We start from the raw sequence: 114135 nt of genomic DNA, 5'->3' as shown, positions 1-114135 counted from the left end.
GCGAAACGCGCGAGCCAGTAGCGCTTCACGCGCCAGCATGCGTGCGCGAAACGATGCAGCACGAGCGCATGCAACCCCGGATAACAGGTCAGCACTTCCCATGCACTGCGAGCGGCGGGATCCCGCTCGCGAATCGTTGCAACGTCTTCGCGCAGTCTCGTGAACATGATGTGGTCTGGGAAAAGGCCGGCGCGCATCGCCGGCAATGGCCGGCCGTTATCGCGCCGGGTAATTTACTTATGACGTTCGGCGATTGTAGGGCGGGTCGCGCACGGCCGCACGAGCCCGCGCGTTCACCCCGCCGCCGACGCGGGTATTCAGGCGGAACGCTTGCTGCGGGGGCGTTTGCGGGAGGGTCGACCAGGTGGAGCGATCGGCCGCTGCGACTCCCGCGGACGGCGCAGCACCTGCCCGGCGGGGAGGTTCCCCGCGCGCCGCGACATCCGTCAGCCAGTGCGCCGGCCGCTTACGCGTCGCCGCCCGGCTTGCCCGATTTCAGCAGGATGTGTTTCGCGACGCCGCGCAGGATATTGACCTCCTCGCGCTCGAGGCCCGTGCGCGCGAACAGGCGCCGCAGCCGTGGCATCAGCTTCTTCGGGTTGCGCGGATCGAGGAAATCGAGCGCGATCAGCGCGTTCTCGAGGTGCACGTACATCCGCTCGATCTCGTCGCTCTGCGCAAGCGTGCCGGCTTCGCCCGACGGTTGCGCCGACGGCTCGCTCGCCTGTTCGAGAAACGCGACGCGCAGCTCGTACGCCAGCACCTGCACGGCCTGTGCGAGATTCAGCGAGCTGTAGGCCGGGTTCGCCGGGATATGCGCCAGCGCGCTGCATTGCTCGACATGCTCGTTCGCGAGGCCCGTGCGCTCGTTGCCGAACACGAGCGCGATGTCGCCCGTGCCGACCTGTGCGCACGCCTGCGTGGCAGCCGCACGCGGCGCGAGACGCGGCGGCCCGTATTCGCGCGTGCGCGCGGTCAGCGCAATCGACCAGTGAACACCGGACAGCGCGTCGCCGAGCGTCGGCACGACATGCGCGGACGCGAGGACGTCGTCCGCGCCGCTGGCCATCGCGATCGCCTCGGGATCGCTCTGCACGTGCGGCACGCGCGGCGCGACCAGCACGAGACGCGAAAAACCCATTGTCTTCAGCGCGCGGGCGGCCGCCCCGACATTGCCGGGATGGCTCGGCTCGACGAGCACGAAACGGGTGGACGTGAAGCCGCCGGACGGCGGCCGGGACGAGGCCGCGCCCGGCTCGGACGGCGCGGCGGTGTTCTGCGGAGTTTCCACTACGATACGACTCGGTTCATCAGAATGGCAGTATGGTATCGCCATCGCCGCGGCAAACCCACTCGTCCGGACGGATAGTGGGGGTTTCCCCGTATTCCGGTCGCCTGAAACCGCCGAAAATCGGATAAAATCATGCCTTTACGCGTCGCACTCCGTGCGGCGCGGGTCGTACCCCGTTCTTTGTCAATTCGCGTCTCACCTCGCCTGCCACGTTTGCGCCGTGCCGGGCGGTTGTTCCACTTCGTGGCGGCCCGTGCCGCCGGCTACAGGATCCAGGCTCATGCATCCCATGCTCAACATTGCTGTCAAGGCTGCGCGCCGCGCCGGACAGATCATCAATCGCGCGTCCCTCGATCTCGACCTGATCGAGATCCGCAAGAAGCAGCAGAACGACTTCGTCACCGAAGTGGACAAGGCCGCCGAAGACGCGATCATCGAGACGCTGAAGACCGCCTACCCCGACCACGCGATCCTCGCGGAAGAATCGGGCGAATCGGAGAACGAATCCGAATTCAAGTGGATCATCGATCCGCTCGACGGCACGACCAACTTCATCCACGGCTTCCCGTACTACTGCGTATCGATCGCGCTCGAGCACAAGGGCGTCGTCACGCAGGCAGTCGTCTACGACCCGAACAAGAACGACCTGTTCACGGCCACCCGCGGCCGCGGCGCGTACCTGAACGACCGCCGCATCCGCGTCGGCCGCCGCGACCGCCTGTCGGACGCACTGGTCGGCACGGGCTTCCCGTTCCGCGAAAAGGACGGCCTCGATGCCTACGCGCGCCTCTTCGCCGAAATGACGCAAGCGTGCACGGGCCTGCGCCGCCCGGGCGCCGCGGCACTCGATCTCGCGAACGTCGCGGCCGGCCGCCTCGACGCGTTCTTCGAACAGGGCATCAACGTGTGGGACATGGCAGCGGGCAGCCTGCTGATCACCGAGGCCGGCGGCCTCGTCGGCAACTACACGGGCGACGCCGATTTCCTGCATCGCCATGAAATCGTCGCCGCGAACCCGAAGATCTACGCGCAGATGATCCCGATCCTGAAGGGTTACACCCGCGTGCATCCGGCGGCGGAGTAAGTCCCGGCCGCGCCTGCATGGCGCGGCTTTCGCGCACACCGCTCGCGGGCATCGTCATGACGATGCGTCGTTCGCCTCCCGGTTGCCGGGAGGCGGGACAATCTTCCCGCACAAGGGCCGCTTCGTGCGCCTATCCTGAAGTTGCTTGAGTTGTTCGGGCCGGTCCGCGCACGGTCGCCTGCACCGCTCATCCCGCAATGACAATGAATGGTTTGCGTCCGGCATGCCCGCACGGCGGACAACACCGCCGGCCTGCCCCCGCCCGTATCAACACCGCCACGACGCCGTGGCAATCGCATCCGAGTCCCCATGTTACGGCTAAGCGAAATTAAACTCCCCCTCGACCACCCCGAAAGCGCGCTCGAGGCCGCGATTCGCGAGCGCCTCGCGGAGCTTGGCGTGGCCGCAGACGGGCTTCTCCGTTACACCGTGTTCCGCCGCGCGCACGATGCGCGCAAGCGCGCCGACATCAAGCTCACGTATATCGTCGATGTCGAAGTGACGGACGAAGCGGCCGCGATCAAGCGCCTCGCCGGCCAGCCGCATTGCGGCGTGACGCCCGACATGGCGTACCACTTCGTCACGAAAGCGCCCGAGCACGGTAATTTCCTGCGCCCGGTCGTGATCGGCATGGGGCCGTGCGGCCTATTCGCGGGGCTGATCCTCGCGCAGATGGGCTTCCGCCCGATCATCCTCGAACGCGGCAAGGCCGTGCGCGAACGCACCAAGGACACGTTCGGGCTGTGGCGCAAGAGTGTGCTCAACCCCGAATCCAACGTGCAGTTCGGCGAAGGCGGGGCCGGGACTTTTTCCGACGGCAAGCTGTACAGCCAGATCAAGGATCCGAACCACTACGGCCGCAAGGTACTGGACGAATTCGTCAAGGCAGGCGCACCGGAAGACATCCTGTACCTGAGCCGGCCGCACATCGGCACGTTCCGTCTCGTCAGCATGGTGGAAAAGATGCGTGCGTCCATCCACGAACTGGGTGGTGAAGTGCGTTTCGAAACGCGGGTCGAGGACATCGAGATCGATCAGGGCAAGGTGCGCTCGCTGACGCTCTCTAACGGCGAAACGCTGCGGTGCGACCACGTGGTGCTGGCCGTGGGCCACAGCGCGCGCGACACCTTCCAGATGCTGCACGATCGCGGCGTGTACATCGAAGCCAAGCCGTTCTCGCTGGGCTTTCGTATCGAACATCCGCAGGGGCTGATCGATCGCAGCCGCTTCGGCAAGTTCGCGGGCCACAAGCAGCTCGGCGCGGCCGACTACAAGGTGGTCCACCACTGCAGCAATGGCCGCGCCGTCTACAGCTTCTGCATGTGCCCGGGCGGCACGGTGGTCGCGGCCACCTCCGAGCCGGGCCGCGTGGTCACCAACGGGATGAGCCAGTATTCGCGGGCCGAGCGCAACGCGAATGCGGGGATCGTCGTCGGCATCACGCCGGACGACTACCCCGGCGGCCCGCTGGCCGGCATCGCGTTCCAGCGCAAATGGGAAGAGCGCGCGTTCGAACTCGGCGGCGGCGATTACCGCGCGCCGGGCCAGCTGGTCGGCGACTTCATCGCCGGCCGGCCGTCGACGTCGCTCGGCTCCGTGGAGCCGTCGTACAAGCCGGGCGTGAACCCGACCGATCTGAGCACCGCGCTGCCGGACTACGTGATCGAAGCGATCCGCGAAGCCCTGCCCCAGATCGACAAGAAGATCGCCGGCTTCGCGATGCACGATGCGGTGCTCACCGGTGTCGAGACGCGCACTTCGTCACCGATCCGGATTCGACGCAAGGACGATTACCAGAGCATGAACGTCGAAGGCCTGTATCCGGCGGGTGAAGGTGCGGGGTATGCCGGCGGCATCTATTCGGCAGCCATCGACGGCATCGAAGTCGCGCAGGCGGTGGCGCTCAGCATGACGTCGGCGCAAACGGCCTGAGGTGCCGGACAGGGTCGGCGCGCGGCGGTTCGCGCGCCGAGTCAGACGGGCCTCAGCAGGCCACGCCCGGACGATGCAGCCGTACCTGTACCTTGCCCGACAAGGTATGGCCCTGAACCTGCGCTCGCCCTTTCGGGATCGGCTGTTGCTAGCCAACAGCCGCGTCACCTGAGTGACCGAAAAACTCCCGGTGCATTTTCGGGAAGGCGGCAGGAACCGGCCCGCTTTGTAGCCACTTCAGAACGGCCTGACCGCAATCGATCTCGTTTGCCGACGACGTATCCACGACGTGATCGTAGTGGCGGCCGGCATGAATCGAGTCGTATTGAGACTCGGCCAGTCCGATCTTGCGATCACCACGAATACGCTCGCGATCGATCAGCACGTCGAGCGCACAAAAAACGCCGACGATGAATACCGGCAGGCCGACAAGATCTTCAAGCATGTAGCGCCACGCGTCGGTCGACAGGACATGATCGACGATCACCGGCTGGCCGTGCCTGGAAAAGGTGGCCGCGGTGGCGTTGATCGCCCTGCACAGCGCGGCCACACGAATCTGCACCAACGGCTTCTCGACCGCCCAATAGTTGGGCGGCTCCATGTTTCGAAATACATCCAGCTCGACGTGCAAATGATGCTCGTCCAGGTTCTCGCACAGAAACCTGGACAGCGTGCTTTTGCCGGCGCTGCTCGGGCCGTTGAGCACGACGATCGCCCCGAGGCGGGGTTCCGGCATTTCAGTGGTTCGCATTGGGGTACCCATCGATGGCGTGCCGACGCAAGACGCAATTGTTGACGAAGTGAACCATGATGTCGAACCGCTATCCGCAGCCGACAGCTGCCGCTCGTCGTCACGGACAACTGGCCAAACAGCCAACTTCGCGCGTGTACATCGAAGCCACTGGTAAACTCGGGCAACCAAAGCAACAACTTCACGCCTGACTTATGACCACGCTGTCGCCCGACGCCTTCGCCGGCCACACTCCAATGATGCAGCAGTACCTGCGCATCAAGGCCGACCATCCCGACACGCTTGTCTTCTACCGGATGGGCGACTTCTACGAACTGTTCTTCGAAGACGCGGAGAAAGCCGCACGCCTGCTCGACCTGACCCTCACGCAACGCGGCGCATCGGCCGGCACGCCGATCAAGATGGCGGGCGTACCGCATCACGCAGTCGAGCAGTATCTCGCCAAGCTCGTGAAGATGGGCGAATCGGTCGCGATCTGCGAGCAGATCGGCGATCCGGCCACGTCGAAGGGCCCCGTCGAGCGCAAGGTCGTGCGGGTCGTCACGCCCGGCACGCTGACCGATGCCGCGCTGCTGTCCGACAAGAACGACGTCTACCTGCTTGCGATGTGCACGGGCCACAACAAGCGCGGCGTCGCGGTCAATGTCGGCCTCGCGTGGCTGAACCTCGCCAGCGGCGCGCTGCGGCTTGCCGAAATCGAACCCGAACAGCTCGCTGCCGCGCTCGAGCGCATCCGGCCGGCCGAGATCCTGACGCCGGACGGCGCGACCGATGCCGTACCCGCAGGCGCGGGCGCAAGCAAGCGCGTACCGGCATGGCACTTCGACATCGCATCGGGCACGCAACGCCTGTGCGACCAGCTCGACGTCGCGAGCCTCGACGGTTTCGGCGCGCATTCGCTGACGAGCGCATGCGGCGCGGCCGGCGCGCTGCTGCTCTATGCGGCGGCCACGCAGGGCCAGCAGCTGCGGCACGTGCGCAGCCTGAAGGTCGAGAACGAAACCGAGTACATCGGGCTCGATCCGGCCACGCGCCGGAACCTCGAACTGACCGAGACGTTGCGCGGCACCGAGTCGCCAACCCTGTATTCGCTGCTCGACACCTGCTGCACGACGATGGGCAGCCGCCTGCTGCGCCACTGGCTGCATCACCCGCCGCGCGCGTCGGTCGCCGCGCAGTCGCGCCAGCAGGCGATCGGCGCGCTGCTCGATGCACCGGCAAACGCAAGCCTCGACGCGCTGCGCAGCGCGCTGCGCCAGATCGCCGACGTCGAACGGATCACCGGGCGCCTCGCGTTGCTGTCCGCACGCCCGCGCGACCTGTCGAGCCTGCGCGACACGTTCGCCGCGCTGCCGGCACTGCGTGAGCGCATCAGCGCGATCGTCGCCAATGCAGACGCACTCACCCGCGTCGATGCAGCACTCGCACCGCCCGCCGAATGCCTCGACCTGCTGACGAGCGCCGTTGCGCCGGAGCCGGCCGCGATGGTGCGCGACGGCGGCGTCATCGCGCGCGGCTACGACGCCGAGCTCGACGAGCTGCGCGACATCTCGGAGAACTGCGGGCAGTTCCTGATCGATCTCGAGGCGCGCGAGCGCACGCGCACCGGCATCGCAAACCTGCGCGTCGAGTACAACAAGGTGCACGGCTTCTACATCGAGGTCACGCGCGGCCAGACCGACAAGGTGCCCGACGACTACCGCCGCCGCCAGACGCTGAAGAATGCCGAGCGCTACATCACGCCCGAGCTGAAGACCTTCGAGGACAAGGCACTGTCGGCCCAGGAACGCGCACTTGCACGCGAGCGCGCGCTATACGACGCGGTGCTGCAGGCACTGCTGCCGTTCATCCCCGAGTGCCAGCGCGTCGCGTCGGCGCTCGCCGAACTCGACCTGCTCGCCGCATTCGCCGAACGCGCCCGCGCGCTCGACTGGGTCGCGCCGACTTTCACCGACGAGATCGGCATCGAAATCGAACAGGGCCGCCACCCGGTCGTCGAAGCGCAGGTCGAACAGTTCATCGCGAACGACTGTCGCTTCGGCACCGAGCGCAAGCTGCTGCTGATCACCGGCCCGAACATGGGCGGTAAGTCGACGTTCATGCGGCAGACCGCGTTGATCGCGCTGATGGCTTATGTCGGCAGCTACGTGCCGGCCAAGTCGGCATGCTTCGGCCCGATCGACCGGATCTTCACGCGCATCGGCGCGGCGGACGATCTCGCAGGCGGCCGCTCGACGTTCATGGTCGAGATGACCGAAGCCGCTGCGATCCTCAACGACGCGACGCCGCAAAGCCTCGTGCTGATGGACGAAATCGGCCGCGGCACGTCGACATTCGACGGCCTCGCGCTCGCGTGGGCCATTGCGCGCCACCTGCTGGCGCACAACACGTGCTACACGCTGTTCGCGACGCACTACTTCGAGCTGACGCAACTGCCGGCCGAATTCCCGCAAGCGGCCAACGTCCACCTGTCGGCCGTCGAGCACGGCCACGGCATCGTGTTCCTGCACGCGGTCAACGAAGGCCCGGCCAACCAGAGTTACGGCCTGCAGGTCGCGCAGCTCGCAGGCGTTCCGGCGCCCGTGATCCGCGCCGCGCGCAAGCACCTCGCTTATCTCGAACAACAGTCGGCGTCGCAGCACACGCCGCAGCTCGACCTGTTCAGCGCGCCGCCGGTAGCCGCCGACGATCTCGAATGCGTAGACGCGCCTGCGCTGCCCGACACACCGCATCCGGCGCTCGAAAAACTCCGCGACATCGATCCCGACGATCTGAAGCCGCGCGAGGCGCTCGACCTGCTGTACGAACTGCGCACGCTGGTCCGGTCGCACGATGCCGACGGGCACGCGTAAGCGCATCCCGCGCGGCCTGCCGGCTCGCACCGCCGCCGCGCTCGTCGCCGCCGTGCTCGCGCTCGCGCAGGCCGCCGCACTGGCGGCGCCGCCGAAGCGCAGCACCGCGCCCTACTCGTTCGCGGTCGTGTCGGGCGTGATCAACACCCCGGCGGACGAGCCGGCCGCCCAGCGGCTGCTCGATGCGATCGCGCGCGAGCGCAACCTCGCGTTCGTCGTCTATGCGGGCGATCTCAAGGGTTCGAAGGAAGCGTGCCGCGATGCACTGTATTCGCAGCGCGGCGCGATCCTGGATGCGGCACGCGTACCGCTCGTGTTCATTCCCGGCCACGACGACTGGGCAACGTGCAACACCGCGGCCGGCGGCGGCTACGATCCGGTCGAGCGGCTCGACTTCCTGCGGCAGACGCTGCTCGCCGATTCGGCGCTGCCCGACCCCGGCGCGCTGCAGATCACGCGGGAAAGCGAAGTCGCTCGGTTCCGGCCGTATCGGGAGAATGCACGCTGGATGCGCGACGACATCGTCTACGTCGCGCTCAACGCGCCGGCGCCGAACAACCACTACCTGACGGCCGGCGGCCGCAACGGCGAGTTCGAGGATCGCATCATCGCGAACGGTTTCTGGATCGACCACTCGGCCGAATACGCGAAGCGGCGCGAGGCACGTGCGATGGTGGTGATATTCGAAGGCGATCCGCAATTCGAACGCTATGAACGCGCGGAACGCTTCGCATGGCTGCGTTTCAACCGGCCGCGCGTACGCGACGGCTTCCGTGAGTTGAAACGAACGCTGGTGAAGGCGGCGGCGACGTTCCGCGGCCCGATACTCGTGATGCACGCGAGCGGCGAACCGCTAGCGAACGGCTTTCTGATCGACCGCCCGCTGCGTGCGGACGACGGTGAACTGATCGGGAACGTGACGCGCGTCGCGATCGGACCGCGCCATCCGACGAATCAGTGGGTCAAGGTGAGCGTGTCGCCGGCACGGCAGACGATCTTCAACCTGAGCCTGCAGGAGGTGCCGAAGAACCTGCCCGTGCCGCCCGCGCTGCCGCTCGTGCCGCGCGACGACGTCCCGCTGCCGCAGATGCCGGAAATCCCCGCATTGCCGGCGCTGCCCGACTCGTCGTCGGTCGCGCCGCCACTGCAGGGCGACGGCGCCGCCCCGGGCGGCGCGTCGTGGCCTGCGCCCGCCCCTGCATCGGGGCCGGCGCCCGGCCTGCCTGCGAGCTCAGTGCAGGGTACGCCCTGACGGTGCTTCGCCGTCTTCGTCTTCGTCCTCGTCGACGATCTCGAGCCCTTCCGCGCCATGCGCGTGTTCATGCTCGATTTCGTCTTCGGTGGCTTCGCGAACGTCCTTCACGGTGAGCGCGAAACGCAGCGCCATGCCTGCCAGCGGGTGGTTGCCGTCGAGCACGACCTTGTCTTCGGCGATGTCGGTGACCGTGTAGATCAGCGAATCGACTTCCTCGTCGCCGTCTTCCGGCGTGCCTTCGAACTGCATGCCCACTTCGAGCGGCTCGGGAAAACGATCGCGCGGCTCGATCTTCACGAGTTCGGGATCGTAGTCGCCGAACGCGTCCTGCGGCTCGAGCTGAACCTGTGCCTCGTAGCCCGGCTCGTGCCCGTCGAGCTGTTCCTCGATCTTGGGGAACGTGCCATCATAGCCGCCGTGCAGATAGACCATCGGCTCGTCGCTTTCCTCGATCAGATTGCCCTGTGCATCCGACAGCTTGTAAGTGACCGACACGACGGTGTTTTTTGCGATTTTCATCCAATTCTCCCAAATACAACTCTCATTATACGATGCGCAACCGGTCTCAAGCCGAACCGCGGGATGCCGCTACCGCCCCGCTCGGCGCGCCGCCCTCCGATCTTCCCACACCGCTGCTCGGCGGTCTTACGCCGGCGCAATTCATGCGCCGCTACTGGCAGAAGAAGCCGCTGCTGATCCGCCAGGCGATCCCCGGCGTCGCTTCACCGGTCTCGCGCGACGCGCTGTTCGAGCTCGCCGCCGACTATGACGCGGAATCGAGACTGATCACCCATTTTCGTAACAAGTGGCAACTGGCGCACGGTCCGTTCGAACCCGGCTCGCTGCCGGCCACCACGCGCAAGGCCTGGACCCTGCTCGTACAGGGGCTCGACCTCCACGTCGATGCGGCGCGCGCGCTGCTCGACCGCTTCCGCTTCATCCCGGACGCGCGCCTGGACGACCTGATGATCTCGTATGCGACGGACGGCGGCGGCGTCGGCCCGCACTTCGATTCGTACGACGTCTTCCTGCTGCAGGTCGAAGGCCGGCGCCGCTGGCGCGTCGGTGCGCAGAAGGACCTGTCGCTGCAGCCGGACGTGCCGCTGAAGATCCTCGAGAACTTCGAACCGAGCGACGAATGGGTGCTGGAGCCCGGCGACATGCTGTACCTGCCGCCGCACATTGCGCACGACGGCGTGGCCGAAGGCGAATGCATGACCTGCTCGATCGGGTTCCGGGCCCCGTCCGCCGGCGAGCTGGGCGCCCAGTTCCTGTACTATCTCGCGGAGCGTGGCGGCCTGCGCGACGCGTGTGGCGACGATCTCTACCGCGATCCGAAGCAGCCAGCCGTCGACGCGCCCGCGCAACTGCCTCCGGCGATGGTCGAGCGCGTGGCCGAGATCGTCGATGCGATCCGCTGGCGCAAACGCGACGTCGCCGAATTCCTCGGCTGCTACCTGAGCGAACCCAAGCCGAACGTCGTTTTCGACCCGCCGGCACGCCCGCTGTCCGAGGCCGCGTTCGTCACGCAAGCGTCACGCCGCGGCGTGTGTCTCGACAGAAAGGCCGCATTGATGTATAACGCGCGCTCGTACTTCATAAATGGCGAGGAAGGACCGCTCGAGCAAGCCAGCGAATGGCTGCCCGAACTGGCCAATCAACGCCAAATGGAGGCGAAACGGTTTGTAACACTATCCCGGGTTCCCTCAATGACAGCCTTGTTGCACGAGTGGTATCGTGCGGGCTGGATACGGGTCGGAAACCGGAATTAGTGTGAGTCGCCCCGTATGCCCGTACAGATCAAATTCTGTATGGGAAAGACAACGTATTGACCCCGCATTTGTCGACGGTCGATAGGAAAGTGCATATAATTTCCGCCCAAGCCGTAGGGAAGATTCACGCTCTAGAAGTGCATCTCCACCAGCGGCCCAGGTCGGTGTTGGAGCACATTACCGGTATTGTTTCGCGCTGTTGCTTACCTTTAACCATAAAAGGACGTGATCATGAAGAAATCCCTCCTCGTAGCTTCCCTGTTGGCTGCTGTTGCACTGGCTGCTTGCAACAAGAGCGCTGATCAAGCTGCTTCGTCGGCTGCAAGCGACGCAGCTGCTGCTGCTTCGACGGCTGCTTCGGCAGTTGCCGGTGCTGCGAGCGACGCTACGGCCGCTGCTTCGTCGGCAACGGCTGCTGCGAGCGACGCTGCTGCTGCAGTGGCGTCGGCTGCTTCGGCAGCGACGGCTGCTCCGGCTTCGGGCGCAAGCCAGTAAGCCTCAGCGTCAGCTGAAAAAAAACCGGCCCGAGGGCCGGTTTTTTTACGTCTGCCGTTTTCGCGCGTGTCGCCCGGCGTCGCACCGGGCCGCTGCAGCGGCCCTGCCCCGCTCATCCGAGCGTGAGCCAGTCGAAGCCCGCGTCCTGCGTGGCCACGATCACGTCCTCCCCGCTCGTCCCCAGTACCCCGCCAAACGCCTGGCGGACCAGCTCCGGCAGGTTGTTCTGCTGGCTCAGGTGCGCCGCGACCAGGTGCTGGAGGCGGCTGCGTTCGAGCGACGCGAGGATATCCGCCGCGGCGTCGTTGCTCAGGTGGCCGTGGTTGCCGCCGATGCGCGCCTTCAGCGACTGCGGATAGCGGCTCCCGGCCAGCATCGCGGTGTCGTGGTTGGATTCGAGCACCAGCGCGTCACAACCGCTCAGGACGGCCGTGATATGCGGCGTGGCCATCCCGACGTCCGTCAGCACGCCGAGCCGGCTGGAGCCGTCCATAAAGACGAACTGGAGCGGTTCGCGCGCATCGTGAGGGACCGTATAGGGCATCACGGCCAGATCGCGGATCGCGGCCGTCTCGTCGCCCCACAGCACGTGGAGATCGACGTCGGCCTCGTCCGCGCCGACCGCGCGCGCGGTACCCCAGCTCATGTAGAGCGGCAGCGATGCGCGGCGGGCGAGCGTCAGCGCACTGCCGACGTGGTCGCTGTGTTCATGGGTTATGAGGATCGCATCGAGATCGCCGATGCAGAGATTGAGTCGGCCGAGCCGGCGCTCGACCTCCTTGGCAGAAAAGCCACAGTCGAGCAGCACGCGGGTGGTCGTCGTGCCGCTCGAGGCCTCGACGACCAGCGCGTTGCCTTCGCTGCCGCTTCCGAGGCTGGCGAATCGCACGCGCTCAGTTCAGCTGCGCGTGGAGCAGCGAAATGATCCGCTGCGCGTCCGACGAGTTGTCGACCTGGCCGTTTGCACCGACCACCGCGACCTGCGTGCTGCCATTGCCCTGCGCGCGCACGTTGACCATGAATTCCTTGCCCGGCTTCGCGGCCGACGGACCGCCGTAGAACAGTTTGCCGAACAGGCCGTCGCGCTTGAGTTCTTCCATCGTGTTCGCATAGCGCACGGTGTACACACCCTTCTCGCGATCGCGATTGTCGACTGCGAAGTTGGTGCGGTCGAGCGCCAGGCCCACACGCAGCCATGCGCGGTCGAACGACTCGGCCAGCTGCAGCGTTGCGCCGCCGCTGCTCGTGTCGCTGACCTGCGCCGGTGCCGTCGCGGGACGCGCATCGGTCAGCAGTTGCTTCGCCTGCGTATCGGTCAGGCCGAACTTCTGCATCAGCTTCGACAGGAACACTGCTTCGAGCACCGGGTTACGCGGACGCTCTTCCCAGCGCGACGACGTGCCGCCCTGCGGGCCGACCATCATTTCCTCCATCGCGCTGTGCGTGATCGAGATGTCGGTGTTGCCGTCCGACGTGCGGTTCACGAGCGTACGGAAGCGGTCGCGCGTGCCGGACGAGTATGCGAAATCGATGACCTTGCCGATCGTGCGACGGAACCAGTCGTCCGGGATGTTCGCGCGGTTTTCGGCCCAGTCGGTGGCCATGATGCCCGTCGACGGTGCATCGGTCTTCAGCGAGAAGCCGTTCTCCTGCCAGAACTCCTTCAGGATCGGCCACAGCTGCTCGGGCGTGCGACCATCGACGACGAGCCAGCGGCGGTCGCCGTCGCGCTCGATGTGCATGCCGAGCGGATCCTGCGCGCTCGGGATGCCGTCGGTCGCGTTGCCAGCCTGCGTCGTGACCCGCGGCGGCAGCGTGCCGAGGCCGGCGTTGCTCGGCGGCGCGACGAACTGCTGCGTCGTCGGCACCGGCTTCAGGTCGCTCGGCACCGCGAGCGGCGGCGCCGACCCGGTGTTCTTGTAGTTGACCCGGTCGGGGGCCAGATAGTCGTTCAGCGTATCGCAGCCGGCGAGCGCGCCCAGCGCCAGCGCCATCACCGACATCTGGATGGCGCGAGAGGAAAAGGCGAAACGTTTCATGAAATCCTTCGTCTTGCTAGAACGCTCGTCAGGAGCGGCGCCGGACGGAGCCGGCCGGTGCGGGTTGATCAGGGTTCGAGCCGGCGGCCGCAGGACGCGGCCGCCTCGGCATCAGGCGAGGACGCCGGCCTCGACAAGGGCCGATCGCACGGCTTCGTGGCAGCGCTCGTCGAGCGCCGTGAGCGGCAGCCGGATACCGCCCTGCATCTTGCCCATCGCCTGCAGCGCCCACTTCACCGGAATCGGGTTCGCCTCGATGAACAGGTTCTTGTGCAGCGACAGCAGCTTCATGTGCAGCGCGCGAGCCGTCTCTACGTCGCCGGCCAGCGCCGCACGGCACAGGTCGCTCATCGCGCGCGGTGCGACGTTCGCCGTCACCGAGATGTTGCCGTGGCCGCCGAGCAGCATCAGCGCGATCGCGGTCGGATCGTCGCCGCTATAGATCGCGAAATGCTTCGGCGCGGCCTTGATCAGGTGCGCGGCGCGATCGATGTTGCCGGTCGCTTCCTTCACGCCGATGATGCCCGGCACCTGCGCGAGGCGCAGCGTCGTCTCGTTCGCCATGTCGGCGACCGTGCGGCCCGGCACGTTGTACAGGATCACCGGCAGGTCGACCGCTTCGGCGATCGTCTTGAAGTGGCGGTACATGCCTTCCTGCGTCGGCTTGTTGTAGTACGGCACGACCTGCAGCGTCGCGTCCGCGCCGACCGCCTTCGCTTGCTTCGTCAGTTCGATCGCCTCGGCGGTCGAGTTGCCGCCCGCGCCCGCGATGATCGGGATGCGTTTCGCCGCATGCTCGACCGCCGTGCGGATCATCAGGATGTGCTCTTCGACGTTGAGCGTTGCCGACTCGCCGCTCGTACCGACCACGACCAGCGCATCGGTGCCTTCCGCGATATGCCAGTCGATCAGTTTGCGAAACGCCGGCAGGTCGAGACTGCCGTCTTCGAGCATCGGGGTGACGATCGCGGGGATGCTGCCGCGGATTTGAATGCCGTCTTGGGTGCCGTTAGCCATGAAACGCGAGAGATTATGTACCGGTAAACGTTGAGATTGTAGCGGATTAGCCGGGCAGTTCGTAACGTGGAATTCCCGCCCCCGCCTTCGGGGTCGCGCCCTCGCGCATTGCGCAGAGACGCTGGACGAACGCCTCGCGCGGCGCGGCGACGAACCCGTCCTCGTACGCGACCACCCGCAGGCGGCCGTGCACGGCGTCCAGCAGCTCGCCCGGGGCGAGCAGGAACGCGGGGTTGGACGGTTTCCCGACCGTTTCGTTTCCTTGCGCGAAGGTTTCGTAGATGAGCACGCCGCCCGGCGCCACCGCATCGAGCAGATGGGGCCAGAGCGGACGATGCAGATAATTCGTGACGATCACCGCCGAAAACGGCTCGCCGGCCGGCAACGGCCACGGCGCGCCTTCGAGATCGGCGTCGCGGGCATCGACGCCCGGGATCGCCCGCAACGCGGCCAGCGCGGCCGGGTCGCGGTCGAGTGCGACGACCGGATGCCCGTGCGACGCGAACCAGCGCGCATGGCGGCCGCCGCCCGCAGCGACATCCAGCACCGCGCCGCCTGGCGGCACGAGCCGCGACCATTGCGCGACCCAGCGCGACGGCTCGGCCTGGGCGACGTGGCCGCCCGCGGCGGCGATGACGGATGCGCTCATGCGGTCGATCAGTTGTACGACAGGCCCATCGCGTCACGCACGTCGCGCATCGTTTCCGTCGCGTACTTGCGCGCCTTGTCGCAACCGTCCGCGACGATCGCGCGCAGCAGCGACGGATCGTCCATGTACTTCTGCGCGCGCTCGAGCATCGGCTGCTGCTCGCGCAGGATGCCTTCGACGACCGGCTGCTTGCAGTCGAGGCAGCCGATGCCCGCCGAGCGGCAGCCCTTCTGCACCCAGTCGTGCGTCGCTTCGTCCGTATAGACCTGGTGCAGCTGCCACACCGGGCACTTGTCGGGATCGCCCGGATCGGTGCGGCGCACGCGCGCGGGATCGGTCGGCATCGTGCGGACCTTCTTCGTGATCGTCTCGGCGTCTTCACGCAGGCCGATCGTGTTGCCGTACGACTTCGACATCTTCTGCCCGTCGAGGCCCGGCATCCGCGATGCTTCGGTGAGGAGCGCCTGCGGCTCGACGAGGATGATCTTGCGCGCGCCTTCGAGATAGCCGAACAGGCGTTCGCGGTCGCTCATCGACAGGCTCTGCGATTCCTGCAGCATCGCACGCGCCTGTTCGAGCGCCTCGTCGTCGCCCTCCTGCTGATACGCGTTGCGCAGCTCGTGATAGAGCTTCGCGCGCTTGCCGCCGAGCTTCTTCGCGGCATCGAGCGCCTTCTCCTCGAAGCCCGGCTCGCGGCCGTACAGGTAGTTGAAGCGGCGTGCGATCTCGCGCGTCATCTCGACGTGCGGCACCTGGTCTTCACCGACCGGCACGAGCGAGCCGCGATACAGCAGGATGTCGGCCGCCATCAGCACCGGGTAGCCGAGGAAGCCGTAGGTCGACAGATCCTTGTCCTTCAGCTTCTCCATCTGTTCCTTGTAGGTCGGCACGCGTTCGAGCCAGCCGAGCGGCGTGCTCATGCCGAGCAACAGCGCGAGTTCGGCATGCTCGGGCACCTTGCTCTGGATGAACAGCGTGGCCTGCGCCGGGTCGATGCCGGACGCGAGCCAGTCGATCAGCACGTCCCATACGTTCTTCTCGATGACCTCGGGAGTCTCGTAGTGCGTCGTCAGCGCATGCCAGTCGACGACGCAGAAGAAGCACGGGTACTCGGACTGCAGCTTCACCCAGTTTTTCAGCACGCCGTGGTAGTGACCGAGGTGCAGCGACCCGGTGGGTCGCATGCCGGAGAAAATACGTTCAGGGAACATGATTGTCGTTAGAGAAGCGAAGCGAATGGGGACAGGATGGCGCTCAGGACGGCGTAGCCGACGTTGACGAGCGGGCGCAGCCAGAAGTTCGTCAGCACGCCCGTCGCGACCAGCACGAGGACGATGATGAAACCGTACGGCTCGATGCGCGACAGCGCGATCGATTGCTTCGTCGGCAGCAGCGCCGCCAGGATGCGGCCGCCGTCGAGCGGCGGCAGCGGAAACAGGTTCAGCACGCCGAGCACGAGGTTCGCGCTGACGCCGGCAAACGCCATCCGCGTGAAGAACGGCTCGTCGATGCCGACGGCAGGCAGCACGAGCGTCAGCACGCCCCAGATCAGCGCCTGCACGAAGTTGCAGGCCGGGCCCGCGAGCGAGACCCACAGGCTGCCCCAGCGCGGATCGCGCAGGTTGCCGAACGACACCGGCACTGGCTTCGCATAGCCGAACAGGAACGCGCCGCCGGTCAGGAAATACATCACGAGCGGGATCGCGATCGTGCCGATCGGATCGATGTGACGCATCGGGTTGAACGACACGCGCCCCATCACGTAGGCGGTATTGTCGCCGAGCAGGCGGGCGGCATAGCCATGCGCGGCCTCGTGCAACGTGATCGCGAAGATCACGGGTAGCGCGTAGACGGCGATGGTCTGTATCAGGGAAGCATCCATATCGCGTTATTGTAACAAGCGCACTCGCGCAAAAAATGGAACGGCGCGCTTACGCCGCCGAGAGTCCGAACGGCTCGAGCGCGCCGCGCCCCGCGCGCACGAGCTCGGGCTCGTCGCCGGTCAGGTCGATCACCGTCGACGGCTCACGCGGGCACGCGCCGCCGTCGATCACGAGGTCGACCTGTTTCTCGAGCCGATCGCGGATTTCTTCGGGATCGTTGAGCGGCTCGTCGTCCGGCGGCAGGATCAGCGTCGTGCCGAGCAGCGGCTGGCCGAGCGATTCGAGCAACGCGAGCGTGATCGCATGATCGGGCACGCGCAGCCCGATCGTCTTGCGCGACGGGTGCGACAGCCGGCGCGGCACTTCCTTCGTCGCCTGCAGGATGAAGACGTACGGGCCGGGCGTCACCGACTTGATCTGCCGGTACTGGCGGTTGTCGACCATCGCGAAATTGGCGAGCTCCGACAGGTCGCGCACGAGCAGCGACAGGTGCTGCTTCTCGTCGAGGCCGCGAATCCGGCGCACGCGCTCGACCGCGTCCTTGTCGTCGAGATGGCACGCGAGCGCATAGCTCGAATCGGTCGGCATCGCGATCACGCCGCCCTTGCTGACGATCTCCACGGCCTGCTTGATCAGGCGCGGCTGCGGATTATCCGGGTGAATCCTGAAGAACTGGGACATGGGGGGTCGTAAAGGGGGAAAAGTCGGATGCGCGCGCCAGAGGCAACGCGGGCGGCAGGCCGCCGCCCGGTGTCAGAGCCAGCGCTCCCAGACCGGTGTCAGGTCGGGCGGCAACGGCGGCAGGCTGCCGAGCTCGACACGGCCCTCGCCTGGCGCATGGAAATCCGAGCCGCGCGACGCTTCGAAGCCGAAGCGGCGTGCGACGTCCGCGTATTCGCGGTACTGATCGGGTGTATGGCTGCCCGTGACGACCTCGATCGCGCGGCCGCCCAGATCGATGAACTCGCCGAAGAACGCGTCGAATTCGACGGGCGTATAGCGGTAACGGCCCGGATGCGCGACCACGGCTTCGCCGCCGGCCGCCCGAATCCACGCGACAGCGTCGGGAAGCATCGCCCAGCGGTGCGGGACGAACCCGGGCTTGCCGTCGCCGAGCATGCGATCGAACACATCGGACGTCGACGTGGCATGGCCGTTCTCGACGAGAAAGCGGGCGAAGTGCGTGCGCGAGATCAGGTCGGGATTCGACACGTACTTCAGCGCGCCTTCGTACGCGCCGGGAATGCCGAGCGTGGCGAGCTGTTCGCCGATCGCCACCGCACGCGCCGCGCGGCCGTGGCGCGTACGGTACAGGCCGTCGACGAGCACCTGGTTCGCGGGATCGACATTCAGGCCGACGATGTGCACGGTGCGCGACGCCCACGTGACCGAAATCTCGACGCCGCTCAGGTAGCGCATGCCGAGCGCTTCCGCCTCGCTGCGCGCCGCCGCCTGGCCGCCGATCTCGTCGTGGTCGGTCAGCGCCCACAGGGTCACGCCGCCGGCATGGGCGCGGCGCGCGACGTCGGCAGGCGACAGCAACCCGTCGGAAACATTCGAATGGCAGTGGAGATCGGCGTTCATTGTCGGCATGGCAGGTAAGGCTTCATTCTACTGCAACGCGGCAATGCGCCGCCCGCCTGCCCCGCCGCTGCCGCCGCGCGCTTACGCGCAGAACGCCTCGATCAGCGCCGCGACCTGCTCGGGCTGGTCGTGATGCACCATGTGGCCGGCATCCTCGACGAGCTTCTCGCGCCAGTCGGGGAACGCGTTGAAACGCGCCTTGAATTCCGGCAGCGGGATGTCGCCGGCGATGTGCGCCAGCGTCGGCGAATTGACGGCCTCGACGTGCAGCACCTTCGCGCGCACCTGCGCCCAGGTGGCCATCACTTCGTCGAGCCGGTACAGCTGCGGGCCCGGCATCTTGTGCGCCGGGTCGGCCAGCAGGTGATAGAGGCCGTCGTCGCCGCGCTTCGACCAGTGCGCGGCGAGGAACGCGGCGCGGTGCGGTGCGAGCCGCGGATTGGTCTTGGTCAGGCGCGCCGCCACGTCGTCGAGCGACGCATAAGGGCGCAGCGCGGGCGGTTCGCGCAACTCGTCCAGCCAGCCGCGCAGCCGGCGCGGCGCCTGCTCGGCCCGCGCGGGCGCGAGCCCGAAACCCTCGAGATCGACCACGCGCCGCACGCGCTCCGGCCGCGCGCCGGCATACAGGCACACGACGTTCGCGCCCATGCTGTGCCCGACCAGGTTGACTTCGCCGGTCGGCGCATAGTGGTCGACGAGCGCATCGAGGTCGCCGAGGTATTCGTGGAACCAGTAATGGCCGCCGCCCTGCCGCGCGACCGGCCAGTCGGACAGCCCGAAACCGCGCGCATCGGGGGCGATCACCTGCCAGTCGCCCGCGAGCGCATCGACGACGAACTGGAACGACGCCGCGACGTCCATCCAGCCGTGCAGCATGAACAGCGTCGGCGCATCGGGCCGGCCCCAGCGCCGGACATGCAGCTTGACGCCGCGCACCGTGACGAAATCGGAAACAGAACTCGAGGCACTCATTGCAGCCGCCAAAAAAAGAATGATCGTTCGATTATAGCGGCGACGCCTTCCTTCCGGTGTCCGGCAATCGAGGCACCGCTCTAGCGGTGCCAGGACACGAGGGGCCGCCGGCAACCGCCATCTACCGGGCACACGGGACGGCTGACAGCCGCCGAAACGCCCCCGAACGCGAGCCGGCTAGCGTGGCGCGCTTCCGTCCGCTCCGTCCTGCGCGGCCAGTTCGTCGAGTTCGGCCTGCTCGAATCCCGCATCGCGACGCGCATCGAAATTGAACGGCCCCCGCAGCCGCGGCGCATGGTACTGCTCGGCGAGCTGCCGGTAGGTCGGCACCGGATCGCGGCCGGCCTCGTCGCACAGGTGCCGGAACCAGTGGTTGCCGATCGCGACATGGCCGATTTCGTCGCGCAGGATCACGTCGAGGATCGCGGCCGACGCATCGTCGCCCGCCTGGACGAGCCGAGCGCGGATCGGCGGCGATGCGTCGAGCCCGCGGGCCTCGAGCGTGCGCGGTACGAGCGCCATGCGCGCCAGCACGTCGCCCTTGGTTCGCTCGCACATCTCCCACAGACCGTTGTGCGCGGGAAAATCGCCGTACGCATGCCCGAATGCCGCCAGACGGTCGGACAGCAGCGTGAAGTGATAGGCCTCCTCGGCCGCCACCTTCAGCCAGTCCGCGTAGAACGCGCCCGGCAGGCCCGCGAAACGCCAGACCGCGTCGAGCGCCAGATTGATCGCATTGAACTCGATATGGGCCAGCGCGTGCAGCAGCACGGCGCGCCCTTCGGGCGAACGCATGCTGCGGCGCTCGAGCTGGCGCGGCTCGACGAGCGGCGGCCGCACCGGGCGGCCGGGCAGATCCGCCGGTTCGGGCAACTCGAGCGACGGGGCGATCGCCGCCTGCCCGGCCAGCAGCGCCTCGTGGAGCGCGCGCACCCGGGCGGCCTTGGCCGCGGGTTCGGTGTCACGCAGCGCGGCGAGCGCGGCGCGGCGCACGCAGGCCGGCGCATTGCCGAAAGAAGAAGACTCCATGCTCATAAACGGGGACACCCCGCGTGCGCAGCCCGGGAGCGCACGCACGCGACGGTTTACAATAGGCGATTGTTCCGCGGCGCAATGCAGCAATGCGAATGCGCCGGGCAAACCAGACGCGCCATTCTACCGGCGCCCATCATCGAAGAGACAAGGAGACACCGTGACGATCTACAAGCTGGGCGATACGGCCCCGACGATCCACGAAAGCGTATTCGTCGCCGATACGGCGGCCATCATCGGCAAGGTCGTGCTCGAGGAGAACGCGAGCGTCTGGTTCGGCGCGACGATTCGTGGCGACAACGAGACCATTACCGTCGGCGTGGGCAGCAACGTCCAGGAAGGCGCGGTACTGCATACGGATCCCGGCTTTCCGCTGACGATTGCCGAAAACGTGACGATCGGGCACCAGGCCATGCTGCACGGCTGCACGATCGGCGAAGGTTCGCTGGTCGGTATCCAGGCGGTGGTCTTGAATGGAGCGGTCATCGGCCGCAACTGTCTGGTTGGTGCCGGCGCGGTCGTGACGGAAGGCAAGACGTTCCCGGACAACTCGCTGATTCTCGGCGCACCGGCGAAAGTCGTGCGCGAGCTGTCGGCGGAAGACATTGCGCGGCTGCGCACGAACGCGAAGACGTACGTCGAGCGGCGTGCGCATTTCAAGGAGCAACTCGTGCGGATCGGGTGATTCGCACGGATTTCAAGGAAGAAGAGTGAGCGACCAGTTACAGAAATTCATGTTCAATGCGGCGCCCGTGCGTGGCGAGATCGTTTCGCTGCGCAATACGTGGCAGGAAGTGCTCTCCCGCCGCGACTACCCTGCCCCCGTGCGCACGGTGCTCGGCGAGATGATGGCCGCGTGCGCGCTGCTGTCCGCGAACCTGAAATTCAACGGCACCCTGATCATGCAGATCTTCGGCGACGGGCCGGTCCAGATGCTGGTCGTCCAGTGCGGTTCGGATCTGTCGATGCGGGCCACCGCGAAGTTCGCCGGCGATGCCGCTCAGACGATCGGCGACGACACGAGCTTCCCGTCGCTCGTCAATGCGAGCGGTCACGGCCGTTGCGTGATCACGCTCGACCCGGCCGACAAGCTGCCGGGCCAGCAGCCGTACCAGGGCATCGTGCCGCTGAACGGCGTCGACGGCCCGCTCGAATCCGTCTCGCAGGTGCTCGAGCATTACATGCATCATTCGGAGCAGCTCGACACGCGGATGTGGCTCGCAGCCGATCGCGACCGCGCGGTCGGCATGCTGCTGCAGAAGCTGCCGGGCGACGGCGGCATCGTGCCGCGTAATGCCGAAACCGATACCGATACGTGGGAGCGCGTCTGCACGCTCGGCGGCACGCTGTCCGCGCAGGAACTGCTCGAAGTCGAACCGGAAGTGGTGTTCCGCCGGCTGTTCTGGCAGGAAAACGTGCAGCACTTCGAACCGGCCGGCACGCGCTTCCAGTGCTCGTGCTCGCGCGAGAAGGTCGGCGCGATGCTGCGCATGCTCGGCCGCGAAGAAGTCGACAGCGTGATCGTCGAGCGCGGCCACGTCGAGATCCATTGCGAGTTCTGCAATCAGCGCTACGAATTCGATCCGGTCGACGTCGCGCAGCTGTTCGCGGCCCCCGGCGTCGAGACGGGCATCGCGCCCGCCACCGACCAGCGTCACTGAGCTGGGCAGCGGCCCGGTGCCCGCCATGCGGGCACGGGCGCATAATGACGCACGAGCGTCGCACGCACGGCTCCGGCGCCGAAGTCTCGTACTTCGGCGCAAGCCGCCTCCCGTCGTCGGCGCGCTGCAGGAGAAACACATGAATCGCCCGCTTCATCGACCGTTTCATCGATCGTTCCACACCATCGTCCTGACGAGCGTTGCCGCCGGCACGCTCGCCCTTGCCGGCTGCGCGATGCCGCCGCCGACTTCTACGATCCTGAGCCGCCTGCCCGAACCCGGTGCATCGGGCGGCCAGCCGCGCGCGCTGTCGAGCGCCGAACGCAAGCGCTATGACGAGATCGACCAGCAGGTGCTGCGCGAACAGAACAGCGCGATCGCAGCCGAGGCCGCGGCGCGCGCGTGGGCCTATTACTCGCCGCCGCCCGTCACCGTCTACGGCGGGTATTACGGCGGATGGGGCAATCGCTGGGGCACGGGTATCAGCTACGGCTACCCGGGATGGTGGTGAGCGTGCATCGCTCAGTCGATTGACTACCGGCAGGAAATAAAAAAGCGCGGCATTTCCCGCGCTTTTTCAATGGATTCGAGCAATTGCGCTCAGTGATGCGCGGCCTTGCCCTTGTCGCCGCCATGATGCCGCGACGGCTTCGCGATCGACTGCGGATTCGGCACGACACGCACCGGCGCCGCGGATACGGCGCCGCGCGTCGACGTATTCGACGGCGTGTTGTTCAGCGGCGCGGCCGGCGCATTCGGCGACACGAACTGCACGAACACCTCGCCGTCCTTCACCATGCCCATCTCGTAGCGCGCGCGCTCCTCGATGGCCGCAGTGCCGCTCTGCAGATCCTGCACTTCGCCGGCGGTGCGCTCGTTGCGCAACTTCTCGTCCGCATTCTTCTGGAGCTGGTCGTCAAGCTGCTGACGCAATTCATGCACCCGCAGCCAGCCGCCGTGTCCCCACCATAGGGGGTACTGAATGAGCGCCAGCAGGGCAATCAGGACGACAGTGACAAGCCGCATGTAAGAACCGCAGATATAAGAAGCGCCGCTCCGCGCACATGCACAGAGCGGCGTCGAGATGACGAACCCGATAGTAGCGCGTTAGCGCAGGTTATAGAAAGCCGATTTACCCGGGTAGCTTGCGATGTCGCCGAGATCTTCCTCGATGCGCAGCAGCTGGTTGTACTTCGAGATACGGTCGCTGCGCGACAGCGAACCCGTCTTGATCTGACCGGCGTTCAGGCCGACCGCGATGTCCGCGATCGTCGAATCTTCCGTTTCGCCCGAGCGGTGCGAGATCACGGCCGTGTAGCCGGCACGCTTCGCCATTTCGATTGCCGCGAACGTTTCGGTCAGCGTACCGATCTGGTTGATCTTGATGAGGATCGAGTTCGCGATGCCCTTCTCGATGCCTTCCTTCAGGATGCGCGTGTTCGTGACGAACAGGTCGTCGCCGACCAGCTGCACCTTCTTGCCGAGGCGGTCGGTCAGCAGCTTCCAGCCTTCCCAGTCGCTTTCGTGCATGCCGTCCTCGATCGACACGATCGGGAACTTGTCCGCGAGCGTCGCGAGGTAGTCGGTGAATTCGGCCGACGACAATTGCAGGCCTTCGCCCGCGAGCTGGTACTTGCCGTCGTGGTAGAACTCGGATGCCGCGCAGTCGAGCGCGAGCAGCACGTCTTCACCGGCACGGTAGCCAGCCTTCTCGATCGCCTGCAGGATCGTCGACAGGCACTCGTCGTTGCTGCCGAAGTTCGGCGCGAAGCCGCCTTCGTCACCGACTGCCGTGCTCATGCCGCGGTCGCTCAGGATCTTCTTCAGTGCGTGGAACACTTCCGCGCCGCAACGCAGGGCTTCACGGAACGTCGGCTGGCTTACCGGGACGATCATGAATTCCTGGATGTCGAGGCTGTTGTTCGCGTGCGCGCCGCCGTTGACGATGTTCATCATCGGCACCGGCAGTTGCATTGCACCCGAACCGCCGAAGTAGCGGTACAGCGGCAGGCCAGCCTCTTCGGCGGCTGCCTTCGCGACGGCCATCGACACGGCCAGCATCGCGTTCGCGCCGAGGCGCGACTTGTTGTCGGTGCCGTCCAGCTCGAGCAGCGTCTTGTCGAGGAACGCCTGTTCCGACGCGTCGAGGCCCATGATGGCTTCGGAGATTTCGGTGTTGATATGCTCGACTGCCTTCAGCACGCCCTTGCCGTTGTAGCGGCCGGCTTCGCCGTCGCGCAGTTCGATCGCTTCACGCGAGCCGGTGGACGCGCCCGACGGCACCGCCGCGCGGCCCATCGTGCCCGATTCGAGCAGCACGTCGCATTCGACGGTGGGGTTGCCGCGCGAATCCAGAATCTCGCGGCCGATGATATCTACGATTGCACTCATGGGTTTCCTCTGAGAATGACGATGGATTCTTCAAACTGCGACGGCGCGCGCGCCTGAACCGCTTTCGCTACTGACGCGCGAAGCCGTCGCAAGGTTCATTCGATCTTTAATTGAAATCGTTTTCCAGGAACGGATTGCGCTTCACCGCCTGGTCGAGCGTGACGAGGGTCTCCAGCAGCGCACCCATCCGGTTCAGCGGCACCGCGTTCGGGCCGTCCGACTTTGCTTCAGCCGGATTCGGGTGCGTCTCCATGAAGAGGCCCGCGACGCCCGTCGCGACCGCCGCCCGTGCGAGCACCGGCACGAATTCGCGCTGGCCGCCCGAGCTCGTGCCCTGCCCGCCCGGCAGCTGCACCGAGTGGGTCGCATCGAACACGACGGGGGCGCTCGTCTCGCGCATGATCGCGAGCGAACGCATGTCCGACACGAGATTGTTGTAGCCGAACGAGACACCGCGCTCGCACGCCATGAAGCGGTCTTCCGACAGCCCCGCTTCACGGGCCGCTTCGCGCGCCTTGTCGATCACGTTCTTCATGTCGTGCGGCGCGAGGAACTGGCCCTTCTTGATGTTGACGGGCTTGCCCGAGCGCGCGCACGCATGGATGAAATCGGTCTGGCGGCACAGGAACGCCGGCGTCTGCAGCACGTCGACGACCGACGCGACCTGCTCGATCTCTTCGATCGAATGCACGTCGGTCAGCACCGGCAGGCCGAGCTGGCGCTTCACCTCGGACAGGATCCGCAGGCCCTCGTCCATTCCGAGGCCGCGGAACGACTTGCCCGAGCTGCGGTTCGCCTTGTCGTAGGACGACTTGTAGATGAACGGAACGTTCAGCTTCGCGCAGATCTCCTTCAGGCGGCCCGCCGTGTCGATCGTCATTTGCTCCGATTCGACGACGCAGGTACCCGCGATCAGGAAGAAAGGCTTGTCGAGACCGACCTCGAAATCGCACAGCTTCATGCTTACACTCCGCGCGCTTGCTTGTTGGCAAGCGCAGCTTCGACGAACGACTTGAAGAGGGGATGACCGTCACGCGGCGTGGACGTGAATTCCGGGTGGAACTGGACGCCGACGAACCACGGGTGCATCGAACGCGGCAGTTCCATCATTTCCGGCAGATCCTCGCTCGGGGTACGGGCGCTGATGATAAGGCCGCCGGCTTCGAGCTGGGGCACGAAGCGGTTATTGACTTCATAACGGTGGCGATGGCGCTCGTTCACGTCCTTGCCATAGATTTCTTCCGCCATCGTGCCCGGCTTGATCGGGCAGCGCTGCGAGCCGAGGCGCATCGTGCCGCCGAGGTCGGATTCCTCGGTGCGCGTCTCGATCTTGCCGTCGCGGTCGGCCCATTCGGTGATCAGCGCGACCACGCGTTCCGGCGTGTCCGGCTCGAATTCCGTGCTGTTCGCCTGCTTCAGGCCGACGACGTCGCGCGCGAACTCGATCACCGCGAGCTGCATGCCGAGGCAGATGCCGAGATACGGCACCTTGGCTTCACGCGCATAGCGGATCGCCGCGATCTTGCCTTCCGTGCCGCGACGGCCGAAACCGCCCGGCACCAGCACGGCGTCGAGGTGCTTCAGGCTGTCGACACCGTTCGTCTCGATCTCTTCCGAGTCGATGTATTCGATGTTGACCTTGGTCGACGTGTGCAGCGATGCGTGGCGCAGCGCCTCGATCAGCGACTTGTACGACTCGGTCAGGTCGACATACTTGCCGACCATGCCGATCGTCACTTCGTGCTTCGGGTTCTCGAGCTTCTCGACGAGTTCCGACCACATGCTCAGGTCGGCGTCCTTCGGCGACAGCTTCAGTTCCTCGCAGATGATGCGGTCGAGGCCCTGGTCGTGCAGCATCTGCGGAATCTTGTAGATGCTGTCGGCGTCCCACACCGAGATCACGGCGTCTTCCGGCACGTTCGAGAACATCGAGATCTTCTTCGATTCGTCGTCCGGAATGCGGCGGTCCGCACGGCACAGCAGCACGTGCGGCAGGATGCCGATCTCGCGCAGCTTCTGCACGCTGTGCTGGGTCGGCTTCGTCTTCAGCTCGCCGGCCGTCGCGACGTACGGCACCAGCGTCAGGTGCACGAAGCACGCGCTGTTGCGGCCGAGGCGCAGGCTCATCTGGCGCGCGGCTTCGAGGAACGGCAGCGATTCGATGTCACCGACCGTGCCGCCGATCTCGACGATCGCGACATCCGGCTCACCGCAGGTGGCCGACGCGGCCCCGCGCTCGACGAACGCCTGGATTTCGTTCGTGATGTGCGGAATGACCTGCACGGTCTTGCCGAGATAGTCGCCGCGGCGTTCCTTGCGGATCACCGATTCGTAGATCTGGCCGGTCGTGAAGTTGTTGGCCTTGCGCATCTTCGTGCTGATGAAGCGCTCATAGTGGCCGAGGTCGAGGTCCGTCTCCGCTCCATCTTCCGTCACGAACACTTCGCCGTGCTGGAACGGGCTCATCGTGCCGGGGTCGACGTTGATGTAGGGATCGAGTTTGAGGAGGGTGACTTTCAGACCGCGCGATTCGAGGATCGCGGCGAGGGAAGCGGCGGCAATACCCTTGCCAAGGGAAGAAACTACGCCGCCGGTGACGAAAACATATTTGGTCATCGCTGGATGCTCGCGGGAAAAACGGATTATACCGTAAAGCCCGCCCTTCTCTCAGCAATTGACTCGATGATCGCGCCCTTTCGCGCCGACCCGCACCAGCCGTGCGCGCCGGCGCAACCGCGCGCATCGCAGGCGCGCCCCGGCCGCCCAACCGTGCGTCAGGCGCGCTTCGCGAGCGGGGCACCGCCCTGCGTCACATCGCCCTCCACCGCCTTCAGCGAATTCAGCATCCGCTGCAATGCGCGGGCGGTCTCGAGCGGCCGCTCCATCGGGAACAGGTGGCTGCCTTCCAGCCATTCGACGCGACCGCGCGCCGCGCGGCGCGTCGCATCGAGCCCGACCTGGCGCACCTCGCGCGAACGCGTGCCGGCGAGAAAACCGAGCGGCACCGGCGCGCCGTGCGCGAGCCGCGGGCCGAGCGTGTGCGGCAGGGTCCGGTAGATCAGGTATTCGATCTGCCGGTCGAACGCGAGCGCCCGCTCGCCGTCGGCACCGGCCTGCGGAATCCCATAGTCGATGTAGTCCGCCAGCATCCGTTCGTCCCAGCGGGCGAACGCCGGCTTCTCGCGGAAATGCCGCCAGACGTCGTCGCGGCTCACCCAGCGCGTGCGCCGGTTGCGCGTCGCGGCGGCCGGCGACAGCCGCTCGTCGAGCCCCGCCCACTGGCTTGCACGCAATGCGCCGGCGCGCCAGCCCGCGATGATCGGCGAATCGATCATCACGACGCCGCGCACCCATTGCGGCTTCTTCAGCGCGGCCATCAGCGACAGGTAGCCGCCGAGCGAATGACCGACGAGCCAGACGGGACGCTCGTAGCGGCTGCCGATGTCGTCGAGCAGCTGCTCGACGAGATGCGGCCAGTCACGCGTCACCGGGTAGCGGCGGTCGTGGCCGATCCGTTCGATGTAGCGCAGCTCGTAGTCGTCGGCCAGTTCGGCGAAGATCGTCCGGTACGTCGACGCCGGGAAGCCGTTCGCGTGCGAGAAATGGAGGATGTCCTTCAAACGCCGATGTCTCCTTTGTCGGCGGGAGTTGGTGCTTTAGCGCTTACTCCCGCCCCATGCTTCGCGGTCGACCGGGGTCAGCCCCGGCCCTCTGCTTCGTGTTCTGCCGGGCCCATGCTTCGACATGATGCGCGGATCCCGGGCCTTCCTTCTCGCTACGCCGGCCCTCGCCGCGATCACCGATCCATCCAGTACCGTCGCCGAACGTCGCGATAACGCTCGAAGGCAAACCCGCCGTCGGCCGGTGCGACGTCGAACCGCACGGCACCGTCGCGATCGGTGCGCGGCAGCGGAATCCCGCGCGCCTCGTAACGGGCGAGAACCGTCCGGTGAGGATGCCCGAAACGATTGCGATAGCCTACAGGAAATACCGCGACGCGCGGCCCGACCGAATCGAGGAAAGGCTCGACCGACGACGTGCGGCTGCCGTGGTGCGGAACGACCAGGATCTGCGCGGCCAGCGCGTCGCGCGCAGCGTCCACGAGCCGGCGTTCGGCGCGCGCCTCGATGTCGCCCGTCAGCAGTGCGGACGTGTCGCCCGCGTCGATGCGCAGCACGCACGACTGCCCGTTCGAGGTACCCGCACCCGGGCCGCCCTGCGGCCACAGCATCGTGAACGCGACGCCGTCCCAGGTCCAGTGCTGCCCGGCCACACACGGCAGCCGGTCGGCGACGCCGGCAGCTGCCGCGTCGCGCCACAGCCGGCTGTTCGGCGCAATGCCGGCCAGCAACTGTCGTACGTCGGCTGCCGCATAGACGGCTGGCGCACCGCCCGCGTGATCGGCATCCGCGTGACTGAGCACGAGCGAATCGATCACCGCGATGCCACGCGCACGCAGTGCCGGCGCAACGATCCGCGCGCCGGCATGAGTCGACTCCGCGCCCGGCCCCGCATCGAACAGCACAGTGCGCCGCGCGGTCTCCACCAGCACCGACGCGCCCTGCCCGACGTCGAGCACGGTCAGCCGGAAACCGCCCGGCGGCGGCGTATCGGCTGCCGGCGCGACGAGCGGCAGCCACGTGAGCGGTGCCACCCAGCGCAACGGCCAGCCGCGCGGCATCAGCGCCCATGCGACGCCCACACAGGCCAGCACCAGCGCCGGCCAGTCGGGCATGCGCAACCAGAACACGCCGGCCGGCCAGTCGGCGAGGTGCCCGAGCAACGTCATCATCGGTTCGAGCGCCGCGTGCGCAAGCCGGAATGCATACGCATCGAACGGCGCCGGCAGCGCGATGCCGGCCAGCACGACCGGCGTCACGACCGAGCTGACCCACGGAATCGCAAACGCATTGCCAAACGGGCCCGACAGGGAGATCTGCGCGAACCATGCGGCCGTCAGCGGCGCGAGACCGATCGTCACCGCGTACTGCACGCGCGTGGCCTCGGCAATACGGCGCCCGGCGCGTGCCCCCCACGCACGCAACCGGCTCGACAAGCCGGCCGTGCCATCGCCCTCCTCGCGTTCCGCATCGGGCTCACGCACGCCACGCCAAGCGGCGACGGCCATCAGGATCACGGCAACCGCCCCGAACGACAGCCAGAACCCGGCCGACAGCACCGCCCACGGATCCGCAACCAACACGCCGCCGAGTGCCGCGCACAGCACCGCGGAAGTCGGTACGCTGCGCCCGGCCAGATACGCGATGCCGCCGGCCGCGATCATCCACCACGCGCGCTGCGCCGGTACGTTGAAACCGGCGAGCGCCGCATATCCGGCCGCGGCGGTGAGTGCGGCGAGCGCGGCGGCGTACGGCGCCGGCAACATGAGCGTCGCGGCCCGTGCGCGCCAGCGCAGGCGGCGCCAGACCATCGACACGAGCCCGCCCGCGATCGCGCCGACGAGCCCGACATGCAGGCCGGAGATCGCGACCAGGTGGCTCGTGCCCGTGCTGCGCAGCACGCGCCAGTCGTCGTCGCCAATGTCCGACTGATCCCCGATCGCGAGTGCGGCGACGATGCCGCGATGACTGGCGTCGCTGCCGAGCGCCTCGGCGATACGCGAGCGCAGCGCATCGCGCAGCCGATCGATCGAAGCACGCCATCCTGATGCGTGCACATCGAGCAATACCGCCCGCCTGGGCGCGCTGACATAGCCGATCGCGCGAATACCTGCGGCAAGCCACGCCGCCTCGCTGTCACGCACGCCGGGATTGGCCTCGGCATGCGGGCGCTTCAGACGCACGACGAAACGCCAGCGCTGTGCGGCACGCAGATCGGGAAGTGGATCGCGTGTCGCCGATGCGCCATACGCGCGCCACGACAGCCGGATCAACGGCGGAAAACGAGCCAGCCCCGCATCGTTCGACTCGACGGCGAACAGCAGCCTCGCACTTGTCTCGTCGATCACGGGCAGCCCCTGAATCACACCGGTCACGACGATGTCGCGCCCTTCCCACTCGACGGGCAGGCTGTCGTCCAGCCGCCATTCGGCCCGCGCGGCCGCGTAGCCGAACCCCGCGACGCAGGCCGCGAGCGCGCACAGCATCCATCCGAACGCGACGGTCGACCGCGTGCGCCTGCGGCGCATGCACCACGCGCCCAGCACCGCGCAGCCCGCGAGCACGGCTGCACCGATCGTCCATGCGAACGCACCCGGCAACGCCGCCTGCCGCTGCAGCACGACCACGCCGAGCGCGAACGCGATCCACCACACGCGCATCGCACCTCCTCGTCCACCCGGCGCCGCCATGGCGAATGCGGCGCCTTCCGGCAACGATTATGCGGACGAAAGTGCGAGTCGCGGCAGCGCGGCGAGCGCGTTAGCCGAAGTGCATAGGGACACTGCGCCGGCGTCGAGCCCGCGCAGTTCGGCGAGTACATCGCCGATGCGTGGCACCTGGTCGGGCGTGTTGCGGGATTTGTACGCCCATTCGGGCGCGATGTCGGGCGCGTCGGTCTCGACGACGAGCGCGTCGAGCGGCAACTCCGTGGCGAGCCGGCGGATCTGCAGCGCGCGCGTGAAGGTCACGTTGCCACCGAAGCCGAGATGCAGTCCTTGCGCGAGATACGCTTCGGCCTGCTGGAAACTGCCGTTGAACGCATGCGCGATGCCGCGCCGCACGCCGAACCGGCGCAGCCCGGCCAGCACGCGATCCTGCGACTTGCGCACGTGACACAGCACGGGCAGATCGAATTCGCGCGCGAGCTTGAGTTGCCCCTGGTAGAAGAACTGCTGCCGGTCTTCGTCGAGCCCCGGCACGAAATAGTCGAGACCGATCTCGCCGATCGCGACGAAGCGCGGATCGTCGAGGCTCGCCTCGATCTCCATGCGCAGCAGGTCGAGATCCTCGTCCCGTGCGCGCGGCGTATACATCGGATGGATGCCGAGCGCATAGACCGCGCCCGGCGTGCGTTGCGCGAGCTCGCGCACCGTCGTGAAGTTGTCGCGCCCGACGCTCGGGATCACGATGCGCGACACGCCGGCCGCGCGCGCCGCGTGCGCGACCGCGTCGCGGTCGGCGTCGAACTCGGCGGCATCGAGATGGCAGTGCGTATCGATCCACATGGCAGCAGTCCTGTGCCCTGGCGCCGCACCGGGACAACCCCGGCAGCAGGCCAAGCGCGTTCGCTTCTTACACCGGCAGCGCCGGCTCCTCGTACAGCACGCCGTCACGCAGCCGCATGATGCGGTCGCAGCGCGCGGCGAGATCGGGATCGTGCGTGACGATCACGAAGCTCGTTTCGAGCGTCTCGGACAGTTCGAGCATCAGGTTGAACACCGTATCGGCCGTCGTGCCGTCGAGGTTGCCGGTCGGCTCGTCGGCCAGCACGCACGCGGGTTTCGTGACCAGCGCGCGCGCAATCGCGACGCGCTGCCGCTCGCCGCCCGACAGCTCGCCCGGCCGGTGCTTCGCACGCGGGCCGAGACCGACACGCTCGAGCATCGTCTGGGCCTGCTCGCGCGCGTCCTCGGTCGTCATCCGGCGGATGCGCAGCGGCATCGCGACGTTGTCGAGCGCGGTGAACTCGGGCAGCAGGTGATGGAACTGGTAGACGAAGCCGAGCGCACGGTTGCGCAATTCGTTGCGCTCGCGCTCGGCGAGCTGCGTAAACGGCTTGCCGAGCAGCGACACCTCGCCCGCGCTCGGCTCGTCGAGCCCGCCCAGCACGTGCAGCAGCGTGCTCTTGCCGGAACCCGACGCACCGACGACCGCGAGCTTCTCGCCGCGCCGCACCGTCAGTTCGGTATTGTTGAGCACCTGCACGTTGAAGCCGCCCTGCACGAACGCCTTCGTGATCCCGCGCGCCTGAAGCACGTATTCCTGCATACCTGCCGAATCCTGTCTGTTGTGTTGTTTTGCATCCGCGAATGCGGTCGCGCGATCATTCATAGCGAAGCGCCTCCGCCGGCTTCACCTTCGCGCCGCGCCAGCTCGGATAGAGCGTCGCAACGGCCGACAGCGCGAACGCGATCAGCCCGATCCGGATCACATCGCTCGCGACGAGTTCGGACGGCAGCTCGCTGATGAAGTACACGGACGGCGGCAGGAACTGCACGCCGAACAGGTGCTCGATCATCGGAATCAGCCACGGGATGCTCCACGCGATCAGGCAGCCGAGCGCGACGCCCGACGCCGTGCCGACGAAGCCGATCGTCACGCCCTGCACGACGAAGATCTTCATGATCGACCCCGGCTGCGCGCCGAGCGTACGCAGGATCGCGATGTCGGCCTGCTTGTTGGTCACCGTCATCACGAGCGACGACACGAGGTTGAACGCGGCCACCGCGATGATCAGCGTAAGGATGATGAACATCATCCGCTTCTCGATCTGCACGGCCGAGAACCACGTTTTGTTCTGCTGGGTCCAGTCGCGGATGTACAGGCTGCCCGACAGCGTATGCGACAGCTCGACCGCCACGTCCGGCGCCTTCTGCATGTCCTTCAGCCGCAGCCGCACGCCGGTCGGCGCGGACATCCGGAACAGCGCCTCGGCGTCGCGGATGTTGATCATCGCGAGCGTGCTGTCGTATTCGTAGTGCCCGGACTCGAACACGCCGACGACCGTGAACTGCTTCAGCCGCGGCATCATGCCGGCCGGCGTGATCGACCCTTCCGGCGCGACCAGCGTGACCTTGTCGCCGACCGTCACACCGAGGTTGCCGGCGAGCGCATCGCCGAGCACGATGCCGAACTGGCCCGGCACGAGCGCGCCGAGCTGGCCTGCCTTCATGTCCTTGCCGATGTCCGACACCTGCGGCTCGAGCGTCGGCTCGACGCCGCGCAGCATCACGCCGCTCACCGCATCCTGGCGGGTGAGCAGCGCCTGCGCATCGACGTACGGCGCCGCGCCGATCACCGACGGATTGCGGCGCGCTTCCTGCGCGGTCAGTTGCCAGTCGGGCATCGAGCCCGTCGGCGAGAACACCTCGACGTGCGCAAGCACCGACAGCATGCGGTCGCGCACTTCCTTCTGGAAGCCGTTCATCACCGACAGCACGACGATCAGCGCCGCGACGCCGAGCGCGATCCCGAGCATCGACACGAGCGCGATGAAGGAAATGAAGCCGTTACCGGTCGTGCGTTTGCCGGCGCGCGTGTAGCGCCAGCCGATCTGCCATTCGTACGGAAGTTTCAAGCGAATCCTTTCTGCTGGTTACGGCGGGGAGGCGCCCCGCGGCCGGACCGCCGCCCGGTGGCGGCCACCGGCACGGGCACGGTCGAAAAACGGCCGCCGGACGCGAACGGGCCGTCAGCCGGCCCGATCACGCGCGCAGTTTGCCATACAATGCGCACCATCATGCACGACCGACGCCTCCATTTTCTCGTTCCGTTCGCGCTGCCGTCGGCGGCCGATGCGGCCTCGTCCCTGCACACGCTGGACAGCCCCGCGCTCGAAAAGTTGCTCGCCCGCGCCAGCCTCGTCGAGCGCGTGGCGGGTGAAGACTTCCAGCGCACGCTGCCGCACGAGCGCTGGCTGGCCCGCCAGTTCGGCGCGACCCAGGGCAACGCCGCGGACGAGGCGCCGCTCGCGCCCTACATGCTGCTGGCAGACGGCGGCGACCCCGGCGCCCACGCGTGGGCCTGCGTCGAGCCCGTCCACGTCGAAATCGCACACGATCACCTGGTGCTCGTCGATCCGGCCGCCCTCGCGCTCGCCGACGGCGACGCAGCCGCGCTGCTCGCGGTCGCGCGGCCGCTGATCGAGGAGCTTGGCGTCCGGCTCGAAGCGCCGAACCCGTCACGCTGGTATTTGTCGAGCGAGCAGCTTGCCCGGCTCGCCGGCGCCGCGCCGCTGCGCGCGAGCGGCCGCAACATCGAGATCTGGCTGCCGCACGAGGCCCATACGGGCGAACGCTCGCGGATGTGGATGAAGCTGCAGAACGAAGTGCAGATGGCGTGGTTCCAGCATCCGGTCAACGAAGCCCGCGAGGCGCGTGGCCTGCCGGCCGTCAATTCGATCTGGTTCCATGCGCAGGGCACGCTGAAGCCGGTCGGCAAGCCGTTCGCGCGTGTGCTGTCCGCATCGCCCGCGGCGCTCGGCCTCGCGCGCGCCGCGCAAGCCGATGCCGGCGCGTTGCCGGCCGCGTTCGGCACGCTGCCCGCCGCCGACGGCGCGACGCTCATCGAACTGCCGGCGCTGACCACCCCGTTCATCGAGCAGGATTGGGCGCGCTGGCACGACGGACTCGCCGCGCTCGAGCGCGACTGGTTCGCGCCGGTCCTCGCCGCGCTGCAATCCGGCGAGCTCGCGAGCGTCGATATCACGCTGTGCGGCGACACGAGTTCCGTGACGCTGCACGCGACGCGCGGCGACCTGCGCAAATTCTGGCGCCGCCGCGCGCTGGCCTCCCTGTTCGAATAACAAGCAGACCCCGTATGACCCGGATCGTTACCCGCCCCGTCGCACCCGCCGACGCCGAAGTGCTCGCGCGCCACGGCCTGCACCCCGTCCTTGCGCGCCTGTACGCATCGCGCGGTGTGCAGTCCCCCGCCGACATCGAGACCGCGCTGGCGCGCCTCGTTCCGCCCACCGAGCTGAAAGGCTGCGCCGACGCGGCGTCGCTGCTCGCCGACGCGATCGCCGACAAGCGGCGCCTGCTGGTCGTCGCCGACTACGACTGCGACGGCGCGACCGCCTGCGCGGTCGCGGTGCGCGGCCTGCGGATGTTCGGCGCGCAGATCGACTACCTGGTGCCGAACCGCTTCGAATACGGCTACGGCCTCACGCCCGAGATCGTCGAACTCGCGGCCGCGCGCAAGCCCGACCTGCTGATCACCGTCGACAACGGGATCGCGAGTGTCGCGGGCGTCGAAGCCGCGAACGCGCGCGGCATCGACGTGCTCGTGACCGACCATCACCTGCCCGGCGACGCGCTGCCCGCCGCACGCGCGATCGTCAACCCGAACCAGCCCGGCTGCGTGTTCCCGAGCAAGCACCTCGCGGGCGTCGGCGTGATGTTCTACGTGCTGCTCGCGCTGCGCGCCGAGCTGCGCCGCCGCGGCGCCTTCGCGAGCAAGGAAGCCGAGCCGCGCCTCGACGGCCTGCTCGACCTCGTCGCGCTCGGCACCGTCGCCGACGTCGTGCGGCTCGACGGCAACAACCGCGTGCTCGTCGCACAGGGGCTGCAGCGGATCCGCAACGGCCGCATGCAGCCGGGCATCGCCGCGCTGTTCCGCGCCGCCGCACGTGAAGCACGCACGGCGTCGGGCTTCGACCTCGGCTTCGGCCTCGGCCCGCGTCTGAACGCCGCCGGGCGGCTCTCCGACATGTCGCTCGGGATCGAGTGCCTGATCACCGACGACATCGGCCGCGCATGGGATCTCGCGCAGCAGCTCGACGTGATGAACCGCGAGCGCCGCGAGATCGAGGCCGGCATGCAGCAGCAGGCGCTCGCCGATCTCGCCGACGTCGATCCGGCCGACGCATGCACGATCACCCTCTTCAACCCCGAGTGGCACCAGGGCGTGATCGGCATCGTCGCCGGCCGGCTCAAGGAAAAATTCCACCGCCCGTCGTTCACGTTTGCGCACGCGGACGACGAAGGCAAGCGGGTCAAGGGGTCGGGCCGTTCGATTCCCGGCTTCCACCTGCGCGACGCGCTCGACCTCGTGTCGAAACGCGAACCGGACCTGATCGTCGCGTTCGGCGGCCATGCGATGGCGGCCGGCCTCACGCTCGACACCGAGAACGTGCCGCGCTTTGCCGCCGCGTTCGAGGCCGTCGCGCGCGAATGGTTGTCCGACGACGCGCTCGCCCGCGTGATCGAAACCGACGGCGAACTCGAGGACGCGTACTTCACGCCGCAGTTCGTCGGACTGCTCGACGAGGCCGTCTGGGGGCAAGGCTTTCCGGCCCCGCTTTTCTCGGGCGAATTCGACGTCGTGTCCCAGTCGCTCGTGAAGGAAAAGCATCTGAAGCTGCAGCTGGCGCGCGGCCGCCAGCGTTTCAGCGCGATCTGGTTCAACCACACGGAGCCGCTGCCGGAGAGCGCGCTGGTCGCGTACCGCCTCGTCGCCGACACGTGGAATGGCGTCACGCGCGTCCAACTGATCGTCGAACACGCGGCCGGCTGAGCGTGGGCCGCCCGGCCCGCGATACCCGCCGCTGCACGCACGCCGCGCCGGACGGGGCCGCGGCACGCGTGCGAGCACCGTTTGCGTCACCGGGCAACCCTGCCGATCGGCTATAATTCCGCTTTTTTACGAAGCAAGAATAGCGAACGATCATGGAAGCGGAACGTCTCAACGCGATCGAAAGCTCCCTGCTCGACCTGCGCAACCGCGCGGGCGAGCTTCGGGGGTATCTTTGACTACGACGCCAAAGCTGCGCGTCTGACCGAAGTCAACAAGGAACTCGAAGACCCGAACGTCTGGAACGATTCGAAGAACGCCCAGGCGCTCGGTCGCGAGAAGAAGCTGCTCGAGGGCGTCGTCACGACGCTGACCGCGCTCGATAGCGACCTGCGCGACGCGCTCGACCTGTTCGAGCTGGCCCGCGAGGAAGGCGACGAGGACACCCTCGTCGCGTCGGAAGAAGACGCCGCGAAGCTCGAGGCACGCGTGGGCGACATCGAGTTCCGCCGGATGTTCTCGAACCCGGCCGACCCGAACAACTGCTTCATCGACATCCAGGCCGGCGCCGGCGGTACCGAGGCGTGCGACTGGGCGTCGATGCTGCTGCGCCAGTACCTGCGCTACTGCGAACGCAAGGGCTTCAAGGCCGAAGTGCTCGAAGAGTCCGACGGCGACGTCGCCGGCATCAAGAATGCGACGGTCAAGGTCTCGGGCGAATACGCATACGGCTTCCTGCGCACCGAAACGGGCATTCACCGCCTCGTGCGCAAGTCGCCGTTCGACTCGTCGGGCGGCCGCCACACGTCGTTCTCGTCGGTGTTCGTGTATCCGGAAATCGACGACTCGATCGAAGTCGAGATCAACCCGGCCGACCTGCGCATCGACACGTACCGCGCATCGGGCGCGGGCGGTCAGCACATCAACAAGACCGACTCCGCGGTGCGGATCACGCACATGCCGACCGGTATCGTCGTGCAGTGCCAGAACGACCGCTCGCAGCACCGCAACCGCGCAGAAGCGATGGCGATGCTGAAATCGCGCCTGTACGAAGTTGAAATGCGCAAGCGCCAGGCCGAACAGGACAAGCTCGAATCGAGCAAGACCGATGTGGGCTGGGGCCACCAGATCCGTTCGTACGTGCTCGACCAGAGCCGCGTGAAGGATCTGCGCACGAACGTCGAAATGAGCAACACGCGAGCTGTCCTCGACGGCGACCTCGACGACTTCATCAGCGCGAGCCTCAAACAGGGCGTGTAAGCGCCGCGGCGCGGCCCTGCCGGGTCGCGCCCCCTTGCCCTTCCCGTTTGCGTTGCCGCACCCACTCCGAATTCCGACCATCATGACCGAACCGACCCAAACGCAGCCCGCCGTCACGGCGGACGAAAACCAGATCATCGCCGAGCGCCGCGAGAAGCTGCGCGCCCTGCGCGAGCAAGGCGTCGCCTACCCGAACGACTTCCGGCCCGAGCACCACGCAGCCGACCTGCAGGCGAAGTTCGCCGACTCGGACAAGGCCGCGCTCGAAGCGAACCCGGTCGAGGTGTCGGTCGCCGGCCGCATGATGCTCAAGCGCGTGATGGGCAAGGCGAGCTTCGCGACGGTGCAGGACGGTTCGGGCCAGATCCAGTTCTTCGTGACGCCGAACGACGTCGGCGCGGAAACCTACGACGCATTCAAGAAGTGGGACCTCGGCGACATCGTCGCCGCGCGCGGCGTGCTGTTCCGCACCAACAAGGGCGAGCTGTCGGTCCAGTGCAAGGAACTGCGCCTGCTGTCGAAGGCGCTGCGCCCGCTGCCGGACAAGTTCCACGGCCTGTCCGACCAGGAAATGCGCTACCGCCAGCGCTACGTCGACCTGATCGTCACGCCGGAAACGCGCGACACGTTCCGTGCCCGCACCAAGACGATCGCGTCGATCCGCAAGTTCATGGACAACGCCGAGTTCATGGAAGTCGAAACGCCGATGCTGCACCCGATCCCGGGCGGCGCGGCCGCGAAGCCGTTCGTCACGCATCACAATGCGCTCGACATGCAGATGTTCCTGCGCATCGCGCCGGAGCTGTACCTGAAGCGCCTGATCGTCGGCGGCTTCGAACGCGTGTTCGAGATCAACCGCAATTTCCGGAATGAAGGCGTGTCGCCGCGTCACAACCCGGAATTCACGATGATGGAGTTCTACGCCGCGTACACCGATTACCGCTGGCTGATGGACTTCACCGAGCAACTGATCCGCCAGGCGGCGATCGATGCGCTCGGCACCGCGACGATCCAGTACCAGGGCCGCGAGCTCGACCTCGCGAAGCCGTTCCACCGCCTGACGATCACGCAGGCGATCCAGAAATACGCACCGGACTACACCGACGGCCAGCTGTCGGACGACGCGTTCCTGCGCACCGAACTGAAGCGCTTCGGCGTCGACGTGTCGCAGCCGGCGTTCCTGAACGCCGGCATCGGCGCACTGCAGCTCGCGCTGTTCGAGGAAACGGCCGAAGCGCAGCTGTGGGAGCCGACCTTCATCATCGACTACCCGGTCGAGGTGTCGCCGCTCGCACGCGCATCGGATACGGTGCCGGGCATCACCGAGCGTTTCGAGCTGTTCATGACCGGCCGCGAAATCGCGAACGGCTTCTCGGAGCTGAACGATCCGGAAGACCAGGCCGCACGCTTCAAGAAGCAGGTCGAGCAGAAGGATGCGGGCGACGAGGAAGCGATGTTCTTCGACGCCGACTACATCCGCGCGCTCGAATACGGGATGCCTCCGACCGGCGGCTGCGGGATCGGCATCGACCGTCTCGTGATGCTGCTGACCGACAGCCCGACGATCCGCGACGTGCTGCTGTTCCCGCATCTGCGCCGCGAAGACTGATCGCCGCGCCCGCGTGTGCGCCGCGCCCTGCGGCGCGCACGCGTCAGCTTTGTAACGACGCGTAAATCCCGCCAACCGGCGTCCGCCGGGTTTCGATCCTCCCCCGTTTTATCCCCTCGTCGTAACGGCCTTCCTCGGGTTTTCCCGGTAACGACCGCCTGCGCCCCGCTGCAATTCGTTACACCTTGATACGGTGCGCCGCGAGCCGGTGGATGACACTCCTGTTGCGTCACCACGCATGACCACGGGACCAGAACGAGGCGCAGGAACGCCAAGTCTGCTCGCTCCCGAGCGTGGGGTCCGGCCCGGCACCGATGTGCCGATCCGGATCGACATCGGAGAAAAAAATGGACAACCAGAATCAGACCACGCCGCAAAAGCAACGCCTCCACCCGCTCATCGCCACCGCCGCCGGCGCCGTCATCGTCGCCAGCCTCGCGGCGACGGCCGCGATCACGGGCGTGTTCCCGAAGGCCAGCAGCAGCAACGAACAGAACGGCCAGACCCAGGCCGCGCTGATCGCATCGCAGCCGGCCGTCGATACCGCCGCCGCTGCCAGCGCCGCGCTCGCCGCGCAGGCCCAGCAGCAGGCGGCCGAACAGGCTGCCGCGCAGCAGAAGGCCGCCGTCGCGCAGGCCGAGCCGAAACCCGCGCCGCGCCCGGCTGCGCCGCACCGCCGCCACACCACGGCACCGCAGCCGCCGCAATACGCACAGCAGCCGTCGGCACCCGCGCAGACCTACTGCCAGAGCTGCGGTACGGTCGTCGCGGTTACGCCGATCCGCACGCCCGGCCAGAGCTCGGGCATCGGCGCGGTCGGCGGCGCCGCGGCGGGCGGCCTGCTGGGCAACCAGTTCGGCCACGGCAACGGCCGCACCGCAATGACGATCATCGGCGCACTGGGTGGCGGCCTGGCCGGCAACCAGGTCGAAAAGCAGGTGCGCGCGGAAACCGACTACCAGGTGCAAGTGCAGATGGAGAGCGGCGCGACGCGCACGTTCACGTACCACAACCAGCAGCCGCCGTTCGGCCAGGGCCAGCGCGTGCGGATCGAGAACGGGACGCTGGTGGGCGCGTAATCGCGTGACTCCCCTGCCCGCGTCACGCGCGCGGGCAACCGCGACTGAAAATGAAAACGGCTCGTGAGCGATTGCTCACGAGCCGTTTACCATTGCCAACCGTCTGCGCCATTACGGCGCACGCGGTGTTCAGTCCTCGTCGTCGAAGTCCGATTCGTCGATCCAGTGCGCCTGGATCGCTTCGAGGATCTTCTCGCCGGAGTGCGTCGGATCGTCGTTGAAGCCATCGAGTTCGAGCACCCACTGGCGCAAGTCGACAAAGTTGATCCGCTGCGGGTCGATGTCGGGGTGCTTGTCCGCCAGCGCAATGGCTATTTCACGCGAATCGGTCCATTTCATCGCCTGCCTCCGGTTCCTGTCAGTGGTTTTCCTTCGCGTGGTTGATCGAGTACTTCGGGATCTCGACCACCAGGTCCGAATCTTCCGTCACGATCGCCTGGCACGACAGGCGCGACGTCGGCTCGAGGCCCCACGCCTTGTCCAACAGATCGTCCTCGTCCTCTTCGGACGGCGTCAGATCGTTAAAGCCTTCGCGGATCACCACGTGGCACGTCGTGCACGCGCACGACTTCTCGCATGCATGCTCGATCTCGATCCCGTGTTCGAGCAGGTTGTCGCAGATACTCTTGCCGGGCGTCGCGTCGATCACTGCGCCATCCGGGCACAGTTCGACGTGAGGCAGCACCACCAGTTGAGGCATGTCCGTTCCGTCAGTCAGGGTGCGGCGCCAGGCGCCGCACGGTTCATTATCGCGCGGGCCGTCGCCGGCCGATGCGCAGTGCGTGAGTTCAGATCTCGTCGAGCCGGCGGCCCGACAGCGCGCGCTTGATGCTCTTGTCCATCCGGCGCGCCGCGAATTCGTCGGTGCCGTCGGCCAGCGCCTTGGTCGCCGCTTCGATCGCGTTCGTGTCGTCGCCTTGGGCCACCGCGCGCAGCGCCGCGGCCAGCGTGTCGACTTGCGTGCGTTCGTCCGCGTCGAGCAGTTCGCCGTCGGCCGCCAGCGCAGCCTGCGTCGCCTCGAGCATCCGCTCGGCCTCGACCTGCGCCTCGCGCAGCGCGCGGGCGCGCATGTCGATTTCGGCGGTCTTGAAGCTGTCCTCGAGCATCTTCGCGATGTCGTCGTCGGCAAGACCGTACGACGGCTTCACGACGACCGAGGCCTCGACGCCCGACAGCTGCTCGCGAGCGAACACCGACAGCAGGCCGTCCGCGTCGACCTGGTAGGTCACGCGAATGCGCGCGGCGCCGGCCGTCATCGGCGGAATGCCGCGCAGCTCGAAACGCGCGAGCGACCGGCAGTCGGCGACGAGCTCGCGCTCGCCCTGCACGACGTGGATCGCCATCGCGGTCTGGCCGTCCTTGAAGGTCGTGAATTCCTGCGCGCGCGCGATCGGAATCGTCGAGTTGCGCGGAATGATCTTCTCGACGAGGCCGCCCATCGTCTCGACGCCGAGCGACAGCGGAATCACGTCGAGCAGCAGCCAGTCGTCGCCGGTGCCGCGATTGCCCGCGAGCAGATCGGCCTGGATCGCCGCGCCGAGCGCGACGACCTGGTCCGGATCGAGATTCACGAGCGGCGGCTGGCCGAAATATTTCGCGACCGCGTCGCGGATCACCGGCATGCGCGTCGCGCCGCCGACGAGCACGACGCCCTTGATGTCGGCCGGCGTCACCTGCGCGTCGCGCAGCGCCTTGCGGGTCGGCGTGAGCGTGCGCTGCACGAGCGGATCGACGAGCGACGCGAACGTGTCGTGCGAGATCGTCTGCACGAGATGCGCGCCACCCGACAGCGTGACGTCGAGCGACGCATCCGGTGCGGACGACAGCGCTTCCTTCAACACGCGCACACAGTCGAGCAGCAGGCGCACATCCTCGGGCGCGAGCGTCTTCACATCGATGCCGGCCTGCGCGAGCACGTGACCGAACAGCGCATGGTCGAAATCGTCGCCGCCGAGCGCTGAATCGCCGCCTGCGGCCAGCACTTCGAACACGCCCTTCGTCAGCTTCAGGATCGACAGGTCGAACGTGCCGCCGCCGAGGTCGTACACCGCGTAGAGGCCTTCGGCGCCGTTGTCGAGCCCATAGGCAATCGCCGCGGCGGTCGGTTCGTTCAGCAGGCGCAGCACGTTGAGGCCCGCGAGGCGCGCGGCATCCTTGGTCGCCTGGCGTTGTGCTTCGTCGAAATACGCGGGCACCGTGATCACTGCACCGACCAGGTCGTCGCCAAGCGAATCTTCCGCGCGATAGCGCAGCGTCGCGAGAATCTCTGCCGACACTTCGACCGGGCTCTTCACGCCGTCGATGGTACGAATCTGCACCATGCCCGGCGCATCGACGAATTCGTACGGTGCGTTCGCCGCACCTTCGACTTCGGCCTTGCCGCGGCCCATGAAACGCTTGACCGACACGATCGTATTGCGCGGATCGGTCGCGGCCTGCTCTTTCGCCTCGTGACCGATGCGGCGGCCGCCCTTCTCGAGATAGCGGACTACCGACGGCAGCAGCACGCGGCCCGCTTCGTCCGGCAGGACTTCGGGCACGCTGTTGCGCACGGCCGCGACGAGCGAATTCGTCGTGCCGAGATCGATCCCGACGGCGAGTCGCCGCTGATGCGGCGCCGGCGCCATGCCCGGTTCGGAAATTTGCAGTAAAGCCATCTTGGTTCGTTCGGGCGCTCGGCCCGTTTGCTGCGCGTGCCGCAAGGCACGCGGTTAAGTTTCGAGGCGCTCGATCTGCGCGCCCACTTCCGACGCGACCCGTTCGATGAACATCAGCTGGCGCACGGCCTCGGCGGCCGCCTGATCCGCGCCGCTGTCGAGCAGCGTACCGAGGCGCTCCACACGCACGCGCCGCTCTTCGCGCAACTCGGCGAGCAGCGCGTCGAGCGCGTCGACGTTGCGGGCGGCCGCGGCATCCTCGATGCCCTCGCGCCACTCCATCTGCTGCATCAGGAACGCCGGCTCCATCGCGGTGTTGTTTTCCGCGCCGATGTCGACGCCGCGCAGCGACAGCAGATACGACGCGCGCTTCAGCGGATCGCGCAGCGTACGGTACGCCTCGTTCGCGCGGGTTGCCCATTGCATCGCGATGCGTTTCTGCGCATCGCCGGCCGCCGCGAAGCGGTCCGGATGCACCTGCGTCTGCACCGTCCGATAGGCGGCGTCGAGCACCGTCTCGTCGAGCGCGAATTGCGCCGGCAGGTGAAACAGGTCGAAGTGGCTGTCTTTCAGCGAGACCATCGTCGCGTTCAATTCCGGTTCGTCGCGCGGCAAGCGCCGCACATTAAAAAGGCGGCCCGTGCCGCCTCTTGCCCGCATCGCGCGGAGATCCGCGTGGTCACACGCGGAACGATTCGCCGCAGCCGCACTCGTCCTTCACGTTCGGGTTGTTGAACTTGAACCCTTCGTTCAGGCCTTCGCGTGCGAAATCAAGCTCGGTGCCGTCGATGTAGGCCAGGCTCTTCGGATCGACGATGACCTTCACGCCATGGCTCTCGAACACCTGATCCTCGGGAGCCAGCTCGTCGACATACTCGAGCTTGTACGCGAGCCCCGAGCACCCGGTCGTGCGAACGCCAAGCCGCAGGCCCACACCCTTGCCGCGACGGACGAGGTATTTCTGGACGTGCTGTGCTGCTTTTTCGGTCAGTGTAATTGCCATGATGTCCTTGCCGCGGCGCGCCACCGGGGCCCGCCGCGGTCCTTCTCAAGCTGCTCGATGCCGCTCAGGCTGCTGCCTGATCGCCTTCCTTGGTGTCGTGACGCTTCTTGTAGTCGGCCACGGCAGCCTTGATCGCGTCTTCCGCGAGAATCGAGCAGTGAATCTTCACCGGCGGCAGCGCGAGTTCTTCAGCGATCTGCGTGTTCTTGATCGACAGGGCTTCGTCGAGCGTCTTGCCCTTCACCCATTCGGTGACGAGCGAGCTCGATGCGATCGCCGAACCGCAACCGTAGGTCTTGAACTTCGCGTCTTCGATCACGCCGTCCGCGCCGACGCGGATCTGCAGCTTCATCACGTCGCCGCAGGCCGGCGCGCCGACCATGCCCGTGCCGACCGTGTCGTCGTCCTTCGCGAACGAACCGACGTTGCGCGGGTTTTCGTAGTGATCCAGAACCTTGTTGCTGTAAGACATGACTCAGACTCCTTGACTCGTTACGTCTGCGTGCGCGAATCCGCCCGCGGGTATGTTCAATCCGGCGCTCAGTGTGCGGCCCATTCGATCGTCGACAGATCGATACCTTCCTGGTGCATTTCCCAGAGCGGCGACAGTTCGCGCAGCTTCGCGATCTTGCTGTTCAGCAGGTTGATCACGAAATCGACTTCCTGCTCCGTCGTGAAGCGGCCGACCGTGAAGCGGATCGAGCTGTGTGCCAGCTCGTCGTTGCGGCCAAGCGCACGCAGCACGTACGACGGCTCCAGCGACGCCGACGTGCATGCGGAGCCCGACGACACCGCCACGTCCTTGATCGCCATGATCAGCGACTCGCCTTCGACGAAGTTGAAACTGATGTTGAGGTTGTGCGGGACACGGCGCTCCATGTCGCCGTTCACGTACGTTTCTTCGATCTGCGACAGGCCGCGCAGCAGCTTGTCGCGCAGCATGCGGACGCGCTCGTTTTCCGTCGCCATTTCTTCGCGTGCGATGCGGAACGCTTCGCCCATGCCGACGATCTGGTGCGTCGCCAGCGTGCCCGAACGCATGCCGCGCTCGTGACCGCCGCCGTGCATCTGCGCTTCGATGCGCACACGCGGCTTGCGACGCACGTACAGCGCGCCGATGCCCTTCGGGCCGTAGGTCTTGTGTGCCGAGAACGACATCAGGTCGACCTTCAGCTTCGCGAGGTCGATCGCGACCTTGCCGGTCGACTGTGCGGCGTCGACGTGGAACACGATGCCCTTCTCGCGACAGATTTCACCGATCGTCTCGATGTCCTGGATCACGCCGATCTCGTTGTTCACGTGCATCACCGACACGAGGATCGTGTCCGGGCGCAACGCGGCCTTGAACACGTCGAGGTCGATCAGGCCGTCATCCTTCACGTCGAGGTAGGTGACTTCGAAACCGTCGCGCTCGAGCTCGCGGCAGGTATCGAGCACGGCCTTGTGCTCGGTCTTCACCGTGATGATGTGCTTGCCCTTGCCCTTGTAGAAGTTCGCGGCACCCTTGATCGCGAGGTTGTCCGATTCCGTTGCGCCGGACGTCCAGATGATCTCGCGCGGATCCGCGTTCACGAGCGCGGCCACGTTCTCGCGCGCTTCCTCGACCGCACGCTCCGCATCCCAGCCATACGCGTGGCTGCGCGACGCCGGGTTACCGAACTGCTCGCGCAGGTACGGCACCATCTTGTCGACCACGCGCGGGTCGACCGGCGTCGTCGCGCTGTAATCCATATAGATGGGCAGGTGGAGAGTGTCTTGGGTCATCTGTCGCTCCGGGAATTCTGTGCAGGGACTATGTGCGTTATGGGGTATGGCGGCGCCTTCGCGCTCACGAACTCGCGATGTTGAACACCGAATTCGGGCCGAGCGGCATCGTGCGCACCGGCTCGGCCGGCGCCGCGACGGGCTCCGGCGTGCGCCGGTCGCGCAGCACCGCGGGTGCGCCCTCGCGAGCGCGCTGCTGATCGACGAGATCCTGCAGCGACACCGAATCGAGGTATTCGACCATCTTCTGGTTCAGCGTCGACCACAGCTCGTGCGTCATGCAATGGCCGTCGGGCTGCTTCGAGCCGTCGCACGTGCCTTTGCCGCCGCACTGCGTGGCATCGAGCGGTTCATCGACCGCGATGATGATGTCGGCAACGGTGACGTCCTGCGCGCGACGCGCGAGGTTGTAGCCGCCGCCCGGGCCGCGCACGGATTCGACGATTTCATGCCTGCGCAGCTTGCCGAACAGCTGTTCGAGATACGAGAGCGAAATCCGCTGGCGCTGGCTGATGCCTGCAAGCGTCACCGGGCCCTGCTCCTGGCGCAGTGCCAAGTCAATCATCGCCGTGACGGCGAAACGGCCTTTGGTGGTGAGTCTCATGGTGTCTAGGGGACTGCAATCTTGACGATTTTGGTCAAGTATAAATATTTGACGATTTTAGTCAAGTATCCATGCTTTTGATAGGGTATTCGCAGACCGCTGAATACCGTGCGATCAGCGCTCCGTGCGGGCCCGGAGCGTCTCCAGCAGGCCCGCGCACGCGCGTTCGACCTGATCGAGCACCTGTTCGAAGCCCTGCGCGCCGCCGAAATAGGGATCGGCCACTTCGGTTTCGGTCGCGCCCGGCGCGAATTCCATCAGCAGGCGCACCTTGTCGCGATGTTGCGACGGGCAGCGCCGCTGCAATTCCGCGAGATTCGCCTCGTCCATCGCGAGCAGCAAGTCGAAGCGCTCGAAATCCGCCGCGCTCACCTGGCGTGCGCGCAGCGCCGACAGATCGTAGCCGCGGCCGCGAGCGGCCGCCTGCGCACGCGTATCGGGAGGCTCGCCGACATGCCAGTCGCCGGTGCCAGCGGAATCGATCGCGATCCGGTCCGCCAGCGCAGCCGCTTCGACCTGGTGCCGCATCACGCCTTCCGCGGTGGGCGAACGGCAAATGTTGCCAAGACAGACGAAACAGATCGAAACGCGGGTCATCGCACTATCGGAAAGCCGCGGCGGACCGCGTGGGAAAAGAGCACGCCATTATACAAAGGCGGCCGAAATCGCGCCGCCGCGCAAAGCGACGGCGCCCTGCATTACAGCGCCTTCGGCGCAGCGAGCACGACGTCGCCGGATGCCGCCGGCAGCGGCTTCGCCGCGTCGCCGACCAGCCCGAACGACACCGCACGCGCCAGTTCGGCGGATGCCTGGTGAACCGCGAGCGGACCACGCGACGGCGCATCGGCCATCGCATGCAGATAGGCAGCCGCAGCCAGCGGGACGACGATTGCCAGCGGCCAGTACATCGATATTGTCTTTCTCATGATGCGGACCTCCTTGACCTCGTACCCCGAAACCCAATTCCGGGGACTACAGACAGGATTCTATAGACCGCACCTATCGAGATAAATATACAAATAGCGAACGCACTGTTGTCGCCGGATGAACAGTCATCAGCCGAGGTGACTTTGCGACGCCGCGTACAGCTCGCGGAACGTGCGCCCGGTCGGTGTCGGCATGTCGCGCGTATCCATCCAGCCGCCCATCATCGGCAGGCGCCGCAGCGTGCCGTCGTTGCCGCCCAGCCGCTCGAGGATGCGCACCGCGAGCTTGGTCGTCAGCGCGTACAACATCGGCCGGCGCGCGACGAAGCCCCATGCGGCGAGCGCCGCCCGCTCGCGCCACGGCCGCAGGTGCCGCTCGACCTGCTTCTCGCGCAGCGTGCGCAACAGATGCGACAACGGAATCCCGGCCGGACACACGCTGTCGCATTCCCCGCAGAGCGTCGCGGCCTGCGGCAGGTCGAGCGCGCGGTCGAGCCCGACGTAGCTCGGCGTCAGCACCGACCCCATCGGTCCCGGATAGACCCAGCCGTACGCATGGCCGCCGACCTTCTGGTAAACCGGACAATGGTTCATGCAAGCGCCGCAACGGATGCAGCGCAGCATTTCCTGGAACTCGCCGCCGATCAGCCCGGTGCGGCCGCCGTCGACGAGCACCACGTAGTTGTGCTCGGGGCCGTCCTCGTCGCCTGGGCCCCGCGGCCCGGTCAGCAGCGAGAAATAGTTCGACGTCTTCTGCCCCGTCGCGGAACGCGGCAGCAGGCGCATCGCAGTCGCGAGATCCTCGAGCGTCGGCAGCACCTTCTCGATGCCCGTCACCGCCACATGCACGCGCGGCATCACCGTGCACATCCCCTCGTTCCCTTCGTTCGTCACGATCGCGACCGAGCCGGTCTCGGCGATCACGAAGTTGCCGCCCGTCACGCCCATGTCGGCCGACATGAAATGCGGGCGCAGCACCTCGCGCGCCTCACGCGTCATGTCCGGAATCTCGGTGAGCCGCTCGCGATGGTGCGTGCGCGCGAACAGGTCGGCGATCTCGTCCTTGTCCTTGTGCACGACGGGCGCAATGATGTGGCTCGGCGGCTCGTTGTCGTTGATCTGCAGGATGTATTCGCCGAGATCCGTCTCGATCGACTGCACGCCCATCTCCGCGAGCACCGCGTTCAGGCGCATTTCCTCCGACACCATCGACTTGGTCTTGATGACCTTCTTCACGTCGTGACGGCGCGCGATGTCGGCCACGAGCCGCGCGGCGTCCGCGGTCGTTTCGGCGAACAGCACCGTCGTGCCGCGCCGCGTCGCCTCGCGCTCGAACGCCTCGAGCCATACGTCGAGGTTCTCCAGCGCGCGGTTGCGACGGGCCTTCAGCGCGGCGCGCGTGGCCGGGAAGTCGATCGCGGTCATCGCATCGGCGCGCGCGGACACGAACTTCGTCGACAGCTTCTTCAGGTTCTGCTGCAGGCGCTGGTCGGCCAGCTTCTGGCCGGCGCGCGCCTTGAAATGCATCGATTGGACTTGCATCGCGGTATCGGGGAAAAGTGAGCGGAACCGGGCGTCAGACGTCGCCCGCCAGCACCTGCGCGACGTGCAGCACGCGCGTGTCGCGGTCGCCGGTGCGGCGCAACCGCCCTTCGATGTTCAGCATGCAGCCGAGATCGCCGAGCACGACGGCGCCCGTACCCGACGCGCGCACGTTCGCGCATTTCTCGTCCGCGATGGCCGCCGAAATGTCGCCGTACTTGACCGCGAACGTGCCGCCGAAGCCGCAGCAGTGCTCGCAGTCCTTCATCTCGGTGACCGCGATGCCGCGCTGCGCGAGCAGCGCGCGCGGCTGCGCCTTCACGCCGAGCTCGCGCAGGCCCGAGCACGAATCGTGATAGGTGACGGGCCCCGTGAATTCGCCGGGCGCGAGCGACACCTTCGCGACATTCGCCAGGAAATCGGTCAGTTCGTAGACTTTCTGCTGGAACCGCGTATAGCGCCCCATCAGCTCGGGGTCGTCACGGAACAGGTCGCCGTAATGCGCGCGAATCATCCCGCCGCATGACCCCGACGGCGCGACGACGTAATCGAACTGCTCGAACTCGCGCAAGGTCTTTTCCGCGAGATCGCGCGCCAGCGCGCGGTCGCCCGAGTTGTAGGCCGGCTGGCCGCAGCAAGTCTGCGCGGGCGGCACGATCACCTCGTAGCCGGCGTCGCGAATCAGCTTGAGCGCCGAAAAACCGATTTCGGGGCGCATCAGATCGACCAGGCAGGTCACGAACAAACCGACTCGCATACGTGCTCCTTCGAGAAAACGGCTCTCATTATCCGCCGTTTGGCCGGCAAGACCAACGCCGCTCGCGCGCAAGCCCGCACCGCGCGAAACGAGGATTTCCTCGAACGCCGTTCGCTTTTTTCACGATACGAGATACAATCGTTGCAACACCGCTTGACGCGTCAACCGATTTCTCCCCCGACATGAGCCAACCCACCCCGGATTCCAAAACGTCGATCCAGGTGATCGAACGTATGATGCGGCTGCTGGACGCGCTCGCCGCGCACAGTGACCCTGTCAGCCTGAAGGAACTTGCGCAGCGGACGGAGCTGCACCCGTCGACCGCACACCGCATCCTCAACGACATGGTGACCTGCCGTCTCGTCGACCGCTCCGATCCCGGCACCTACCGCCTCGGCATGCGGCTGCTGGAGCTCGGCAACCTCGTGAAGGCGCGCCTATCGGTGCGCGACGCGGCGTTGATGCCGATGCGCGAGCTGCACCGCCTCACCGGGCAGACCGTGAACCTGTCGGTACGCCAGGGCGACGAGATCGTCTACATCGAGCGTGCGTATTCGGAGCGTTCGGGAATGCAGGTCGTCCGCGCGATCGGTGGCCGCGCGCCGCTGCACCTCACGTCGGTCGGCAAGCTGTTCCTCGCGGCCGACGAAACGTCGCGCGTGCGCGCCTATGCGACGCGCACGGGGCTGTCCGGCCATACGCAGAACAGCATCACCGACATCGCGAAGCTCGAGCGCGAGCTGACGATCGTCCGCCAGCAATCGTGCGCGCGCGACAACGAGGAGCTGGAGCTCGGCGTGCGCTGTATCGCGGCCGGCATCTACGACGATTCGGGCAAGCTCGTCGCGGGCCTGTCGCTGTCGGCACCGGCCGATCGTCTGCAGGATGCGTGGCTCGGCCAGTTGAGCCGGACGGCCCTCACCATTTCGGAATCGCTCGGCTACCGGCCGGCGCCCGCGAAGGACGCAGACGGGCTGCAGCGGCAGGCGTAAGCCGCTCCCGCGCACCCAATGAAAAAGCCCCGCGATTGCGGGGCTTTTTTTCAGCCATCGGCGTGGCAGCGAACCGCCACGCCAGCGTGCGATCAGGTCCCGCCGTTCGGCGTGTTGGCCGCCGTCAGGCGCTCGCCGCCGCCGGCATCGAGCCAGTTGCGCAGGCGCGCCGCATCGGCGAAGCGCGAATACTTGCCGAACGAATCCAGCAGCACCATCACCATCGGCTTGCCGTGGATCGTCGCCTGCATCACGAGGCATTCGCCCGCTTCGTTGATGAAGCCCGTCTTCTGCAGACCGATGTCCCACGAGCCATTGCCGCGGATCAGCGCGTTCGTGCTGTTGTAGACGAGATTACGCTTGCCCGTGTACACCTCGTAGGTGCGATCGGTCGAGAACTGACGAATCATCGGGTACTGGTACGCCGCATTGACCATCTTCACGAGGTCCCGCGCGCTCGACACGTTCGAGCTCGACAGACCCGTCGAATTCTCGAAGTGCGTGTCGGTCATGCCGAGCGACTTCGCCTTCGCGTTCATCGCGGCGATGAACGCCGGGCGGCCACCCTGGTAGTAACGCGACAGCGCGGCGGCCGCGCGGTTTTCCGACGCCATCAGCGCGATGTGCAGCATGTCTTCACGCGACAGCACCGAGCCGACCGACAGGCGCGAGCCCGTGCCCTTCTCGTAGTCGCGATCTTCGTCGGTGACTTCGATCTGGTCGGTCATCGGCGTCTTCGAGTCGAGCACGACCATTGCGGTCATCAGCTTCGAGATCGACGCGATCGGCACGACGGCGTGCGAATTCTTGTCGAACAGCGGCTCGCCCGAGTTTTGGTCGACGACGTACGCGACGCTCGAACGCAGCGCGAGCGCGTCCGGCGTGTCGTGCAGGCCGAAAGCCTGGCCGACGGTCGGCCGGCGCGGCTGGAACGCGACCTTGCGAACTGCGCCGTGATGGCCGCCATGCACGTTCGACGCGAGCGTCACGCGCTTGCGCGATGCCTTCGCGCGCGGCGCATCGGCTGCGGCGACCTTGGCGGATTTGTCGGAGCTGGCCTTGGCAGACTTCTTCTTCGCGGACGAAGCAGGAGCGACAGCCTTTTTCTTGGCGGCTTGTTGGGTCTTCGCAGTGGCGGCAAAGGCGTCAGCGGGCGCGACGGTCGCGGTGGTCGCCAGCAAGGCGACTGCGACCGACACAGCCGTGCCGAGCGTCATGCTCTGCAACAATCTGCGCGGTGAAAACGATTCGGCTTTCATTGGGGTCTGGACAAAGCGGGCGGGAGGTTTCCGCAAGTGTAGTTAAAGCTGAAAAAAAGAGCAATATTAGGCACTTACCGATCGTCGTTAAACCGGAATGTAAGGGTCGGCCAACCTCTGACCAATGAACCCTCCCGCTCCCATCGAAAAAATTGATGGGATGCGCTGCCCGACAGTACCCGTCTCCCGATTACACACGGTTAATTGAGATAACGTCACTTCGGAGGCGATTTAAAGCGGGGAAACTACGTATCCGGCGCTCGGGGTGCCAGGGGCGCCGGTCTCGGCCATGACAACGGCACGTCGCCACGGTACACGCATCGAAACGGCGCGTTTTTCGACAGGAACAGAAGGATAACGTTCCACAGGCCTGTCAGGTTTACCTGTGCATGATCATGGTGCGCCGCGCCTGCCCCACGGTCGTGCGCACCATCTGGGAACACGCCTGAAACCGATTCCGAACCGACGCGATAACTCGTTGTTTTATCGATAATTTGTCATGATTGTGCGACGCACAAAAAATACTTGACAATGGTTTTGTCTGCCCTAAAATAAGCCTCATTGCTGCGTTGCACAAAGCACGCGCATCCGAGGTTCCCCAGCGTAGTGCCCTTTCCCCTGCGATCGACGCGATCGCTTTTCAGGAGCTTGACATGTCCTTGCTGACCCCCGAGCAAATCGCCGCCGCCCAGAAAGCCAACCTCGAAAGCCTGTTCGGTCTGACGACCAAGGCGTTCGAAGGCGTCGAAAAGCTGATCGAACTCAACCTGCAGGTCGTGAAGTCGACGCTGGCCGAGAGCCAGGAAAACGCACAGCGCCTGCTGTCGGTGAAGGACGCACAGGAACTGATCGCGCTGCAAGCCAGCCTGTCGCAGCCGGTCGCGGAAAAGGTGCTGTCGTACGGCCGTCACCTGTATGAAATCGCATCGTCGACGCAAGCCGAGTTCACGAAGGTTGCCGAAGCGCAATTCGAAGAGCAGAACAAGAAGGTCCAGGCACTCGTCGACAACGTCGCGAAGAACGCCCCGGCTGGTTCGGAAACGGCTGTCGCTGCGCTGAAGTCGGCACTGAACGCTGCGAACACCACGTACGAAACGGTTCAGAAGGCAACGAAGCAAGCCGTCGAAATCGCTGAAACGAACTTCAACGCCGCTGCTGCCGTCGCAACGAAGGCTGCTACCGCCGCTGCTGCACGTCGTACGAGCAAGCCGGCCGCGTAAGCGTCCCCTGCTCCTGAAAAAGCCGCGCCCAGCGCGGCTTTTTTATTTCTGGCGCCAGAACATGCGATCAGGCGACAATCCCTGCCGGTCATTGGCCTCTTTCGTCGCACGGCATCGCGGATGCCCACCACGAAGAAGAACGTTTCGCCGTCCCATTTCATTCATGTACAGAACGCTCAGATCCGTCGCCGTCGCCACGGCCATTTCCGTCGCGGCGCTTGCGATGCCTGGCCCGGCCACGGCCGCCCCGCCCGCGACGACGTCTCAGCCGGCAGAAACGCCACGGCCGATGGAAATGTACGCGGTCCAGCTACCGTTTGCCGGCATCGTGGATGCGGCCCGGTCATGGTTGACGAAGAATGGAACGGTGGTGATTTCCGAGGAACACGTGATCGCTGGAGAACACAACACCAGCCATTACCGCTACCTGATCGTGGTGATGCCGGCGAAATCGAGTCCGAACAAATCCTACCTCACGGTCGAAGTCTCGATGGGTGACACGCCCCCGCCGCACGGTGCTGCCGCGCCGCTCGACGAATTGCACGCGTTCATCAGGCAACTCGGCGAAAAAATCGGCGTCGCTCCGCAATTCGTCAGGGCGGCGAAGTAGATCCCGCCGCCGCGCCGTCGGCATAGGCCAGCCCACCCTGCCCTGGCCAAGAACCAATAAAAACGCCGCCGCCCGGTTTCCCGAGCGGCGGCGTTTTTCATGGCCGGCACCTGACCGGCCTTGCCGGCTGCATTACTTCTTGCGTTGCGGCGGCAGGTCGGTACAGACGCCTTCGTACAGTTCGGCGGCCATGCCGACCGATTCGCCGAGCGTCGGGTGCGGATGGATCGTCTTGCCGATGTCTTCCGCGTCCGCGCCCATCTCGACGGCGAGGCACACTTCGCTGATCAGGTCGCCTGCGTTCAGGCCGACGATCGCGCCGCCGATCACGCGATGGGTTTCCTCATCGAAGATCAGCTTCGTGAAGCCTTCATCGCGGCCGTTCGCGATCGCGCGGCCCGATGCGGCCCACGGGAACACGGCCTTGCCGTACTTGATGCCTTCGGCCTTGCACTGGTCTTCCGTCTTGCCGGCCCAGGCCACTTCCGGATCGGTGTACGCCACCGACGGAATCTGCAGGGCGTCGAAGTACGCCTTTTCGCCATGCGCGGCTTCCGCTGCGACGTGGCCTTCATGCACGGCCTTGTGCGCGAGCATCGGCTGGCCGACGATATCGCCGATCGCGAAGATGTGCGGGACGTTCGTGCGCATCTGCTTGTCGACGTCGATGAAACCGCGATCCGTGACGGCGACGCCAGCCTGGTCGGCACCGATCTTCTTGCCGTTCGGGCTGCGGCCCACCGCGACGAGCACGAGGTCGTAGCGCTGCGCTTCCGCCGGCGCCTTCTCGCCCTCGAACTTCACGTAGATGCCGTCTTCCTTCGCTTCCGCGCCGACCGTCTTGGTCTTCAGCATCACGTTGCCGAAGCGCTTCGCGTTGTACTTTTCCCAGACCTTCACGAGGTCACGGTCCGCGCCCATCATCAGGCCGTCCATCATTTCGACGACGTCGATCTCGGCGCCGAGCGTCGAGTACACCGTCGCCATTTCGAGGCCGATGATGCCGCCGCCAATCACGAGCATGCGCTTCGGCAGTTGACGCAGTTCGAGCGCGCCGGTCGAATCGACGACCCGCGGATCTTCCGGCATGAACGGCAGCTTAACGGCCTGCGAGCCTGCGGCGATGATAGCCTGCTTGAACTTGACGACCTTCTTGCCGCCATCGCCCTGCACTTCCATGTGATACGGATCGACGAATGCGCCGACGCCAGTGACGACTTCGACCTTGCGTGCCTTCGCCATGCCGGCAAGGCCCGTCGTCAGTTTCTTGACGACGCCGCCCTTGAAGTCGCGCAGCTTGTCGAGATCGACTTCCGGCTTGCCGAACGTGATGCCGTGCGACGCGAGCGCCGCGGCTTCTTCGACGACGAGCGACGTATGCAGCAGCGCTTTCGACGGGATGCAGCCGACGTTCAGGCACACGCCGCCGAGCGTCGAGTAGCGTTCGACGAGCACCGTCTTCATGCCGAGATCGGCAGCGCGGAACGCGGCCGAGTAACCGCCGGGGCCGGCGCCGAGCACGAGCATGTCGCATTCGATGTCCACTGCGCCGGCGTAGCTGCCGGCTTGCGGCGCGGGTGCAGGAGCGGCTGCGGCCGGTGCGGGTGCAGCCGCTGCGGGCTTGGCCGCTTCGGGTGCTTTCGCGGGTGCGGCGGCGCCTGCTGCTGCTTCGACGATGGCGATGACGGTGCCTTGCGAGACTTTCTCGCCAGCTTTGACCTTGATTTCCTTGACGGTGCCGGCGACGTCGCTCGGCACTTCCATGGAGGCTTTGTCCGATTCGAGCGTGATGAGCGTCTGCTCTTTTTCGATCACGTCGCCGGGTTTCACGTTGACTTCGATGACATCGACGCCGCTGAAATCGCCGATATCCGGAACCTTGACTTCGATGAGACTCATGTACGTCCCCTTCTTGTTTAGCTGCTGACAGAGGGAGAGGGCTCAACCGCTGAACGATGGCCTGGCTGGAGAACGGAGTCCTGGGCAGTACCACCTTTGCCGTCCGCCCAAGGACGCGCCTTTCTTTTGGTTACTTTTCTTTGGAAGACAAAGAAAAGTGACCGCCGCCCCGCGCAGGGGCGACGCTAGCAAACCGTTAGCAAAGCAGGTTCAACGACAGGGCGTGGATAACCGACAGCAAACCCACGCCCCTGCGAGAGCCCTCAGCTCATCAAAGAATGATGCGACGGAAATCCGCGAGCAACGCACCGAGATACGCATTGAACCGCGCGGCTTCCGCGCCATCGATCACGCGATGGTCATACGACAGCGACAGCGGCAGCGTCAGGCGCGGCACGAATTGCTTGCCGTCCCACACCGGCTTCATCTGGCCGCGCGACAACCCGAGGATCGCCACTTCCGGCGCGTTGATGATCGGCGTGAAGTTCGTGCCGCCGATCCCGCCGAGCGACGAGATCGAGAAGCAGCCGCCCTGCATCTGGTCCGGTTTCAGCTTGCCGTCGCGTGCGGCCTTCGACAGCTCGGCCATTTCCTTCGCGATATCGACGAGACCCTTCTTGTCCGCATCGCGGATCACCGGCACGACGAGGCCGTTCGGGGTATCCGCGGCAAAACCGACGTGGTAGTACTGCTTGAACACCAGGTTGTCGCCGTCGAGGCTCGCGTTGAAGGTCGGGAATTTCTTCAGTGCTGCAACGACCGCCTTGATCACGAACGCGAGCATCGTGAACTTCACGCCCGCCTTCTCGTGCTCCTTGTTCAGCTGCACGCGCAGTGCTTCGAGCTCGGTGATGTCCGCTTCGTCGTTGTTCGTGACGTGCGGGATCATCACCCAGTTGCGATGCAGGTTCGCGCCCGAGATCTTCTTGATGCGCGACAGCGGCTTCGCTTCGAACGGGCCGAACTTCGAGAAGTCGACCTTCGGCCACGGCAGCAGGTTCAGCTCGCCGCCGCCTGCCGGCGCGGCTGCCGCGACCGGTGCTGCGCGCTGGCCGGTCATCACGCCCTTCACGAAGCCCGTGACGTCTTCCTTCGTGATGCGGCCCTTCGGACCCGAACCTTGCACGCGGGCGACTTCGACGCCGAGTTCGCGTGCGAACTTGCGCACCGACGGCGATGCGTGGCTCGCACGGTATTCGCCCGACGGTGCAGCGGCCGGAGCCGGTGCTGCAGCAGCCGGTGCCGGGGCGGCCTTCGCGGGTGCAGCGGCAGGTGCCGGCGCAGCAGCGGCCGGTGCCGGTGCGCTCGCCTGCGGGGCGGCTGCGGCGGGCGCTGCGCCTGCCGCGTCGAGCAGCACGATCAGCGTGCCTTCCGACACCGAATCGCCCACCTTCACCTTGATCTCTTTCACGACGCCGGCGGCCGGGCTCGGCACGTCCATCGTCGCCTTGTCCGATTCGAGCGTGACGAGCGACTGCTCCTTCTCGACCGTGTCGCCGACCTTCACGCCGATCTCGATCACCGGCACATCCTTGTAGTCGCCGATGTCCGGCACCTTCACTTCGAGCGTGCCGCCGGCTGCAGCCGGTGCGGCCGCCGGTGCGGCAGCAGCCGGTGCGGGCGCTACCGCCGGAGCCGGTGCAGCGGCGGGCGCAGCCGCGCCGTTCGCCTGCGCCGCGGCGCCGCCTTCGAGCAGGATGATCAGCGAGCCTTCCGACACGGAATCGCCCACCTTGACCTTGATTTCCTTCACGACGCCGCCTACCGGGCTCGGCACGTCCATCGTCGCCTTGTCCGACTCGAGCGTGACGAGCGACTGCTCCGGTTCGACGGTATCGCCGACCTTCACGCCGATCTCGATCACCGGCACATCCTTGTAATCGCCGATATCCGGCACCTTCACTTCGATCGCTTGACTCATCTGTTTCTGTCTCCATGGCCACGCGCGCCCCTCTCGGAGGCGGCGCGCGGCATCACACGGCGTGTGCGTTAAACGGTCATCGGGTTGGGCTTCGACGGATCGAGGTTGTACTTGGCGATCGCGTCCGCGACCACCGTGCGCTCGATCGTGCCTTCGTCGGCCAGCGCGTTGAGCGCGGCGACGGTGACCCAATGACGGTCGACTTCGAAGAAGTGACGCAGCTTCTCGCGGGTATCCGAGCGGCCGAAGCCGTCCGTGCCCAGCACGACGAAGCGGCGATCGATCTGGCCGCGGATCTGGTCGACCAGCGCACGGACGTAGTCGGTCGAGGCGATGACCGGGCCCTGCGTGTCCTTCAGGCACTTCTGCACGTGCGACAGGCGACGCTCTTCGGTCGGATGCAGCAGGTTCCAGCGCTCGATCTCGTGGCCTTCACGCGCGAGCTCGGTGAAGCTCGGCACGCTCCACAGGTCGGCCGCGACGCCCCAGTCGTTCTTCAGCAGGTCGGCAGCGGCGATCACTTCGTTGAAGATCGTGCCCGCACCCAGCAGCTGAACGCGCGGCGCCTTCTTGTCGGCGTCGGCCTTCTTGAACGCGTACATGCCCTTGATGATGTCGGCCGCCACGTGCTCGCCCTGCGGAATCGCCGGGTGCTCGTAGTTCTCGTTCATCACCGTGACGTAGTAGTACACGTCTTCCTGGTCCTGCACCATGCGGCGCAGACCGTCCTGGATGATGACCGCGAGTTCATAGCCGAACGTCGGGTCGTAGCTCACGCAGTTCGGCACCGATGCCGCCCACAGGAGCGAGTGACCGTCTTCGTGCTGCAGGCCTTCGCCGTTCAGCGTCGTGCGGCCCGCGGTGCCGCCGAGCAGGAAGCCGCGCGAGCGCATGTCGCCCGCCGCCCATGCCAGGTCGCCGATCCGCTGGAAACCGAACATCGAATAGAAGATGTAGAACGGCACCATGATCTCGCCGTGCGTCGAATACGACGTCGCCGCCGCGATCCAGTCGCACATGCCGCCCGCTTCGTTGATGCCTTCCTGCAGGATCTGGCCGGTCTGCGACTCCTTGTAGAACATCAGCTGGTCGGAATCTTCCGGCACGTACTTCTGACCTTCCTGGTTCCAGATACCGATCTGGCGGAACAGGCCTTCCATGCCGAACGTACGCGATTCGTCCGGGACGATCGGCACGACGCGCTTGCCGAGCGCCTTGTCCTTCAGCAGGATGTTCAGGATCCGCACGAACGCCATCGTCGTCGAGATCTCGCGGCCTTCGCCCGTGCCCTTCAGCAGCGGCTCGAACGCGTCGAGCGCCGGCACCGGCAGCGACGTCGCCTTCTCGCGGCGATGCGGCAGGTAGCCGCCGAGGTCCATGCGCTTCTGGCGCATGTATTCGAGTTCCTTCGAGCCTTCCTCGAACTTGAGGTACGGCACGTCGGCGATCTGCTCGTCGGTGATCGGCAGGCGGAACTGGTCACGGAACTTCTTCAGTTGCTCGACCGGCAGCTTCTTCTGCTGGTGCGTGATGTTCATCGCCTGGCCCGACTCGCCCATCCCGTAGCCCTTGATGGTCTTCGCGAGGATGACGGTCGGCGCGCCCTTCGTGTTGGTCGCTTCGTGGAATGCCGCGTAGATCTTGTGCGGATCGTGGCCGCCACGGTTCAGCGCCCAGATGTCGTCGTCCGACCAGTCGGCGACGAGTGCCTTCAGCTCAGGCGAGTTGAAGAAGTGTTCGCGCACGAACGCGCCCGACTCCGACTTGTACGTCTGGTATTCGCCGTCGACGGCTTCCATCATGCGGCGCATCAGCGCGCCCGACTTGTCGCGTGCGAACAGCGCATCCCAGCGGCTGCCCCAGATGACCTTGATCACGTTCCAGCCGGCGCCGCGGAACTCCGATTCGAGTTCCTGGATGATCTTGCCGTTGCCGCGCACCGGGCCGTCGAGACGCTGCAGGTTGCAGTTGATCACGAACACGAGGTTGTCGAGCTTCTCGCGGCTCGCCATCCCGATCGCGCCGAGCGATTCCGGTTCGTCGGTCTCGCCGTCGCCGAGGAATGCCCACACCTTGCGGCCTTCCGTCTTCGCGATACCACGTGCCTGCAAGTACTTCATGAAGCGGGCCTGGTAGATCGCCATGATCGGGCCGAGGCCCATCGACACGGTCGGGAACTGCCAGAAATCCGGCATCAGCCACGGGTGCGGATACGACGAGATGCCGTTGCCGTCGACTTCCTGGCGGAAGTTGTCGAGCTGCTCTTCCTTCAGGCGGCCAAGCAGGAACGCGCGCGAGTAGACGCCCGGCGACGAGTGGCCCTGCACGAATACGAGATCGCCGCCGTGCTGGTCGGACGCTGCGTGCCAGAAGTGGTTGTAGCCGACGTCATAGAGCGTCGCGGCCGATGCAAACGACGCGATGTGGCCGCCGACGTTCGTGTCCTTGCCTGCGCGCAGCACCATCGCCAGCGCGTTCCAGCGCGTGTACGAACGGATGCGGTGCTCGACGTCCTGGTCGCCCGGGATCTTCGCCTGGGCGGCCACGGGAATCGTGTTGATGTACGGGGTGTTGGCAGAGAACGGCAGGTGTTCGCCGTGCATGCGGGCGAACTCGATCTGCTTTTCGATCAGGTAATGCGCACGGCCGGTGCCCACGGAGGAGATCACGCCATCGAGCGACTCCAGCCACTCGACGGTTTCTTGCGGGTCGTCGTCACGTTCGGCGGCGACATATTTCATCACTTCGTTCGGTACAGCGGACATTCTCGTCTCCTGGGTCCTGGAATGTGAGGATCGCTCTCGTGCAGACGACGCGACGCGACCGGCTGCGGGCAAGCTCCGACGGATTGTAATGAGCGCGCGCGGGCCTGCGCAACAAAATTTTCGAATTGTGAGATCTTTTCTCGCAATATGAAATATTGCTGCGCTGCACCCATATTCCGGGGCTCTCCGGCGCGTCACGGCTGAACAAATCCGTTTCCGTTCAACATATCCGGTATAGGTTTTCCATGTATTGCGCTGCGCTACAATCCTCCAATGTTGACCGATCGGCTTTTCGCACGCTCGGCGCGACCGTCGGGCCCGCCGGCGGAGTCGCAGCCGTCCCGTTGGCACCACGGACCGTGGTGGTCCAATTCCTATTTGCTGACGCCCCTGCTGTCGATTCTCGTGTTCCTGGTGGTGATGAGCCTCATCCTGTGGAGCCTCAATCGCCGCGAACAGCAGCAGCAGGAAGACACCCTTTTCCGTAACGTCGCGTGGGCCCAGCAGCAGATCCGCCTGTCGATGACGGGTGCGCAGGAACAGCTCCAGGCACTGTCGCGCGATCTCGCGTCCGGTCGACTCGACCAGAACGCGTTCCAGATGGCCGTCGCGGACGTGATGCAGACGCACCCGGAAATCCTCTACCTGAACTGGTACACGTCGCCCGGCGTGCAGCGCTGGCCGACCGTGCATCCGCCGCTGCTCGGCCAGCGGCTCGCCAAGCCCGGCGAAGCGCAGATGCAGGACGCGGTGCGCGGCGCCTACGACGAAGCGCGCAGCACGCGCCGCCAGGCCTATTCGCCGCTGATCTACGACGACTTCGGCAACGGCTTCATCACGCTGCAGACACCCGTGATGCGCGGCGACCGCGAGTACCTCGGCTCGGTCGCCGCGGTGTTCTCGGTCGAAGGCATCCTGAAGCACGACATCCCGCAGGAACTGTCGTCGAAGTACAAGATCTCGATCACCGACGCGAACAACCGCGAGCTGTCGTCCACGTCGACGCGCCCGCGCCTGCCCCGCGACTCGCACTACGACCTGCCGCTCGATCCGCCCGGCCAGGGGCTGACCGTGCGCGTGTACGCATTCCCGCAGCTCACGAACCTGACCAACAACACGCTCGTGTGGCTCGTGGCAGGCCTGTCGTGCTTCGTGCTGTGGAGCCTCTGGAGCCTGTGGAAGCACACGCGCCAGCGTTTCGAGGCGCAGCAGGCGCTGTACGCGGAAGCGTTCTTCCGCCGCGCGATGGAAAACTCGGTGCTGATCGGCATGCGCGTGCTCGACATGCACGGCCGCATCACGCACGTGAACCCCGCGTTCTGCCGGATGACGGGCTGGGACGAGACCGACCTCGTCGGCAAGGTCGCGCCGTTCCCGTACTGGCCGCGCGACGCTTACCCGGAAATGCAGCGCCAGCTCGACATGACGCTGCGCGGCAAGGCGCCGAGCTCGGGCTTCGAGCTGCGCGTGCGGCGCAAGAACGGCACGCTGTTCCATGCGCGCCTGTACGTATCGCCGCTGATCGACAGCTCGGGCCGCCAGACCGGCTGGATGTCGTCGATGACCGACATCACCGAGCCGAAGCGTGCGCGCGAAGAACTCGCGGCCGCCCATGAGCGCTTCACGACGGTGCTCGAAAGCCTCGACGCCGCGGTGTCGGTGCTGGCCGCCGACGAGGCCGAGCTGCTGTTCGCGAACCGCTACTACCGCCACCTGTTCGGCATTCGTCCGGACGGCCATCTCGAGCTGTCGGGCGGCGGTTTCGACCGCGCGCAGGCATCGTCCGATTCGATCGACATGGTCGACGCGTTCGCGGGCCTGCCGGCCGCCGCGCTGACGAGCAGCACCGCCGATGCGCAGGAGGTGTACGTCGAGAGCATCCAGAAGTGGTTCGAGGTGCGCCGCCAGTACATCCAGTGGGTGGACGGCCACCTCGCGCAGATGCAGATCGCGACCGACATCACGACCCGCAAGAAGGCGCAGGAACTCGCGCACCAGCAGGAAGAGAAGCTGCAGTTCACGAGCCGATTGATGACGATGGGTGAAATGGCGTCGTCGATTGCTCACGAATTGAACCAGCCGCTCGCCGCGATCAACAACTACTGCTCGGGCACGCTCGCGCTCGTCAAGAGCGGCCGCGGCACGCCGGAGACGCTGCAGCCCGCGCTGGAAAAGACCGCGCAGCAGGCGCTGCGCGCGGGGATGATCGTCAAGCGGATCCGCGAATTCGTGAAGCGCAGCGAGCCGAAGCGCCAGCCGGCGCGGGTCGCGGACATCGTCGCCGACGCGGTCGGGCTCGCCGAAATCGAGGCCAGGAAGCGCAGGATCCGGATCGTCACGGAAATCCTCGCAAGAATGCCTATTATTTATGTCGACCCCGTGCTGATCGAGCAGGTGCTCGTGAACCTGATGAAGAACGCGGCCGAGGCCATGGCCGACGTGAAGCCGGCGTCGGCGGACGGCGTGATCCGCGTCATCGCCGACATCGAGGCGGGCTTCGTCGACATCCGCGTGATCGACCAGGGCCCGGGCGTCGACGAAGCGACCGCCGAGCGCCTGTTCGAACCGTTTTACAGCACCAAGTCCGATGGCATGGGCATGGGGCTGAACATCTGCCGTTCGATCATCGAATCGCATCGGGGGCGTCTGTGGGTGGTCAACAACGTCGAGCCGGATGGCCGCATTTCCGGCGCAACGTTCCACTGCAGCCTGCCCATTGGGGAACCCGCTGATCTCGGCCAAGGGGGGCGCGAGGCATCGGCATCACATACTGTTACGGGAGAACTATGAATAGCCCTGTCACCACCACTCAGGAAACCGTCTTTGTCGTCGACGACGACGAGGCCGTACGGGACTCGCTGCGTTGGCTGCTGGAGGCGAACGGCTATCGCGTGCAATGCTTCTCGAGCGCCGAGCAGTTCCTGGATGCCTACCAGCCTGCGCAGCAGGCCGGCCAGATCGCGTGCCTGATCCTCGACGTCCGGATGTCGGGCATGAGCGGCCTCGAACTGCAGGAACGCCTGATTGCCGACAATGCCGCGCTGCCGATCATCTTCGTCACGGGTCACGGCGACGTGCCGATGGCCGTCTCGACGATGAAAAAGGGTGCGATGGACTTTATCGAGAAACCGTTCGACGAAGCCGAGCTGCGCAAGCTGGTCGAGCGGATGCTCGACAAGGCCCGAAACGAAAGCAAGAGCGTTCAGGAACAGCGTGCCGCGAGCGAACGCCTGTCGAAGCTGACCGCGCGCGAGCAGCAGGTGCTCGAACGGATCATCGCGGGCCGCCTGAACAAGCAGATCGCCGACGATCTCGGCATCAGCATCAAGACGGTCGAAGCGCACCGCGCGAACATCATGGAAAAGCTCAACGTCAACACGGTGGCCGACCTGCTGCGCCTCGCACTGTCGAAGAAACAGGCCTGAACGTGTTTGCCGCGCGGCCCGGGCAGCCCTGCCCGGCGGGCCGTGCCACCGCCGTCGCGCGATGCGGCCCACTCGCGCGGCGGCGTTTTTCCCGGCGCGCGAGCGCCGCAGCCATGACGCTTCCCGTGCATTCGCTGTCGGACGGCGGCAGGCGGACGGTATAATTCCGTGCTTTGCTGCGGTGCCCCTCGGGCGCCGCACGCCCGCATTCCAACTTCCCGGCAGGACCCACCACCATGACAGCCCTCCTCATCGACGGCAACGCCCTCTCGAAGACCCTGCGCGCCCAGGCCGCCGAACGCGCCGCCGCACTGACCGCGCGCGGCCACCAGCCCGGCCTCGCGGTGATCCTCGTCGGCGCCAACCCGGCCAGCGAAGTCTACGTGCGCAACAAGATCAAGGCGTGCGAGGACAACGGCTTCTTCTCGCTGAAGGATGCGTACCCGGACACGCTGTCGGAGGCCGACCTGCTCGCCCGCATCGACGAACTGAACCGTGATCCGAAGATCCACGGGATCCTCGTCCAGCTGCCGCTGCCGAAGCACATCGACAGCCACAAGGTGATCGAGGCGATCGCGCCGGAGAAGGACGTCGACGGCTTCCACATCGCGAACGCGGGCGCGCTGATGACCGGCAAGCCGCTGTTCCGCCCGTGCACGCCGTACGGCGTGATGAAGATGTTCGAGGCGCACGATATCCCGCTGCAGGGCGCGAACGCGGTCGTGATCGGCCGCTCGAACATCGTCGGCAAGCCGATGGCGATGATGCTGCTCGACGCCGGCGCGACCGTGACGATCTGCCACAGCAAGACACGCGACCTCGCCGCGCACACGCGGCAGGCCGACATCGTGGTTGCCGCGGTCGGCAAGCGCAACATCCTGACCGCCGACATGGTGAAGCCCGGCGCGACGGTGATCGACGTCGGCATGAACCGCGACGACGCGGGCAAGCTGTGCGGCGACGTCGACTTCGCGGGCGTGAAGGAAGTGGCCGGCCACATCACGCCGGTGCCGGGCGGCGTCGGCCCGATGACCATCACGATGCTGCTGATCAACACGATCGAAGCCGCCGAGCGCGCCGCCGACGCGGCTGCCTAACCCCCTGCCTGTTCAGCCGGCGTGCGGAACCGCGCGCCGGCGTCTCGCCGGCCGCACCGCGCCGGTCGCGCCACCTGGCGCTCCCCACCCCGCATTCGACCCTGCGTCAATCGCGTCGTTAGAAACTAACGATTGGAAAGCGCGCGATGCGCCCCAATAATGTCGATATCGGGCGCCGCGTTGCCGTGCGCGCCTTACCCTTTTCACTCCGGTTCATCCGGCAACAGACAGGGAGTCTTATGTCCGCCAGCGCCAACACCAACCCGCTTCTCGATTTCTCGGGCCTGCCCCGCTTCGGCGAGATCCGCCCGGAACACGTGACGCCCGCGCTCGACACGCTGCTCGATGCCGCCAACCGCGCGGTCGAAACGGCAAGCGCGGCCGCGACGCCGGCAACCTGGGCAGCAATCGTCGAGACGGTCGAGCACGCGACGGAGCCGCTCGGTCGCGCCTGGGGCATCATCGGCCACCTGAACGCGGTCGCCGATACGCCCGAACTGCGGGCCGCCTACGGCGAGAACCTGCCGCGCGTGACCGAATTCTGGTCGAGCGTCGGCCAGAACCTCGCGCTGTACGAGAAGTACAAGGCGATCGCCGCGAGCGCCGAATACGCGACGCTGTCCGTCGAACGCAAGAAGATCCTCGACAACGCGCTGCGCGATTTCCGCCTGTCGGGCGCCGAGCTGCCCGAGGACCAGAAGCCGCGCTTCGCCGAACTGCAGGAGCAGCAGGCCGCGCTGTCGAAGGCTTTCTCCGATCACGTGCTCGACGCGACCAACGCGTACGCGTACATCGTGCAGGACGAGGCCGAACTGGCCGGCCTGCCCGGCGACGCGATCGAGGCCGCCCGTGAAGCCGCGCAAAAAGACGCCAAGGAAGGCTGGAAATTCACGCTGCACTTCCCGTCGTACTTCCCGGTGCTGCAATACGCCGACAACCGCGCGCTGCGCGAAACGCTCTACCGCGCCTACGCGACGCGCGCATCGGAACTCGGGCCGCAGTACGGCGACGGCAAGGCCGAATGGGACAACACGGCAATCGTCACCGATGCGCTGAAGCTGCGCCGCGAAGAGGCGCAGATGCTCGGCTACCGCAACTTCGCCGAAGTGTCGCTCGCACCGAAGATGGCCGAATCGCCGCAGCAGGTGATCACGTTCCTCGAGGATCTCGCGACGCGCGCGCGCCCGCACGCGAACAAGGACTGGGACGAGCTGCGCTCGTTCGCCGCGAAGGAACTCGGCCTCGCCGAACTCGCGCCGTGGGACGTGGCATACGCGGCCGAAAAGCTGCGCCAGCAGCGCTATGCGTTTTCGGAAAACGAGGTCAAGCAATACTTCCCTGAGCCGGCCGCGCTGAAGGGCCTGTTTACCGTCACCGAGACGCTGTTCGGCGTGCAGATCAAGCCGGACGACGCGCCGGTATGGCACAAGGACGTGCGTTTCTTCCGCGTCGAGAATCGCGACGGCTCGCTCGTCGCGCAGTTCTATCTCGACCTGTACGCCCGCGAAGGCAAGCGCGGCGGCGCGTGGATGGACGACGCGCGTTCGCGCGCGAAGCGCGGCAGCAGCGTGCAAACGCCCGTCGCCTATCTCACCTGCAACTTCTCGGCGCCGGTCGGCGGCAAGCCCGCGTGCTTCACGCACGACGAAGTCATCACGCTGTTCCATGAATTCGGCCACGGGCTGCACCACATGCTCACGCGCGTCGACGAGCTCGGCGTGTCGGGCATCAACGGCGTCGAATGGGATGCCGTCGAGCTGCCGTCGCAGTTCATGGAAAACTTCTGCTGGGAATGGGACGTGCTGTCGTCGATGTCGTCGCACATCGACACGGGCGCCGCGCTGCCGCGCGAGCTGTTCGACAAGATGATCGCCGCGAAGAATTTCCAGAGCGGGCTCGGCACGCTGCGCCAGATCGTGTTCTCGATGTTCGACATGCTGCTGCACGTCGACTTCGACCCGGCGGGCGCCACCGGCGTGACCGCGTTCGCGCGCGAGATCAACGAACGCTATCACGTGATCCCGCAAGCCGCGTTCTCGCGCTGGCCGAACACGTTCAGCCACATCTTCGCGGGCGGCTACGCGGCCGGCTATTACAGCTACAAGTGGGCCGAGGTGCTGTCGGCCGACGCGTATGCGGCATTCGAGGAAGCGGCCGCCGCGAGCGGCAGCGTGCTCGACGCGGCGACCGGCACGCGCTATCGCCGTGAAATCCTCGAGGTCGGCGGCAGCCGCCCGGCGATGGATTCGTTCAAGGCGTTCCGCGGCCGCGAGCCGCAGATCGACGCGCTGCTGCGCCACAACGGGATGGCCGCGCCCGCGCACTGAGCGCGCCGCCAGCCCTTTCGGCTGCACGTAAGCAAAGGCACCGCTTCGGCGGTGCCTTTTTTATGGCGCGAGCGATGCGTCGTCGAACAGCGAAAACTGCCCGTGGCGCTCGGCCGTATCTTCGTCGATGCGCACGCCGACGCCCAGCAGCCGCACCGCCTGCGCACGCCGTTGCAGCCCCTTCGCGAGCAGTGTGACTGCGGTGTCCGCATTCGTCGCGTCGGCCACGCACTCGACCGTCGTGCGCTGGAAATCGGCGAAGCGGATCTTCACGTACAGCTTGCGGATCGACCGCGCGGCACCCGCCCGCACAATCCGCGCATCGAGTTGCACGACGAGCCGGCGGATTTCTTCCGCGCACTGCTCGAGCGTCGTCAGGTCGGTCACGTAGGTCGTCTCGACGCTGACCGACTTGCGCTCCTGATCGGCCTGCACGGGCCGCTCGTCAATCCCGCGCGACAGTTCGTACAACCGCCGCCCGAACGCGCCGAATTCGCGGTGCAGGTCGATCAGCGGCCAGTCGCGCAACTGCGCGCAGGTCTGGATGCCGAGCCGGTCGAGCCGCGTGGCCGTCACCTTGCCGACGCCGTGCAGCTTGCGCACCGGCAGCGCCGCGACGAACGTGTCGATCTCGTGCGGCCGCACGACGAACAGCCCGTCGGGCTTGTTCCAGTCGGACGCGATCTTCGCGATGAACTTGTTCGGCGCGACGCCGGCCGACACGGTCACGCCGACCGTGTCGTGCACGCGCTGGCGGATCTCGCGCGCAATCAGCGTCGCACTGCCCTGGCACCGCTCGGACCCGCTGACGTCGAGGTACGCCTCGTCGAGGGACAGCGGCTCGACGTCGGGCGTGTAGTCGCGATAGATCGCCATGATCTGCCGCGACGCCGCGCGGTACTTGTCCATCGCGGTCGGCAGGATCAGCAGGTCCGGACACTTGCGCATCGCCAGCGCCGACGACATCGCCGAATGCACACCGTAGCGCCGCGCCTCGTAGTTGCAGGTCGCGATCACGCCGCGCTGGTCGGGCCGGCCGCCGACCGCGAGCGGCCGCTTGCGCAGCGACGGGTCGTCGCGCATCTCGACCGACGCGTAGAAGCAGTCGCAATCGCAATGGATGATCTTGCGCATGCGCGGCAGCGCGTCGCCCGGCGGCGGCGCGTGCGGATCGGCAGGCGGAATGATGGTCGGGTTCACGGTGCCGATACTGTACAAAAACACAGTGCCGGTTTCAACTGTCGCGTGCGGCCATACCCGGCGGCGCCGTACCGGCCCGCTTTGCGCGGATCGTACCGGCCGGGCGCGGACAGCGGCGCCTATACTCGTCAGCCGCAATACACGAAACGCACAGGTGACGGATGAAGACGATCGGACTGATCGGCGGAATGAGCTGGGAATCGTCGGCCGAGTATTACCGGATGATCAATCGCCATTCGAAGACGCTGCACGGCGGCCACCACAATGCGAAGAGCGTGCTGGTCACGGTCGATTTCGCGGAGATCGAAGCGCTGCAACGCACGCACGACTGGGCCGCGCTCGGCGAACGGATGGCCGACGCCGCGCGACAGCTCGAAGCGGCCGGCGCCGATCTCGTCGTGCTGACGACCAATACGATGCATCGCGTCCACGACGCGATCGAAGCCGCGGTGACGCTGCCATTCCTGCATATCGCCGATCCGACCGGCACGGCGCTGCGCGAGGCGGGCGTCGAGCGCGTCGCGCTGCTCGGCACGCGCTATACGATGGAGTTGCCGTTCTACGCGGAGCGGCTGCGCGAGAAGTTCGGCCTCGACGTGCTCGTGCCCGACGAAAGCGGGCGCGACGACGCGCACCGGATCATCTACGACGAGCTGTGCCACGGCATCGTCTCGCCGGAATCGCGCGCGACGTATGTGCGAATCATCGATACGCTCGCGCAACGCGGCGCGCAGGCGGTGATCCTCGGCTGCACGGAAATCACGCTGCTGATCGGCGCGGACGATTCGCCGCTGCCGGTGTTCGATACGACCGCGCTGCATGCGAAGGCGGCGGTCGAGTGGGCGGCGCGCTGACACGCACGCGGCACGTGCCACCGATGCGGCGGCTTCACTGAAATCCGCGGCCTGCCGCATACACGATCGATCCGCTCCCGACCAGCCGGCGGACGAACCTCGACGCATGCGGCCAAGCGTTCGCGACGCGTTGCGCCGAACCGCTTGTTAGGATATCGACCTCGACCCTACCTCACCTGATCAGGACGATTCGCCGCATGGGAAATCGCGCATGGCTGTATCTTCGGAGCAACTCGGGCAACGGCGCGCGCATGACCCAGGTCGCCGAGGCCAGCAACCACTTTCCGACCCTGTGGCGCATCCTGCTGGCCGACGGTGCCCGAGGCGCGGCGATCGCCGATCAGCGCGTATTCGGCGATGCGGGCACCGACAACCTGACCAGCGATGCCGACGCCGCCGTGGCGCGGCTGGGTACGCTCTCCACCTTCCTTGGACGGCATGCGCGGCGCGGCGAGACACCGTGGCTGGCACGTCAGCTCGACGGCGCAGCCCGGTACCTCGGCGAGCAGGCGGCGCGACTGACGGAAAACGGCGAGCCTGCGGGCTTTTCGGCCAATCTCGACGAGTTGTCGTGGCTGTCCGACGATGACGACTTCATCGCGACCACGCGCGAATCCTGCCACGCGACCTGGACGCAGATACAGGCGTGCATCGCAGCCAACGACGCGCGAGGCGTACGGCATTTGCTCGGGATCAACGGGCCGGGCGACTGGGTCTGGGGATTCGGCTTCGGCGGCTTGTCTCACGCGTACTTCTCGCGACAGCAGCCGCCTCGCGACACGACCTACGACGATTTCGTCGCGTCGGGCGGACTGTCGGCCGACGACCTGCGCTGCGACGCCAGCGGCTCCGATGCGTTTCGTGCGAAGCGGCGCCAGCGATTCCTGAGCGAGGACTATTTCGACTGGCTGCAGCCGTATCTGGACGAGCGCGTCGCGTACTGGTCGGAAAACATCTCGCCGGTGGGCAGCACCGAAAACGAACAGAAGGCGCTGACCGCACGCCATCTCGTGTCCGGTTACTACCCGCGCTTCCTGCTCATGTACACGAGCGGCATGGACCTGACGCTGCTGCGCGATGCGCTCGAACCGGTGATCGCCGCTTACGAGCGCTGCACCGACGCGTGCCGCGCGCACGAGGAAAACGATCGCCAGCCGCCACTGTGGTTCGACAGCATCGAAGACTATGAGACCGTAATGCAACTGATCGGTTTCTGTTACCTGCTGCATCGCCGCGACCTGCTGCCGCGCATCGCCGCGATGTTCGATCCTGCCTATCGCGCCCGCGATACGCTGTACGAAGACCTGCTTGCGTACGAGTTCGAAGGCCGCTTCGATGTCGACCAGTGGTACCACGACGTCCCGTATCGTCCGCTCGTCTTCAGCTTTTACCGCGACACGAAGGCGGAAAGCATCGACGACATCGCCGCCTATCTCGACACGTGGTATCCGGCGATGCTTGACGCAACGTGGCACGACGGGCATCTCGACGTCGGTGCGAAGGGCAAAGGCAGAAAAATCTATTTCGGCTATTGGGCCGTCGAAGCGGCCGCGGCGGCCTATCTGCTGGCGCTCGACGACAGCAGCCTGCGCGATCGGCTGGTGTATCCGAAGGATCTGGTCGACTTCGCGCGCAGCCGCGATACCGATAAGCAACCGGACGCGGCGCCCGACGGCACGCGCTGATCGGAAAGGGCCCGGCAGATCTGCACGGGCCCGCGCATGCGGCGCGCCGCATCGCGTTTCGGCGCCGGAAAACAAAAAACCCGGCACGGGGCCGGGTCCTTGTCGACGAAGCGCGCATCGGTCACTTGCGCTGCACATCGTCTGGTGTGCTTGGTTGCGGGGGTAGGATTTGAACCTACGACCTTCGGGTTATGAGCCCGACGAGCTGCCAGACTGCTCCACCCCGCGTCAGAGAAATAAATTATAGGGTGAGGGAGCACTCACGTCAACACATTTGTCACAATTTCTTCTCCGTTCATCGGAACAGCGGCGCGCGGCGCCTCCCCGCCCCGCACGATGCGCGCGTTCGCATCGCGTGCTCGCGGTAAGATGGCGGCCTTCGCATTCACCCCGCACGCACACTCCCGTTCATGAAAATCGCCACCTGGAATCGAAAGTGACTTCATGGGCGATAATCGCGGGTCACGGTGGATCATTGAGAATCACGCAAAATCCCCTGATTTTCAAGGGTTTTTCACGTAAAAGTCGCGGGCGCCCAGAGTTGGCACGACCTTTGGTATCGGTGAAATTTTAGGGTATTGTTCGGGGTATCGCCAACGGGCACCCCTCCATGAAGCAGAAAACTTATCCCCTGTCCGATGCCACCGTGCGGGCTGCGAAGCCTCGCGAAACGGACTACAAACTGAGCGACGGTAACGGGCTGCCGGGGCTTCACCTGCTCGTCAAAGCGACTGGCGCGAAGCTGTGGCGCTACAAATTCCACCTGCATCGCCGCGAAGGATTGTTGAGCATTGGGGCCTATCCCGCCGTCACGCTGGCCGCAGCAAGGGAAGCACACCGCGCCGCCTGCGCTCTGGTAGCGGCTGGCATCAATCCCGTGCACGCTCGCAAGGACGAACGCGAACGCGCCACCCAGGAAAAGAAGCAAGCCGAACGCGGCGCATTCGCGACCGTGCTGCAGGACTGGCGCGACGCCGCCGATAAGCACCTGGCCCCGTCAACGGTAAGCCAGCGCAGCCGTGAAATCGCCAAGCACATCGAGCCGGAATTCAAGAACAAGAGCATCACGACCATCACGCGCGCCGACCTGGCAGACCTGCTGGCGCGCGTCGAGAAGAAAACGCCTGAAGTCGCGCGCAACTTGCGCGGATACCTGTTTCAGATTTTCGAACACGCCATCGGTGCAGGCGTGCTGAATGCCAACCCCATGCCGCCGGCTCGCCCCAGGCGCGGCGCACAGGCACGCAGCCGCACTCAGGTGCATCACGCCGCCATGGATATCGGGCGCATCCCCGGCTTCCTGGCGGCCCTGGATGCGTCGAACTGCAATCCGGAGACGCGGGCGGCCATGAAGCTTGTGCTGCTGACTGCAGTTCGCAAGGTAGAGGCGACCGGCGCGTGCTGGTCAGAATTTGACCTGAATGCGGGGGAATGGAACGTGCCTGCCGCGCGCACAAAGGCGCGGCGTGCGCATTGGGTGCCCCTATCCCACCAGGCCGTCGCACTGCTGCGCGAACTGCACGAACTCACGGGGCACGGCATATACCTGTTCCCCCACCGTGATCGCGCGCATACGCCGATGACCGGAAACGCGCTCAACGCCGCAATGAATCGTATCGGCTACGGCGACGCGGCGACGGTCCACGGATTCCGAAGCGTCTTTTCAACACATTTCAACGGCCTGCACGCGAACCCCGATGTGGTGGAACGCTGCCTTGCACACGCACCCGAAAACGAAGTGCGCGCCGCGTACAACCGGCACCAGTACGCAGACGAGCGCCGCCAGATGATGCAGGCGTGGGCTGACTACCTGAATGGGCTACCACCCCAAACCGCCATTGCAGCCTGACGAACACCCCGCCTTGTGCGGGTTTTTTTGTACCACTGCGAGCCGGATTGCCAGAACGAAAATATTTTCCGTGAAGTCCCGTTAATAACCATGCGGTTGGCGTGATGCCGAATGATGGCATTAAGGGAATGCGCCTATGTCAAGACCCCTGCATTCATCCCTATGAATTCGGCTTTTGGATAACCTTCGATCTAAGGATGTTGCATTGAGTGCATCCAAACAAACTTATATCGGAGCTATCAAAATGGTGGGGCAAAATCCCCAGCGCTTTCTGCGCATTCATGAAGTGATTTACAAAAGCGGCCTGACGCGCGCGGCTATATATGCGCTTCCGGACTTTCCTAAACCCGTCAAGATCGGGCCGCGAGCATCGGCATGGGTCGAGTCGGAGGTTGAATCCTGGATGGCCGCCCGTATGGCTGCGCGGGGGCGAGCATGAGCGAAAACAATAAGGCTGCATGGGAAGCCATGTGGCATGAAATCTACGCGCGAAAGGCGCAACAGACAGATGACGCCGTTGCGGCGCCTCATTCGACGGACGATATCCGGGCCATGACGCCGGCCGAGCTTAAGAACTGGATCGCCGCAAACGGCGCTGCCATTCTGGAAGCCCAGAAAAAGGCGCGCGACGCCGCAGCGAGAAGGGCAATGGACTACGCGCAAATGCGCGTCCTTCAAGGCGCGAGCATCCAGGACATTGGCGATAGTTATTTCCGCGATTGCGTGAACCGCAAATACTGGCCGGCGGTCTACGTGGAAGTGGCGCGCGAACTGTTCCGGCAGATTGGCTGGGTTGATCGTAAGGCGGAAGAATGACATTTGCGGATAACGCCAATACCGAAGCGGCCTTCCGGAAAATCATGGGCCTGGATGCCGCGTCACCAGTACCGGCATCGCAACCGAAGAAAAAGCCGAAGCCGCCGCGCGCCCCGAAGCCTGAAGGGCTGTTGCTCTGGGAAGATGAGCAACGGGAAAGGCGGAAAGCGCAGCCGGCGAACGACAACATACCCAAGCCGAGGAATGGCATCGAGGCCGTCGAATCGATGGCCCGCCACGGCATCGCGCTGGCGACCGACATGCGCGGCGATCCGTATGCGAACCTGGATGCCGCCATTGCGGTGCTGCAACGGCATCCGCGCTTCGCCGGCCGCATCTGGTACGACACGTTCCACCAGGACATGTTCACCACCTGGGACTGCGACGAGCCACGCCAGTGGACGGACGCAGATCGCTTGCTGGTTGCGGCGGTGTTCCAGCGCGAATTCGGCCTGGTGAAGTTCGGCGATGAGCTGATCGATAAGGCAGCCATCGCCGTCGCTCAGGCCGACCAGCGCGACGAACTGCGCGACTGGCTGCAGTCCCTGCGCTGGGACGGCGCGCCGCGCCTGGATGACTGGCTGCAGCGCGCTGTCGGTGCGCCGGACGACGAGTATCACAACGCCATCGGCCGAAACTTCATTCTGTCGATGGTTGCGCGTGGCCTGGTGCCTGGCTGCAAGGTGGACACCATGCCAGTGTTCGAAGGCTCGCAGGGCGCTGGCAAGTCGAAACTGCTGGGCATCCTGGGCGGAAAGTATTTTTCCGAACTGTCCGAAGGCATGGATACGAAGGATTTTTTCGTGACCATCCAGGGCACGTGGTTGACCGAAATCGCGGAACTGGACGCGTTCCGAAAAACCGAAGTGACTCGGATCAAGCAAGCGCTGTCGTCGTGCCAGGATCGCTGCCGATTGCCGTATGCGAAACGTGCCGTCAACCTGCCCCGCCGCGTTGTATTCGCCGGCACGACCAACGAACACGAATACCTGCGCGACGCGACCGGTGCGCGCCGTTTCTGGCCACTGACCGTGGCGAACATCGACCGCGAATGGCTGCAGAGCAATCGCGAACAGCTTTTCGCTGAAGCCGTCGAGGCATTCAATGCCGGGGCGACGTGGTGGGACGTGCCGGCCGATGCTGCCAGGGCGCAGACCGATGAACGACGCGAGACGGATGCGTGGGAGCCGGTAATTGCCGAATGGTGCATCGGCCATCGCGAAGTGCTGGTTTCCGAAGTGCTGGTCGGCATCGGTGTGGACGTTGCGCGCCAGGGAAAGAATGAGCAGATGCGCGCAACGAACATTCTGAAGGCCATCGGCTACAACAAAGAGCGGATCATGCGTGGAGGCAAGCAGGTGCGCGGCTGGGTGAATGCCGGCGCCGCCAGTGATGGCGATGACCGCCCCGTTTGACCGCAGACCACCACCGACAGCAGGGCCGCCCATCTGGGCGGCTTTTTTGCGCCTGGTTGTGGCTCACCTGCTTTTGTAGTCCACCTGTCCGAATATGGTGGTCTACGCGGAAACCCGCGTGGATATTGGCTTTAGTCCACTAGACAACCTAGACCACCTATTTCAAAGACTTAGACAATGTTGTTTGGAGATATATAGGAAAGTGGCCGTCTATGTGGACTAGGCGGTCTAGTGGTCTAGATGCCGCGACGCGCCCCGCTACACCGCATCCTGGATGACACGCGCCAGCTTTCCTGCATGCTGTTGCGAGAACGCCGGTTCGCATCCAATGCGCCGGACGTGCTGCTGATATGCGTCGTGGCCATCGGCGACCTGGAGGCCAGATGACAGCGTTCAAGCCGGCGGACTTTATCGGCATGCCGCGCGCCACGGTGATACGCAGGCTGGCAGCGATGGCCCGCAGCGGCCTGGTGGAGCGCGACAGCAGGCGCCGGTACGTGCTGACACCTGAAGGCAGGCGCAGGGCTGCGAAGGCTGCTGGCGTGGTGTGAACGCGGCGGATACGCGCATCGCGTCGGGTCGGCGCCACGATGGTGCGCATCGTGTTGTTTATACGCAACATGGGTCCTTCCCCGAGGGGGCGGTGGTCGGGGGCATGGCGTCCGCAGCTATCGATATCTGCGTGCGTTCGAAATTCGAACTTTATGATTGCATTCGTTGCGTTAATGAAACTCCACGCAACGAATGTTGCGTCCTGCAGAAGTAAACAACGCCCCTCCGAGCGCCGCATTACTTCGATCCTCGCGCGCCGACGCAGCGCCCCATCGTCACGTCGCTTCACGCAGCATCACTGGATGCCGCTGTTACAAAAAAAATCGCTCAAGTATTCACGGGCGTGAATGCTAAGTTATTGTTTTTACTAGACTTTTCTGTAGAATCCTTTGAAACAACCTGTTCTAAGGACTGCTGATAATCATGCCGCAACCGAATACGCTTCACGAAATTTTCGACAACAGCACGCGCGCCCTTGGCTATGCCGACGTGGGTGCGGCCGATAACCCGCACCGCATCGCCGTGCCTGCCGTCGCGTCTGGCGGCATCGACCTGACCCGCGCCTTTGCAATGCGCGAAGGCTTCGAAAGCTACTACCGCCTGAACCTGGTGGAAGCCGGCAAGACGAACGAGCTGGACCCGTCCGCGCTCATGCGTGACAACAGCCGCGTAGTTGCAGCTGGCGCGCGCCTGATCGTTGCGCCGGAAAAGCCCGCGCCGCAGTTCGGCCCACAGAGCGGCGCGAACCATCCCGGCTTCTACACGAACCCGTCGAAGGTGCGCCACGTCGAGCCGGCATTGTTCGCAAGCGTGTCCGATGGCCAGGAAGCCGCGCTGTCGCCGATCCCGTTTGCAGACGCTGACTTTCAATGGGGCGACGCTCCGAATTTCGGGTTCCGCAGCAAGATCACGCGTTCCCAGCGGCGCGACGTGGCCGGCGATCAACTCAGCGACGATTTCGTGATCGCGATTGCGCTGGGCCTGGGCGAATTGATGGACCACCTGTTCCTTTCCGCTGTCGTGGCTGCAACGCCGGCCGCTTTCAGCATCGGCGCACTGGCGGCACGTCACGCGAAGCTGGACGAAGCCCGCGCGCTGGTGGGCACCGCTGGCGCTGGCGCATCGTTCCGTGGTGATGGCGTGTTCGTCGCGGCTGGCGGCATCCCGGCCGAACTGACCGCCGCGACCGACAAGACCGTGGTGGGCCTGTTCAATCGCGCAGCTGTCGCGGTGCGCCCCGAACTGAGCGTCCACGTGAAGCGCCTCAATGTGAGCGGCGACCAGGAACTGATCGTGTTCGGCAACCTGCAGGCGGTTATCCCGAACCCGTCCACCGACTTCTGGACGGCTGCGTAAATGTTCGCGCGCTTCGCATCCTTTTTCGGCGCACGGCGCGCGCCTGTCGCTAGCAGTCCCGCGACGGACGTGCTGCCGCCTGAGTGCGTCACGATCCTGGCGGCCGTGTCATTCGCCGACCGTGGCCCCGACGACGAAGGCGCTCCGCGCATCATCGTCACGCTTCCTGGCAGCGGCGCGTTCCGTTACGGCAGCGATAGCGCCAGCGCATGGCTGCGGGCGCGGTTCGGCCTCAACGATGCGCAGATGGCGCGTGCGCTGCAGATGCTGCGCGCGAGGTTGGCGGACTATCAGCGGCAGCAAACGACCGCAGCGGTTGGCCATGGCGAGCGCTGGGCCGACTGGCGGCCATTGGAGATGTAAATGGACACGAAGAAAGTAAGCGTAACCCTGACGCTCCCGCGCGATATGCGCGAGCGGATCGAAGTGGAACGCCGCGCCATGTCGCGCAATGTCGGGGCCGAATTGTCGCTCAACCAAGCGGCCACGGCACTGCTGCAGCGCGCCCTGGCGAACCCGCAAAACGATTTCGTCCCTGCGGCACGGTAATGCCGACGTGGCCGCTCGCGGCGCCACGGGTTGCAAGTTCGCGAGCGTGGTACGGCACCGCCACGATGATGAAAAGGGCCAACCAATTTCCACCCGGCCGCTGGGTAAGCGGACCAGGCTAGACGCGCCGCCTGGGTTCTCGAAAGGGCGCGTACACGGCCTGGCCCCCCGTGATCTACAAAGGGCCGCCTCACTCGCGCTGGCTACCGACGCCGGAAGTATCGGAAGCACTCCTGAACACATGAACACGACCACATGAGCACACGAAACACTCTCACCGAAGCCGCCAATCAACTCGGCGAATCCAGCGCCCTGCTGGCGCGATATCGCACCCTGTTGGCAGGGGCCGGCAGCATCACCGCGCCCGTTGTGGCGCACGCGGTGAACGACCTTCGCCGCACGGCAACCGCCCTGGAATGCGTGGCCATCGCCCTGGCGAATGCACAACGCGCGCCGCAAGGGACAACCGAATGAAGGCCCTGCTGCTGAAGCTATTCCGCCGCCGCGCCGAACAGGCCCCCGCTCTCGAAGTCGCGCCGTCCCACGCCCCAGCGCCGACGCCGCGCGAACCTGCAGGCAAGCGCCGATACGGCAAGCGCAAGAGCCGCCACCCCGCGCCGCGTGGCGCTTACAAGGCCGACTGGAACGAGCCGATTTTGCGCGGTGACCGTCGATGAGCGATATCGACCAAAACAACCTGTTCGCGATGCTCTCCGGCACCATCGCGACGGCCGACGCAATCAGCCAGGACACGCGCCAAACGCTCGATAGTCGCGCCGCTGCCGGACGGCTGCGTGATGCGCTGCGTTCCTGGCGGCCGCTGGCTTGGGAATTACGCGACTGGACGCCCGCAGCGCCGACCGCGTCCGCAACGACTGGGGTATCCAAGCAATGAGCGCGGTACGCCTTCCGTTTGCCGCAGAGGATGCCGGCCGCGCGGTTTTCCGCCGCGACAAGGATGGGCCAGACTGGGTGGCCCTGGTGGATCGCATTTTGGGTCCCGTCGTAACCGAAGCGGACCGCGAACGGCGGCGCGCAGATGCACTGGCGTTGTCGGCCGCCGCCATGAAAGCTGCCGAAGATATCAACCTTTCAAATCAAAGATGAGCAATCACATCGAAATCCTCGCATCCAGCCTTGCTCGCGCACATGCTGACGCAATCCACAACGATCTGCTGCCGCTGGCGCAGCGCCCTGACGAGCCATCGGCTGAACTGGTGACCGATATCGTGGCCGCAGTTATGCGCCACGCCGAACGCCTGGACGCGCGCCTGCCAGGCTAACTATCCGATGTGGCGGCGCGGCGATGCGCTTGCACTCGCCGCCACTGAATTGCGGGCGGCCGGTAACACCGCCCCGGAATAAATGCGGTGGGTCAGCCCATGCGCCACTGCTCACCATCATACGTGTAAGGCGCCAATGGATTTACGTTACGCCAAACCCGGACAACGGCCCTCAACTCATCTGACGCGCAGTCTTTCGTAACGGAACCCCATTTACCCTTTAGCTCCCCACGCAGGTACATGCTGCGCAATTCGCTTACCGTTGCATCTACAAACGAACAGGGACGCGCAAACACCGAAGCCGCGCCGTACGTCCCCTCCGCCGCCAGCAATTTTTCGGCAACTTTTGAATAAGCAAACTTAGCGGTTTCATCTTTACAGAAACCAACCGGGTCTTGGATTTCCAATCCCTGAATGAGCGACGCGTCGAACGCAATTTGCCCTACTGAAACATGGCCGCCTTGGGCAGCTGTCAGTAAGCGATACTCTCCGATGAACCCGCCACCGTGGTCCTGACTGACAGTAACAATCAGCATCGTTTCCCCCAAAGCACCGGGGTGCGCGTTTTCTAGGCGATATAGGAAAAAAGGAATCGAGTTTGGCATATAGTCTCCCGTGCGTGTGGCTCTGATCGAACGCGGCGCGCGCGCCACGCCGGGTAAGTATAGATCCAGCCCCTATGCTTTCTGCGATTCCAGCGCTGTTGTGGTGCTCTGAACACTACACCGACATGGACATCCGACACTGCCGATTTGCGAGGTAAGTTGTCGTCAGCAACCCGGAATCGCATTCCTTTCAACGTGGCATGATTGAGTCAAGTCATGGACTTTCGATGTTGAACGCCGCTGCATGTAACTCAACGTAGGTGTTGGGCAGCGACGTGCCACACGAGAGCGATAGCGGAGACAGTTATATGACAATGATGGTGGTTTGGTATCGAGAGAAATTCAGACAAGTGTGGTGTGCTGCCGATACTAGGTTATCAGGTGCCAACGGCATTGCGACCGACCATGGACCAAAGATATTTCCCGTCCCAGTTGCCTGTCACGTCCATCAGGGAAACGGAAAGCAATGGAGAGCGGTTCGCCGCTACTCGCTTGGGTTCGCTTTCTGTGGGAACAACCTGTCTGCTACTACTACGCATGCGATGGCATCCGCATGCACACAGTCTCTTGCATCAAAAAACAAACGTGATCATCCTGCATCCATAGCAGCAATCGCCGAGCTGTATAGAAATGTTGCCGAACATCAGATTCGCGACATTGCCGGCCGCGCAGTTAAACACCCCGAAGTTTACTTCTTCACAGGTGTGATTTTTGGCTATTGCTTAGTACAAAAGCGATTCATGGGATTTGAGCTTACCCCTGAACTATTCGCGAATGGCTTCAACGTGAGCATTCGAGAAATGCGATTGCTTCCGCACCACTTCTATCCTTACGGCAGCGGAACTCAGGAGTTCCTTCGATTGCATGATGAGCTTCGGCATCAACCCGATCACAGTGTAATCACTACGCTTAGTCGAATGGTTGAGCGGGGAATCCACCAGGAAGTCGGTGGCCATGTTCAGATTGGGGTGAGCGCTACCAGTGGCTTTCACTTACCGCAAGTTCTCCACTTGGCGGGGCCGCTGGATCGACACGTCACCTTTCTTGGATGGGACGTAAACCAAGCCCCTGAGTTAGACGGGTACAGAATCGGGTTCAACGCCGTCGGCCTTGACTAGCAGCGGCATCGAAGATGATGCCGGCGGCTGTTTTTGCTTTCCGCTCCGTATGTCAGACTAGCGACGCATGATGTAACGTGATCCAGCGTGAACACATCACATTTAGGGGTATTCAAAAGGGTACCGCTCACCACACATCAATGTAATTACCAACAAATCAAAGGCTTACGCTACAATTGAAAATCGCCACCTGGAACGTCAACTCGCTTAACGTCCGCAAGCAGCATGTGCTCGACTGGCTCGCGCAAAGCGGAACCGACGTGCTGTGCCTGCAGGAACTGAAGCTGCCGGACGAGAAATTCCCGCGCGCCGAGCTGGAAGCAGCCGGCTACCGCAGCTGGTTCACGGGCCAGAAGACCTACAACGGCGTCGCGATCCTCGCGCGTGACACGCTGTCCGTCGACGAAGCGGACGTCGTGCGCAACATCCCCGATTTCGACGATCCGCAGCAGCGCGTGGTTGCGGCGACGGTCGACGGCGTGCGCATCGTGTCCGCATATTTCCCGAACGGCCAGGCGCCCGACTCCGACAAGTTCGTCTACAAGATGCAATGGCTCGACGCGCTGCAGGCATGGCTGCGCACCGAGCTGCAGCGCTACCCGAAGCTCGCGCTGCTCGGCGACTACAACATCGCGCCGGAAGACCGCGACGTGCACGACCCCGCGAAATGGGAAGGCCAGAACCTCGTGTCGCCGCAGGAGCGCGCGCACTTCGCGCAACTGATCGAACTCGGCTTCGTCGATGCGTTCCGCCGCTTCGAACAGCCGGAGAAGACCTTCACGTGGTGGGACTACCGGATGATGGCGTTCCGTCGCAACGCGGGGCTGCGCATCGACCACGTGCTGCTGTCGCCGGCACTCGCCGAGACGTGCACGTCGTGCGAAGTCGATCGCACGCCGCGCACGTGGGAACAGCCGTCCGACCACACGCCCGTCGTCGCGGTCGTCGGCTGATCGGACAGCCCGCGCGCGCTCAGCGCCGCGCGGGCGCCGGCCCGAGATGGGCCCACAGGAACCCGAATTCCGCCGCGTCGGCTTCCGCGCGCTCCAGATCGTCGGCGCTGCCGTGGCCGCCATCGGTGTTCTCCCAGTACCACACCCGTTCATGACCGAGCGCATGCATGCGCGCGGCCATCTTGCGCGCATGCGCGGGATGCACACGGTCGTCGCGCGTCGACGTCGTCAGCAGTAGCGGCGGATACGCGACGCCTTCGCGCACACGGTGATACGGCGAGTACGCGGCCAGCGCCGCGCCTTCGTGCGGATCGTCCGGGTCGCCGTATTCGTCGAGCCACGCGGCGCCCGCGTGCAGCTTCGGATAGCGCCGCATGTCGAGCAGCGGTACGCGGCAGAGCACCGCGCCGAACAACTCCGGGCGCTGCACCATGCACGCCGCGACCAGCAGCCCGCCGTTGCTGCCGCCTTCGATGCCGAGCTGCGCGGCGGTCGTGACGCCGGTCGCGGCCAGATCCTCGGCCACCGCGATGAAATCGTCGAACGAACGCTGGCGATGTTCGCGCTGCGCATCGACGTGCCAGCGCGGCCCGAACTCGCCGCCGCCGCGGATGTGCGCGAACGCCATCACGCCGCCGCGCTCGAGCCACCCGATACCGAACGCATCGCTGTAGCCCGGCAGGTTCGGGATCGCAAAACCGCCATAGCCCGACAGCAGGCACGGCCGCGCGACACGCGCGGCACCATCGGCCACGTCGAGTGCATCGCGCGGCCCGATCAGCGTGTACGGCACCATCGTGCCGTCTTGCGAGCGCGCGCTCGCGCGACGCACGACGAGCCCGGCCGCGTCGAACTGCACCGGCGGCCGGTCGAGCAGCACGCGGCGCGACGGCGCATCGTCCGCGCGATCGGCAAGATCGGCCAGCCAGCATTCGGGCGGATCGAGATAGGTATCGACGTCCACGTAAATCTCGTCGTTCAGCGTCGATTCGACGGGCTCGACGTCGATCTGCGCGTCGGCCGGCCCCGGCCACTCGAACGGTCGAGCCTCCCACGTCCACGTGCCGTCGTCGGCCTGGCTCGGCTGCCACAGCATCGTGCGGTTGTGCACGTCGTCGAGCCAGCTCGCGATCAGCGTCGTGCGCGTGTGGGTCCACGTGCACGCGGACGTCGACGGTTGCGGCGCGAACAGCGTCGTGAGTTCGCGCGACCCGGCCAGGAACGCCTGCTCGCGAATCGCGAGCAGCGAGCCGCCCGCATGGCGCGCGCCATCGCAATCCCAGTCGAGACGCGGCTCCAGCACGAGCCAGCCTTCCCAGAACCCGACCTCGACATGGGTCGGCACGTCGTAGCGCGCCCACTCGCCCGCGTCGGTCAGCCGGTACGCATGCGCGTCGAAAAAGTCGACGCTGCGCCACGCGACGTGGCGGTTGTCGATCGGATCGAATCCCGCGCCCGCGCTGATGTCGTCGGGTTCGCCTCGGAAGACGACGGGCGCATCGGCAAGCGCCGTGCCACGCACCCAGCGCCGCGCTTCATACGGATAGCCGGCCGCGGTCGCATGTGCTTCGCCGCGATCCCAGCTCACGTAGACGGTATCGCGATCGATCCAGCCGACCGTGTGATGCCCCGGCTCGTCGATCGTGAAGCCGCCGTCGACGAAACGCCGTTCGACGAGATCGAATTCGCGCACGACGACCGCGTCGGCACCGCCCGGCGACAGCGACAGCAGCGCGCGATCGCCGTCCGGATACAGGATCGCGTCCTGCTCGAACACCCACGACTCGGCCTCTTCCGCACCGAGCGCGTCGACGTCGAGCAGCGTTTCCCACGCCGGTTTTCCCGCGCGCCAGTCGTCCCAGCGCGTGCGGCGCCACAGCCCCTTCGGATGGAGATCGTCCTGCCACAGGTCGTAGGCCCAGTCGCGCCAGCGGGTCGGAATCACCGGGCGTTCGCGCGGCAGGTACGCTTTGGCGAGGCGCGCCGTCAGCGCGCGATACGCGTCGTCGTCACGCAGCGCGGCGCGTGTGCGCGCATTCTGCTCGTCGACCCACGTGCGGGCGCGCTTGCTGTCGAGCGCTTCGAGGAAACGGAACGGGTCGGCCCCGGCGGGCCAGCGGAAAGAATCGGACATTGCGGATGGGCGGAATGGCAAACGGCATGCAAACCGCGATTATGTCCGATCGCGGCATGCGCGATGCCCGCGCATGCCGCAAATCGTGCTCAGGGCTCCAGATGGAGTTCCTGGATCTTGCGCGTGATCGTGTTGCGGCCGATGCCGAGCCGCTCCGCGGCCTCAACCTTGCGGCCGCGCGTGAAGTCGAGCGCCTCGCGGATCACGGCCGCCTCGAAGCGGCGTGCGAGCTCGTCCATCACGTCGGCCGAGTTCTCGCGCAACAGCCGTGCAACCTCGGTGCGCAGGCCGTGCTCCCACAGCGGATAGCCGGCCGGCACACCGCCGTTCGGCGCGGCCGCGACAGGCGCCGACACCACCGGTGCTGCACCGATCGCCGGTTGCGCGAGCGCCGTGTCGCCACCGCTGCCGTGCGCATCGACACCGTCGCCCATCGCAACCACCGGCGCGCCGGCCGGCACGAGATCGGGCGGCATGTCCTTGATCTCGACCGTCTGCGCGGGCGCCATCACGGTCAGCCAGTTCGCGAGGTTCTCGAGCTGGCGCACGTTGCCGGGAAATGCCAGCGACGTGAGATAAGCCAGCGCTTCGTCGGACACGCGCTTCGGCTCGACGCCGAGATCGCGCGCGCTCTTCTGCAGGAAGTGGCGCGTGAGCAGCGCGATGTCCTCGCTGCGTTCGCGCAGCGGCGGCAGGCGCAGCCGGATCACGTTGAGCCGGTGGTAAAGATCCTCGCGAAACAGCCCCTGCCGTACACGCGATTCGAGATTCTGGTGCGTCGCGGCGATCACGCGCACATTCGCGCGCAGCGGGTTGTGCCCGCCGACACGGTAGAACTGCCCGTCCGACAGCACGCGCAACAGGCGCGTCTGCAGGTCGAACGGCATGTCGCCGATTTCGTCGAGGAACAGCGTGCCGTTCTCGGCCTGCTCGAAGCGGCCCTGCCGCGTCGTCTGCGCGCCGGTGAACGCGCCGCGCTCATGGCCGAACAGCTCGGATTCGAGCAGGTCCTTCGGAATCGCCGCGGTGTTCAGCGCGATGAACGGCCCGTTCGCGCGCGGGCTGTGGCGGTGCAGCGCACGCGCGACGAGCTCCTTGCCGGTGCCCGATTCGCCGGTGATCAGCACGGTCGCGGCCGAGTGCGACAGGCGGCCGATCGCGCGGAACATGTCCTGCATCGCCGGTGCCTGGCCGAGCATCTCGGGCGCCTCGGCCACGCGCTCGTCCTGCGGCGCGCCGCCGCGCAGGCTTTCCTCCACCGCGCGGCGGATCAGCTCGACCGCCTTGTCGACGTCGAACGGCTTCGCGAGATATTCGAACGCGCCGCCCTGGAACGCCGCGACGGCGCTGTCGAGATCGGAGAACGCCGTCATGATGATGACGGGCAGGCCCGGCAGGCGCTCGTGCATCGCCTGCAGCAACTCGAGGCCCGAGCCGCCCGGCATCCGGATATCGGATACGAGCACCTGCGGCGTCTCGTGGTCGAGCGCGGCCAGCGCGTCACGCACGTTCGCGAAGCTCTTCGTCGCGAAGCTGTCCCGGGCGAGCGCCTTTTCAAGCACCCAGCGGATCGATTGGTCGTCGTCTACTATCCAGATCGGCTTCATAGGTCGGTCAGATATTGGTAAATCTGGTGAATCGCCATGCCGCCGCTCAATGGTCGAGCGGCAGCAGGATCTGAAATTCGGTACGTCCGGGCCGGCTTTCGACCTCGATCATCCCGTCGTGCTGCTGCACGAACGTCTGCGCCAGTGTCAGGCCGAGGCCGCTGCCGTCATCGCGCCCGGACACGAGCGGGTAGAAGATCCGATCGCGGATTTCTTCCGGAATGCCGGGCCCGTTGTCGATCACGTGCAAGTCCAGTGCCAGCCGGTACAGGCGCTTTGCGATCGTCACCTTGCGCGCGATGCGCGTGCGCAGCTCGATCTTCGCGTCGCCCTGCGCGATCCGGTCGCGCAGCGCCTGCGCGGCGTTGCGCACGATGTTGAGCAGCGCCTGGATCAGTTGCTCCTTGTCGCCGCGCAGGTCCGGCACGCTCACGTCGTAGTCGCGCTCGATCGTGAGCCCGCGCGGGAATTCCGCGAGCATCACCGCGCGCACGCGTTCGCATACTTCATGAATGTTCACGTCGCCGACGATGTGCGGATGCCGATGCGGCTCCAGCAACCGGTCGACGAGCGTCTGCAGGCGGTCGGACTCCTTGATGATCACCTGCGTGTATTCGCGCAACTCGCCACGCTCGCGCTCGCCGAGCTCGAATTCCAACAGCTGGGCTGCGCCGCGAATCCCGCCGAGCGGATTCTTGATCTCGTGCGCGAGGTTGCGGATCAGTTGCTTGTTGACCGCAGTCAGGTCGTGAATGCGCTCCTCGCGATCGGTGCGCGACTGCCGCTCGTTCTCGAACAGCTCGACGAGCACGAAATCGGGCGCGGTCTCGAGGAAGCCGACAATCGCATGCACATGCAGCGGTTCGCGGCCGGGCCGGTCGAGCACGGTATCGAGGTGCGTCGCGTGAAAGCGTTCCTCGCCGATCGCGGTGATCGTCGAGGCCAGCTCGTTCGCGTTCGGAAAAATCTCGCCCCACGGCCGCTGCGCGAGCTGCCGGCGCGAGATGTCGAGCATCGCCTCCGCGGACGGGTTCGCGAACGCGATCCGCAGCGTCTTGCGATCGAGCACGATCACGACCGTCGGCAGCGCTTCCAGCCCCGCCAGCAGGCCCGAGCGCGCGAGCCGCTCGTCGTCCGTCTGTCGCTCGGGCTGCCCCGTTTTCGCCTTGATCAGATTCTTCAGAACCATCTGCGTGCTTGTCGCGCCTCAACGGGCCGGAAAAGGAAATTCGTCGGAACAAAAAAGGGACGGCTGGACGCCGCCCCTTTCAGACTCCGCGGTTCCCGCCGCAGGCCGCGCGACGGGAACGAACCGGCATGACGGCGCTGAATCGAAGCGCCATCGCCGATTACAGCGAGTAGTACATCTCGAACTCGATCGGGTGCGTCGTCATGCGGAACTTCGCCAGCTCCTGCTCCTTCAGCGCAAGGTACGCGTCGAGCATGCTGTCCGTGAACACGCCGCCACGGGTCAGGAACTCGCGATCCTTGTCGAGCGCTTCCAGTGCCTGGTCGAGGCCTGCGCAGACGGTCGGGATCTTTGCATCCTCTTCCGGCGGCAGGTCGTACAGGTTCTTGTCCGCGGCTTCGCCCGGATGGATCTTGTTCTGGATCCCGTCGAGGCCTGCCATCATCAGTGCCGAGAACAACAGGTACGGGTTCGCCATCGGATCCGGGAAGCGCGTTTCGATACGGCGGCCCTTCGGGTTCGACACGTGCGGAATGCGGATCGATGCCGAACGGTTGCGCGCCGAGTAAGCGAGCTTGACCGGTGCTTCGAAGTGCGGGACCAGACGCTTGTACGAGTTCGTCGTCGGGTTCGTGATCGCGTTCAGTGCACGGGCGTGCTTGATGATGCCGCCGATGTAGAACAGCGCCAGTTCCGACAGGCCGGCGTAGCCGTTACCCGCGAACAGGTTCTGGCCGTCCTTCCAGATCGACTGGTGAACGTGCATGCCCGAACCGTTGTCGCCGACGATCGGCTTCGGCATGAACGTCGCCGTCTTGCCGTACGAGTGCGCGACGTTGTGGATGATGTACTTCGACCATTGCGTCCAGTCGGCGCGCTCGACCAGCGTCGAGAACTTCGTGCCGATTTCGTTCTGGCCCTGGCCCGCCACTTCGTGGTGGTGCACTTCGACCGGGATGCCGAGCTGTTCGAGCAGCAGGCACATTTCCGAACGCATGTCCTGGAACGTGTCGACCGGTGCGACCGGGAAGTAGCCGCCCTTCGTGCCCGGACGGTGGCCCGTGTTGCCGCCTTCGAATTCCTTGGCCGACGACCACGGTGCTTCTTCCGAGTTGATCTTCACGAAGCAACCCGACATGTCCGTGCTCCACTGGACCGAGTCGAAAATGAAGAATTCCGGTTCCGGACCGAAGAAAGCCGTGTCGCCGATGCCCGTGCTCTTCAGGTACGCTTCCGCGCGCTTCGCGAGCGAACGCGGGTCGCGCTCGTAGCCCTTGCCGTCGGCCGGCTCGACCACGTCGCAGGTCAGCACCAGGGTCGACTCTTCATAGAACGGGTCGATGAAGGCAGCGTTCGGGTCCGGCATGAGCAGCATGTCCGACGCCTCGATGCCCTTCCAGCCGGCGATCGACGAGCCGTCGAATGCATGGCCGCTTTCGAACTTGTCTTCGTCAAACGCCGAAACCGGCACCGACACGTGCTGTTCCTTGCCGCGCGTATCCGTGAAGCGGAAATCGACAAACTTGACGTCCTCGTCCTTCACGAGCTGCATGACGTCGGCGACGGTTTTACTCATAACCTCTTCTCCTGATTGAACAATTCCGGCGGACTGGGAACCGCCTCGTTTATCGAGCTGACCGGGGTCTTGCTTTGGCGCAGCGCGCCCCGATTCGACCGAATCCTATAAAGCAGCTTCCGTGCCACCTATGCGCAAGATTGGCGCGAATCGCGCCAGCGCTCGTCGCGACGGGGCTGTGCTGCGCAATTCCGGGGCCCGGCTTCGCACCCCCCGCCGGCCAGAGGCACTGCGATGGTGCAATCATCGCAGTGCGCCGCGCCCGCGGAATCATTCTGGTGCATGCGCGCCATTCTGCACTCTTTTGGTGAACGCGTGTACGGTGCGCGCACCGTAACCCACACGGACATCCGTGCCGCGACGCCGCGCTAGAATGTTCGTTTGACCGATAGGAGACTCCCTGCCATGAGTACGCTCGACCAGCTTTACGCGAAGGCCGACGAACGCCGCGCACAAGGCGCGCTCAACTACGCCGGGGCGCTGCTGCCCGCCGAGGCCTTCGAACTGCTGCAGCTCGATCCGTCGGCGCGCCTCGTCGACGTGCGCACCCGCGCGGAACTCGACTGGATCGGCCGCCCGCTCGTCGGCGATGGCCAGTACCTGCACCTCGAATGGACGCGCTACCCGGGCGGCGTGCCGAACGCCGAATTCGTCAACGAACTGAAGGCGGCCCTCCCGGCCGATACGCCCATCCTGTTCCTGTGCCGCAGTGCCGCGCGCTCGAAGCTCGCCGCAGTGGCCTCCACGCAGGCCGGCTTCACGAAGGCGTTCGACCTGCTCGAAGGCTTCGAGGGCGCGAAGGACGCCGAAGGCCACCGCAAGACGGTCGAAGGCTGGTGCTTCCGGAAACTGCCGTGGATCGGCGCCTGACGGCACGCCGCTCCCGCCGGTGACGACAACCTCATCGTCGAGCCGGGCGATGACATGCCGATGACGGGCCGCGTTGCGCGGCCCGTGGCTTTTGTACGGCCGCCTGGCGGGCCGCTCAAGCGCGCGGCGTATCGGGTTCGACGACGTCGCCGCCGAGCAGGTGCACGCCTTCGCGCAGCTTCACGTACGCGGCCGCGACCGCTTCCGGCTCGCCCTTCACGCCGAGGTCGATGTGACGGCGTGCGTAGATCCCGCCGCGCTCCGCATCGCCGACACTCGGCAAGCTGAACACGCGCACGCCCGGGAAATCGCGCTCGATGCGCTCCATCAGCGGCGTGAGCGTCGATTCCGGCAGCTCGAACACGTACAGCGAGCGCTCCGCATGCGGCGTCGCGTGATGCAGGTGCGCGTACTTCGTATCGAGCACCCATTCGATCATCGGCCACGCCATCACCGGGAAGCCCGGCACGAAGTGCAGGTCGCCGACCGAGAAACCGGGAATCCGGTTGTAGCCGTTCGGGATGATCGTCGCGCCCACCGGGAACACGCCCATATTGAAGCGGTGCTGGTTCTCCGGCGACTCGAAATCGACCGGCGTGGCCGGATCGGTGTGCGTTTCGCGGATCCGCTCCGAAATCAGCACCTTCGCGTCCGGATGCAGCTCGAGCGTCACGCCGAGCGCGGCGGCCGCACACTGGCGCGTGTGGTCGTCCGGGGTCGCGCCGATCCCGCCCGTCGAGAACACGACGTCGCCGGATGCGATCGCGCGCGCGAGGGTCGCGGTAATGCGTGCCGGATCGTCGCCGACGTATTCGGCCCAGTCGAGCGCAAGGCCGCGCGCGCCGAGCAGCTCGATGACCTTCGCCAGATGCTTGTCCTGCCGGCGGCCCGAAAGGATTTCGTCGCCGATGATGATGATGCCGATGCTCATGCCTGCCCCATGTCGATTGCGGTAGCGCGCGAACTCGCACGCAGGTCCTCCAGCGCGCGCAGGCAGTAATGCCCGAACCATAGCGCCGAGAAGACGAGGATGAAAGCGTAAACCCAGATCATGGCCGCCGCGACGAACGGAAACAGCACCATCATCCAGACCGACGATACCCACACGAAGGTCGGCACGGTGCCGAGCAGCCCGGTCGCGACGCCGATGCCGATCAGCGGCCAGCGGTGCTGGCGGATCAGCGCCCGGCGCTCGTCGCGGCTCGCGTGCTGGGCAAGCGCGTCGTAGGTCATCACGCGATACGTGAGCCAGCCCCAGATCACGGGCGGCAGCAGCGCGAAGAACGGCGGAATCAGCCACAGCGGAATGGTGACGACGAGCACGATCACACCTGCGATCGCCGCCCCCAGCGAATTGAACACACTGCCGAAGAAGGTGCCGCCGCGCTTCGACTCGAGCGCCGCGAACTGCCGGTTCGACAGGTGCTTGATCACGACAGGCATCGAAATCGTCGCGATCAGCAGCAGCACGGTCAGCACGATCAACGGGATCGCGAGCGACACGACCACGAACGGCGCGACGACTGCATGCAGCTGCGACATGCCGATCGCGTCGAACGCGCGGTACAGCATGGCGGTCAGCACGAAGCCGTCGAGCGCGCCGCGAGCGAGGTCCAGCAGCGATTGCCACGAGAACCACAGCACGACGCCCCACAGGACGGCCGAGACGAGAAACGGCATCAGGGTGAGCCACAGCATGCGCGGATGCAGTGCGCTCGCCAATGCCCGGACGAAGGAACGCAGCAAGTCGTTCATGCGAGCCTGTATCGACGGAGAAAAACGGGGAAAGGATAAACCACGCGGCCCGCATGCGCCAAAGCACATGCGGGCCGCGTGAGGGAGCCGCTCAACGTGGGAATGGCCGGATCAGGCCGATGCCGCGCCGCGCTTGGCGGGGAACAGGCGCCGGAAGATCCGCACGAACGCGAGGCCGTGCTGCGCCCAGAAGCCTTCGCCGTAGGACACGCCCTCGACCTGGTCGCGGATGCCGGTCGGCTCGACCGTGCGGTTCCACGACGCGGTGCCGAACATCATGTCCCACCACGGGAACAGCACGCCGAAGTTGCAGCCGTACTTCGTGCCTTCGTGGCCATAACCGACCGCGTGGTGGCGCCGGTGGAAGATCGGGCTCACGAGCAGGCGCTCGCCGAGCCAGCCGAACGGCAGCCGCGCATTCGTGTGCTGAATGCTCTGCATGAAGTTGGTGAACGCGGTCAGCACGACGAACTGCGACGGCGTCACGCCGATCACGAGCGCGATCGCCGCGAAGAAGCACGACTGGATCACGTCGTCGAGCACGTGGTTGCGGTCGTCGCACCACAACGACATCTGGCGCTGGCTGTGATGTACGGCGTGCAGCTCCCACCAGATACCGAATTTGTGCTGCCAGCGGTGATACCAGTAGCCGGCGAAATCGAGCACGACGAGATAGATCGCGAACGCGACGATCGGCTTCGAAGTCACGCCCGGCCACAGGTAGTCGAGGTTGAGGTTCGCGACGCCGTGCAGGCGCAGCCACGCCTGGAAGTTGTCGAACAGCGGCTGCAGCGCGAAGAAGAAGAACAGCGAGTAGATGCCGAGCTTCGCGATCGCCGTGTAGATCACGTCGACCCGCACGGCACGGCGGCTCGTCCAGCGCTCGACGGGCAGCAGCGCCTCGAGCGGGCGCAGCAGCACGAACATCAGCACCATCTGCAGCGCACCGACGATCACCCAGTACAGCGCGTCGTAGGTGTCCTCGTCATAGTCCATCAGGTTGAACTTGAAGAGGAGCGGCTGCACGACGTCGACGTACAGCCAGGTCTGGATATCCGATACGAATGCATCGATCAGGTGCAGCATCGCTCTCCCCCGCCCGTCACGCGCCGTTCGCGGCGCGCCACGGCGCGCGGTCGTAGAAATAGATGCCGTGCGGCGAGCGGCCGACGGCGATCGTCTGCACCAGCTTGCGCGACGCCAGGTCGATGATCCCGACCTTCTTCGCGAAGCGGAACGTCACCCACAGCGTCTTCTTGTCGGCGGACAGCTCCATGTCGTCCGGGCCCGGCAGCAGGCCGGTGATGTCGCCGACGTTGGTGAGCGTGTTCTCGTCGATGATGCTGATCGTATTCGCGACCCGGTTCGTCACCGCGACGTGCGTGCCGTCGGCGAGCGAGCGGAAGTTGTGCGCGCCCTTGCCGGTGTAGATCTGCTTGACGACCTTCTGGTTGCGCCAGTCGACCACCGCGACGTAATCCGCGCCGGTCATGCCGACGAGCAGGTATTTATCGTCCGGCGTGAGCCACAGGCCGGCCGGCACCTTGCCGACCTTCATCTTCCACTTGACCGTCTGCGTCGGCAGGTCGATCGCCGCGATCTCGCCGGAGACCTGCAGCGACACGAGCAGCGTCTTGCTGTCCTTCGTGAACGCGAGGTGGCTCGGCATCACTTCCAGCGGCACGCGCTTCACGAGCTTCAGGTCGCGGCCGTCGTAGCCGTAGATGTCGACGCGGTCGAGGCGCAGGCCGGCGGCCGCGAACCACTTGCGGTCGGGCGAGAAGCCGAGCTGATAAGGATCGTCGATCCCTTCGACGGTGCGCTGCAGCTTGCCCGTCTTCGGATCGAGGAACATCAGGCTGTTCGAGACCGAATTTGCAACGATCAGCGACGAATTGTCGGGCGTCGCCATCAGGTGGTGCGGTTCCTTGCCGGTCGGCATCGTGCCGACGACCTGGCGGGTCTGCTGGTCAATCAGGGAAAGCGTCGCTTCGGCCGAATTGAGGATGATTACGTTATTCGCGTGTGCGGCGGGCGCCAGCACGGCGGCGGCCAGCGCGAGCGTGCGGCCGAGGGAAAGGAAAGTGCGCATGAAGACTCACGTCGTGGAACAACCGTCATTGTAAAACGTTCAACCGGCCCGGCCGGTTGACCGAAGCCGGCTTTGCGCCACTTCGACGCACGCCGCGGCGGCCCTGTCGGCCGGCGCGGCCGGCGCCGCGCGGCCGGCCGGGGCCGGCCGCCGGTGCGGGCCCGGAAAACCGATGTTGCGCTAGCGCTGCATCGACTCCCAGACCTTGTGCAGACGCTTGACAGAGACAGGCATCGGCGTGCGCAGTTCCTGCGCGAACAGCGAAATCCGCAGTTCCTCGAGCAGCCAGCGGAATTCCGCGAGCCGCGCATCGGTGACGCCGCCGCGCTGCGACACCGCGCGCTGGTATTGCTGGGCCAGCGGCAGCAGGTCGGCCGACTGCTTCGCGTCGCGTGCCGGATCGGCCTTCAGCTTGTCGATCCGCAGCGCGATGCCCTTCAGGTAGCGCGGGAAGTGCGCCAGTTGCGCGTAGGGCGTATCGATCACGAAGCGCTTGCCGACCAGCGCGGCGAGCTGCTGCTGCAGGTCCGCGTGGGCCTGCGCGAACGGCTTCGCCTGCGCGAGCTTCTTCACGAGCCCCGCGTATTCGGCCAGGATCTGCCCGACCAGCCGCGCGATTTCCTGCGCGAGCAGGTTCAGGCGGCTCCGGCCCTCGTCGCGGCGCGCGTGGAAGCTCGCGTCGTCGTCGGGCAGCGGGTCCTGCAGGCACGCGCGGTCGAGCGCCGTGTCGATCAGCTGATCGCGCAGCTCGTCCTGCGTGCCGAGCGACATGTACTGCATCGCCATCTCGCGCAGGCCCGGCAGGTTCTTCTCGAGGAACTTGATCGGCTCCTTCAGCTGCAGCGCGAACAGCCGCCGCAGGCCGGCCCGGTGGATGCGCGCGGCCTCCTCCGGCGAATCGAACACCTCGACGTCGCAATGCGTGCCGCGATCGACGAGCGCCGGGTAGCCGTACAGCGTCTGGCCGCGCCGGCGGATCTCCAGCAGCTCGGGCAGCTTGCCGAAATTCCACGTCGTCAGGTTCTCGTACAGCGCGGTCGCGCCGGCTTCCGACGGAGCGGCCGTCTGCGGCGCCGCGCCCTTGCCGGCCTTCGCGTTGCGGCCGGCGGCGCCGGTCGCGGCAACCGCCGACGGCGCTTGGCCAATGGCCTGGCCGTCATCGGCATCGCCGCCGGCCGCGATCGTCGACGCCGCCGCGATCTTCTGGAACTGCTGCTGCGCCTGCGCGCCCAACTCCTGGCGAAGCTGCGCGAGATTGCGCCCCATCGCGAGCTGGCGGCCGTGCTCGTCGATCACCTTGAAGTTCATGAACAGGTGCGCGGGCAGCGTCTCGAGCTTGAAGTCGGCCGTTTTCATTGCGATTTGCGTTTCGCCGCGCACGTCGGCGATCAGCGCCTCGACCAACCCGCCCGCGCCGAAGCGCTCGCGGCCCATCCGCTCGACGAAGCCGGCCGCGTACTCGGGCAGCGGCACGCAGTGCCGGCGCAGCTTCTGCGGCAGCGACTTCAGCAGCAACTGCACCTTTTCCTTCAGCATCCCCGGCACGAGCCACTCGCAGCGGCGCGCGTCGACCTGGTTCAGCGCGTACAGCGGCACCGCGAGCGTCACGCCGTCGCGCGGCGTGCCGGGCTCGAAGTGATACGTGAGCGCCATCTCGACGCCGGCCATCGTCGCGCGCTTCGGGAACAGCTCGGTCGTCACGCCGGCTGCCTCGTGGCGCATCAGGTCGTCGCGCGACAGGTACAGCAGCCGCAGCTTGTCCTCGGGCTGGCCGCCCTTCTTCACCTCGTCGCGATACCAGCGCTCGAATGCGGCGCCCGTGTGAATCCCTTCCGGAATCGCCTGGTCGTAGTACGCGTAGATCAGCTCGTCGTCGACCAGCACGTCCTGCCGGCGCGACTTGTGCTCCAGTTGCTCGATGTCGGCGAGCAGCTTGCGGTTGTGCGCGAAGAACGCGAGCTTCGTGTCGAACTCGCCCTCAACCAGCGCGCCGCGGATGAACAGCTCGCGCGCCCGCGACGGATCCTGCTTGCCGAACGCGACGCGCCGGCGGTGGTAGATCGGCAGCCCGTACAGCGTCGCGCGCTCGTACGCGCTGACCTGCGCCGGGCGCTTTTCCCAGTGCGGCTCGGACAGCGATTTCTTCAGCAGGTGCGCGCCGATCTTCTCGACCCATTCGGGCTCGATCTTCGCGAGGCAACGCGCGTACAGCCGGCTCGTCTCGACGAGTTCGGCCGCCATCACCCAGCGGCCGGCCTTCTTCGCGAGCACGGAGCCCGGCCACAGATAGAACTTGATCCCGCGCGCGCCGAGATAGTGCGGATCGTCGTCGGCCTTCAGGCCGAGGTTGCCGAGCAGGCCCGTCAACAGGGCCAGATGGACCTGTTCGTAGGTCGCCTCGACTTCGTTCAGCCGCCAGCCGTGCTCGCGCACGACGGTCAGCAGCTGCGAATGGACGTCGCGCCACTCGCGCAGCCTCAGGTGCGACAGGAAGTTCTGCCGGCACGCATCGACGAGCTGGCGGTTCGACTTCTTGTGCGCGACGGCCTCCTCGAACCATGCCCAGATTTTCAGCCACTGCAGGAATTCGGAACGCTCGTCGGCAAACCGGCGATGCGCCTGGTCGGCCTGCTCCTGCGCCTCGATCGGGCGGTCGCGCGGATCCTGCACGGACAGCGCGCTCGCGATGATCAGCACCTCGCGCAGCGACTGCTGGTCGCGCGCGGCGAGAATCATCCGGCCGACGCGCGGGTCGAGCGGCAGCCGCGCGAGTTCGCGGCCAAGCGGCGTCAGCGCGTTGTCGTCGTCGACCGCGCCGAGCTCGTTGAGCAACTGGTAGCCGTCCGCGATCGCGCGGCCGGGCGGCGGCTCGAGGAACGGGAACGATTCGATCGCCGTCAGATGCAGCGATTTCATCCGCAGAATCACCGACGCGAGCGACGAGCGCAGGATTTCCGGATCGGTGAAGCGCGCGCGCGCCTGGTAGTCGCTTTCCTCGTACAAGCGGATGCAGACGCCGTCGGCCACGCGGCCGCAGCGGCCCGCGCGCTGGTTCGCGGCGGCCTGCGAGATCGACTCGACCTGCAGCTGCTCGACCTTGTTCCGGTACGAATAGCGCTTCACGCGCGCGAGGCCCGTATCGACGACGTAGCGGATGCCCGGCACCGTCAGCGAGGTTTCGGCCACGTTGGTCGCGAGCACGATCCGGCGCGCGTTCGACGCCTTGAACACCTTGTCCTGATCGGCCGCCGAGAGCCGCGCGAACAGCGGCAGGATCTCGGTGTGCGGCGGATGGTGCTTGCGCAGCGCCTCGGCCGCTTCGCGGATCTCGCGCTCGCCGGGCAGGAACACCAGCACGTCGCCGGGGCCTTCACGGCACAGCTCGTCGACCGCGTCGACGATCGCGTCCATCAGGTCGCGCTCGGCTTCGCGCGCGGTCTTCACGCGGTCGCGGCCACCCGTGCCTTCCGCATTCTTCACGGCCGGGCGATCCTCGGCCACGGGCCGATAGCGCATCTCGACCGGATACAGCCGCCCGCTCACCTCGATCACGGGCGCCGGGCGCTCGTCGGTGCCGAAATGGCGCGCGAAGCGATCGGCGTCGATCGTCGCGGACGTGACGATCAGCTTCAGGTCCGGCCGCCTCGGCAGGATTTCCTTCAGGTAGCCGAGCAGGAAGTCGATGTTCAGGCTGCGCTCGTGCGCCTCGTCGATGATCAGCGTGTCGTACGCCTTCAGCAACGGATCGGTCTGCGTCTCGGCGAGCAGGATCCCGTCCGTCATCAGCTTCACGGACGCGCCCGGCGCGAGATTGTCGGTAAAGCGCACCTTGTAGCCGACCACTTCGCCGAACGGCGTGCCGAGTTCCTCGGCGATCCGGCGGCCGGTGGACGACGCCGCGAGGCGGCGCGGCTGCGTATGGCCGATCAGGCCCGTGCCGCCGGCGCCGAGGCCGCGGCCGAGATCGAGACAGATCTTCGGCAACTGCGTGGTCTTGCCCGAGCCGGTTTCGCCGCAGACGATGACAACCTGATGACCGGCAATCGCGCGCGCGATTTCGTCGCGCTTGCCCGACACGGGCAGGCTTTCGGGGTACGTGATCGGCGGGACGGGATTCGGTGCGACGACGGCGCGCGGCGGACGCTCGCGGCGCGGCGCGCGCTCGCCCGTTGCAGCGGGTGCGCCCTTCGCGTCCGGCTGGCGCGCCTCGCCGCGCCGTTCGTCGCCGCGCGGCCCGCGCGGCGCGTGTGCGGGCTTGCCCGCCGGCTTTTCCTGCTGCTGGCGAGGCGGCTGGCCCTGCTGCTCGCGTGCGTCGGCCGCACCATCCGGGTGCCGGGCCGACGGCGCTTTGGCCCGCGTCGGCGCGGGACTTTTAGGTACATTCGACATGGGGGCGCATTATAATCCCGCCCATGAATTCCCAAACCGACCTCCCCTCCGCCCAGACCGGCGCCACGACGCCGCCGCCCGCCGACGACTCGGCCGCCAGTCACGCGCAGTTCGTCGACTGGATGCGCTCCGTCGCGCCCTATATCCACAAGTTCCGCAACAGCACGTTCGTCGTGGGGTTTGGCGGCGAGGTGGTGCAGCAGGGGCTGCTGAATGCGCTCGTGTCCGACATCGCGCTGCTGCAGGCGATGGGTATCCAGATCGTGCTGGTGCACGGCTCGCGCCCGCAGGTCGAGGAGCAGCTGAGCCTGCATGGTGTCGAATCCGAGTTTTCGCACGGCCTGCGCATCACCGATGCGCGCGCGCTCGAATCCGCGAAGGAAGCGGCCGGTGAAGTGCGTCTCGACATCGAGGCCGCGATCAGCCAGGGTCTGCCGAACTCGCCGATGGCGCACGCGCACATCAGCGTCGTGTCGGGCAACTTCGTGACCGCACGGCCGGTGGGGATTCTCGACGGGGTCGATTTCGCGCACACGGGCATCGTGCGCAAGATCGACGCCGAATCGATCCGTCATTCGCTCGCGAGCCGCAAGCTCGTGCTGCTGTCGCCGCTGGGCTTCTCGCCGACCGGCGAAGCGTTCAACCTGTCGATGGAAGACGTGGCGTCGGCCGCCGCGATCGCGCTGCGCGCCGACAAGATCGTGTTCCTGACCGAAGGCCCCGGCATCGTCGACGACGAAGGCGACCTGATCCGTGAAATGTCGCTCGACGCGGCGGCCGAACTGCTCGATTCCGGCAACGTCCAGGGCGACGACGCGTTTTTCCTGAAGCATTCGATCCGCGCGTGCCGCGGCGGCGTGACCCGGGCGCACCTGATTCCGCAGTCGCTCGACGGCAGCATGCTGCTCGAACTGTTCCTGCACGACGGCGTCGGCACGATGATCTCGTACGAGAACCTCGAAAGCCTGCGCGAAGCGACGCCGGACGACGTCGGCGGTATCCTGTCGCTGATCGAGCCGCTCGAGTCGGACGGCACGCTGGTACGACGCGGCCGCCACCAGATCGAACGCGACATCGACCACTTCTCGGTGATCGAGCACGATGGCGTGCTGTTCGGCTGTGCGGCGCTGTATCCATACCAGCAAGAGAAGATCGGCGAGATGGCGTGCCTGACGGTCGCGCCGGAAGCGCAGGGCTCGGGCGACGGCGAACGCCTGCTCAAGCGCATCGAGCAGCGTGCCCGCGCGCGCGGCCTCACGCATATCTTCGTGCTCACGACGCGCACCGAGCACTGGTTCCTCAAGCGCGGCTTCGTCAAGGTCAGCGTCGACGACCTGCCGGAAGACCGCCGCAAGCTCTATAACTGGCAGCGCAAGTCGCTCGTGCTGATGAAGCAGCTCTGAGCGCAGGCACGACTGCCCTCCCCCAGACCGATTACAGGAGAAGTACACGATGGCTCGAATGATTCAATGCGCGAAGCTCGGCAAGGAAGCCGAAGGCCTCGATTTCCCGCCGCTGCCGGGCGAACTCGGCAAGCGCATTTACGAGAGCGTCTCGAAGGAAGCGTGGCAAGGCTGGCTGAAGCAGCAAACGATGCTGATCAACGAAAACCGCCTGAACATGGCCGACCCGCGCGCGCGCCAGTACCTGATGAAGCAAACCGAGAAGTACTTCTTCGGCGACGGCGCGGACCAGGCGTCCGGCTACGTGCCGCCGACGGAAGGCTGATGACGCGATGCGCGCGGCGGGCTGCCTGCCCGCCGTGCGCTCCGGGAAAGACGGCACCGTGTTTTGCACGGTGCCGTTTTCTTTTGGGGCGCGTACTCGGTACGTTCCGGCCTCACGCGTGCCGCTCAGCCGGCCGGTTTCAGCGCGCTGCCCTCGCCCGGCTGTGCACTCCCGCCGGCCGCGGGTTCCGCGCTGCCGCCTTCGGTGCCCCATTCGGCCGCGTCGCTGCGTTCCGCCGTCGACAGTTCATCCGCGCGATACCCGGTGCGATTCAGCAACACCAGCATGCAGACAAGCGACACGAACGCGTAGAGCCCCGATGCAACCGCGACGCCAACGATGCTGCCGGTCGCGTTGAGGATCGCCTGCGCGAGCACGGGCGTGCCGCCGCCGACGACGAGCGCGCTCAACTGATACGCGAGCGACAGGCCGGTGTAGCGGATGTTCGCCGGGAACACGCGCGCAAGCACGCCGCCGACCGCGCCATAGAACATCGCCGACGGAATCGTCGAGATGCACATGCCCGCGACGGCCACCCAGTACGAACGCGTCGCGAGCGCATGGAACATCACGGGCATCAGCACGATTTCCGGAATCAGGATCCAGCACATCGCGCGGCGCATGTCGACCTTCGACACGAACCACGCGCCGACCGGCTGCATCAGGAACTGCACGACGAGCGAGATCGACAGGATGCCGAGGAACGTGCCCTGCGCGTAGCCGAGCGTCTTGGTCGCCCACGACAACGCGAACGTGCTGCGGAAGTACGTGACGTTGATCACCGGCAGCGTACCCGCCGCGAGCAGCACGACCACCCAGTGATCGCGCACGACGTCGCGCAACGGCAGCTTCACGGTGCGCTTGCGCGCGAGCACGCGCTGCATGTCGGCCGACTCCTCGAGCCTCAGCCGGATCACCATGCCGATGATCACGAGCACGGCCGACAGCAGGAACGGAATGCGCCAGCCCCACATCAGGAACGATGGGGTCGGCAGCGCGCTCAGCGCGAAGAACGCGGCCGTGGCCAGCAGGTTGCCGGTCGGCGAGCCCTGCTGCGCGAACGCCGCATACAGGATGCTGCGATGCTTCGGCGCGTTCTCGCTCGCGATCAGCACCGCGCCGCCCCACTCGCCGCCGACCGCGATGCCCTGCAGCACGCGCAGCACGACGAGGCCGGCCGGCGCCCAGACACCGATCTGCGCATAGCCGGGCAACAGGCCGATGCCGGTCGTGGCCAGCCCCATCATCACCAGCGTGATCACGAGCGCCGTCTTGCGGCCGACCCGATCGCCGAGATGCCCGAACACGATGCCGCCGAGCGGCCGCGCGGCGAAGCCGGCCCAGAACGTAACGAACGCCAGCAGCGTCGCGACGCCGGGATCCATCGTGCTTGAAAAAAACACCTTGCCGAACACGAGCGCTGCGGCCGTGCCGTAGATGTAGAAGTCGTACCACTCGATCGTGGTGCCGACGAACGCCGCGAGGGCGGCACGGCCGGGCTGCGGCTGCGGCTGCGGCTGCGGCTGCGGCTGTGGCTGCGGCTGCGGCTGCGGCTGCGGCGCGGCGGTCGGGGATGGCTGGCGGTTCATCGATGTCTCCATGTTTGTGATCGGCGGCGCGACTGGCGCGCGCCTTGCCGGATGGCCGGCCCTGCGCCGCCGGCTGGCGGTGTTGCTTGACGTTCCGCTGCGTCGGGCAGCCAGGCTCACCGGCGCGCGCGTCGGTCAGTCACGTCTGGTCGGGTGCGATCTTCAGCACGCCGGCGTCGAGCAGTTGCTGCTGGAGCGCGGGATCGACGCCGAGGCGATCGAGCACCGCGCGCGTGTCGCCGCCCAGCGCGGGCGGCGGCGAACGATAGGTGGCCGGCGTGCGCGACAGCTTCACCGGCGACGCCGTGCCGCGATACGCGCCGATCTCGACGAACAGGTTCCGGTGCAGCGCATGCGGGTCGCGCGCGACGTCGGCCACCGTGCGCACCGGCCCGCACGGCACGCCGGCGGCCATCAGGTCGCGCGCGAGCGGCTCGCATGCGTGCGCGGCGAGCCGTGCTTCCAGTTCGGCCTTCAGCTCGGGCCGGTGCGCGCAACGGCTGCGGTTGTCGACGAAGCGCGGATCGCCCGCGAGCGCCGGCACGCCGAGATGCGCGACGAGCCGCGCGAACTGCCGGTCGTTGCCGATCGCGAGAAAAATCGGCACGGTCGCCGTGCGATAGCTGTCGTACGGCGCGATGTTCGGATGCGCGTTGCCGCTGCGCTCCGGCACGCGCCCGGAGCCGAAGAAGTTCGGCAGGTGCGGATGCAGTAGCGACACGCCACAGTCGTACAGCGCGATGTCGACCGACTGCCCGCGCCCGCTCTTCTCGCGCTCCGCGAGTGCCAGCAGGATGCCCGCGAGCGCGTTGAGGCCCGTGACCATGTCGACGATCGGCAGACCGATGCGTGTCGCGTCGCCGTCGCGCTCGCCGTTGACGCTCATCAGCCCCGCCATCGCCTGGATCACCGCGTCGTAGCCGGGCAGCCCGCCGAGCGGCCCGCCTTCGCCGAAGCCCGTCACCGCGCAGTGGATCAGGCGCGGGAAGCTCGGCTGCAGGTCGCGCGCATAGTCCATCCCCCAGCGCGCAAGCGTGCCGGGCTTGAAGTTCTCGACGAGCACGTCGGCCTCTTCGAGCAGGCGCCACAGGATCGCGCGCCCCTCGTCACGCGACAGATCGAGCGCGAGCCCTTCCTTGTTGCGGTTGACGCCCATGAAATACCACGCGGTATCGCCGAGGAACGGCGGCCCCCAGCCGCGCGTCTCGTCGCCGTCCGGCGGCTCGATCTTGACCACCGTCGCCCCGTGGTCGGCGAGCGCCTGCGTGCAGTACGGGCCGCCGAGCACACGGCTCAGGTCGACGACCTTCAGGCCGTCCAGTGCGCCACGCGTCGTACTCATCGTTCGACCTCCGGCAGCAGGTCGAGCGCGGTATCGAGCGCGATCGGCGTGCCGCGCAGCAATGCGCTGCACGCGGCCGATTCGTCGTCGCGCGATGCTGGTGCGAGCGGATCGACCGGCAGCAGCTTGTGGCGCACGATCAGGTGCGCGAGCGCGAGCCGCCGGAAATCCGGCGCGAGCCGCACGCCCTCGCACGCCATCAGCACGGCCGCGCTCGCGTAGTACAGCGCGGAAGCGGCCTGCCGCACGCGTGCGTCGTCGCCTTCGGCCGCGACCCGCGCGAGCGCGTCGCAGGCGCGCGCGAGAATGCGCCGCAGCGCTGCGCGGCTCGCATCGGGCAGCGGCGCCGCGCCGAGGCGATCGCCGAGAAACGCGCGTAGCGCATCGAGCGCCTGCTCGCGCTGCGCGGCCCGCGCGACGTCGAGCGCGACGATGTTGCTCGTGCCCTCCCAGATCGAGCCCAGATGCGCATCGCGCACGACGCGCGCATCGCTCCATTCCTCGATGTAGCCGGTGCCGCCGCGCACTTCCATCGCATCTCCGGTCACGCGCCGCGCATCGCGGCACGCGCGGAACTTGATCAGCGGCGTCAGGATCCGCACGCAGCGCGCGGCCTGCTCGTCGCCCGCATCGGCCTGCGGCAGCAGCAACGCGATCTGCATGAACATCGCGCGGGCCGCCTCGGCCGGCAGCAACATCTTCAGCAACTGCCGCTGCATCAGCGGCATGTCGATCAGCTTGCGGCCGAACGCCTCGCGATGCGTGGCGACGTGCAGCGCCTCGTTCAGCGCACGCCGCATCAGCCCCGCCGCGCGCACGCCGTTCGACAGCCGCGACAGATTGATCATGTCGGCCATCTGGTGGAAGCCGCGGCCGATCTCGCCGATCAGGAACGCCTGCGCGCCTTCAAGCGTGATCTCGCCGCTCGCCATCGAGCGGCTGCCGAGCTTGTCCTTCAGCCGCACGATCCGGTAGCGGTTGCGCGTGCCGTCCGGCAGCGTCTTCGGCAACAGGAACAGGCCCAGCCCCTTGATGCCGTCCGGCGCGCCGTCGGGACGCGCGAGCACCATCGCGAGATCGGCGTCCGCGTTCGAGCAGAACCACTTGTCGCCATGCAGGCGCCACACGGTCTCGCCGTGCGCGTCCGTCTCACGCGATGCGCGCGTCGCGATGCGGCCGACGTCGGACCCGGCCGCCTGCTCGGTCATGAACATCGCGCCCTGGTACAGCGTGTCGAAATCGCGCGACGCAAGCATCGGCAGGTAGCGCGCGACCAGCGCCGGATCGCCGTGACGGCGCAGCGTGTGCGTCAGCGAATCGGTCATGCTGACCGGGCAGCACAGCCCGAATTCGGCCTGCACGAACAGGAACGTCAGCGCGTACTTGACGAGCGGCGGGACGGATTCGGACCCGTGGCTCAGCGACGCGAGCCCGAGTTCGGCATACGCGACGCGTTCGAGCGCGACATACGCGGGGTCCTTGTCGATCCGCTGTACGGCCTCGCCGCGCCGGTTGCGGTGCTCGAGCACGGGCGGGTGCTTGTCCGCGCGCGACGCCCATTCGTCGAGCTCGCCCGACACGCGCGCGCCGAGCGCGTGCAGCCGCGGCGCCAGCTCGGCATAGTGCGCATCGCCGAGATGCAGCTTCAGCAACGCGCCGAGATCGGGATCGACCGTGAAGAAATTGATGCCCCGGCTGTCGGGGATATTGGATGCGCCGGCGTCCGGCGTGCGAGCGGTGTCGTTCATGCGTGCGTCTCCAGGGTTGCCTGCACGTCGGCCGGCGGCGCCGCCGCGGCGCCTCGCCAGTCCCGTGCAAAGCCTTCCGCAAAGCGTAGGCGCGCGATCGATAAGCGTCCAATACAGGATTTATCCGGTACGATAGATATCGCTTATCGACGCCGATACCGATGCCGATGCCGCGAGGAGACATCATGGAACTGAGGCAGTTGCGCTACTTCATTGCGGTCGCCGAGGAGCTGCATTTCGGGCGCGCGGCAAAGCGCCTGTTCATCTCGCAGCCTGCGCTGAGTTTCGACATCCGCAAGTTCGAGGACGCGCTCGGCGTGCAGCTGTTCTCGCGCACCAACAAGACCGTCGCGCTCACCAACGCGGGCGAGGTGCTGCTCGGCGAAGCGCGCCGGCTGCTGCTGCAGGCGGCCGAGGCCGAACGCCTGACGGTGCGCTCCGCGTCCGGCCTTGCGGGCCGGCTGCGGATCGGCTTCGTTCATTCGATGCTGTATCGCGGGCTGCCCGATGCCGTGCGGCGCTTCGAGGCCGACTATCCCGGTGTCGAGGTCGTGCTGAGCGAAATGAACACGCAGGCGCAGGTGCAGGCGATCCAGCGCGGCCAGATCGATCTCGGCTACGCACACTGGGGCCACTTCCCGCCCGAGGTCGAATCAACGCCCGTCTATGCGGAACCGTTCGTGTGCTGCCTGCCGGCCGCGCATCCGCTCGCGAAGCGCAAGCAGGTCGCGCTCGCCGCGCTGGCCGCCGAACCGTTCATCCTGTTTCCGCGCGAAGCGGCGCCGCACTATCACGACCTGATCATCGCGCAATGCGTGAACGCCGGCTTCAGCCCGCTGATCCGTCACGAGGCACGGCTGTGGCAGACAATCCTGTCGATGATCGAGTTCGGAATGGGGATCGCGCTCGTACCGCGCGTGCTGCAGCAGGTGAAGAGCGACCGGCTCGCGTTCCGGCCGCTGAAGGATGCGTCGCTCGAATCGCGCACGCTCGCGCTGAAGCGCAGCGGCACGGCCGAACCGGTTGCGCTGCGCTTCGCCGACTATGTGCGTGTATCGATCGACGCACTGCCCGCGCTCGCGGGCTGAGTGCACGGCCCGACCGCTACCTCACGACTTCGCGTCGGGCTGGAGTACCGGCTGCGCGCGCCGATACCACACCGCGTACACGACCGACAGCGCAACCAGGAACGGAATGCCGAAGATCAGCGTCATGTGGAATTCGGCCGTGAAGTAGGTCGTCACCATCACCGCGAGCATCAGACCCGCGCCGAGCAGTGTCAGCAGCGGAAAGCCGCGCATCCGGAACGCGGGCGCCGGCAGGCCGAGCGCCGCCCGGCGACGCCGGAAACAGTAGTGCGTGACGAAGATCATCATCCACGTGAACAGCGCGCCGAACATCGACACCGCCATCATGATCGTGAACGACGCGTCCGGATACAGCACGCTCAGCACGGTCGCCAGCGCGATGCCGAGCGTCGACAGCATCAGCGCGCCGAACGGCACGCCGCGCGCGTTCACTTCCCCGAGCGCCTTCGGTGCATGACCCGCGCGCGACAGGCTGAACATCATCCGCGTCGTGATGTAGAGCTGGCTGTTCATCGCGGACAGCGCGGCGATCAGCACGACGAAGTTGATCAGCCCGGCCGCGCCCGGCAGGTGGATCGCCTCCATCACTTTCACGAACGGGCTTTCGTCGCGCCCCGCCGCCGTCCACGGCACGATCGCAAGCATCAGCGCGAGCGTGACGAGGTAGAACAGCACGAGCCGCACGATCGTCGAGCGGAACGCACGCGTGACCGCGCGCTCGGGATCCTCGGCTTCACCGGCCGCGACCGCGATCATCTCGATGCTCAGGTAGCTGAAGATCGACACGATCACCGCGACCCACGTGCCCCACGCCCCCTTCGGAAAGAAGCCGCCGTGAGCCGTGTAATGGTGGAATCCCGCGCGTGCCGCACCGTCGCCGACCAGCCCCGGATTGCCGAACACGACATAGGCGCCGAGCACGATGAAGCCGACGATCGCCGCGATCTTCACGACCGAGAAGCCGTACTCGACCGCGCCAAACACGTCGACACTGCGCGCGTTGACGAACACCAGCAGCGCGGAGAACCCGACGATCCACAGCCAGCCCGGCACGCCCGGGAACCAGTACTTCATGTACAGCGCGATCGCAGTGACCTCGGTGCCGACCGCGAGCACGATGCACGCCCAGTATGCGTAGCGCACGAGGAATCCGGCCCACGGGCTCACGTAATGTTCGGCATACGCGCCGAACGACCCGGAGGTCGGGTGCGCGACCGTCATCTCCGCGAGACAGCCCATCAGCAGCAGCGAGATGAACGCGCCGATCGCGTAGCTGACGAGCACGCTCGGGCCCGCGAAGCCGATCGCGAAGCCGCTGCCGAGAAACAGACCGGTGCCGATGGCGCCGCCGATCGCGATCATCGTCATCTGCCGTGCGGAAAGCGTGCGGCGCAGCCCTTGCTCGCGCGCCGCGATATGCTGGAATTGCCCTTCTGGTTGCATCGAGTGACCTCGTTCGAAAGCGATTGTCCGGTCGGAACGTAGACGGTGCGCGGGCCGGCGCCGGACCGGCCGGCCGCCGCGCGCCGCGTGCTCAGAACAGGTGGCGCAGGCCGGCCGCGACGCCCGTCTGGTTGCCGCGTCCGGGCATTTCCGTGAACGCGCCGCCCGTCACGCGGTTGTAGTCGACCGTCGCGTAGACCTGCGTGGCCTTCGACAAAGCGTACTCGGCCTCGAGCACGCCCGTATAGCGCTTGCCGCCGTTGCCGGCGACGCCGTTGACGTTGCGGATGTCGTCGTAATACGCGACGCCCGTCACCGACACGGCCGGCGTGACCTTGACGCTCGCACCCGTATAGAAGATCGCGTCGCGGCGCGGGTTGTCCGCGAACGCACCGTAGGTCACGTCGCGGCCCGGCGCGTTCAGCAACTGCTGGTCGAGCATGCCCGTGCGGTCGATGCCACCGAGATAGCCCGCGTACAGCGTCGCCGCGCCGAACGCGTAGCGTGCGCCCGCGCCCCACGCCTGCTGCGCGCGGCTGTTCAGGTCGCGCACCTGCTGGTACGTCGCGCCGACCATCAGCCCGCCCTGCGTGTACGACGCGTGCGTGCCCCAGTACGCATTCGCGCCGAGGCTGCCCGCGACGCCGCCGAAGCCGTAGCTCGCGCCGACGTTCAGCCCGCCGAACGTGCCGTCGTAGCTGACGACGTTGCTCGCACGCCCTTGCGTGAGGAAATACGGCCACATGTTGGCCGTGTAGTTGCCGACCGTCAGCGGATCGAGATCGCCGAACAGGTTGAACGCCTCGGTCGCCTGGCGGCCGAGCTTCACGGTACCCCAGTCGCTCGCGAGGCCGACATACGCGTAGCGGCCGAACAGTGCGCCGTCGAGCTGCCCGTTCTGCGGCTCGAAGCCGCTCTCCAACTGGAAGATCGCTTTCAGCCCGCCGCCGAGCGCCTCACTGCCCTTCAGCCCCCAGCGGCTGTTCGTGATCGCGCCGTTGGTCATCTGCACGCTCGCATCGTTCGACGCGTCAGCATGCGTCGTATAGCGAATGCTCTGGTCGACGATCCCGTACAGCGTCACGCTGCTCTGCGCCATCGCACCGCTCGCGGCAAGCGTACCAGCCATCATTTGCAGTGCGAATCGATAGATTGTCCTCATGTTCTCCTCCAGTCCTGTTCTCGTTTGTCGATGATTGTGTGACTGCACACCGCGCAATGCGGTGTTCCTGCTAGATGCCTGCCGCGGGCAGCGCGACGTACGCGACGAGTTCGACGCGCATCGCCGGATGCGCGAAACCCTGCACGCCGACGCACGTCCGGTTCGGATACGGCTCGCGGAAGTGGCGCCGGTATTCGGCATCGAATTCGGGCATCGCCTTCACGTCGGACAGGTAGACGAGCACCTGTGCGACGTCGTCCATCGTCGCGCCGGCCGCCGCGACGGCCTTCGCGAGATTCGCGAGCGTGATGCGCGCCTGTTCGGCCATCGTGTCGCCGGCAATCGCGCCGGACGCGTCGACCGGCCCGTGCCCCGTGAACATCAACCCGCCCGCGCGGGTCGCCCACGAGAATGGTTGTGCGAGCTGCGGCAGGTCGACCGGGATCGTTTCAGCCATCGTGTCCTCCTTCGGATCGGGGTCGGGGTCGGGAAATTCAGGCGGCCCGCCGCGACGCGCCGCCGAGCACCTCGGCGATCGCGTTCGCGACGTGGTCGACGTTCGCATCGTTCAGGCCCGCGATGCACATGCGCCCCGAGCGCAGCAGATAGACGCCGTGCGATGCACGCAACCGGTCGACGTCGGTCGCAGCCATGCCCGTGTAGCTGAACATCCCGCGCTGCGTGACGAGTGCGTCGAACGCGCGGTCCGGCAGCCGCGCATCGAGCCGGGCCTTCAGTTCGCCGCGCATCCGTTTGATGCGCGTGCGCACCTGCGCGACCTCGCCCTCCCAGCGCACGCGCAGCGCGTCATCGTTCAGCACGGTCGACACGAGTTGCGCGCCGAACAGCGGCGGGCTCGAATAGGTGCGGCGCACGCCGGCCTGCAACTGGCTCAGCACCGTCGCGGCCTCGCCCGCGTTCGCGCAGACGACCGACAGCCCGCCGACGCGCTCGCCGTACAGCGAGAAGTTCTTCGAGAACGAATTGCCGACGATCGCGGGCAGCCCGGCGTCGACGATCGCGCGCACGGCCCACGCGTCGTCGGCGAGACCGTCGCCGAACCCCTGGTACGCCATGTCGAGGAACGGAATCAGTCCGCGCCGCACGAGCACGTCGATCACCGCGCGCCATGCGTCGCGGCCGAGGTCGAGCCCCGTCGGGTTGTGGCAGCACGGCTGCAGCAGCACGACGCTGCGCGCCGGCAATGCATCGAGCGTGGCAAGCATCACGTCGACGCGGATGTCGTTGCGCAATGAGTCGTAGTACGGATACGTGTGCACGTCGAGGCCGGCGGCCGAGAAGATCACGCGGTGGTTGTCCCACGTCGGGTCGCTGATCCAGATCGCGCTGTCGGGGAAATAACGCTTCACGAATTCCGCACCGAGCCGGATCGCGCCCGATCCGCCGAGTGTCTGCAGCGTCGCGATGCGCCCTTCCGCGAGCGCCGCGCAGTCGTCGCCGAATACGAGGCGCTGCACGCCCTGCCGGTACGCGGCGAGCCCTTCCATCGGCAGATACGTGTGCGGCGCACCGGCATCGCGTAGCTGCGCGGCCGCGATGCGCGTGCTGTCGAGAACCGGAATCCGGCCCGCGTCGTCGTAGTAGAGGCCGATGCTCAGGTTGACCTTGTGCGGATGCGCATCCTGCTGGAATGCCTGGAACAGCGACAGGATCGGATCGCCCGGGTAGGCGGGAACGTGTTGGTACATGACGGAATGACGGTAAAGGTTGAAGGCGGCGGACCAACCGGCGGCACCACGTTGCGTCGGGATGAGCAGCCGGGACATGGGGCGCATGTTATCGAGGACGAAATAGAATGAGCTTCACTTTTCGATGACGAACCGATCCGATTGCAGTAGAGTCTGCGGATCTCATCTCAAAATTCACCGGATTCTGCGAAATGACGCTGGATCGAACCGACATGCGGATCCTCCGGCACCTCGAACGGGACGGACGCATCAGCAATCAGGACCTCGCGAACGCGGTCGCGCTGTCGCCGTCGGCATGCCTGCGGCGCGTGAAGCTGCTGGAGGAACGCGGCGCCATTGCCGGGTATCGCTGCACGATCGAGCCGAAGAAGGTCGGTGTCGCGTTCGAGGCGCTCGTGCATGTGTCGATGCGGCCCGACGTACCCGAGTGGCACGACCGGTTCGTGGAGGCGATCCAGCAGTGGCCGGAGGTCATCGCCGCGCAGATCGTCACGGGCGGGTCGAACTATGTGCTGACGGTTCGCGCGCGCGATCTCGATCACTATTCGGATTTCGTGATCAACCGGCTGCACCGCGCCGCGGGCGTGATGTCGATCAACTCGAGCATCGTGCTCGCGACGCTCAAGCGCGACGGGTCGATCCTCGATCTCGTCGAGCCGTCGACGGCCGGCTGACCGGTCGTTGCGCGGGTCTGAAAAATATTTGCAGAAAGTGCTTTACAGACCCCAAAACTCCTGACATAATCTTTTCTTCTTTGGGCGGTTAGCTCAGCGGTAGAGCACTGCCTTCACACGGCAGGGGTCACTGGTTCGATCCCAGTACCGCCCACCAAAGATTCGAAGGGCCGGCAATCGCCGGCCCTTCTTGCTTTCCGGGTCAGCACTTGGCGAAATGTTCGTTAAGTGTCCTCTCGCCCAACCGGATTGTTGGCACATTCTTGTCACACTTCTTCTTCGAGGTGTCTGGTGCCAACCATTCGCAAACGCGGCGACTGCCAATTTCAGGCGATCGTCCGTCGTCAGGGATTCCCCCCTCAAACCAAAACCTTCATCAGCCGCAAAGAGGCTGAGGCCTGGGCTGCCCGCATCGAATCCGAAATGCTGGCTGGGTCGTTTTCGAGCCCGACCGAATCCAGCAAAACGCCGTTGGGCGAACTGCTGATCCGGTACGGCCGGGAAATCTCCCCCGAGAAAAAGGGCGAGGCGCTCGAGCTGCTGCGTATCAAGAAACTACTAGTCGATCCCATCTCTCAGGTGAAGATTTCTGCGCTCAACGGCGTAGCCGTTGCTCAATACCGCAATCGGCGCCTGACCGGCAACGGACAGCAAAAGCCAGTTTCCGGCTCGACCGTGAATCGGGAGCTAACGCTCCTTAGCCACGTCATCAGCATAGCCAGCAAGGAATGGGGCTTCCACATTCCAGTCAATCCCGTCTCGCAGATTCGACGACCGAAGGAGAACCGAGCTCGGAACCGCCGGCTGCATGGAGACGAGGAGAAGCGCCTTTTGACCGAACTCGAACCCAGCCAACGGGCCGAAAGCGGCGTCTACCAGCCGGGTGGATGTCGAAACAAATACGTCCTGCCGGTAGTCGTCCTGGCGATCGAGACTGCGATGCGCCGTAGCGAGATCCTCTCGCTACGCTGGCCGGACATCCACCTAGCCGACCGGTATGTCCGGCTCCACGACACCAAGAATGGCGAGGCTCGGGACGTTCCCCTGTCTCGTCGTGCAGTCCAAACGTTGTCCAAGCTATCCAATGGGCCGCGCCACAGTAGCGGCCGAGTACTTCCGATCACCCCGGAGGCGTTGAAGAAGGCTTTTGTCCGTGCCTGTGAGCGAGCAGGCATTGTCGACCTGCATTTCCATGATCTTCGGCACGAAGCTACATCGCGGATCGCTGAGCGCCTCGATAACGTGCTGGAACTGTCGGCCGTGACGGGCCACAAGACCGTGCAGATGTTGAAGCGGTACTACCATCCGAGGGCTACAGACCTGGCTCGCAAACTCGGCTGAGCGCAAACGGCTGCAGGGGCTGAAACGCCCCTGTGGATAGCACCCGGGATTTCTCACAATTGGTCCTGTCTGTGGATAAAACCTAGATTTACTCAGAGCTGTGGATAGTGCCCGGTTTGTCTCACACTCCCCCGGCTTGCCTCACATTTCACCCGGGTTTTCTCACAATAGCGTCCTGCAAAGCCTTATCCAGTCGGGCTTTCAGCCTCTTAAAAACGTTTATAAACGTATTAAAAACCGCGCGTAAGCGCATACGTAAATACATACGTACGTACGTGCGATTCATAGCGCAAAGATGGAGCTCAAGCACGCCCCCGCAAGCGGGGGCAAAAAACGGCGCTTCGCGTCTTGCCCCCCATCTCATCTCAACCCGCCGTTGGCGTGGGCGCAGAAACGTGGTCGCCCCTTCTGACGCTCAAAAAGCGGTCACCCAAGAAGGAGGGGCACAAAGCGACCACTCCTAAAATTGGCCGACGCTCACAAGGCAGGAAATCGAGGCCCGGAGCCGCTGACGACCGGCAACCATCAAAATCCCGTCTCGAGCGTGCTCTCACAAGACTTCCCGCGCAACTACATGGCTGAAGTCGATCAGCGCCTTGCCCGTATCTCTCGGGAAAACCCAACTGTGACCGGCATCGAGTTTCCCGAAGTGGCTACTCGCCCCGGTCATACAACGGCGCCCAATGATCCGCATTGGTCGGCCAACGGAATGGTGCTTGATGCACTATCTGCCGCCCATGTGCGCGAAGAAATCACTGCTGATGGGATGGCCGCTACGATGAAACGACTCGTATCCTCGAAACCTGCCTGATATCGTTCGAGTAGTCGACATCCAGAGAGCGAAAACAATGACACGCCAGTCGCATGACGAATGGTTCCTCGAACAGGTTCGACAAGCGTTGATCGAAGCAGACGATCCGCTGACCGACTGGGTGCCTCACGAGATCGTAAAGACCGACATGCAACGGCAACGTGAGGCGTTGCTCGAGCGCATATTGCATCGTCAATCCACCCTCTCATCCCCCCGCCCGCGCCGCTAGCGGAAAGAGAGCGATCCGCCCTCTGTCGTCAGGGAGGCAGGATGATCGACTACCCCTCATCCCGCCTCCCTGCGACCCAGCGTCTTCGGTATTCCACGAGTATCAAGGCCGCGCGGGTGCGCCGTGGCCTTCAACTAGCCCTGACACCCGCTTTATGCCTATTCCGCAAGCCGTCATATCAAGTGGCGTTGATGACGCCGTATTGCTGTTGGGAAAAAGTCACGTTAGCCGCCGCGCCATGCCGCCAATTGTCTAGCGGTGCCCTCCCCCAGTGGGCGTCTTTCTTTCCCCCTGAAAATGCGCTTTTTTCCCTCTTGTTCCCTGTCAGCAAATGTGGGAAATATGTTTCCGCTGAGTGCCCTTCAAGGCTTCTCAGAACCATCATTTTCACCGTTCGGTTTGCCTTGGAAAAACCGTCTGCCACATGTACCTTCAAACTTCCATAAACGATGCGGTTAGTTCTGGGACAGGGTAGGGTTTGTACTCCCGCCAAATTGGCGTCCGTACAACCGGCAGCCCACCAGTCGTTTCACTCCCTATGCGCGGCCTACCGTCCCTGCTCAGGGCTTACGCCCCGAGACCCGTTTGAGAGTGTTGAATGAGTGCGAGAAGCGGAACCGAAGAGCGTCGGAAAACCAAGATCATTATGGTGCGCGTTGCGCCCGACGAATTCGACGCGTTGCAGGAGCGCTCACAGGACACCGGAACATCGGTTCCCGAGCACCTTCGAACCTGTGGGATGGGACGACGCACGCACAGCGTCGTCGATTCGATCATCATCAACGAGATGCGCCGGTTCGGCGGCTTGCAAACGCACCTGTTCAATGAGGGGCGAGGCGCGCAGCCGAAGGAGTTTGCAGCGGTATTGGTCGAGCTAAAAAACGCGATTGCGCGGATCGGCCAATGACGGCAGCTCAAACTGGGTATTTGGATCTATCCGACCTGCAACGCATTTGCCTTGTGTTGCTAGCCGTGGTTTGCGGTATCGGCTCATTAATCTGGAAGGCTGTATGAACGACAACTACACCCGCTGCGGAACGCCATTAGTTTATAAGGGCGTGCTCCGGCTCTATGTGGATAGTCTCACTGACGAACAGCTCTGCAACTACGAATGCGCACTCGAAACGATTGGCAACGTTATCGCCTTGAAAGCGCGCGACATTGCAGAGGAACAGGCAAAGCCCTCGCCCGACACGAACCGGATTACGGAATTGCGGCGGCAACAAGCCGAGCTCGCTGGCGAGCGCAACCGCCTGCGCATCCGCGATGACGATGCCGTTATACGTGTCATCGGACATTACGGAAACTTGGTACGCGCCTCCCTGGGACTCGGTACGCGATGAACGGACTGCGATTTCGTCTGTCGGCATGGCGCGCTCGTCGTCGTGCGAAGCTTGATGCGGACGCGGCAAGGAACGAGCAGCCGGACGGTGGGATTGGGGCGGAGGCACCGATTCGGACTGCGTCCGAGGATCGCCTGAGAAGGGCCGATTTCGCGGATCGCATAGCCGGCGTGCTCTCCGAGCTCAGTTTGCGCGAGGGCCGCGTGTTCGCTATTCGCGGAGGATGGGGCTTCGGCAAATCATCCCTGAAAAACCTCATCACCGAGCGGCTCGACGCCCGCGACAACGGAGCCGACTGGCTCGACTTCAACCCCTGGCAATGGGGCGATGGCGATGCAATCGCCCGCGCGCTCTTCGGCCAGATAGCGGATCGACTGGGCGGCGAACATTCGAAGGCAGCACTCGACCGTGCCGAAGCGCTGCGACGCTACGGAGCGATCCTTACTGAGCGTGAGCACGTAAATCGATGGGAATTCGGGGCGTTTTGAGCAGCTTGCGTGATGTAGCGGTGGGGGTCTCCCTCAGGCATCTTGCACAAACGACGCCCAAGGGAGAGTCTCGTGTCTGCCAA

At 65.9% G+C, this 114135-nt stretch carries 105 protein-coding genes and 2 tRNA genes (1 of these 107 only partly in view); 49 read left to right on the top strand and 58 right to left on the bottom strand.

What is annotated here, in order from left to right:
- Together cysE and QZM67_RS30960 are read right to left on the bottom strand one after the other, a co-directional pair.
- Positions 1 to 197 carry the start of a serine O-acetyltransferase gene (gene cysE / locus QZM67_RS30965; protein WP_301809110.1) on the bottom strand. 607 nt of this gene lie to the left of the window's left edge, so only the first 197 of its 804 coding nucleotides appear in the window; it begins with the start codon at positions 195 to 197; its stop codon lies beyond the left edge, outside the window.
- A 269-nt stretch (positions 198 to 466) separates the two neighbouring features.
- On the bottom strand, positions 467 to 1291 hold the full coding sequence (locus QZM67_RS30960) for an RNA methyltransferase (protein ID WP_089450871.1): 825 nt from the start codon (positions 1289 to 1291) through the stop codon (positions 467 to 469).
- A 280-nt stretch (positions 1292 to 1571) separates the two neighbouring features.
- Here QZM67_RS30960 and QZM67_RS30955 point away from each other — a divergent pair, with 280 nt between their 5' ends.
- Together QZM67_RS30955 and QZM67_RS30950 are read left to right on the top strand one after the other, a co-directional pair.
- Positions 1572 to 2375, top strand: a complete 804-nt coding sequence (locus QZM67_RS30955) for an inositol monophosphatase family protein (RefSeq protein ID WP_175024130.1) — start codon at positions 1572 to 1574, stop codon at positions 2373 to 2375.
- Between the two features lie 309 nt (positions 2376 to 2684).
- Positions 2685 to 4307: an NAD(P)/FAD-dependent oxidoreductase gene (locus tag QZM67_RS30950; protein ID WP_175024129.1), complete on the top strand. Its 1623-nt coding sequence runs from the start codon at positions 2685 to 2687 to the stop codon at positions 4305 to 4307.
- A 148-nt stretch (positions 4308 to 4455) separates the two neighbouring features.
- Here the strand turns inward: QZM67_RS30950 and QZM67_RS30945 are convergent, their stop codons facing one another.
- Entirely contained in the window at positions 4456 to 5058 is a 603-nt protein-coding gene (locus QZM67_RS30945; RefSeq protein ID WP_301809107.1) for a chloramphenicol phosphotransferase CPT family protein, read from the bottom strand.
- 194 nt (positions 5059 to 5252) lie between these two features.
- Between QZM67_RS30945 and mutS the strand changes: the two genes are divergently transcribed.
- Both mutS and QZM67_RS30935 read left to right on the top strand, forming a co-directional pair.
- Positions 5253 to 7910: a DNA mismatch repair protein MutS gene (mutS, locus tag QZM67_RS30940; RefSeq protein WP_301809105.1), complete on the top strand. Its 2658-nt coding sequence runs from the start codon at positions 5253 to 5255 to the stop codon at positions 7908 to 7910.
- Complete coding sequence (locus QZM67_RS30935; protein ID WP_301809102.1) at positions 7891 to 9162, top strand: hypothetical protein; 1272 nt, start codon at positions 7891 to 7893, stop codon at positions 9160 to 9162. Before mutS ends, QZM67_RS30935 begins: the two co-directional genes overlap by 20 nt.
- Here QZM67_RS30935 and QZM67_RS30930 read toward each other — a convergent pair.
- The gene (locus QZM67_RS30930) at positions 9142 to 9684 is read right to left on the bottom strand and encodes a peptidylprolyl isomerase (RefSeq protein WP_027786990.1); all 543 of its coding nucleotides are present in this window, start codon (positions 9682 to 9684) and stop codon (positions 9142 to 9144) included. The two genes, QZM67_RS30935 and QZM67_RS30930, sit on opposite strands and share 21 nt — an antisense overlap.
- Before the next feature lie 32 nt (positions 9685 to 9716).
- Between QZM67_RS30930 and QZM67_RS30925 the strand changes: the two genes are divergently transcribed.
- Both QZM67_RS30925 and QZM67_RS39970 read left to right on the top strand, forming a co-directional pair.
- Positions 9717 to 10937 (top strand): cupin domain-containing protein, encoded by a 1221-nt coding sequence (locus QZM67_RS30925; RefSeq protein WP_301809098.1) that lies wholly within the window; start codon positions 9717 to 9719, stop codon positions 10935 to 10937.
- A gap of 56 nt (positions 10938 to 10993) precedes the next feature.
- Positions 10994 to 11239 (top strand): hypothetical protein, encoded by a 246-nt coding sequence (locus QZM67_RS39970; protein WP_075122947.1) that lies wholly within the window; start codon positions 10994 to 10996, stop codon positions 11237 to 11239.
- Between the two features lie 305 nt (positions 11240 to 11544).
- Here the strand turns inward: QZM67_RS39970 and QZM67_RS30920 are convergent, their stop codons facing one another.
- From QZM67_RS30920 to QZM67_RS30875, 10 genes are all read right to left on the bottom strand, one after another.
- Complete coding sequence (locus QZM67_RS30920; RefSeq protein ID WP_043190279.1) at positions 11545 to 12321, bottom strand: MBL fold metallo-hydrolase; 777 nt, start codon at positions 12319 to 12321, stop codon at positions 11545 to 11547.
- A 4-nt stretch (positions 12322 to 12325) separates the two neighbouring features.
- Positions 12326 to 13471, bottom strand: coding sequence for an outer membrane protein assembly factor BamC (bamC, locus tag QZM67_RS30915; protein ID WP_301809093.1), 1146 nt, complete (start codon positions 13469 to 13471; stop codon positions 12326 to 12328).
- 111 nt (positions 13472 to 13582) lie between these two features.
- Complete coding sequence (gene dapA, locus QZM67_RS30910) at positions 13583 to 14488, bottom strand: 4-hydroxy-tetrahydrodipicolinate synthase (RefSeq protein ID WP_043190283.1); 906 nt, start codon at positions 14486 to 14488, stop codon at positions 13583 to 13585.
- Positions 14489 to 14534: 46 nt separating this feature from the next.
- A complete protein-coding gene (locus QZM67_RS30905) occupies positions 14535 to 15137 on the bottom strand; it encodes a bifunctional 2-polyprenyl-6-hydroxyphenol methylase/3-demethylubiquinol 3-O-methyltransferase UbiG (RefSeq protein WP_175024124.1) in 603 nt (200 codons plus the stop codon).
- Between the two features lie 8 nt (positions 15138 to 15145).
- On the bottom strand, positions 15146 to 16348 hold the full coding sequence (locus QZM67_RS30900; RefSeq protein ID WP_011352534.1) for a tryptophan--tRNA ligase: 1203 nt from the start codon (positions 16346 to 16348) through the stop codon (positions 15146 to 15148).
- Between the two features lie 8 nt (positions 16349 to 16356).
- The gene (locus QZM67_RS30895; protein WP_043190288.1) at positions 16357 to 17019 is read right to left on the bottom strand and encodes a site-2 protease family protein; all 663 of its coding nucleotides are present in this window, start codon (positions 17017 to 17019) and stop codon (positions 16357 to 16359) included.
- Between the two features lie 49 nt (positions 17020 to 17068).
- Positions 17069 to 17701: an L-threonylcarbamoyladenylate synthase gene (locus QZM67_RS30890; RefSeq protein ID WP_043190290.1), complete on the bottom strand. Its 633-nt coding sequence runs from the start codon at positions 17699 to 17701 to the stop codon at positions 17069 to 17071.
- A gap of 72 nt (positions 17702 to 17773) precedes the next feature.
- Positions 17774 to 18604 carry a 3',5'-nucleoside bisphosphate phosphatase gene (locus QZM67_RS30885; RefSeq protein WP_301809124.1) on the bottom strand — a complete coding sequence of 277 codons (831 nt, stop codon included), beginning with the start codon at positions 18602 to 18604 and terminating at the stop codon, positions 17774 to 17776.
- A gap of 81 nt (positions 18605 to 18685) precedes the next feature.
- Positions 18686 to 19576: an alpha/beta fold hydrolase gene (locus QZM67_RS30880; RefSeq protein ID WP_301809087.1), complete on the bottom strand. Its 891-nt coding sequence runs from the start codon at positions 19574 to 19576 to the stop codon at positions 18686 to 18688.
- 177 nt (positions 19577 to 19753) lie between these two features.
- Positions 19754 to 20611, bottom strand: a complete 858-nt coding sequence (locus QZM67_RS30875; RefSeq protein WP_043190294.1) for a ferritin-like domain-containing protein — start codon at positions 20609 to 20611, stop codon at positions 19754 to 19756.
- Positions 20612 to 20768: 157 nt separating this feature from the next.
- Here QZM67_RS30875 and QZM67_RS30870 point away from each other — a divergent pair, with 157 nt between their 5' ends.
- The 3 genes from QZM67_RS30870 to QZM67_RS30860 all read left to right on the top strand — a co-directional run bounded on the left by QZM67_RS30870 (position 20769) and on the right by QZM67_RS30860 (position 22780).
- Positions 20769 to 21293 carry a gamma carbonic anhydrase family protein gene (locus QZM67_RS30870; RefSeq protein WP_089450879.1) on the top strand — a complete coding sequence of 175 codons (525 nt, stop codon included), beginning with the start codon at positions 20769 to 20771 and terminating at the stop codon, positions 21291 to 21293.
- Positions 21294 to 21318: 25 nt separating this feature from the next.
- Complete coding sequence (gene hslO / locus QZM67_RS30865) at positions 21319 to 22269, top strand: Hsp33 family molecular chaperone HslO (protein ID WP_043190298.1); 951 nt, start codon at positions 21319 to 21321, stop codon at positions 22267 to 22269.
- A 139-nt stretch (positions 22270 to 22408) separates the two neighbouring features.
- Positions 22409 to 22780 carry a hypothetical protein gene (locus QZM67_RS30860; protein WP_301809084.1) on the top strand — a complete coding sequence of 124 codons (372 nt, stop codon included), beginning with the start codon at positions 22409 to 22411 and terminating at the stop codon, positions 22778 to 22780.
- Between the two features lie 89 nt (positions 22781 to 22869).
- Here QZM67_RS30860 and ftsB read toward each other — a convergent pair whose 3' ends face one another.
- The 9 genes from ftsB to QZM67_RS30815 all read right to left on the bottom strand — a co-directional run bounded on the left by ftsB (position 22870) and on the right by QZM67_RS30815 (position 33858).
- On the bottom strand, positions 22870 to 23295 hold the full coding sequence (ftsB, locus tag QZM67_RS30855; RefSeq protein WP_043190303.1) for a cell division protein FtsB: 426 nt from the start codon (positions 23293 to 23295) through the stop codon (positions 22870 to 22872).
- Positions 23296 to 23376: 81 nt separating this feature from the next.
- Positions 23377 to 24660 (bottom strand): phosphopyruvate hydratase, encoded by a 1284-nt coding sequence (gene eno, locus QZM67_RS30850; RefSeq protein WP_011352544.1) that lies wholly within the window; start codon positions 24658 to 24660, stop codon positions 23377 to 23379.
- Between the two features lie 106 nt (positions 24661 to 24766).
- A complete protein-coding gene (gene kdsA / locus QZM67_RS30845; RefSeq protein WP_085039266.1) occupies positions 24767 to 25621 on the bottom strand; it encodes a 3-deoxy-8-phosphooctulonate synthase in 855 nt (284 codons plus the stop codon).
- 2 nt (positions 25622 to 25623) lie between these two features.
- Positions 25624 to 27276, bottom strand: a complete 1653-nt coding sequence (locus QZM67_RS30840; RefSeq protein WP_175024120.1) for a CTP synthase — start codon at positions 27274 to 27276, stop codon at positions 25624 to 25626.
- Positions 27277 to 27434: 158 nt separating this feature from the next.
- Entirely contained in the window at positions 27435 to 28280 is an 846-nt protein-coding gene (locus tag QZM67_RS30835) for an alpha/beta fold hydrolase (protein WP_301809075.1), read from the bottom strand.
- Between the two features lie 176 nt (positions 28281 to 28456).
- Positions 28457 to 30940 (bottom strand): DNA internalization-related competence protein ComEC/Rec2, encoded by a 2484-nt coding sequence (locus QZM67_RS30830; RefSeq protein WP_301809072.1) that lies wholly within the window; start codon positions 30938 to 30940, stop codon positions 28457 to 28459.
- Between the two features lie 57 nt (positions 30941 to 30997).
- Complete coding sequence (locus tag QZM67_RS30825; protein WP_043190311.1) at positions 30998 to 31786, bottom strand: TatD family hydrolase; 789 nt, start codon at positions 31784 to 31786, stop codon at positions 30998 to 31000.
- A gap of 67 nt (positions 31787 to 31853) precedes the next feature.
- Complete coding sequence (lolD, locus tag QZM67_RS30820; protein ID WP_175024117.1) at positions 31854 to 32549, bottom strand: lipoprotein-releasing ABC transporter ATP-binding protein LolD; 696 nt, start codon at positions 32547 to 32549, stop codon at positions 31854 to 31856.
- A 55-nt stretch (positions 32550 to 32604) separates the two neighbouring features.
- A complete protein-coding gene (locus tag QZM67_RS30815; protein ID WP_124585185.1) occupies positions 32605 to 33858 on the bottom strand; it encodes a lipoprotein-releasing ABC transporter permease subunit in 1254 nt (417 codons plus the stop codon).
- Positions 33859 to 34020: 162 nt separating this feature from the next.
- Here QZM67_RS30815 and QZM67_RS30810 point away from each other — a divergent pair, with 162 nt between their 5' ends.
- From QZM67_RS30810 to QZM67_RS30790, 5 genes are all read left to right on the top strand, one after another.
- Positions 34021 to 35085 (top strand): regulator, encoded by a 1065-nt coding sequence (locus tag QZM67_RS30810; RefSeq protein ID WP_301809064.1) that lies wholly within the window; start codon positions 34021 to 34023, stop codon positions 35083 to 35085.
- Between the two features lie 14 nt (positions 35086 to 35099).
- On the top strand, positions 35100 to 36797 hold the full coding sequence (recJ, locus tag QZM67_RS30805) for a single-stranded-DNA-specific exonuclease RecJ (RefSeq protein ID WP_043190319.1): 1698 nt from the start codon (positions 35100 to 35102) through the stop codon (positions 36795 to 36797).
- 152 nt (positions 36798 to 36949) lie between these two features.
- Positions 36950 to 38054, top strand: a protein-coding gene (gene prfB, locus QZM67_RS30800) for a peptide chain release factor 2 (protein WP_105392842.1) whose coding sequence is annotated in 2 segments (ribosomal slippage) — positions 36950 to 37030 and positions 37032 to 38054 — 1104 coding nt in all. Because the reading frame shifts where the segments join, the coding sequence is not laid out codon by codon here.
- 82 nt (positions 38055 to 38136) lie between these two features.
- A complete protein-coding gene (gene lysS, locus QZM67_RS30795) occupies positions 38137 to 39663 on the top strand; it encodes a lysine--tRNA ligase (RefSeq protein ID WP_043190322.1) in 1527 nt (508 codons plus the stop codon).
- A gap of 347 nt (positions 39664 to 40010) precedes the next feature.
- Entirely contained in the window at positions 40011 to 40742 is a 732-nt protein-coding gene (locus tag QZM67_RS30790) for a glycine zipper 2TM domain-containing protein (protein WP_043190323.1), read from the top strand.
- Between the two features lie 129 nt (positions 40743 to 40871).
- On the opposite strand, the gene iscX is transcribed toward QZM67_RS30790, so the two are convergent.
- The 12 genes from iscX to QZM67_RS30730 all read right to left on the bottom strand — a co-directional run bounded on the left by iscX (position 40872) and on the right by QZM67_RS30730 (position 49995).
- Complete coding sequence (gene iscX / locus QZM67_RS30785) at positions 40872 to 41081, bottom strand: Fe-S cluster assembly protein IscX (RefSeq protein ID WP_011352557.1); 210 nt, start codon at positions 41079 to 41081, stop codon at positions 40872 to 40874.
- Between the two features lie 19 nt (positions 41082 to 41100).
- Positions 41101 to 41442 carry an ISC system 2Fe-2S type ferredoxin gene (gene fdx, locus QZM67_RS30780; RefSeq protein WP_043190328.1) on the bottom strand — a complete coding sequence of 114 codons (342 nt, stop codon included), beginning with the start codon at positions 41440 to 41442 and terminating at the stop codon, positions 41101 to 41103.
- 88 nt (positions 41443 to 41530) lie between these two features.
- Complete coding sequence (hscA, locus tag QZM67_RS30775) at positions 41531 to 43399, bottom strand: Fe-S protein assembly chaperone HscA (RefSeq protein WP_301809058.1); 1869 nt, start codon at positions 43397 to 43399, stop codon at positions 41531 to 41533.
- Between the two features lie 54 nt (positions 43400 to 43453).
- Positions 43454 to 43981, bottom strand: coding sequence for a Fe-S protein assembly co-chaperone HscB (gene hscB / locus QZM67_RS30770; RefSeq protein WP_011352560.1), 528 nt, complete (start codon positions 43979 to 43981; stop codon positions 43454 to 43456).
- A 97-nt stretch (positions 43982 to 44078) separates the two neighbouring features.
- A complete protein-coding gene (iscA, locus tag QZM67_RS30765; protein ID WP_014896627.1) occupies positions 44079 to 44402 on the bottom strand; it encodes an iron-sulfur cluster assembly protein IscA in 324 nt (107 codons plus the stop codon).
- Between the two features lie 64 nt (positions 44403 to 44466).
- The gene (iscU, locus tag QZM67_RS30760) at positions 44467 to 44874 is read right to left on the bottom strand and encodes a Fe-S cluster assembly scaffold IscU (RefSeq protein ID WP_006481982.1); all 408 of its coding nucleotides are present in this window, start codon (positions 44872 to 44874) and stop codon (positions 44467 to 44469) included.
- Positions 44875 to 44942: 68 nt separating this feature from the next.
- Positions 44943 to 46166 (bottom strand): IscS subfamily cysteine desulfurase, encoded by a 1224-nt coding sequence (locus tag QZM67_RS30755; protein WP_043190335.1) that lies wholly within the window; start codon positions 46164 to 46166, stop codon positions 44943 to 44945.
- Between the two features lie 64 nt (positions 46167 to 46230).
- Complete coding sequence (gene iscR / locus QZM67_RS30750) at positions 46231 to 46770, bottom strand: Fe-S cluster assembly transcriptional regulator IscR (RefSeq protein ID WP_009691731.1); 540 nt, start codon at positions 46768 to 46770, stop codon at positions 46231 to 46233.
- Between the two features lie 114 nt (positions 46771 to 46884).
- A complete protein-coding gene (locus QZM67_RS30745; RefSeq protein WP_043190343.1) occupies positions 46885 to 47367 on the bottom strand; it encodes a low molecular weight protein-tyrosine-phosphatase in 483 nt (160 codons plus the stop codon).
- A 101-nt stretch (positions 47368 to 47468) separates the two neighbouring features.
- Complete coding sequence (locus QZM67_RS30740; protein WP_043190346.1) at positions 47469 to 47696, bottom strand: hypothetical protein; 228 nt, start codon at positions 47694 to 47696, stop codon at positions 47469 to 47471.
- A 129-nt stretch (positions 47697 to 47825) separates the two neighbouring features.
- Positions 47826 to 49238: a lactate utilization protein B gene (locus QZM67_RS30735; protein WP_301809055.1), complete on the bottom strand. Its 1413-nt coding sequence runs from the start codon at positions 49236 to 49238 to the stop codon at positions 47826 to 47828.
- Positions 49239 to 49272: 34 nt separating this feature from the next.
- Entirely contained in the window at positions 49273 to 49995 is a 723-nt protein-coding gene (locus QZM67_RS30730) for a (Fe-S)-binding protein (protein ID WP_069248359.1), read from the bottom strand.
- A gap of 182 nt (positions 49996 to 50177) precedes the next feature.
- Here QZM67_RS30730 and QZM67_RS30725 point away from each other — a divergent pair, with 182 nt between their 5' ends.
- Positions 50178 to 50987 (top strand): IclR family transcriptional regulator, encoded by an 810-nt coding sequence (locus QZM67_RS30725; RefSeq protein ID WP_034183553.1) that lies wholly within the window; start codon positions 50178 to 50180, stop codon positions 50985 to 50987.
- Positions 50988 to 51079: 92 nt separating this feature from the next.
- Here the strand turns inward: QZM67_RS30725 and pbpG are convergent, their stop codons facing one another.
- On the bottom strand, positions 51080 to 52246 hold the full coding sequence (gene pbpG / locus QZM67_RS30720; protein ID WP_122945791.1) for a D-alanyl-D-alanine endopeptidase: 1167 nt from the start codon (positions 52244 to 52246) through the stop codon (positions 51080 to 51082).
- A 653-nt stretch (positions 52247 to 52899) separates the two neighbouring features.
- Between pbpG and QZM67_RS30715 the strand changes: the two genes are divergently transcribed.
- Complete coding sequence (locus QZM67_RS30715) at positions 52900 to 53466, top strand: phasin family protein (RefSeq protein WP_043190358.1); 567 nt, start codon at positions 52900 to 52902, stop codon at positions 53464 to 53466.
- A gap of 163 nt (positions 53467 to 53629) precedes the next feature.
- Entirely contained in the window at positions 53630 to 54076 is a 447-nt protein-coding gene (locus tag QZM67_RS30710; protein WP_301809053.1) for a hypothetical protein, read from the top strand.
- A gap of 132 nt (positions 54077 to 54208) precedes the next feature.
- Here QZM67_RS30710 and lpdA read toward each other — a convergent pair whose 3' ends face one another.
- The 3 genes from lpdA to aceE form a co-directional block, all read right to left on the bottom strand.
- Complete coding sequence (gene lpdA / locus QZM67_RS30705; RefSeq protein ID WP_175024112.1) at positions 54209 to 55975, bottom strand: dihydrolipoyl dehydrogenase; 1767 nt, start codon at positions 55973 to 55975, stop codon at positions 54209 to 54211.
- A gap of 271 nt (positions 55976 to 56246) precedes the next feature.
- Positions 56247 to 57896 (bottom strand): dihydrolipoyllysine-residue acetyltransferase, encoded by a 1650-nt coding sequence (gene aceF / locus QZM67_RS30700; protein WP_301809049.1) that lies wholly within the window; start codon positions 57894 to 57896, stop codon positions 56247 to 56249.
- A 68-nt stretch (positions 57897 to 57964) separates the two neighbouring features.
- The gene (gene aceE / locus QZM67_RS30695; RefSeq protein ID WP_301809047.1) at positions 57965 to 60661 is read right to left on the bottom strand and encodes a pyruvate dehydrogenase (acetyl-transferring), homodimeric type; all 2697 of its coding nucleotides are present in this window, start codon (positions 60659 to 60661) and stop codon (positions 57965 to 57967) included.
- Positions 60662 to 60934: 273 nt separating this feature from the next.
- On the opposite strand from aceE, the gene fixL reads away from it, so the two are divergent.
- From fixL to QZM67_RS30675, 4 genes are all read left to right on the top strand, one after another.
- Positions 60935 to 63451 carry an oxygen sensor histidine kinase FixL gene (fixL, locus tag QZM67_RS30690; RefSeq protein ID WP_301809045.1) on the top strand — a complete coding sequence of 839 codons (2517 nt, stop codon included), beginning with the start codon at positions 60935 to 60937 and terminating at the stop codon, positions 63449 to 63451.
- Positions 63448 to 64086, top strand: a complete 639-nt coding sequence (fixJ, locus tag QZM67_RS30685) for an oxygen response regulator transcription factor FixJ (protein WP_043190376.1) — start codon at positions 63448 to 63450, stop codon at positions 64084 to 64086. Before fixL ends, fixJ begins: the two co-directional genes overlap by 4 nt.
- A gap of 236 nt (positions 64087 to 64322) precedes the next feature.
- Positions 64323 to 65183, top strand: a complete 861-nt coding sequence (gene folD, locus QZM67_RS30680) for a bifunctional methylenetetrahydrofolate dehydrogenase/methenyltetrahydrofolate cyclohydrolase FolD (RefSeq protein ID WP_122945796.1) — start codon at positions 64323 to 64325, stop codon at positions 65181 to 65183.
- Between the two features lie 239 nt (positions 65184 to 65422).
- Positions 65423 to 67510, top strand: coding sequence for a M3 family metallopeptidase (locus QZM67_RS30675; RefSeq protein ID WP_301809041.1), 2088 nt, complete (start codon positions 65423 to 65425; stop codon positions 67508 to 67510).
- Positions 67511 to 67570: 60 nt separating this feature from the next.
- On the opposite strand, the gene dinB is transcribed toward QZM67_RS30675, so the two are convergent.
- Entirely contained in the window at positions 67571 to 68734 is a 1164-nt protein-coding gene (gene dinB / locus QZM67_RS30670) for a DNA polymerase IV (RefSeq protein ID WP_301809038.1), read from the bottom strand.
- Positions 68735 to 68871: 137 nt separating this feature from the next.
- Between dinB and QZM67_RS30665 the strand changes: the two genes are divergently transcribed.
- On the top strand, positions 68872 to 69564 hold the full coding sequence (locus QZM67_RS30665; protein ID WP_301809036.1) for an aspartate/glutamate racemase family protein: 693 nt from the start codon (positions 68872 to 68874) through the stop codon (positions 69562 to 69564).
- A gap of 197 nt (positions 69565 to 69761) precedes the next feature.
- Positions 69762 to 71249 (top strand): PoNe immunity protein domain-containing protein, encoded by a 1488-nt coding sequence (locus tag QZM67_RS30660; RefSeq protein ID WP_301809034.1) that lies wholly within the window; start codon positions 69762 to 69764, stop codon positions 71247 to 71249.
- A 151-nt stretch (positions 71250 to 71400) separates the two neighbouring features.
- Here the strand turns inward: QZM67_RS30660 and QZM67_RS30655 are convergent.
- Positions 71401 to 71477: transfer RNA gene (locus QZM67_RS30655), tRNA-Met, on the bottom strand.
- A 382-nt stretch (positions 71478 to 71859) separates the two neighbouring features.
- Here QZM67_RS30655 and QZM67_RS30650 point away from each other — a divergent pair.
- The 13 genes from QZM67_RS30650 (at position 71860) to QZM67_RS30590 (ending at position 79069) form a co-directional block, all read left to right on the top strand.
- Positions 71860 to 73098, top strand: a complete 1239-nt coding sequence (locus QZM67_RS30650) for an integrase arm-type DNA-binding domain-containing protein (RefSeq protein ID WP_301809033.1) — start codon at positions 71860 to 71862, stop codon at positions 73096 to 73098.
- 205 nt (positions 73099 to 73303) lie between these two features.
- Positions 73304 to 73537 (top strand): AlpA family transcriptional regulator, encoded by a 234-nt coding sequence (locus QZM67_RS30645; protein WP_230944996.1) that lies wholly within the window; start codon positions 73304 to 73306, stop codon positions 73535 to 73537.
- The gene (locus tag QZM67_RS30640) at positions 73534 to 73914 is read left to right on the top strand and encodes a hypothetical protein (protein WP_301809029.1); all 381 of its coding nucleotides are present in this window, start codon (positions 73534 to 73536) and stop codon (positions 73912 to 73914) included. The genes QZM67_RS30645 and QZM67_RS30640 overlap by 4 nt, the downstream gene beginning before the upstream one ends.
- On the top strand, positions 73911 to 75329 hold the full coding sequence (locus QZM67_RS30635; protein ID WP_301809027.1) for a virulence-associated E family protein: 1419 nt from the start codon (positions 73911 to 73913) through the stop codon (positions 75327 to 75329). Before QZM67_RS30640 ends, QZM67_RS30635 begins: the two co-directional genes overlap by 4 nt.
- Before the next feature lie 383 nt (positions 75330 to 75712).
- A complete protein-coding gene (locus QZM67_RS30630; protein ID WP_301809025.1) occupies positions 75713 to 75880 on the top strand; it encodes a helix-turn-helix domain-containing protein in 168 nt (55 codons plus the stop codon).
- A gap of 424 nt (positions 75881 to 76304) precedes the next feature.
- Positions 76305 to 77237, top strand: a complete 933-nt coding sequence (locus tag QZM67_RS30625) for a hypothetical protein (protein ID WP_301809023.1) — start codon at positions 76305 to 76307, stop codon at positions 77235 to 77237.
- On the top strand, positions 77238 to 77600 hold the full coding sequence (locus QZM67_RS30620; protein WP_301809022.1) for a hypothetical protein: 363 nt from the start codon (positions 77238 to 77240) through the stop codon (positions 77598 to 77600). It begins immediately after the preceding gene.
- Positions 77601 to 77786: a hypothetical protein gene (locus QZM67_RS30615; protein WP_301809020.1), complete on the top strand. Its 186-nt coding sequence runs from the start codon at positions 77601 to 77603 to the stop codon at positions 77784 to 77786.
- A 255-nt stretch (positions 77787 to 78041) separates the two neighbouring features.
- A complete protein-coding gene (locus QZM67_RS30610; RefSeq protein ID WP_301809018.1) occupies positions 78042 to 78260 on the top strand; it encodes a hypothetical protein in 219 nt (72 codons plus the stop codon).
- Entirely contained in the window at positions 78257 to 78463 is a 207-nt protein-coding gene (locus QZM67_RS30605) for a hypothetical protein (RefSeq protein ID WP_301809016.1), read from the top strand. Before QZM67_RS30610 ends, QZM67_RS30605 begins: the two co-directional genes overlap by 4 nt.
- Entirely contained in the window at positions 78460 to 78681 is a 222-nt protein-coding gene (locus tag QZM67_RS30600) for a hypothetical protein (protein WP_301809015.1), read from the top strand. Before QZM67_RS30605 ends, QZM67_RS30600 begins: the two co-directional genes overlap by 4 nt.
- The gene (locus QZM67_RS30595; protein ID WP_301809014.1) at positions 78678 to 78893 is read left to right on the top strand and encodes a hypothetical protein; all 216 of its coding nucleotides are present in this window, start codon (positions 78678 to 78680) and stop codon (positions 78891 to 78893) included. Before QZM67_RS30600 ends, QZM67_RS30595 begins: the two co-directional genes overlap by 4 nt.
- Entirely contained in the window at positions 78890 to 79069 is a 180-nt protein-coding gene (locus tag QZM67_RS30590; protein WP_301809013.1) for a hypothetical protein, read from the top strand. The genes QZM67_RS30595 and QZM67_RS30590 overlap by 4 nt, the downstream gene beginning before the upstream one ends.
- Before the next feature lie 92 nt (positions 79070 to 79161).
- On the opposite strand, the gene QZM67_RS30585 is transcribed toward QZM67_RS30590, so the two are convergent.
- Positions 79162 to 79674, bottom strand: a complete 513-nt coding sequence (locus QZM67_RS30585) for a hypothetical protein (RefSeq protein ID WP_301809011.1) — start codon at positions 79672 to 79674, stop codon at positions 79162 to 79164.
- Positions 79675 to 79982: 308 nt separating this feature from the next.
- Between QZM67_RS30585 and QZM67_RS30580 the strand changes: the two genes are divergently transcribed.
- Entirely contained in the window at positions 79983 to 80792 is an 810-nt protein-coding gene (locus QZM67_RS30580) for a hypothetical protein (RefSeq protein ID WP_301809008.1), read from the top strand.
- A 176-nt stretch (positions 80793 to 80968) separates the two neighbouring features.
- Positions 80969 to 81745 carry an exodeoxyribonuclease III gene (gene xth / locus QZM67_RS30575; protein WP_175024106.1) on the top strand — a complete coding sequence of 259 codons (777 nt, stop codon included), beginning with the start codon at positions 80969 to 80971 and terminating at the stop codon, positions 81743 to 81745.
- 19 nt (positions 81746 to 81764) lie between these two features.
- Here xth and QZM67_RS30570 read toward each other — a convergent pair whose 3' ends face one another.
- The 4 genes from QZM67_RS30570 to glnA form a co-directional block, all read right to left on the bottom strand.
- Positions 81765 to 83879 carry a prolyl oligopeptidase family protein gene (locus QZM67_RS30570; protein ID WP_301809005.1) on the bottom strand — a complete coding sequence of 705 codons (2115 nt, stop codon included), beginning with the start codon at positions 83877 to 83879 and terminating at the stop codon, positions 81765 to 81767.
- Positions 83880 to 83968: 89 nt separating this feature from the next.
- Complete coding sequence (gene ntrC, locus QZM67_RS30565; protein ID WP_301809003.1) at positions 83969 to 85486, bottom strand: nitrogen regulation protein NR(I); 1518 nt, start codon at positions 85484 to 85486, stop codon at positions 83969 to 83971.
- Positions 85487 to 85532: 46 nt separating this feature from the next.
- The gene (glnL, locus tag QZM67_RS30560; protein WP_122945802.1) at positions 85533 to 86675 is read right to left on the bottom strand and encodes a nitrogen regulation protein NR(II); all 1143 of its coding nucleotides are present in this window, start codon (positions 86673 to 86675) and stop codon (positions 85533 to 85535) included.
- Positions 86676 to 86835: 160 nt separating this feature from the next.
- Entirely contained in the window at positions 86836 to 88251 is a 1416-nt protein-coding gene (glnA, locus tag QZM67_RS30555) for a type I glutamate--ammonia ligase (RefSeq protein ID WP_043190396.1), read from the bottom strand.
- Between the two features lie 405 nt (positions 88252 to 88656).
- Between glnA and QZM67_RS30550 the strand changes: the two genes are divergently transcribed.
- The gene (locus tag QZM67_RS30550) at positions 88657 to 89121 is read left to right on the top strand and encodes a rhodanese-like domain-containing protein (RefSeq protein ID WP_043190398.1); all 465 of its coding nucleotides are present in this window, start codon (positions 88657 to 88659) and stop codon (positions 89119 to 89121) included.
- Positions 89122 to 89236: 115 nt separating this feature from the next.
- On the opposite strand, the gene QZM67_RS30545 is transcribed toward QZM67_RS30550, so the two are convergent.
- From QZM67_RS30545 to hrpA, 5 genes are all read right to left on the bottom strand, one after another.
- Positions 89237 to 90052, bottom strand: a complete 816-nt coding sequence (locus QZM67_RS30545) for a molybdopterin-binding protein (protein ID WP_175024103.1) — start codon at positions 90050 to 90052, stop codon at positions 89237 to 89239.
- Entirely contained in the window at positions 90049 to 90876 is an 828-nt protein-coding gene (locus QZM67_RS30540; RefSeq protein ID WP_043190402.1) for an EI24 domain-containing protein, read from the bottom strand. Before QZM67_RS30540 ends, QZM67_RS30545 begins: the two co-directional genes overlap by 4 nt.
- Positions 90877 to 90987: 111 nt before the next feature.
- Positions 90988 to 91962: a sterol desaturase family protein gene (locus QZM67_RS30535; protein WP_175024102.1), complete on the bottom strand. Its 975-nt coding sequence runs from the start codon at positions 91960 to 91962 to the stop codon at positions 90988 to 90990.
- Positions 91963 to 91978: 16 nt separating this feature from the next.
- On the bottom strand, positions 91979 to 92968 hold the full coding sequence (locus QZM67_RS30530) for a beta-propeller fold lactonase family protein (RefSeq protein WP_027786950.1): 990 nt from the start codon (positions 92966 to 92968) through the stop codon (positions 91979 to 91981).
- Between the two features lie 180 nt (positions 92969 to 93148).
- Positions 93149 to 97357: an ATP-dependent RNA helicase HrpA gene (gene hrpA, locus QZM67_RS30525; RefSeq protein WP_301809002.1), complete on the bottom strand. Its 4209-nt coding sequence runs from the start codon at positions 97355 to 97357 to the stop codon at positions 93149 to 93151.
- A gap of 23 nt (positions 97358 to 97380) precedes the next feature.
- On the opposite strand from hrpA, the gene argA reads away from it, so the two are divergent.
- Positions 97381 to 98760 carry an amino-acid N-acetyltransferase gene (gene argA / locus QZM67_RS30520; protein ID WP_301809001.1) on the top strand — a complete coding sequence of 460 codons (1380 nt, stop codon included), beginning with the start codon at positions 97381 to 97383 and terminating at the stop codon, positions 98758 to 98760.
- Between the two features lie 49 nt (positions 98761 to 98809).
- Positions 98810 to 99085, top strand: a complete 276-nt coding sequence (locus QZM67_RS30515; RefSeq protein ID WP_006478357.1) for an oxidative damage protection protein — start codon at positions 98810 to 98812, stop codon at positions 99083 to 99085.
- A gap of 125 nt (positions 99086 to 99210) precedes the next feature.
- Here QZM67_RS30515 and QZM67_RS30510 read toward each other — a convergent pair whose 3' ends face one another.
- From QZM67_RS30510 to QZM67_RS30500, 3 genes are all read right to left on the bottom strand, one after another.
- Positions 99211 to 100674 (bottom strand): MFS transporter, encoded by a 1464-nt coding sequence (locus QZM67_RS30510; protein WP_301809000.1) that lies wholly within the window; start codon positions 100672 to 100674, stop codon positions 99211 to 99213.
- Positions 100675 to 100813: 139 nt separating this feature from the next.
- Positions 100814 to 102016 (bottom strand): CaiB/BaiF CoA-transferase family protein, encoded by a 1203-nt coding sequence (locus QZM67_RS30505; RefSeq protein ID WP_301808998.1) that lies wholly within the window; start codon positions 102014 to 102016, stop codon positions 100814 to 100816.
- Positions 102013 to 103764, bottom strand: coding sequence for an acyl-CoA dehydrogenase family protein (locus QZM67_RS30500; protein ID WP_301808996.1), 1752 nt, complete (start codon positions 103762 to 103764; stop codon positions 102013 to 102015). Before QZM67_RS30500 ends, QZM67_RS30505 begins: the two co-directional genes overlap by 4 nt.
- 185 nt (positions 103765 to 103949) lie before the next feature.
- On the opposite strand from QZM67_RS30500, the gene QZM67_RS30495 reads away from it, so the two are divergent.
- Entirely contained in the window at positions 103950 to 104852 is a 903-nt protein-coding gene (locus QZM67_RS30495; protein WP_301808995.1) for a LysR family transcriptional regulator, read from the top strand.
- A 21-nt stretch (positions 104853 to 104873) separates the two neighbouring features.
- Here the strand turns inward: QZM67_RS30495 and QZM67_RS30490 are convergent, their stop codons facing one another.
- The 4 genes from QZM67_RS30490 to QZM67_RS30475 form a co-directional block, all read right to left on the bottom strand.
- Positions 104874 to 106295, bottom strand: coding sequence for an amino acid permease (locus QZM67_RS30490; protein ID WP_301808993.1), 1422 nt, complete (start codon positions 106293 to 106295; stop codon positions 104874 to 104876).
- A gap of 91 nt (positions 106296 to 106386) precedes the next feature.
- Positions 106387 to 107424 carry a porin gene (locus QZM67_RS30485; protein WP_301809122.1) on the bottom strand — a complete coding sequence of 346 codons (1038 nt, stop codon included), beginning with the start codon at positions 107422 to 107424 and terminating at the stop codon, positions 106387 to 106389.
- A 103-nt stretch (positions 107425 to 107527) separates the two neighbouring features.
- On the bottom strand, positions 107528 to 107914 hold the full coding sequence (locus QZM67_RS30480; RefSeq protein ID WP_175026311.1) for a RidA family protein: 387 nt from the start codon (positions 107912 to 107914) through the stop codon (positions 107528 to 107530).
- Between the two features lie 37 nt (positions 107915 to 107951).
- On the bottom strand, positions 107952 to 109166 hold the full coding sequence (locus QZM67_RS30475; RefSeq protein ID WP_301808989.1) for an amino acid aminotransferase: 1215 nt from the start codon (positions 109164 to 109166) through the stop codon (positions 107952 to 107954).
- 191 nt (positions 109167 to 109357) lie between these two features.
- Here QZM67_RS30475 and QZM67_RS30470 point away from each other — a divergent pair, with 191 nt between their 5' ends.
- From QZM67_RS30470 to QZM67_RS30440, 7 genes are all read left to right on the top strand, one after another.
- Entirely contained in the window at positions 109358 to 109840 is a 483-nt protein-coding gene (locus QZM67_RS30470; RefSeq protein WP_043190434.1) for an Lrp/AsnC family transcriptional regulator, read from the top strand.
- 82 nt (positions 109841 to 109922) lie between these two features.
- Positions 109923 to 109997, top strand: a tRNA-Val gene (locus tag QZM67_RS30465).
- Positions 109998 to 110131: 134 nt separating this feature from the next.
- On the top strand, positions 110132 to 111181 hold the full coding sequence (locus tag QZM67_RS30460; protein WP_301808986.1) for a site-specific integrase: 1050 nt from the start codon (positions 110132 to 110134) through the stop codon (positions 111179 to 111181).
- A gap of 466 nt (positions 111182 to 111647) precedes the next feature.
- Complete coding sequence (locus QZM67_RS30455; protein ID WP_301808984.1) at positions 111648 to 111992, top strand: hypothetical protein; 345 nt, start codon at positions 111648 to 111650, stop codon at positions 111990 to 111992.
- A gap of 827 nt (positions 111993 to 112819) precedes the next feature.
- Positions 112820 to 113128 (top strand): plasmid mobilization protein MobA, encoded by a 309-nt coding sequence (gene mobA, locus QZM67_RS30450; RefSeq protein WP_301808981.1) that lies wholly within the window; start codon positions 112820 to 112822, stop codon positions 113126 to 113128.
- 103 nt (positions 113129 to 113231) lie between these two features.
- The gene (locus QZM67_RS30445) at positions 113232 to 113564 is read left to right on the top strand and encodes a hypothetical protein (protein ID WP_301808979.1); all 333 of its coding nucleotides are present in this window, start codon (positions 113232 to 113234) and stop codon (positions 113562 to 113564) included.
- Positions 113561 to 114052: a P-loop NTPase fold protein gene (locus QZM67_RS30440; RefSeq protein WP_301808976.1), complete on the top strand. Its 492-nt coding sequence runs from the start codon at positions 113561 to 113563 to the stop codon at positions 114050 to 114052. The genes QZM67_RS30445 and QZM67_RS30440 overlap by 4 nt, the downstream gene beginning before the upstream one ends.
- The last annotated feature ends 83 nt before the right edge of the window (positions 114053 to 114135 follow it).

Source organism: Burkholderia sp. AU45251 (genome assembly GCF_030482905.1).
Taxonomy (GTDB): Bacteria; Pseudomonadota; Gammaproteobacteria; order Burkholderiales; family Burkholderiaceae; genus Burkholderia; species Burkholderia aenigmatica.
The sequence above is the reverse complement of the archived record's forward strand: the minus strand, read 5'-3'. Positions and strand labels throughout refer to the sequence as shown.

Excerpts from the sequence above, each read along its gene's own strand:
- QZM67_RS30675 (WP_301809041.1), top strand. The coding sequence starts at position 65,423 with ATGTCCGCCAGCGCCAACACCAACCCGCTTCTCGATTTCTCGGGCCTG.
- aceE (WP_301809047.1), bottom strand. The coding sequence starts at position 60,661 with ATGTCCGCTGTACCGAACGAAGTGATGAAATATGTCGCCGCCGAACGT.
- QZM67_RS30660 (WP_301809034.1), top strand. The coding sequence starts at position 69,762 with ATGGGAAATCGCGCATGGCTGTATCTTCGGAGCAACTCGGGCAACGGC.
- glnL (WP_122945802.1), bottom strand. The coding sequence starts at position 86,675 with ATGGTTCTGAAGAATCTGATCAAGGCGAAAACGGGGCAGCCCGAGCGA.
- QZM67_RS30610 (WP_301809018.1), top strand. The coding sequence starts at position 78,042 with ATGAGCACACGAAACACTCTCACCGAAGCCGCCAATCAACTCGGCGAA.
- QZM67_RS30590 (WP_301809013.1), top strand. The coding sequence starts at position 78,890 with ATGAGCAATCACATCGAAATCCTCGCATCCAGCCTTGCTCGCGCACAT.
- argA (WP_301809001.1), top strand. The coding sequence starts at position 97,381 with ATGAATTCCCAAACCGACCTCCCCTCCGCCCAGACCGGCGCCACGACG.
- QZM67_RS30665 (WP_301809036.1), top strand. The coding sequence starts at position 68,872 with ATGAAGACGATCGGACTGATCGGCGGAATGAGCTGGGAATCGTCGGCC.
- QZM67_RS30595 (WP_301809014.1), top strand. The coding sequence starts at position 78,678 with ATGAGCGCGGTACGCCTTCCGTTTGCCGCAGAGGATGCCGGCCGCGCG.
- QZM67_RS30930 (WP_027786990.1), bottom strand. The coding sequence starts at position 9,684 with ATGAAAATCGCAAAAAACACCGTCGTGTCGGTCACTTACAAGCTGTCG.
- QZM67_RS30860 (WP_301809084.1), top strand. The coding sequence starts at position 22,409 with ATGAATCGCCCGCTTCATCGACCGTTTCATCGATCGTTCCACACCATC.
- folD (WP_122945796.1), top strand. The coding sequence starts at position 64,323 with ATGACAGCCCTCCTCATCGACGGCAACGCCCTCTCGAAGACCCTGCGC.
- QZM67_RS30935 (WP_301809102.1), top strand. The coding sequence starts at position 7,891 with ATGCCGACGGGCACGCGTAAGCGCATCCCGCGCGGCCTGCCGGCTCGC.
- QZM67_RS30890 (WP_043190290.1), bottom strand. The coding sequence starts at position 17,701 with ATGTCCCAGTTCTTCAGGATTCACCCGGATAATCCGCAGCCGCGCCTG.
- hrpA (WP_301809002.1), bottom strand. The coding sequence starts at position 97,357 with ATGTCGAATGTACCTAAAAGTCCCGCGCCGACGCGGGCCAAAGCGCCG.
- QZM67_RS30880 (WP_301809087.1), bottom strand. The coding sequence starts at position 19,576 with ATGAGTGCCTCGAGTTCTGTTTCCGATTTCGTCACGGTGCGCGGCGTC.
- lolD (WP_175024117.1), bottom strand. The coding sequence starts at position 32,549 with ATGCAGGAATACGTGCTTCAGGCGCGCGGGATCACGAAGGCGTTCGTG.
- glnA (WP_043190396.1), bottom strand. The coding sequence starts at position 88,251 with ATGAGTAAAACCGTCGCCGACGTCATGCAGCTCGTGAAGGACGAGGAC.
- QZM67_RS30495 (WP_301808995.1), top strand. The coding sequence starts at position 103,950 with ATGGAACTGAGGCAGTTGCGCTACTTCATTGCGGTCGCCGAGGAGCTG.
- QZM67_RS30540 (WP_043190402.1), bottom strand. The coding sequence starts at position 90,876 with ATGAACGACTTGCTGCGTTCCTTCGTCCGGGCATTGGCGAGCGCACTG.
- QZM67_RS30640 (WP_301809029.1), top strand. The coding sequence starts at position 73,534 with ATGAGCGAAAACAATAAGGCTGCATGGGAAGCCATGTGGCATGAAATC.
- QZM67_RS30790 (WP_043190323.1), top strand. The coding sequence starts at position 40,011 with ATGGACAACCAGAATCAGACCACGCCGCAAAAGCAACGCCTCCACCCG.
- mobA (WP_301808981.1), top strand. The coding sequence starts at position 112,820 with ATGAGTGCGAGAAGCGGAACCGAAGAGCGTCGGAAAACCAAGATCATT.
- QZM67_RS30480 (WP_175026311.1), bottom strand. The coding sequence starts at position 107,914 with ATGGCTGAAACGATCCCGGTCGACCTGCCGCAGCTCGCACAACCATTC.
- QZM67_RS30710 (WP_301809053.1), top strand. The coding sequence starts at position 53,630 with ATGTACAGAACGCTCAGATCCGTCGCCGTCGCCACGGCCATTTCCGTC.
- QZM67_RS30550 (WP_043190398.1), top strand. The coding sequence starts at position 88,657 with ATGAGTACGCTCGACCAGCTTTACGCGAAGGCCGACGAACGCCGCGCA.
- iscU (WP_006481982.1), bottom strand. The coding sequence starts at position 44,874 with ATGTCTTACAGCAACAAGGTTCTGGATCACTACGAAAACCCGCGCAAC.
- QZM67_RS30445 (WP_301808979.1), top strand. The coding sequence starts at position 113,232 with ATGAACGACAACTACACCCGCTGCGGAACGCCATTAGTTTATAAGGGC.
- QZM67_RS30725 (WP_034183553.1), top strand. The coding sequence starts at position 50,178 with ATGAGCCAACCCACCCCGGATTCCAAAACGTCGATCCAGGTGATCGAA.
- QZM67_RS30500 (WP_301808996.1), bottom strand. The coding sequence starts at position 103,764 with ATGAACGACACCGCTCGCACGCCGGACGCCGGCGCATCCAATATCCCC.
- QZM67_RS30950 (WP_175024129.1), top strand. The coding sequence starts at position 2,685 with ATGTTACGGCTAAGCGAAATTAAACTCCCCCTCGACCACCCCGAAAGC.
- QZM67_RS30810 (WP_301809064.1), top strand. The coding sequence starts at position 34,021 with ATGCACGACCGACGCCTCCATTTTCTCGTTCCGTTCGCGCTGCCGTCG.
- hscA (WP_301809058.1), bottom strand. The coding sequence starts at position 43,399 with ATGGCTTTACTGCAAATTTCCGAACCGGGCATGGCGCCGGCGCCGCAT.
- QZM67_RS30515 (WP_006478357.1), top strand. The coding sequence starts at position 98,810 with ATGGCTCGAATGATTCAATGCGCGAAGCTCGGCAAGGAAGCCGAAGGC.
- QZM67_RS30895 (WP_043190288.1), bottom strand. The coding sequence starts at position 17,019 with ATGGATGCTTCCCTGATACAGACCATCGCCGTCTACGCGCTACCCGTG.
- recJ (WP_043190319.1), top strand. The coding sequence starts at position 35,100 with ATGACCCGGATCGTTACCCGCCCCGTCGCACCCGCCGACGCCGAAGTG.
- QZM67_RS30615 (WP_301809020.1), top strand. The coding sequence starts at position 77,601 with ATGGACACGAAGAAAGTAAGCGTAACCCTGACGCTCCCGCGCGATATG.
- QZM67_RS30570 (WP_301809005.1), bottom strand. The coding sequence starts at position 83,879 with ATGTCCGATTCTTTCCGCTGGCCCGCCGGGGCCGACCCGTTCCGTTTC.
- QZM67_RS30730 (WP_069248359.1), bottom strand. The coding sequence starts at position 49,995 with ATGCGAGTCGGTTTGTTCGTGACCTGCCTGGTCGATCTGATGCGCCCC.
- QZM67_RS30650 (WP_301809033.1), top strand. The coding sequence starts at position 71,860 with ATGAAGCAGAAAACTTATCCCCTGTCCGATGCCACCGTGCGGGCTGCG.
- dapA (WP_043190283.1), bottom strand. The coding sequence starts at position 14,488 with ATGGCTAACGGCACCCAAGACGGCATTCAAATCCGCGGCAGCATCCCC.
- QZM67_RS30625 (WP_301809023.1), top strand. The coding sequence starts at position 76,305 with ATGCCGCAACCGAATACGCTTCACGAAATTTTCGACAACAGCACGCGC.
- QZM67_RS30825 (WP_043190311.1), bottom strand. The coding sequence starts at position 31,786 with ATGTGGATCGATACGCACTGCCATCTCGATGCCGCCGAGTTCGACGCC.
- QZM67_RS30735 (WP_301809055.1), bottom strand. The coding sequence starts at position 49,238 with ATGCAAGTCCAATCGATGCATTTCAAGGCGCGCGCCGGCCAGAAGCTG.
- QZM67_RS30905 (WP_175024124.1), bottom strand. The coding sequence starts at position 15,137 with ATGAGCGCATCCGTCATCGCCGCCGCGGGCGGCCACGTCGCCCAGGCC.
- QZM67_RS30715 (WP_043190358.1), top strand. The coding sequence starts at position 52,900 with ATGTCCTTGCTGACCCCCGAGCAAATCGCCGCCGCCCAGAAAGCCAAC.
- QZM67_RS30535 (WP_175024102.1), bottom strand. The coding sequence starts at position 91,962 with ATGCTGCACCTGATCGATGCATTCGTATCGGATATCCAGACCTGGCTG.
- bamC (WP_301809093.1), bottom strand. The coding sequence starts at position 13,471 with ATGAAACGTTTCGCCTTTTCCTCTCGCGCCATCCAGATGTCGGTGATG.
- QZM67_RS30580 (WP_301809008.1), top strand. The coding sequence starts at position 79,983 with ATGACAATGATGGTGGTTTGGTATCGAGAGAAATTCAGACAAGTGTGG.
- QZM67_RS30875 (WP_043190294.1), bottom strand. The coding sequence starts at position 20,611 with ATGAGCATGGAGTCTTCTTCTTTCGGCAATGCGCCGGCCTGCGTGCGC.
- QZM67_RS30745 (WP_043190343.1), bottom strand. The coding sequence starts at position 47,367 with ATGACCCGCGTTTCGATCTGTTTCGTCTGTCTTGGCAACATTTGCCGT.
- QZM67_RS30440 (WP_301808976.1), top strand. The coding sequence starts at position 113,561 with ATGAACGGACTGCGATTTCGTCTGTCGGCATGGCGCGCTCGTCGTCGT.
- iscX (WP_011352557.1), bottom strand. The coding sequence starts at position 41,081 with ATGAAATGGACCGATTCGCGTGAAATAGCCATTGCGCTGGCGGACAAG.
- pbpG (WP_122945791.1), bottom strand. The coding sequence starts at position 52,246 with ATGAAAGCCGAATCGTTTTCACCGCGCAGATTGTTGCAGAGCATGACG.
- QZM67_RS30830 (WP_301809072.1), bottom strand. The coding sequence starts at position 30,940 with ATGCGCGTGTGGTGGATCGCGTTCGCGCTCGGCGTGGTCGTGCTGCAG.
- QZM67_RS30530 (WP_027786950.1), bottom strand. The coding sequence starts at position 92,968 with ATGCGCACTTTCCTTTCCCTCGGCCGCACGCTCGCGCTGGCCGCCGCC.
- QZM67_RS30620 (WP_301809022.1), top strand. The coding sequence starts at position 77,238 with ATGTTCGCGCGCTTCGCATCCTTTTTCGGCGCACGGCGCGCGCCTGTC.
- QZM67_RS30510 (WP_301809000.1), bottom strand. The coding sequence starts at position 100,674 with ATGAACCGCCAGCCATCCCCGACCGCCGCGCCGCAGCCGCAGCCGCAG.
- fixJ (WP_043190376.1), top strand. The coding sequence starts at position 63,448 with ATGAATAGCCCTGTCACCACCACTCAGGAAACCGTCTTTGTCGTCGAC.
- QZM67_RS30955 (WP_175024130.1), top strand. The coding sequence starts at position 1,572 with ATGCATCCCATGCTCAACATTGCTGTCAAGGCTGCGCGCCGCGCCGGA.
- QZM67_RS30840 (WP_175024120.1), bottom strand. The coding sequence starts at position 27,276 with ATGACCAAATATGTTTTCGTCACCGGCGGCGTAGTTTCTTCCCTTGGC.
- QZM67_RS30630 (WP_301809025.1), top strand. The coding sequence starts at position 75,713 with ATGACAGCGTTCAAGCCGGCGGACTTTATCGGCATGCCGCGCGCCACG.
- iscA (WP_014896627.1), bottom strand. The coding sequence starts at position 44,402 with ATGGCAATTACACTGACCGAAAAAGCAGCACAGCACGTCCAGAAATAC.
- fdx (WP_043190328.1), bottom strand. The coding sequence starts at position 41,442 with ATGCCTCAACTGGTGGTGCTGCCTCACGTCGAACTGTGCCCGGATGGC.
- QZM67_RS30485 (WP_301809122.1), bottom strand. The coding sequence starts at position 107,424 with ATGGCTGGTACGCTTGCCGCGAGCGGTGCGATGGCGCAGAGCAGCGTG.
- lysS (WP_043190322.1), top strand. The coding sequence starts at position 38,137 with ATGACCGAACCGACCCAAACGCAGCCCGCCGTCACGGCGGACGAAAAC.
- QZM67_RS30755 (WP_043190335.1), bottom strand. The coding sequence starts at position 46,166 with ATGACCCAAGACACTCTCCACCTGCCCATCTATATGGATTACAGCGCG.
- ftsB (WP_043190303.1), bottom strand. The coding sequence starts at position 23,295 with ATGCGGCTTGTCACTGTCGTCCTGATTGCCCTGCTGGCGCTCATTCAG.
- QZM67_RS30585 (WP_301809011.1), bottom strand. The coding sequence starts at position 79,674 with ATGCCAAACTCGATTCCTTTTTTCCTATATCGCCTAGAAAACGCGCAC.
- hscB (WP_011352560.1), bottom strand. The coding sequence starts at position 43,981 with ATGGTCTCGCTGAAAGACAGCCACTTCGACCTGTTTCACCTGCCGGCG.
- eno (WP_011352544.1), bottom strand. The coding sequence starts at position 24,660 with ATGAGTGCAATCGTAGATATCATCGGCCGCGAGATTCTGGATTCGCGC.
- QZM67_RS30600 (WP_301809015.1), top strand. The coding sequence starts at position 78,460 with ATGAGCGATATCGACCAAAACAACCTGTTCGCGATGCTCTCCGGCACC.
- fixL (WP_301809045.1), top strand. The coding sequence starts at position 60,935 with ATGTTGACCGATCGGCTTTTCGCACGCTCGGCGCGACCGTCGGGCCCG.
- aceF (WP_301809049.1), bottom strand. The coding sequence starts at position 57,896 with ATGAGTCAAGCGATCGAAGTGAAGGTGCCGGATATCGGCGATTACAAG.
- QZM67_RS30475 (WP_301808989.1), bottom strand. The coding sequence starts at position 109,166 with ATGTACCAACACGTTCCCGCCTACCCGGGCGATCCGATCCTGTCGCTG.
- iscR (WP_009691731.1), bottom strand. The coding sequence starts at position 46,770 with ATGAGACTCACCACCAAAGGCCGTTTCGCCGTCACGGCGATGATTGAC.
- QZM67_RS30900 (WP_011352534.1), bottom strand. The coding sequence starts at position 16,348 with ATGTTCCCTGAACGTATTTTCTCCGGCATGCGACCCACCGGGTCGCTG.
- QZM67_RS30545 (WP_175024103.1), bottom strand. The coding sequence starts at position 90,052 with ATGAGCATCGGCATCATCATCATCGGCGACGAAATCCTTTCGGGCCGC.
- QZM67_RS30925 (WP_301809098.1), top strand. The coding sequence starts at position 9,717 with ATGCGCAACCGGTCTCAAGCCGAACCGCGGGATGCCGCTACCGCCCCG.
- QZM67_RS30635 (WP_301809027.1), top strand. The coding sequence starts at position 73,911 with ATGACATTTGCGGATAACGCCAATACCGAAGCGGCCTTCCGGAAAATC.
- QZM67_RS30470 (WP_043190434.1), top strand. The coding sequence starts at position 109,358 with ATGACGCTGGATCGAACCGACATGCGGATCCTCCGGCACCTCGAACGG.
- QZM67_RS30740 (WP_043190346.1), bottom strand. The coding sequence starts at position 47,696 with ATGAGAAAGACAATATCGATGTACTGGCCGCTGGCAATCGTCGTCCCG.
- QZM67_RS30945 (WP_301809107.1), bottom strand. The coding sequence starts at position 5,058 with ATGCGAACCACTGAAATGCCGGAACCCCGCCTCGGGGCGATCGTCGTG.
- QZM67_RS30490 (WP_301808993.1), bottom strand. The coding sequence starts at position 106,295 with ATGCAACCAGAAGGGCAATTCCAGCATATCGCGGCGCGCGAGCAAGGG.
- QZM67_RS30885 (WP_301809124.1), bottom strand. The coding sequence starts at position 18,604 with ATGAACGCCGATCTCCACTGCCATTCGAATGTTTCCGACGGGTTGCTG.
- QZM67_RS30505 (WP_301808998.1), bottom strand. The coding sequence starts at position 102,016 with ATGAGTACGACGCGTGGCGCACTGGACGGCCTGAAGGTCGTCGACCTG.
- ntrC (WP_301809003.1), bottom strand. The coding sequence starts at position 85,486 with ATGAAGCCGATCTGGATAGTAGACGACGACCAATCGATCCGCTGGGTG.
- kdsA (WP_085039266.1), bottom strand. The coding sequence starts at position 25,621 with ATGAAGCTGTGCGATTTCGAGGTCGGTCTCGACAAGCCTTTCTTCCTG.
- lpdA (WP_175024112.1), bottom strand. The coding sequence starts at position 55,975 with ATGAGTCTCATCGAAGTCAAGGTTCCGGATATCGGCGATTTCAGCGGC.
- mutS (WP_301809105.1), top strand. The coding sequence starts at position 5,253 with ATGACCACGCTGTCGCCCGACGCCTTCGCCGGCCACACTCCAATGATG.
- QZM67_RS30605 (WP_301809016.1), top strand. The coding sequence starts at position 78,257 with ATGAAGGCCCTGCTGCTGAAGCTATTCCGCCGCCGCGCCGAACAGGCC.